118 protein-coding genes and 1 riboswitch (2 of these 119 only partly in view) are annotated in these 115,343 nt (G+C 38.8%); of the genes, 26 read left to right on the forward strand and 92 right to left on the reverse strand.

Annotated elements, in window-relative coordinates; all coding sequences use genetic code 11:
- On the reverse strand, positions 1 to 263 hold the 5' portion of the coding sequence (locus AO843_RS04345) for a stalk domain-containing protein (protein ID WP_054609937.1). 688 nt of this gene lie to the left of the window's left edge; 263 of the gene's 951 nt are visible here — the first part of the coding sequence; its start codon is at positions 261 to 263; its stop codon lies off the left edge, out of view.
- A gap of 145 nt (positions 264 to 408) precedes the next feature.
- On the reverse strand, positions 409 to 2,181 hold the full coding sequence (locus AO843_RS04350; protein WP_054609938.1) for a glycerophosphoryl diester phosphodiesterase membrane domain-containing protein: 1,773 nt from the start codon (positions 2,179 to 2,181) through the stop codon (positions 409 to 411).
- 223 nt (positions 2,182 to 2,404) lie between these two features.
- Here AO843_RS04350 and AO843_RS04355 point away from each other — a divergent pair, with 223 nt between their 5' ends.
- Positions 2,405 to 2,614, forward strand: a complete 210-nt coding sequence (locus AO843_RS04355; protein ID WP_054609939.1) for a hypothetical protein — start codon at positions 2,405 to 2,407, stop codon at positions 2,612 to 2,614.
- A gap of 24 nt (positions 2,615 to 2,638) precedes the next feature.
- On the opposite strand, the gene AO843_RS04360 is transcribed toward AO843_RS04355, so the two are convergent.
- The 9 genes from AO843_RS04360 to AO843_RS04400 all read right to left on the reverse strand — a co-directional run bounded on the left by AO843_RS04360 (position 2,639) and on the right by AO843_RS04400 (position 10,813).
- Entirely contained in the window at positions 2,639 to 4,213 is a 1,575-nt protein-coding gene (locus tag AO843_RS04360; protein ID WP_054609940.1) for an amidohydrolase, read from the reverse strand.
- A gap of 18 nt (positions 4,214 to 4,231) precedes the next feature.
- Entirely contained in the window at positions 4,232 to 4,783 is a 552-nt protein-coding gene (locus AO843_RS04365) for a biotin transporter BioY (RefSeq protein ID WP_054609941.1), read from the reverse strand.
- 147 nt (positions 4,784 to 4,930) lie between these two features.
- Positions 4,931 to 5,593 carry a TIGR04104 family putative zinc finger protein gene (locus AO843_RS04370; RefSeq protein WP_054609942.1) on the reverse strand — a complete coding sequence of 221 codons (663 nt, stop codon included), beginning with the start codon at positions 5,591 to 5,593 and terminating at the stop codon, positions 4,931 to 4,933.
- Complete coding sequence (locus AO843_RS04375) at positions 5,580 to 6,098, reverse strand: sigma-70 family RNA polymerase sigma factor (protein WP_054609943.1); 519 nt, start codon at positions 6,096 to 6,098, stop codon at positions 5,580 to 5,582. Before AO843_RS04375 ends, AO843_RS04370 begins: the two co-directional genes overlap by 14 nt.
- A 125-nt stretch (positions 6,099 to 6,223) precedes the next feature.
- Positions 6,224 to 6,982, reverse strand: a complete 759-nt coding sequence (locus AO843_RS04380; protein WP_054609944.1) for an ABC transporter ATP-binding protein — start codon at positions 6,980 to 6,982, stop codon at positions 6,224 to 6,226.
- A 3-nt stretch (positions 6,983 to 6,985) separates the two neighbouring features.
- A complete protein-coding gene (locus AO843_RS04385) occupies positions 6,986 to 9,304 on the reverse strand; it encodes an ABC transporter permease (protein ID WP_054609945.1) in 2,319 nt (772 codons plus the stop codon).
- A gap of 38 nt (positions 9,305 to 9,342) precedes the next feature.
- Positions 9,343 to 9,990, reverse strand: a complete 648-nt coding sequence (locus tag AO843_RS04390; RefSeq protein ID WP_054609946.1) for a TetR/AcrR family transcriptional regulator — start codon at positions 9,988 to 9,990, stop codon at positions 9,343 to 9,345.
- 120 nt (positions 9,991 to 10,110) lie between these two features.
- The gene (locus AO843_RS04395; RefSeq protein WP_054609947.1) at positions 10,111 to 10,332 is read right to left on the reverse strand and encodes a helix-turn-helix domain-containing protein; all 222 of its coding nucleotides are present in this window, start codon (positions 10,330 to 10,332) and stop codon (positions 10,111 to 10,113) included.
- 10 nt (positions 10,333 to 10,342) lie between these two features.
- A complete protein-coding gene (locus tag AO843_RS04400; protein WP_054609948.1) occupies positions 10,343 to 10,813 on the reverse strand; it encodes a DUF2975 domain-containing protein in 471 nt (156 codons plus the stop codon).
- A gap of 165 nt (positions 10,814 to 10,978) precedes the next feature.
- Between AO843_RS04400 and AO843_RS04405 the strand changes: the two genes are divergently transcribed.
- Complete coding sequence (locus AO843_RS04405) at positions 10,979 to 11,533, forward strand: GNAT family N-acetyltransferase (protein WP_054609949.1); 555 nt, start codon at positions 10,979 to 10,981, stop codon at positions 11,531 to 11,533.
- Positions 11,534 to 11,579: 46 nt separating this feature from the next.
- On the opposite strand, the gene AO843_RS04410 is transcribed toward AO843_RS04405, so the two are convergent.
- The 3 genes from AO843_RS04410 to AO843_RS04420 form a co-directional block, all read right to left on the reverse strand.
- On the reverse strand, positions 11,580 to 13,028 hold the full coding sequence (locus AO843_RS04410; RefSeq protein ID WP_054609950.1) for a tetratricopeptide repeat-containing diguanylate cyclase: 1,449 nt from the start codon (positions 13,026 to 13,028) through the stop codon (positions 11,580 to 11,582).
- Positions 13,029 to 13,261: 233 nt separating this feature from the next.
- Positions 13,262 to 14,452, reverse strand: coding sequence for a hypothetical protein (locus AO843_RS04415; protein ID WP_054609951.1), 1,191 nt, complete (start codon positions 14,450 to 14,452; stop codon positions 13,262 to 13,264).
- The gene (locus tag AO843_RS04420) at positions 14,445 to 14,951 is read right to left on the reverse strand and encodes a sigma-70 family RNA polymerase sigma factor (RefSeq protein WP_054609952.1); all 507 of its coding nucleotides are present in this window, start codon (positions 14,949 to 14,951) and stop codon (positions 14,445 to 14,447) included. Before AO843_RS04420 ends, AO843_RS04415 begins: the two co-directional genes overlap by 8 nt.
- Positions 14,952 to 15,075: 124 nt before the next feature.
- On the opposite strand from AO843_RS04420, the gene AO843_RS04425 reads away from it, so the two are divergent.
- Both AO843_RS04425 and AO843_RS04430 read left to right on the forward strand, forming a co-directional pair.
- Entirely contained in the window at positions 15,076 to 15,501 is a 426-nt protein-coding gene (locus AO843_RS04425; protein WP_054609953.1) for a MerR family transcriptional regulator, read from the forward strand.
- Between the two features lies 1 nt (position 15,502).
- Entirely contained in the window at positions 15,503 to 15,856 is a 354-nt protein-coding gene (locus AO843_RS04430) for a DUF4260 domain-containing protein (RefSeq protein WP_054609954.1), read from the forward strand.
- A 111-nt stretch (positions 15,857 to 15,967) separates the two neighbouring features.
- Here the strand turns inward: AO843_RS04430 and AO843_RS04435 are convergent, their stop codons facing one another.
- The 8 genes from AO843_RS04435 to AO843_RS04470 all read right to left on the reverse strand — a co-directional run bounded on the left by AO843_RS04435 (position 15,968) and on the right by AO843_RS04470 (position 22,918).
- On the reverse strand, positions 15,968 to 16,864 hold the full coding sequence (locus AO843_RS04435; protein WP_054609955.1) for an RCC1 domain-containing protein: 897 nt from the start codon (positions 16,862 to 16,864) through the stop codon (positions 15,968 to 15,970).
- Positions 16,865 to 17,033: 169 nt separating this feature from the next.
- Positions 17,034 to 17,255 carry a hypothetical protein gene (locus tag AO843_RS04440; RefSeq protein WP_054609956.1) on the reverse strand — a complete coding sequence of 74 codons (222 nt, stop codon included), beginning with the start codon at positions 17,253 to 17,255 and terminating at the stop codon, positions 17,034 to 17,036.
- Between the two features lie 9 nt (positions 17,256 to 17,264).
- Positions 17,265 to 18,335 carry a LolA family protein gene (locus AO843_RS04445; RefSeq protein ID WP_054609957.1) on the reverse strand — a complete coding sequence of 357 codons (1,071 nt, stop codon included), beginning with the start codon at positions 18,333 to 18,335 and terminating at the stop codon, positions 17,265 to 17,267.
- Complete coding sequence (locus AO843_RS04450; protein ID WP_054609958.1) at positions 18,332 to 19,783, reverse strand: HAMP domain-containing sensor histidine kinase; 1,452 nt, start codon at positions 19,781 to 19,783, stop codon at positions 18,332 to 18,334. Before AO843_RS04450 ends, AO843_RS04445 begins: the two co-directional genes overlap by 4 nt.
- Positions 19,780 to 20,478: a response regulator transcription factor gene (locus AO843_RS04455; RefSeq protein ID WP_054609959.1), complete on the reverse strand. Its 699-nt coding sequence runs from the start codon at positions 20,476 to 20,478 to the stop codon at positions 19,780 to 19,782. Before AO843_RS04455 ends, AO843_RS04450 begins: the two co-directional genes overlap by 4 nt.
- Positions 20,479 to 20,531: 53 nt before the next feature.
- Positions 20,532 to 21,254: a hypothetical protein gene (locus AO843_RS24830; protein WP_054609960.1), complete on the reverse strand. Its 723-nt coding sequence runs from the start codon at positions 21,252 to 21,254 to the stop codon at positions 20,532 to 20,534.
- Between the two features lie 11 nt (positions 21,255 to 21,265).
- Entirely contained in the window at positions 21,266 to 22,282 is a 1,017-nt protein-coding gene (locus AO843_RS04465; RefSeq protein WP_054609961.1) for an inorganic phosphate transporter, read from the reverse strand.
- A gap of 15 nt (positions 22,283 to 22,297) precedes the next feature.
- Positions 22,298 to 22,918, reverse strand: a complete 621-nt coding sequence (locus AO843_RS04470; RefSeq protein ID WP_054609962.1) for a DUF47 domain-containing protein — start codon at positions 22,916 to 22,918, stop codon at positions 22,298 to 22,300.
- A gap of 541 nt (positions 22,919 to 23,459) precedes the next feature.
- Here AO843_RS04470 and nhaC point away from each other — a divergent pair.
- Positions 23,460 to 24,842 carry a Na+/H+ antiporter NhaC gene (gene nhaC, locus AO843_RS04475; protein WP_054609963.1) on the forward strand — a complete coding sequence of 461 codons (1,383 nt, stop codon included), beginning with the start codon at positions 23,460 to 23,462 and terminating at the stop codon, positions 24,840 to 24,842.
- 59 nt (positions 24,843 to 24,901) lie between these two features.
- Here nhaC and AO843_RS04480 read toward each other — a convergent pair whose 3' ends face one another.
- The 3 genes from AO843_RS04480 to AO843_RS04490 form a co-directional block, all read right to left on the reverse strand.
- Positions 24,902 to 26,386 (reverse strand): multicopper oxidase family protein, encoded by a 1,485-nt coding sequence (locus tag AO843_RS04480; protein ID WP_054609964.1) that lies wholly within the window; start codon positions 26,384 to 26,386, stop codon positions 24,902 to 24,904.
- 68 nt (positions 26,387 to 26,454) lie between these two features.
- Entirely contained in the window at positions 26,455 to 27,165 is a 711-nt protein-coding gene (locus AO843_RS04485) for a cytochrome c biogenesis CcdA family protein (protein ID WP_054609965.1), read from the reverse strand.
- Positions 27,166 to 27,191: 26 nt separating this feature from the next.
- On the reverse strand, positions 27,192 to 27,929 hold the full coding sequence (locus AO843_RS04490) for an urease accessory protein UreH domain-containing protein (RefSeq protein WP_054609966.1): 738 nt from the start codon (positions 27,927 to 27,929) through the stop codon (positions 27,192 to 27,194).
- Positions 27,930 to 28,255: 326 nt separating this feature from the next.
- Here AO843_RS04490 and AO843_RS04495 point away from each other — a divergent pair, with 326 nt between their 5' ends.
- Positions 28,256 to 29,023 carry a sporulation protein gene (locus AO843_RS04495; protein ID WP_054609967.1) on the forward strand — a complete coding sequence of 256 codons (768 nt, stop codon included), beginning with the start codon at positions 28,256 to 28,258 and terminating at the stop codon, positions 29,021 to 29,023.
- Positions 29,024 to 29,113: 90 nt separating this feature from the next.
- Positions 29,114 to 29,788 carry an HAD family hydrolase gene (locus AO843_RS04500; RefSeq protein ID WP_054609968.1) on the forward strand — a complete coding sequence of 225 codons (675 nt, stop codon included), beginning with the start codon at positions 29,114 to 29,116 and terminating at the stop codon, positions 29,786 to 29,788.
- 44 nt (positions 29,789 to 29,832) lie between these two features.
- Here AO843_RS04500 and ptsP read toward each other — a convergent pair whose 3' ends face one another.
- The 15 genes from ptsP to AO843_RS04575 all read right to left on the reverse strand — a co-directional run bounded on the left by ptsP (position 29,833) and on the right by AO843_RS04575 (position 46,552).
- The gene (gene ptsP, locus AO843_RS04505) at positions 29,833 to 31,545 is read right to left on the reverse strand and encodes a phosphoenolpyruvate--protein phosphotransferase (RefSeq protein WP_054609969.1); all 1,713 of its coding nucleotides are present in this window, start codon (positions 31,543 to 31,545) and stop codon (positions 29,833 to 29,835) included.
- Positions 31,542 to 31,808: an HPr family phosphocarrier protein gene (locus AO843_RS04510; protein WP_054609970.1), complete on the reverse strand. Its 267-nt coding sequence runs from the start codon at positions 31,806 to 31,808 to the stop codon at positions 31,542 to 31,544. Before AO843_RS04510 ends, ptsP begins: the two co-directional genes overlap by 4 nt.
- A 2-nt stretch (positions 31,809 to 31,810) precedes the next feature.
- A complete protein-coding gene (locus AO843_RS04515) occupies positions 31,811 to 32,509 on the reverse strand; it encodes a glucosamine-6-phosphate deaminase (RefSeq protein WP_054609971.1) in 699 nt (232 codons plus the stop codon).
- A 25-nt stretch (positions 32,510 to 32,534) separates the two neighbouring features.
- Positions 32,535 to 33,245 (reverse strand): sugar isomerase domain-containing protein, encoded by a 711-nt coding sequence (locus AO843_RS04520; RefSeq protein WP_054609972.1) that lies wholly within the window; start codon positions 33,243 to 33,245, stop codon positions 32,535 to 32,537.
- Positions 33,246 to 33,278: 33 nt separating this feature from the next.
- Entirely contained in the window at positions 33,279 to 34,430 is a 1,152-nt protein-coding gene (nagA, locus tag AO843_RS04525; protein WP_054610103.1) for an N-acetylglucosamine-6-phosphate deacetylase, read from the reverse strand.
- Positions 34,431 to 34,526: 96 nt separating this feature from the next.
- A complete protein-coding gene (gene nagE, locus AO843_RS04530; RefSeq protein WP_054609973.1) occupies positions 34,527 to 36,476 on the reverse strand; it encodes an N-acetylglucosamine-specific PTS transporter subunit IIBC in 1,950 nt (649 codons plus the stop codon).
- 177 nt (positions 36,477 to 36,653) lie between these two features.
- Entirely contained in the window at positions 36,654 to 37,595 is a 942-nt protein-coding gene (locus tag AO843_RS04535) for an ABC transporter permease (RefSeq protein WP_054609974.1), read from the reverse strand.
- Positions 37,573 to 38,493: an ABC transporter ATP-binding protein gene (locus AO843_RS04540; RefSeq protein ID WP_054609975.1), complete on the reverse strand. Its 921-nt coding sequence runs from the start codon at positions 38,491 to 38,493 to the stop codon at positions 37,573 to 37,575. The genes AO843_RS04535 and AO843_RS04540 overlap by 23 nt, the downstream gene beginning before the upstream one ends.
- Before the next feature lie 5 nt (positions 38,494 to 38,498).
- Positions 38,499 to 39,194, reverse strand: coding sequence for an ABC transporter ATP-binding protein (locus AO843_RS04545; RefSeq protein WP_054609976.1), 696 nt, complete (start codon positions 39,192 to 39,194; stop codon positions 38,499 to 38,501).
- A 10-nt stretch (positions 39,195 to 39,204) separates the two neighbouring features.
- Entirely contained in the window at positions 39,205 to 39,561 is a 357-nt protein-coding gene (locus AO843_RS04550; RefSeq protein WP_054609977.1) for a GntR family transcriptional regulator, read from the reverse strand.
- Positions 39,558 to 40,337 (reverse strand): hypothetical protein, encoded by a 780-nt coding sequence (locus AO843_RS04555; protein ID WP_054609978.1) that lies wholly within the window; start codon positions 40,335 to 40,337, stop codon positions 39,558 to 39,560. Before AO843_RS04555 ends, AO843_RS04550 begins: the two co-directional genes overlap by 4 nt.
- A 519-nt stretch (positions 40,338 to 40,856) precedes the next feature.
- Entirely contained in the window at positions 40,857 to 42,407 is a 1,551-nt protein-coding gene (locus AO843_RS04560) for a hydantoinase/oxoprolinase N-terminal domain-containing protein (protein ID WP_054609979.1), read from the reverse strand.
- Complete coding sequence (locus AO843_RS04565) at positions 42,400 to 43,503, reverse strand: DUF917 domain-containing protein (protein ID WP_054609980.1); 1,104 nt, start codon at positions 43,501 to 43,503, stop codon at positions 42,400 to 42,402. Before AO843_RS04565 ends, AO843_RS04560 begins: the two co-directional genes overlap by 8 nt.
- Positions 43,500 to 44,768, reverse strand: coding sequence for a cytosine permease (locus tag AO843_RS04570; protein ID WP_054609981.1), 1,269 nt, complete (start codon positions 44,766 to 44,768; stop codon positions 43,500 to 43,502). The genes AO843_RS04565 and AO843_RS04570 overlap by 4 nt, the downstream gene beginning before the upstream one ends.
- Before the next feature lie 131 nt (positions 44,769 to 44,899).
- Positions 44,900 to 46,552, reverse strand: coding sequence for a PucR family transcriptional regulator (locus tag AO843_RS04575; protein WP_231630066.1), 1,653 nt, complete (start codon positions 46,550 to 46,552; stop codon positions 44,900 to 44,902).
- A 103-nt stretch (positions 46,553 to 46,655) separates the two neighbouring features.
- Between AO843_RS04575 and AO843_RS04580 the strand changes: the two genes are divergently transcribed.
- Positions 46,656 to 47,510 carry a pentapeptide repeat-containing protein gene (locus AO843_RS04580; RefSeq protein WP_054609982.1) on the forward strand — a complete coding sequence of 285 codons (855 nt, stop codon included), beginning with the start codon at positions 46,656 to 46,658 and terminating at the stop codon, positions 47,508 to 47,510.
- 67 nt (positions 47,511 to 47,577) lie between these two features.
- Here the strand turns inward: AO843_RS04580 and AO843_RS04585 are convergent, their stop codons facing one another.
- The 11 genes from AO843_RS04585 to AO843_RS04635 form a co-directional block, all read right to left on the reverse strand.
- Positions 47,578 to 49,293, reverse strand: coding sequence for an FTR1 family iron permease (locus AO843_RS04585; RefSeq protein WP_054609983.1), 1,716 nt, complete (start codon positions 49,291 to 49,293; stop codon positions 47,578 to 47,580).
- Entirely contained in the window at positions 49,268 to 50,527 is a 1,260-nt protein-coding gene (gene efeB, locus AO843_RS04590; RefSeq protein WP_054609984.1) for an iron uptake transporter deferrochelatase/peroxidase subunit, read from the reverse strand. The genes AO843_RS04585 and efeB overlap by 26 nt, the downstream gene beginning before the upstream one ends.
- A gap of 6 nt (positions 50,528 to 50,533) precedes the next feature.
- Positions 50,534 to 51,403 carry an iron uptake system protein EfeO gene (gene efeO, locus AO843_RS04595; RefSeq protein ID WP_054609985.1) on the reverse strand — a complete coding sequence of 290 codons (870 nt, stop codon included), beginning with the start codon at positions 51,401 to 51,403 and terminating at the stop codon, positions 50,534 to 50,536.
- 162 nt (positions 51,404 to 51,565) lie between these two features.
- Entirely contained in the window at positions 51,566 to 52,765 is a 1,200-nt protein-coding gene (locus AO843_RS04600; protein ID WP_054609986.1) for an MFS transporter, read from the reverse strand.
- 13 nt (positions 52,766 to 52,778) lie between these two features.
- A complete protein-coding gene (locus AO843_RS04605) occupies positions 52,779 to 53,198 on the reverse strand; it encodes a MarR family winged helix-turn-helix transcriptional regulator (RefSeq protein WP_054609987.1) in 420 nt (139 codons plus the stop codon).
- A gap of 150 nt (positions 53,199 to 53,348) precedes the next feature.
- Positions 53,349 to 53,585 carry a hypothetical protein gene (locus tag AO843_RS04610; RefSeq protein WP_054609988.1) on the reverse strand — a complete coding sequence of 79 codons (237 nt, stop codon included), beginning with the start codon at positions 53,583 to 53,585 and terminating at the stop codon, positions 53,349 to 53,351.
- An 88-nt stretch (positions 53,586 to 53,673) separates the two neighbouring features.
- On the reverse strand, positions 53,674 to 54,615 hold the full coding sequence (locus AO843_RS04615) for a nuclease-related domain-containing protein (RefSeq protein WP_054609989.1): 942 nt from the start codon (positions 54,613 to 54,615) through the stop codon (positions 53,674 to 53,676).
- Positions 54,616 to 54,772: 157 nt separating this feature from the next.
- Positions 54,773 to 55,780 carry a FecCD family ABC transporter permease gene (locus AO843_RS04620; RefSeq protein ID WP_054609990.1) on the reverse strand — a complete coding sequence of 336 codons (1,008 nt, stop codon included), beginning with the start codon at positions 55,778 to 55,780 and terminating at the stop codon, positions 54,773 to 54,775.
- Positions 55,773 to 56,774, reverse strand: a complete 1,002-nt coding sequence (locus tag AO843_RS04625) for a FecCD family ABC transporter permease (protein ID WP_054609991.1) — start codon at positions 56,772 to 56,774, stop codon at positions 55,773 to 55,775. The genes AO843_RS04620 and AO843_RS04625 overlap by 8 nt, the downstream gene beginning before the upstream one ends.
- A 23-nt stretch (positions 56,775 to 56,797) precedes the next feature.
- Positions 56,798 to 57,724, reverse strand: a complete 927-nt coding sequence (locus tag AO843_RS04630) for an iron-hydroxamate ABC transporter substrate-binding protein (protein WP_054609992.1) — start codon at positions 57,722 to 57,724, stop codon at positions 56,798 to 56,800.
- Positions 57,725 to 57,736: 12 nt separating this feature from the next.
- Positions 57,737 to 58,525, reverse strand: a complete 789-nt coding sequence (locus AO843_RS04635; protein ID WP_054609993.1) for an ABC transporter ATP-binding protein — start codon at positions 58,523 to 58,525, stop codon at positions 57,737 to 57,739.
- Between the two features lie 147 nt (positions 58,526 to 58,672).
- Between AO843_RS04635 and AO843_RS04640 the strand changes: the two genes are divergently transcribed.
- Entirely contained in the window at positions 58,673 to 59,722 is a 1,050-nt protein-coding gene (locus AO843_RS04640; RefSeq protein WP_054609994.1) for an NAD(P)/FAD-dependent oxidoreductase, read from the forward strand.
- A 52-nt stretch (positions 59,723 to 59,774) separates the two neighbouring features.
- On the opposite strand, the gene AO843_RS04645 is transcribed toward AO843_RS04640, so the two are convergent.
- A complete protein-coding gene (locus AO843_RS04645; RefSeq protein WP_054609995.1) occupies positions 59,775 to 60,014 on the reverse strand; it encodes a hypothetical protein in 240 nt (79 codons plus the stop codon).
- A gap of 175 nt (positions 60,015 to 60,189) precedes the next feature.
- Here AO843_RS04645 and AO843_RS04650 point away from each other — a divergent pair, with 175 nt between their 5' ends.
- From AO843_RS04650 to AO843_RS04665, 4 genes are all read left to right on the forward strand, one after another.
- Positions 60,190 to 60,897 (forward strand): class I SAM-dependent methyltransferase, encoded by a 708-nt coding sequence (locus AO843_RS04650; protein WP_082389387.1) that lies wholly within the window; start codon positions 60,190 to 60,192, stop codon positions 60,895 to 60,897.
- Positions 60,898 to 61,037: 140 nt separating this feature from the next.
- Entirely contained in the window at positions 61,038 to 62,165 is a 1,128-nt protein-coding gene (locus tag AO843_RS04655; RefSeq protein ID WP_054609996.1) for a DUF418 domain-containing protein, read from the forward strand.
- 502 nt (positions 62,166 to 62,667) lie between these two features.
- Positions 62,668 to 63,294 carry a sensor histidine kinase gene (locus AO843_RS25530; RefSeq protein WP_369814407.1) on the forward strand — a complete coding sequence of 209 codons (627 nt, stop codon included), beginning with the start codon at positions 62,668 to 62,670 and terminating at the stop codon, positions 63,292 to 63,294.
- Positions 63,291 to 63,896, forward strand: a complete 606-nt coding sequence (locus AO843_RS04665; RefSeq protein ID WP_054609998.1) for a response regulator transcription factor — start codon at positions 63,291 to 63,293, stop codon at positions 63,894 to 63,896. Before AO843_RS25530 ends, AO843_RS04665 begins: the two co-directional genes overlap by 4 nt.
- A gap of 113 nt (positions 63,897 to 64,009) precedes the next feature.
- Here AO843_RS04665 and AO843_RS04670 read toward each other — a convergent pair whose 3' ends face one another.
- From AO843_RS04670 to AO843_RS04685, 4 genes are all read right to left on the reverse strand, one after another.
- The gene (locus AO843_RS04670; protein ID WP_054609999.1) at positions 64,010 to 65,095 is read right to left on the reverse strand and encodes a hypothetical protein; all 1,086 of its coding nucleotides are present in this window, start codon (positions 65,093 to 65,095) and stop codon (positions 64,010 to 64,012) included.
- Between the two features lie 156 nt (positions 65,096 to 65,251).
- A complete protein-coding gene (locus tag AO843_RS04675) occupies positions 65,252 to 65,962 on the reverse strand; it encodes an ankyrin repeat domain-containing protein (RefSeq protein ID WP_082389388.1) in 711 nt (236 codons plus the stop codon).
- A 145-nt stretch (positions 65,963 to 66,107) separates the two neighbouring features.
- Positions 66,108 to 66,794 (reverse strand): response regulator transcription factor, encoded by a 687-nt coding sequence (locus AO843_RS04680; protein WP_054610000.1) that lies wholly within the window; start codon positions 66,792 to 66,794, stop codon positions 66,108 to 66,110.
- A complete protein-coding gene (locus tag AO843_RS04685; RefSeq protein WP_054610001.1) occupies positions 66,772 to 68,250 on the reverse strand; it encodes a sensor histidine kinase in 1,479 nt (492 codons plus the stop codon). The genes AO843_RS04680 and AO843_RS04685 overlap by 23 nt, the downstream gene beginning before the upstream one ends.
- A 310-nt stretch (positions 68,251 to 68,560) precedes the next feature.
- Between AO843_RS04685 and AO843_RS04690 the strand changes: the two genes are divergently transcribed.
- A complete protein-coding gene (locus AO843_RS04690) occupies positions 68,561 to 69,037 on the forward strand; it encodes a hypothetical protein (protein WP_054610002.1) in 477 nt (158 codons plus the stop codon).
- 156 nt (positions 69,038 to 69,193) lie between these two features.
- Here the strand turns inward: AO843_RS04690 and AO843_RS04695 are convergent, their stop codons facing one another.
- On the reverse strand, positions 69,194 to 69,388 hold the full coding sequence (locus AO843_RS04695) for a hypothetical protein (RefSeq protein ID WP_054610003.1): 195 nt from the start codon (positions 69,386 to 69,388) through the stop codon (positions 69,194 to 69,196).
- Between the two features lie 126 nt (positions 69,389 to 69,514).
- Here AO843_RS04695 and AO843_RS04700 point away from each other — a divergent pair, with 126 nt between their 5' ends.
- Positions 69,515 to 69,898: a hypothetical protein gene (locus AO843_RS04700; protein ID WP_054610004.1), complete on the forward strand. Its 384-nt coding sequence runs from the start codon at positions 69,515 to 69,517 to the stop codon at positions 69,896 to 69,898.
- A gap of 181 nt (positions 69,899 to 70,079) precedes the next feature.
- Here the strand turns inward: AO843_RS04700 and AO843_RS04705 are convergent, their stop codons facing one another.
- The 4 genes from AO843_RS04705 to AO843_RS24835 form a co-directional block, all read right to left on the reverse strand.
- On the reverse strand, positions 70,080 to 71,441 hold the full coding sequence (locus AO843_RS04705; RefSeq protein ID WP_054610005.1) for a PepSY-associated TM helix domain-containing protein: 1,362 nt from the start codon (positions 71,439 to 71,441) through the stop codon (positions 70,080 to 70,082).
- Between the two features lie 432 nt (positions 71,442 to 71,873).
- Positions 71,874 to 72,893: a 2,3-butanediol dehydrogenase gene (locus AO843_RS04710; RefSeq protein WP_054610006.1), complete on the reverse strand. Its 1,020-nt coding sequence runs from the start codon at positions 72,891 to 72,893 to the stop codon at positions 71,874 to 71,876.
- Positions 72,894 to 72,909: 16 nt separating this feature from the next.
- A complete protein-coding gene (locus AO843_RS04715; RefSeq protein ID WP_231630068.1) occupies positions 72,910 to 73,554 on the reverse strand; it encodes a TetR/AcrR family transcriptional regulator in 645 nt (214 codons plus the stop codon).
- An 86-nt stretch (positions 73,555 to 73,640) separates the two neighbouring features.
- Positions 73,641 to 73,808, reverse strand: coding sequence for a hypothetical protein (locus AO843_RS24835; protein ID WP_197278871.1), 168 nt, complete (start codon positions 73,806 to 73,808; stop codon positions 73,641 to 73,643).
- A gap of 215 nt (positions 73,809 to 74,023) precedes the next feature.
- Positions 74,024 to 74,215: riboswitch (cobalamin riboswitch) on the reverse strand.
- A 186-nt stretch (positions 74,216 to 74,401) separates the two neighbouring features.
- On the opposite strand from AO843_RS24835, the gene AO843_RS04720 reads away from it, so the two are divergent.
- The 5 genes from AO843_RS04720 (at position 74,402) to AO843_RS25030 (ending at position 77,778) form a co-directional block, all read left to right on the forward strand.
- The gene (locus AO843_RS04720) at positions 74,402 to 75,124 is read left to right on the forward strand and encodes an MBL fold metallo-hydrolase (RefSeq protein WP_054610007.1); all 723 of its coding nucleotides are present in this window, start codon (positions 74,402 to 74,404) and stop codon (positions 75,122 to 75,124) included.
- A 4-nt stretch (positions 75,125 to 75,128) separates the two neighbouring features.
- On the forward strand, positions 75,129 to 75,713 hold the full coding sequence (locus AO843_RS04725; RefSeq protein ID WP_054610008.1) for a TetR/AcrR family transcriptional regulator: 585 nt from the start codon (positions 75,129 to 75,131) through the stop codon (positions 75,711 to 75,713).
- Positions 75,714 to 75,811: 98 nt separating this feature from the next.
- Positions 75,812 to 76,177, forward strand: a complete 366-nt coding sequence (locus AO843_RS04730) for a VOC family protein (protein ID WP_054610009.1) — start codon at positions 75,812 to 75,814, stop codon at positions 76,175 to 76,177.
- A gap of 244 nt (positions 76,178 to 76,421) precedes the next feature.
- Complete coding sequence (locus tag AO843_RS04735; protein ID WP_231630069.1) at positions 76,422 to 77,354, forward strand: C40 family peptidase; 933 nt, start codon at positions 76,422 to 76,424, stop codon at positions 77,352 to 77,354.
- Positions 77,308 to 77,778: a C40 family peptidase gene (locus tag AO843_RS25030; RefSeq protein WP_231630070.1), complete on the forward strand. Its 471-nt coding sequence runs from the start codon at positions 77,308 to 77,310 to the stop codon at positions 77,776 to 77,778. Before AO843_RS04735 ends, AO843_RS25030 begins: the two co-directional genes overlap by 47 nt.
- 50 nt (positions 77,779 to 77,828) lie before the next feature.
- Here AO843_RS25030 and murF read toward each other — a convergent pair whose 3' ends face one another.
- Complete coding sequence (murF, locus tag AO843_RS04740) at positions 77,829 to 79,217, reverse strand: UDP-N-acetylmuramoyl-tripeptide--D-alanyl-D-alanine ligase (protein ID WP_054610010.1); 1,389 nt, start codon at positions 79,215 to 79,217, stop codon at positions 77,829 to 77,831.
- 145 nt (positions 79,218 to 79,362) lie between these two features.
- Positions 79,363 to 80,757: a Mur ligase family protein gene (locus AO843_RS04745; protein ID WP_054610011.1), complete on the reverse strand. Its 1,395-nt coding sequence runs from the start codon at positions 80,755 to 80,757 to the stop codon at positions 79,363 to 79,365.
- 139 nt (positions 80,758 to 80,896) lie between these two features.
- On the opposite strand from AO843_RS04745, the gene AO843_RS04750 reads away from it, so the two are divergent.
- Positions 80,897 to 82,108, forward strand: a complete 1,212-nt coding sequence (locus AO843_RS04750) for an ATP-grasp domain-containing protein (protein WP_054610012.1) — start codon at positions 80,897 to 80,899, stop codon at positions 82,106 to 82,108.
- Positions 82,109 to 82,191: 83 nt separating this feature from the next.
- Here AO843_RS04750 and AO843_RS23915 read toward each other — a convergent pair whose 3' ends face one another.
- The 9 genes from AO843_RS23915 to AO843_RS04795 form a co-directional block, all read right to left on the reverse strand.
- Entirely contained in the window at positions 82,192 to 84,381 is a 2,190-nt protein-coding gene (locus AO843_RS23915; RefSeq protein ID WP_082389389.1) for a YheC/YheD family protein, read from the reverse strand.
- Positions 84,382 to 84,460: 79 nt separating this feature from the next.
- Positions 84,461 to 84,892: a CotY/CotZ family spore coat protein gene (locus AO843_RS04760; RefSeq protein WP_054610013.1), complete on the reverse strand. Its 432-nt coding sequence runs from the start codon at positions 84,890 to 84,892 to the stop codon at positions 84,461 to 84,463.
- A gap of 158 nt (positions 84,893 to 85,050) precedes the next feature.
- The gene (locus tag AO843_RS04765; protein WP_054610014.1) at positions 85,051 to 85,707 is read right to left on the reverse strand and encodes an HAD family hydrolase; all 657 of its coding nucleotides are present in this window, start codon (positions 85,705 to 85,707) and stop codon (positions 85,051 to 85,053) included.
- Positions 85,708 to 85,730: 23 nt separating this feature from the next.
- Positions 85,731 to 86,102: a DMT family transporter gene (locus AO843_RS04770; protein WP_054610015.1), complete on the reverse strand. Its 372-nt coding sequence runs from the start codon at positions 86,100 to 86,102 to the stop codon at positions 85,731 to 85,733.
- A 12-nt stretch (positions 86,103 to 86,114) separates the two neighbouring features.
- On the reverse strand, positions 86,115 to 86,438 hold the full coding sequence (locus tag AO843_RS04775) for a DMT family transporter (protein ID WP_054610016.1): 324 nt from the start codon (positions 86,436 to 86,438) through the stop codon (positions 86,115 to 86,117).
- A gap of 30 nt (positions 86,439 to 86,468) precedes the next feature.
- Positions 86,469 to 86,699 carry a helix-turn-helix domain-containing protein gene (locus AO843_RS04780; RefSeq protein ID WP_054610017.1) on the reverse strand — a complete coding sequence of 77 codons (231 nt, stop codon included), beginning with the start codon at positions 86,697 to 86,699 and terminating at the stop codon, positions 86,469 to 86,471.
- Between the two features lie 13 nt (positions 86,700 to 86,712).
- On the reverse strand, positions 86,713 to 87,351 hold the full coding sequence (locus tag AO843_RS04785; RefSeq protein WP_054610018.1) for a DUF2975 domain-containing protein: 639 nt from the start codon (positions 87,349 to 87,351) through the stop codon (positions 86,713 to 86,715).
- 134 nt (positions 87,352 to 87,485) lie between these two features.
- Positions 87,486 to 89,003: an ABC transporter permease/substrate-binding protein gene (locus AO843_RS04790; protein ID WP_054610019.1), complete on the reverse strand. Its 1,518-nt coding sequence runs from the start codon at positions 89,001 to 89,003 to the stop codon at positions 87,486 to 87,488.
- Positions 88,996 to 89,949: an ABC transporter ATP-binding protein gene (locus AO843_RS04795; protein ID WP_054610020.1), complete on the reverse strand. Its 954-nt coding sequence runs from the start codon at positions 89,947 to 89,949 to the stop codon at positions 88,996 to 88,998. The genes AO843_RS04790 and AO843_RS04795 overlap by 8 nt, the downstream gene beginning before the upstream one ends.
- A gap of 272 nt (positions 89,950 to 90,221) precedes the next feature.
- Here AO843_RS04795 and AO843_RS04800 point away from each other — a divergent pair, with 272 nt between their 5' ends.
- The 3 genes from AO843_RS04800 (at position 90,222) to AO843_RS04810 (ending at position 93,082) form a co-directional block, all read left to right on the forward strand.
- Positions 90,222 to 91,616, forward strand: a complete 1,395-nt coding sequence (locus AO843_RS04800; protein WP_054610021.1) for a hypothetical protein — start codon at positions 90,222 to 90,224, stop codon at positions 91,614 to 91,616.
- Positions 91,617 to 91,772: 156 nt separating this feature from the next.
- Positions 91,773 to 92,531, forward strand: a complete 759-nt coding sequence (locus tag AO843_RS04805) for a glucosaminidase domain-containing protein (RefSeq protein WP_054610022.1) — start codon at positions 91,773 to 91,775, stop codon at positions 92,529 to 92,531.
- A gap of 107 nt (positions 92,532 to 92,638) precedes the next feature.
- The gene (locus tag AO843_RS04810; protein ID WP_231630071.1) at positions 92,639 to 93,082 is read left to right on the forward strand and encodes a hypothetical protein; all 444 of its coding nucleotides are present in this window, start codon (positions 92,639 to 92,641) and stop codon (positions 93,080 to 93,082) included.
- A gap of 306 nt (positions 93,083 to 93,388) precedes the next feature.
- Here AO843_RS04810 and AO843_RS04815 read toward each other — a convergent pair whose 3' ends face one another.
- The 13 genes from AO843_RS04815 to AO843_RS04870 all read right to left on the reverse strand — a co-directional run bounded on the left by AO843_RS04815 (position 93,389) and on the right by AO843_RS04870 (position 105,588).
- Positions 93,389 to 94,219 carry a C40 family peptidase gene (locus AO843_RS04815; RefSeq protein WP_054610023.1) on the reverse strand — a complete coding sequence of 277 codons (831 nt, stop codon included), beginning with the start codon at positions 94,217 to 94,219 and terminating at the stop codon, positions 93,389 to 93,391.
- Positions 94,216 to 95,001 carry a serine hydrolase gene (locus tag AO843_RS04820; protein WP_054610024.1) on the reverse strand — a complete coding sequence of 262 codons (786 nt, stop codon included), beginning with the start codon at positions 94,999 to 95,001 and terminating at the stop codon, positions 94,216 to 94,218. Before AO843_RS04820 ends, AO843_RS04815 begins: the two co-directional genes overlap by 4 nt.
- Positions 95,002 to 95,008: 7 nt before the next feature.
- Positions 95,009 to 95,941 (reverse strand): S66 peptidase family protein, encoded by a 933-nt coding sequence (locus AO843_RS04825; RefSeq protein WP_054610025.1) that lies wholly within the window; start codon positions 95,939 to 95,941, stop codon positions 95,009 to 95,011.
- Entirely contained in the window at positions 95,938 to 96,891 is a 954-nt protein-coding gene (locus AO843_RS04830; RefSeq protein ID WP_197278872.1) for an ATP-binding cassette domain-containing protein, read from the reverse strand. Before AO843_RS04830 ends, AO843_RS04825 begins: the two co-directional genes overlap by 4 nt.
- Complete coding sequence (locus AO843_RS04835; protein WP_054610026.1) at positions 96,878 to 97,951, reverse strand: ABC transporter ATP-binding protein; 1,074 nt, start codon at positions 97,949 to 97,951, stop codon at positions 96,878 to 96,880. Before AO843_RS04835 ends, AO843_RS04830 begins: the two co-directional genes overlap by 14 nt.
- A complete protein-coding gene (locus AO843_RS04840) occupies positions 97,944 to 98,918 on the reverse strand; it encodes an ABC transporter permease (RefSeq protein WP_054610027.1) in 975 nt (324 codons plus the stop codon). The genes AO843_RS04835 and AO843_RS04840 overlap by 8 nt, the downstream gene beginning before the upstream one ends.
- Positions 98,918 to 99,862, reverse strand: coding sequence for an ABC transporter permease (locus tag AO843_RS04845; protein ID WP_054610028.1), 945 nt, complete (start codon positions 99,860 to 99,862; stop codon positions 98,918 to 98,920). Before AO843_RS04845 ends, AO843_RS04840 begins: the two co-directional genes overlap by 1 nt.
- A gap of 83 nt (positions 99,863 to 99,945) precedes the next feature.
- Positions 99,946 to 101,769 carry a peptide ABC transporter substrate-binding protein gene (locus tag AO843_RS04850; protein ID WP_082389390.1) on the reverse strand — a complete coding sequence of 608 codons (1,824 nt, stop codon included), beginning with the start codon at positions 101,767 to 101,769 and terminating at the stop codon, positions 99,946 to 99,948.
- Between the two features lie 250 nt (positions 101,770 to 102,019).
- Positions 102,020 to 102,814 carry a M55 family metallopeptidase gene (locus AO843_RS04855; protein WP_054610030.1) on the reverse strand — a complete coding sequence of 265 codons (795 nt, stop codon included), beginning with the start codon at positions 102,812 to 102,814 and terminating at the stop codon, positions 102,020 to 102,022.
- A complete protein-coding gene (locus AO843_RS25035; RefSeq protein ID WP_231630072.1) occupies positions 102,811 to 103,149 on the reverse strand; it encodes a M15 family metallopeptidase in 339 nt (112 codons plus the stop codon). Before AO843_RS25035 ends, AO843_RS04855 begins: the two co-directional genes overlap by 4 nt.
- A gap of 54 nt (positions 103,150 to 103,203) precedes the next feature.
- Positions 103,204 to 103,494, reverse strand: a complete 291-nt coding sequence (locus AO843_RS25040) for a M15 family metallopeptidase domain-containing protein (RefSeq protein ID WP_231630073.1) — start codon at positions 103,492 to 103,494, stop codon at positions 103,204 to 103,206.
- A 335-nt stretch (positions 103,495 to 103,829) separates the two neighbouring features.
- Positions 103,830 to 104,888, reverse strand: a complete 1,059-nt coding sequence (locus tag AO843_RS04865) for a DmpA family aminopeptidase (protein ID WP_054610031.1) — start codon at positions 104,886 to 104,888, stop codon at positions 103,830 to 103,832.
- 1 nt (position 104,889) lies between these two features.
- Positions 104,890 to 105,588 (reverse strand): aspartate/glutamate racemase family protein, encoded by a 699-nt coding sequence (locus AO843_RS04870; RefSeq protein ID WP_054610032.1) that lies wholly within the window; start codon positions 105,586 to 105,588, stop codon positions 104,890 to 104,892.
- Positions 105,589 to 105,769: 181 nt separating this feature from the next.
- Between AO843_RS04870 and AO843_RS04875 the strand changes: the two genes are divergently transcribed.
- Positions 105,770 to 107,173 carry an alanine/glycine:cation symporter family protein gene (locus tag AO843_RS04875; protein WP_054610033.1) on the forward strand — a complete coding sequence of 468 codons (1,404 nt, stop codon included), beginning with the start codon at positions 105,770 to 105,772 and terminating at the stop codon, positions 107,171 to 107,173.
- 45 nt (positions 107,174 to 107,218) lie between these two features.
- Here the strand turns inward: AO843_RS04875 and AO843_RS04880 are convergent, their stop codons facing one another.
- The 3 genes from AO843_RS04880 to AO843_RS04890 all read right to left on the reverse strand — a co-directional run bounded on the left by AO843_RS04880 (position 107,219) and on the right by AO843_RS04890 (position 112,250).
- Complete coding sequence (locus AO843_RS04880; protein WP_054610034.1) at positions 107,219 to 109,180, reverse strand: methyl-accepting chemotaxis protein; 1,962 nt, start codon at positions 109,178 to 109,180, stop codon at positions 107,219 to 107,221.
- Between the two features lie 403 nt (positions 109,181 to 109,583).
- On the reverse strand, positions 109,584 to 111,263 hold the full coding sequence (locus tag AO843_RS04885; protein WP_054610035.1) for a methyl-accepting chemotaxis protein: 1,680 nt from the start codon (positions 111,261 to 111,263) through the stop codon (positions 109,584 to 109,586).
- A gap of 156 nt (positions 111,264 to 111,419) precedes the next feature.
- Positions 111,420 to 112,250: a hypothetical protein gene (locus AO843_RS04890; RefSeq protein ID WP_054610036.1), complete on the reverse strand. Its 831-nt coding sequence runs from the start codon at positions 112,248 to 112,250 to the stop codon at positions 111,420 to 111,422.
- 104 nt (positions 112,251 to 112,354) lie between these two features.
- On the opposite strand from AO843_RS04890, the gene AO843_RS04895 reads away from it, so the two are divergent.
- On the forward strand, positions 112,355 to 112,909 hold the full coding sequence (locus AO843_RS04895; RefSeq protein WP_054610037.1) for a hypothetical protein: 555 nt from the start codon (positions 112,355 to 112,357) through the stop codon (positions 112,907 to 112,909).
- Positions 112,910 to 112,946: 37 nt separating this feature from the next.
- Here the strand turns inward: AO843_RS04895 and AO843_RS04900 are convergent, their stop codons facing one another.
- The 4 genes from AO843_RS04900 to AO843_RS04915 all read right to left on the reverse strand — a co-directional run.
- Positions 112,947 to 113,486 carry a DUF1572 family protein gene (locus AO843_RS04900; protein ID WP_054610038.1) on the reverse strand — a complete coding sequence of 180 codons (540 nt, stop codon included), beginning with the start codon at positions 113,484 to 113,486 and terminating at the stop codon, positions 112,947 to 112,949.
- Positions 113,487 to 113,547: 61 nt separating this feature from the next.
- Positions 113,548 to 114,432, reverse strand: coding sequence for a hypothetical protein (locus AO843_RS04905; RefSeq protein ID WP_054610039.1), 885 nt, complete (start codon positions 114,430 to 114,432; stop codon positions 113,548 to 113,550).
- Entirely contained in the window at positions 114,425 to 114,940 is a 516-nt protein-coding gene (locus AO843_RS04910) for a sigma-70 family RNA polymerase sigma factor (RefSeq protein ID WP_054610040.1), read from the reverse strand. Before AO843_RS04910 ends, AO843_RS04905 begins: the two co-directional genes overlap by 8 nt.
- Positions 114,941 to 115,050: 110 nt before the next feature.
- A protein-coding gene (locus AO843_RS04915; RefSeq protein ID WP_054610041.1) for an SCO family protein crosses the window boundary here: on the reverse strand, positions 115,051 to 115,343 show its end. 316 nt of this gene lie beyond the right edge of the window; 293 of the gene's 609 nt are visible here — the last part of the coding sequence; its start codon lies beyond the right edge, outside the window; it ends in the stop codon at positions 115,051 to 115,053.

The following is a 115,343-nucleotide window of genomic DNA, read 5'->3' on the forward strand; positions in this document are numbered from 1 at the left end:
TCAAACACGAATGAATCTTTATCGACAACCACCATATTTGTTTGGTCACCTTCAACCACTGTATAGTATGTTGCGTTTTCACGGACATCTACATTTTGAATTTCACCAGTTACTTTAATGAAAACCGGCTGAACTTGTTGTTCATTATTTTCTGCGTTGGTCACAACAGCCTCACCCTCGCTCGCTGATGCAGTTGGAACTCCCATCGCGCTCCCTAATAATAATGCTGTCATAGCAAATGGTACAATTTTCGTCATTTTCATACAAAAAGCATCTCCTTCATTTCACGAATTCATAGAAGTAGTCGTCTTCATATGAAAAAGGTTACAATATGGCCAAATTTTTTTATGCAGCGGAGATTTTTGTATAGATCTCATTGAAGATGGAGCAGGCTTAACATCGCCCCGCTTAAAATATAAATCTCAACCGGTTAAGGATGCGTTGTAAGAAATATTGGTTTTCGCTTTGTTTTGTCCTTAAATCGCGTGCCACATCAGGATGATCAGTAATAACGCCACTAACATTTTTCTCAATAAAGGTTTGTAGAGAACGATCATCATTGAGCGTCCAGACAAATAAATCCATCGGGTTCTGCTTCAGCTCCTCAATGAGCTGCTCTGTTACCCATGATTCCTCTAATGCGATGAAATCCACATTTTCTTCCATTGGTCCGATATTAAGCGCGTAAACAATGCCGACTCTTAGATTCGGTACTAATTTTTTTAACTGTGTCATTTTCTGCCCATCTACTGATTGCACATAATACGAATCCAGTACTTTGTATTTTCGTAGCTTCTCCACTAATTTTGGTAACACATCTTCCGTTTCCTTGCCGTGTACCTTTAATTCAATGAGTAACGCCACATTTAAAGCTTTCGCAATTTCGATACAGTCCTCTAGAGAGGCAATTTTATCACTATAGCCATTTTGATGGATCGTTAACGTTTTTAATTCATTCAAGGTCATATTTGCAATCACCCCGTTTTTACCTGCCAAGCGCCGCAATGTACGGTCATGGAAAACGACAAATTCACCATCCGCTGTTTGCTGAATGTCAATTTCAATAAGATCTGCTCCCGCATTAGCTGCACTCACTAACCCGCTGATGGTATTTTCTACATTACCAGCCACATAACCTCGATGAGCAATGATTTTAGTATCGGGTGCATAGACACTTTTCTCTAAAGAATTAATATTCATCATACTTAATATCACAAAAACCACTAAGCTTATCAACAACAAAGATTTATAGCGTCGATTTCTATGTTTACCCGTTATTTTGATTTTCCCTAAGACAGGTGTATTGTAAGTGATGGCGACCATGACTTGTGAAAACATGGCCTGTAATAAACTAAAAAGCACAACAAAGACCATTTCCAGAAAAGCAAGTGTTAGCCCCGCTGTCACCAATGCAGCACTGGGCAGTAAACGTTCCATTAAATAAAGGGGAAGAGTACTGATCACCGTTATACTGATCATTGCGAATAGATGCCCTGTTAAAAGCATGGCCAGTAGCACTAAAAGATCAAATATACCCCTTTTGGAGAAGCGCCAGCTTTGCTTGAACGACCGTAAAATAGAAATGTTCGGCTGAATAGTAAAAATAGGTAATGTTAACATGCAACGAATGCCTATCATCACCAAAATGCTCGCTACTGTGGCATATACTAACCTACCACCTCGACTACTCATGATTTCTTCGGTTAAAAAATGTGGAAGTGAGATGGATTGGGTTAAGGTGAGTGGTAGCATAAAAGAAGCGAGTGGCATTAATAGGGCAAGATATACCATTAAAAATAGGACTTGGACACTAAAAAAATAAACAACCTTTCGATTCAATTGCTGCCATAAAGGAAAAAATCGGTAGCGCATTCCCCTTTGCTGATGAAAGGCCATTAAAAACAAGAAGCCCATTTCATAATAAACAAACAATAAAAACAGTAAGATTAATAGAAAAATCATGATAATGACAAAGGGATGCGCCACAAAGCTTTGCCAATTTTGCTCGGTAATATGTGTAAACCCTGTTACTCTTAGCATGAGCTTTAACATCATAGAGCTTACAGGGATCATTAATAAAAACTGAAAGATTCTAATTAATGCGAAAACTTGTACATAATCTAATCGATATACATAAATATTGTTTACAGCCTGTCGCATTACTTGTCCTGCCTTGTGCACATACTCACCCCTGTCATGCAGTTAAAATAGCTCTCTACTAACGTATGTTTTGACCGCTACGGCACAGTACTCAAAGCAATAAAATCGCATATTGTTCAAGTATCCTATGCAACTTAGGGAGAAAAGATTTGTGTATTTATCGTGTCTTTCTCCATTTTTTTGAAACTTTTCTCGAAGCTATCCTGTATATAACTAGATACCCACTAGAGAAAGGAGCGCAAACATGAAATTCTACATTGGCGATATGATTAGTACAACTGTTCTTTTATGCATGTTTCTAGCTATCTTCTTCGTCATGATTCATATGATCAAAAAAATGAAATCAACTATTCCTGTGCCTCCTCCACCAACTATGCAACAGCAAGTAGAGGACTTAACAAAACGTGTGACGAGCTTAGAACATCAAGTAAAAAATTTAGCAGATAGAGAATAGCTTCACAAAAAAATCGCTGCGAGGTTACCCTTCGCAGCGATTTTCATATACAATCTTGCCATCTACCACTGTACAGACCACTTGTATTTGAGGTAGTTGCTCGATATCCACAGTAAAAAGATCCTCTTTTAAAATCGTAAAGTCTGCTGTATAGCCTTCTGCAATTTTACCACGAGTGTGCTGCTGACCAATTATTTCAGCCGCTCCCCCTGTATACAGATGAACCGCATCGAAACGAGAAATTTTCTCCTGAGGATTGTAGCCTTCATGTTTTTCTCCAATATTTCGCCTTGTGACAGCGGCATAGATTCCAATTAATGGATTCGGCACTTCAATCGGCGCGTCACTACCACCAGCAACGACGAGGCCACGGTCAAGAAGTGACTTTAAAGGATGCAAGCCCTGAGCGCGCTCCTCTCCAAGTCTAGATAGCTCAGCGTGGTATTCCCCTTGAACAAATTGCGGCTGCATATCTACGGCAACAGGCAATTCAGTTAGTTTAGCTAAAATACCTTCATCGACTAAGCTACAATGGATAACCCGATCAAGTTGATCAGCCTGAGGGGGATAAGTCGCAAAGACATATAAAATCATATCGATGGCTAAATCACCAATTGCATGGACAGCGACAGTTTGTCCATATTGGCGGGCCAATTGAACATACTTGGTTAATTGCTCAGAAGTATGAATTAGCATTCCTGCATTGTTTGGATCATCGCAATAAGGTTGACGCAGGGCTGCCGTTCTTCCTCCAAAGGCTCCATCAATAAAGATTTTCATAGCACCAAACTCCAAGAAAGGCGATGAAGTTGTATCCATTTTTGCGACCTCTTCAAATACCGTATGATGCTGTAATAAATGGACTTTAAAAGATTGCTGAGATTCCACTATTTTACGATAAGCCTGAATTGGTTGGCTTGGTGGTCCATAATAGCTTAAATCCTCCGAATGACCACCTACTAAACCATAAGCTTGTAACGAGGCCACTGCTTTTGCCAAAGCATCCTCAATATATGCAGGTGTAATATGGGGCATCTGATTAACTATTAAATATAATGCTGAATCCTTTAATACACCAGTGAGCTGTCCATCTACTTTGTCAATGACACCCCCTTCTGGTGAAGGCGTCGCATCAGTAATCTCTGCAAAAGCTAGTGCTTTAGAATTTGCTAAAATTAAATGGTGACAGCTACGTTTTATGATTAAATAAGCGTCACCAAGCTCATCTAGCTCCGCTAAAGTCGGAAAAATGGGCTCTTCAAATTGGTTTTCATTTAAGCCAATTGCAATAACCCATTCATGTGGTGAAGACTTGGACATACGCTCTCGAAGCTTCTCTAGTAATGCCTCTTTACTTGTAAGAGCCGATACATCAATATGCTTTAATTTTTCCCCGTAACCAATAATATGTAAATGACTATCAACAAATCCTGGATACATCACATTGCCTTGTAAATATTGAGTAGAAGCAGCTAGTGGCGACAAGCTCTCGACTGAGCCTGTCGCCACAATTTTTCCGTCTTCTTCAAGGACTGCTTCTACTGTTTCACCAACCTGAGCCATCGTGTAAATCTTTCCACCTGTCCATAATGTTGCCAAAACAATTCCCCCTATGTCCTATGCTATTGCTTCAATTAAATGTGCTCTTTCTAAGCGGCGACGGACAATCACACCAATCCATGCTGCAAGCACCGCTTTGACAATCCCTACTACAATAAATGGCGCAGTTCCACCCAAAAAGGCTGCTGTCCATGTATAATCTGCTACGATTTTTAACCATACCGTACCAAACGCTAGCGTAATAATCATCCCCATAATATTCGCTATAATCGCATGGGTAAATGTGATGCCAAATTTATCTAAGTATAAGCCCATCATAATCGCTGTGGCAAGGAATCCTACGATATAGCCTCCTGTTGGCCCTACTAAAATTCCCAGACCTCCAGACATACCACTAAACACAGGTAAACCTGTTGCCCCTAGTAAAATATATAATAGAACTGATAATGTTCCTATTCTAGTGCCTAAAATTGTCACGACGATGCCGACTGCTAATGTTTGTCCTGTAATTGGAATTAATGGTAGCGGAATCGTCACCTGTGCCAAAACAGCAATAATTGCTGCGCCAAATGCCGCTAACACATATTGATATGTACTTCCTTTTTTCAATGTAAAAAGCCTCCCCTTGTTGGTACGTTAACTAATAATAAAAATAAGTTAACACAAAGATAAAGCAAATGAAAACAGTTGTCAATGTATTTTGGCGTAAAAAAAGAGAAATTGCTAGATGACCATCGCAATTTCCCTTCAACATGATTACCATAAAGGTTCATTCATCGGATCTTTTTCTTGCAACTTAAATACATATGGCGCTACTTGATGATGATAAAAGAACATTCCCACCAGGAAGAAAATAATACCGATAAAAAAATTATGAAACACATGCTGTAGCATAATCAACAAAGGCACTGGCATCGTCATCACACCACTGATTTGTATAGATTTTTTCGTACGATATTGTTTTTGTCCACAATGAGGGCACACAATTTCACTATTTTTGCGATATAATTTCCGCGCACCCTTCTCAGGCCAGCTCTCTCCACATTCAATACAAACAGGTAAGCCATATCCCTTTTTCACTAATACACGCTTTACGATAAAAGATGCACCAATAAAAAAGCCCAACAATAAAATCCCTCTAACATAATCTGAGTCCAACAATGACCACCAGTTCCCTGTATCTGACTGTACAGTTGCTGCTTGATGACCTGTGGTACGCAGTTCTTTTTGCTGCGTTAAGAGGTAACTAAAACCAATGACAAATATAGTAAAAGTAGCGAGCACTAAACGATACGTCCATTGACCGCCAGCTTTATGTTTTCCTTTTCGTCGCGCTTTTTCTGCGATTAGTTGTTTCCGATTCTGTGAGAGCTTGACATCTTGCAGCTCCGTTAATACCTCTTCTTTAAATTGATTCATGATGTAACACCTCCCAATCAAAGTCACCGATTGCTGTTGCCAGCTGTTTACGCGCTCGCTGTAATCTTGTTCGAATGGTTGCTTCTGGACAATGGACAAGCTGTGCGATTTCGACTGTTGTCATCTCCTCAAAATAATACAAAATTAAGACCTCTCGATAGGCTACTGATAACGTAAATAACGCCTCTGTCAGCTCTTTTTTGACGGACTTCTCTAGCATCTCCTTTTCAGGCGTAATTGTCGATGTACGCCCAGTAATCTTTTCAAATAATGTTAGTCGTTTACTTTTCCAACTCCGTAAATAATCATGGCTTCGATTGACTGTCATTTTTACTAAATATGTACGCAATGATGCTTCCTGGCGAAACTGTCCCTGCTTTTGATAAAAGGCGATGAACACATCCTGCACAATATCTTCCGCTGTCGCCTTATTCTTCACGTATAGATAGGCGACCTTTAGTAAGTAATCACCGTGCTCCTCGATCACTCGTTCAATATCCATCATTGCTCTCACCTACTTTCTACACTACTGACGGACGTCGCTGTCAAAGCGATTCATTTTTTCTATAAAAAATAAAAAAATCCGCAATTGCCACTTCCAAGCCATTGCGGATTCTTTGAAACCAACTATTAAATACCAATTTCTCGCATTGTAGTTGCAACTTTTGCCATTCTATCATCTAAATCTATGCCTGTGTATCTTGGTAAAGGCAATTCACTAATAATAGATCCATCACCCATAAAGAAAATACGCTCTGTTCGCGCAGCAATTTTCGGATCATGTGTCACAAGCATAACCGTAGTCCCTTCCCTGTTGATGGAGGCTAGGATATCCATAATTTCCTGTGCAGACGTTGAATTTAATGCGCCTGTCGGCTCATCACCAAAAATCATTGGTGGGCTACTAATTAATGCACGACAAATGCCTGCACGCTGAAGCTGTCCACCAGAAACTTGGGTAATGTCTCGTTTTGCTAAGTCAGCAATGCCCATCTTTTTCATGATGCTCTGGGCTCTTTCTGTTAAAGCAACTATATTTGTTCGCTTGTCACGCACTGCGGGTAACAATATATTATCAAGGATATTTAAGCTTTTGAGAAAGGTCGGCTGCTGAAACACAAAGCCCATCCTCGTCCGACGGAGTTCGGCAAGCTCTTTGTCATTAAGTGCAGTTAAATCGACCCCTTCAAAAAAAACACGACCGTGATCAATGCTGTCCATACCACTTAGAGCATAGAGCAAGGTTGATTTGCCACAACCAGATGGACCCATTATTGCAACGAACTCTCCTTCATATAAATCGATGGTTACAGCCTTTAAAACCTGATGCCGTTCTGTACCGACCTGAAATGACTTGGCTATTTGTTCACCACTCACAAGTTTTTTCATGTTCTACTCCTTTATATGATCCATTATTTTTATATGTCCTGCCTGGAACGTACCAATAAGCGTTGCTAGAAGCACGACGCTTAAGAGAGCTAATGGGCAAAAAACATAGGCAGTTAGCGGATTAATCATAAAATCAAATGAAGCCGCACCGAATGATGCAATGACCGTGGACGTCAGGAACTCTCCTAATGTGTTGGCTAGAAATGTCCCTGCAATAATGGCCAAAATTAAAACAACAACTGAACGAACCGCATATTGTATCGAAATATCTACGTTTGTAAAGCCAATCGCTTTCATGATGGCGATTGGAGACCGATCCTTCGCGATAAGCATTTTCATAAATAACAGTGTCACCAGCACACACATGACGAGTGCTACCACAAGCGCTGCACTTGATACTTTCTTAATGGCGTTGATGGTCGTTCCGAACGTTTGATGGATATAATCATTAATGCCTGAAACCTTGGCAAAATGGAGTGTATCCGCATATTCTGAGACCTTTTTTTCGACTTGCGATTGCTTCGACAACGTACCATAGATAACATTCCACATGCTTTCCGTGGAATCATCGGAGAAAGCTGCCTTCGCCGTTTTTCCACCATTTGTTATATCCGAATAAATACCACTCACTGTCATGGTTTTCGTTTCACCTTGAACAATCAAAGGAATGCTATCACCTACTTTTTTCTGAAGCTCCTCCGCATTAAGTACCGAAAGCGCGATTTCATCCTGAGCTACCGGTGCCTTACCTCGGGCGTATTCAACAGGGAAAATCGTATGGTCGCCAAGCTCTATTTTTAGGCTATCTTCTACACCCTCACTCGAGATTGTTGTAAACTTTTTCGTCGTAAGAATCGTATAATCTGTAATGGCTTCGTCATGCTCTAACATGTTAGCCACAGCTGTTACATGCTGAACATTTTGGTCACCTTGTGGAATATCAATGCGAATGTCGCTATTGCCAATCCCCATATAAGTCGTAAAGTTTTTGGAGGAAATCGTGTTGTATAAATTTTGTGGAACAATGATCATAAATGTGGCTAATATTAATACGGTAAGCATTGTAGCATACAAACTTTTGCGTGAAAGCACATCCTTCACGCCCAGAAAAAGATTGATTGGAAACCTTTTATTGGAGCTGATGTTTAGCCATTTTGCATGTCTTGCATTACCACGCATCGTGCCAAAACGGATGGCCTGAACAGCTGATAGCTTGTGAAACTGTTTCAAAACGAATTGCACATAAACCAATATGGAGCTAAATACTAGTAAAAGGCCAATGGTAGTGAACAGCCATACAAGTGACCTATTTGCCGTATCTCCCATATACAGCCGGATATTTTCCAAAAGAGCATCCCTTAGAATAAAGGAAAATGTAAAACCTAGCACACAGCCAAAGGCAGCCATAACGCCATATTTTGCAAGATACATTTTCTGTATATCAGCAACACGTAAACCCATTGCTTTCATCACACCGATTTCACGATAATCCTCTTCCATTTTAGTGAGCAAGGTGAAACGGATACACATAAATGCAATGGCCACCACAAGTAGGCTAATCAATAAAATAACAGTGATCATCAGTCCATCAGATAAAGCATTCAGCATTTTAAATAGCGGCAACGTAATCGTAGGGCCGTTCGCTTCTAAACCTGCACGATTATAGGCCTCTTCGAAGCTTCTTACATCAGCCAAATTTTTCAAACGAAACTCTATTAAATATTCAATAGTGCCAGCTGCCTGGATCGCCGCATAATCCTCTTCACTGACAAGAAATCGTTTGGAGGAGGCTAGCATAGAATTCATTTGAGAATCCCGTAAAAACCCCGCAATTGTAAAAGGCTTATTATGAACCACCACTGTGTCACCCAGCTTGGCTGTGCCATCCTTCATATAGCCTACAGGTACATAAATGTCACCATTTTTCACTTCAATCACTTGGCCATCAAGGTTAAGTAAATAATCAAATTTCTCACTTTGCGTACTAAATCCATTGTCCTGTACACTTTGGGCAAGTGTGTTGCCTGCAATGGTTATCTTGGCACCATCTACATTGAGAAATTCATTTATCTGAAATTCATCTACTTGTTCATTTTGCTCAGCAAAGTCAATAAGCCTTGCTTGGTCGATAGCACCTGAGTGCATCTGAAGAAAATGAGATGTTTCAGCTTGCTTCATTAACGTGTCAATGGCACTCGATAAATGGACGATCAGAACGGCTGAAAGTGTAACAAGCATAGCCGCAGCTGCTACAAATAGCGTTATCATACATGTAATCAGCTTACTTTTCGCTATATCATTCCGTACAATTTTGAGATACATAGGTCACCCCTTTGTCAGTTTTCAGACCCTAAGTACTATTATTTCGTATGGCCTTCCCCTTCATTGCCAAACATTTGCATCATGTACAACAAACTACCGCTTTCCACACCAAGCATTCGTTCCACATTGAAGATAAATGCTGGGATGCGAGCAGCACGCTCTTCATTTGACAACATCACTAGATCATCATCGAAGACTGTATTTGTATAAGCGACTATCATCTCCATGCACTCATATGGGTACGGGGTATGATAAACACCTTGTTCAATGCCCTCACGGATGATGCCCGTAAGTAATGGCGGTACTTGATTAATGACTACCTGCTGTATTTTTCGATGCATTAATGCATTTTGCGGCTTATGAATGTGCTCCATAATTTCCTGCCCATTTGCTTGCTGCATATTTAGTGCCATCACAACCCTCAATATGCGCTCATTCACAGCAATACTATTGTCTGCTGCTACCGCCCTTGCCCTTGTTAACATTGCTTCTGTATAGCGCTCTATGAGAGCATCCATAATATCTTCCTTGGATTTAAAGTGATAATAAAGTGTACCGCGTGCAATCCCTACTTTTTCAAGAATATTATTTGTACTAGTGCCATCAAACCCCTTTTGCGTAAACAATTCATCTGCCGCGTCTAAAATTTCATTTCTACGTTCTTCTGCTTTTTTCATTTCCCTCATAACAACAACTCCTCACAATTGACCGACTGTCTGTCGAATAAACTTATCCTTATCGTAGCACAGGTTTATTCTCCATGGCAATATTTTCTATAAAAAAAAGAATCTGCACGATGCAGACTCTTATTGTTGTGTATCTTCATTCCTTTTATATTCTAAAATATCGCCAGGCTGACATTCTAACGCCTCACAAATCGCCTCTAATGTTGAAAAGCGAATCGCTTTCGCCTTGCCATTTTTCAATATAGAAAGATTCGCCATCGTAATGCCGACCTTTTCTGAAAGTTCTGTTACACTCATTTTCCGTTTCGCCAACATGACATCAATATTGATAATCATTGCCATAGTACTCACCTCAAACCGTTAAGTCATTTTCAGATTTGATATCGATGGCATTTTTTAGAAGCTTTTGAAGAACAGCAGCAAAAACTGCAACGACAAAAGAAGCACCAATAATAACCATTCCGATAAGTATAAGACCAGGGGCATCGTCTACTTCCGCAGCATAGTATATCAGTGGCATGCCAACCACATAAACACTACTAATGATAATTGCACAATATTTGATTTTAATTAAAGCTTTTACTGACAGCTCTGAAAATGCGATGTTTTGATCAATATAGCTTAACAGTTTGATCGTCGTGTATAGAGCAACAAAATAAGCGAATGCCGTTGAATAGACGCCAAGTAAAGCAACAATCGTTAAAACCGGAGAATGCTGCACTGTATCTAAAGCAACACGTGGCACCACCCATATACATAAGGCAAAAACCGGCAATCCCATTAGAAAAACAGCGATCTTTAAAAAGAGCGTTTCTCGTTTCATCTCACGCACCTCTTTTATTTATTATCCTATTCAATTTACCACAACATTTATCGTTTTTCAATAAATTTTTATCTTAATTCAAGAAAATAATCATCATCCATTATTTGATTTACTTTCATATTAGTTTTGTTATAATCAATCCATATATAGGAAGGAGGAATTTAGTTGATTTACCAACCGTCAGAAAAAACAATAGAAACAGAGCGTCTCATGCTCCGACTTTTCACAGAAGAAGATGCACCTGAAGTGAGTTTATTATGTAACAATTATGCCCTTTACAAAAGTACGTTAAATTTACCCTATCCTTATACGTTAGCGTGTGCATTGTCTTGGATTTCCAATCATCAACAAAATTTTGAGCAGGAGAAACTTTATGAATTTGCTGTAACAGACAAACAAAGTGGTCATTTATATGGGGCCATCGGACTGTCAAATCGTCAACAACATCAAAATGGAGAAATTGCTTATTGGATTGGTGAGCCCTATTGGGGGAATGGCTATGGAACAGAAGCTGCCCGAGCAATTATTGAGTTTGCCTTTAAAGAGAAACAGTATCACCGTGTTTATGCACAGTATTTTCTTTCCAATCCCGCCTCTGGCAAAATCATGGAGAAATGTGGTATGAGCTATGAGGGAACCTTAAAAGATCATGTTTTTAAAGCCGGTACTTTTGAAGATATCATTTATTATGGCATTATCAACCCTAACACTAGTTTGTAAACCTACGTAAAAGAGGCACCTACTATGAAGTCATGCCTCTTTCTCTTTAAATACCATTTCCCACATCACAATAATGATTATAGTGAGTAATTTGGTTACGTCCATTACGTTTCGACTTATAGAGTGCTTCATCCGCATGTTGGATCAGCTCTTCCACTTTCTTAATCTTGCCATAATTATTGGTACTGACACCAATACTAAATTCCAAATGGACTGTTTCTTTATGAACCGTGAGCGATAGAGAAGTTAAAGTTTGATAAAGATTGTCGGCCAATGTATTCGCCGATTCACCCTCCTTTATTTGACTGAGTATAATAAACTCGTCTCCACCAAAACGTGCGACGATGGACTCAAAGGGCTTAAAATAATCTTGTAATGTTTTGGCCGTATTCGTTAAAGCATCGTCTCCAAATAGATGACCATTCATATCATTGATTTCTTTAAAATGGTCTAAATCCACCATCATTAAAGCTAATTGTTGATTGCCTTCAGTTGCTTTTTCGACCATCCTCTTTGCATTTTCATCAAAATAACGCCGATTGTAAATATTCGTTAGTGGATCGAAATAAGCATTTTTTTCAAATTGCTTCTTATGATCGTTGTACTCCATTTCAAATAATACATGAGAGTAATTTTCACGTTGAATTTCTAACAAAATATTAATATATTCTTTTTGGACAGCACATAAAACGATTTTATTGCCTTGATCCTCAATCAGCTTCACTAAAGAATTATAGATGATTTGAAGCAAAGACAGGTCATTGTTTTGCAAAGCATAATGTTTAGTCTTTTGATATAAATCAATGGCCTCGCTTATACGCCCTTGTCTTTCACAGAGTAAGGCATATGCATTGAAGACCTCTAGTTGCACTTTTGAATAAGGCGGTATATGGATCGTGGCTAAAAGTTCTTGTAATAGTACATTGGCTTCATCAAATTCCTCCAGCCATATCAACGCTACAGCTAGGTTCGTTTTCGGATACATGATTCCTGTATAAGGCTCTAAATGCTTCTCTTCAAACGCATTCGAGTAGTAAAGACTTTTTAAGGCGAATTCCTTGGCTGTGCGATAATTGCCCATTGAAATTTCCAAATCGCTCAGATTATTATAAATTTTCCCCATGCTCTCCACATGTTGAACTGTTTCAGCAATTTTTAATCCCTTTAACATTAACTCTTCGGATTTCTTTAGGTGACCAAATGTCCCCCAATAAATGGCGGCTAAATTATAATATTGAATTAAATCAATATCATCACCATGCACAAAGGTTAGCTCTCGATATTGTTCGAGCACACTAATCGATAGCTGTAAATCCCCTGTCTGAAAATAACTGGCACAGCTATAACGTAATAGAAGGATTGCCTTATCATACATTTCAAGCTTAATGGCACTTTCGACTGCGGCACTACTTATTTCTATATATTCTAAAAAACGATCCGCATTATATAATTCATTGAGCGTAATCCATAATTCTTCAAATTCTTGTACGTTCATACCGCTCCCCCTTATCTTCACCCTTACATCTTTAATACTACCTTCGCCCTTAAAATATTACAATTCTTTGGACTCATTTATTTTTACGTAATTAAGTAATTAATACTAGTTAGGAAAATAATTGTGTATTTTATCCTATATTAGATTTTTTATGTTCTAATGGGAAATTTAACATGGTATCTTCACTATAATTTTCTCGTAAACAAAAAACAAGCCTCTTTAACAGAGACTTGTTAAGAATCTTCTATACCTAATAGTGCTTTTAATTCCTTGGCTCTTTTGGAACTTAGTTGGATTTCTCCACTTCCTACCTTTTGAAGATAAAGAGATCCACCATATCCCTTCCACATTTCAATACGTACCCCCTCCACCTGAAAGGAATATTCGGGAGGTCTTTTCATATAGTCAGCAGACTGCCATGGCATATCCTGCAAGAATCGGGCTACTTCTTGTTCATTTTGGAGATCGAGTTCCTTTGTGACGATCGGTTCTAACATTTCCACTTTGTTTAATAAGCCATATCTTTGTACACTTCCATTTTCCTCCATGCTACCCGTTCCCATCGAATAAAGCTTGATATAATTACCCTGTTCTACAGGAAAATCAGCTAACACAGGATACCAATCAGCTTGCTTATATTTTTCTTCAAGCTGTTCCTCCGTCATGTTATCGAGATCTTTCGGAATAACCCCTTCAATAAATAAAAAGACATTTGACTCTACCTTTGCAACTGTACCTACTAATGAGGTGCCAGATGAACTAGTGCGGAGCTCAATGTTATTGTCATTTTGAAATGCTGTCGCCTGCTCAGCAAAATTTGCTTGGAAGTACAATATGGCCTCTATATCTGCTACTCCATTATAAGCATAAAAAGTTGGATATTTTTCCTTATACATGTCGTAGAGCTTTGTTCGAGCTGTATACATTGGCAGGATTGGTTTGAGATAAAGATCAACATATTTACTCGGTTCCAGTCCTTGAAAAAGAGCCTCGTATTCAGGTGATTGCTTTAGCATTTCGAGTTGCTCAACGTGTTTCTTTCTCTCCGCCTCAAGTTCATCCTTCGAATAGGCAATCCCTAATGACTTTGCAAAATAGTAGGCGGCAACGAGCTGCTCATAGGATCGATAGGCCTCTTTTTTATAATATTCCTGCTCTTGCCCTGGCCACATCATATGGCTGATTCGTTCGAAGTGCTCAAGCTGTTTTTCATGAAACAATGAGGTCGTTTGTGTTGTATCCTTCCCTAAAAGTTGCATCATAACAAACCCTGCCATACAAAGTGTAAGCACGACTGTCAACAGTTTGAATCGAATAGGTTTTCTGTTGGGATACCTTGGTTGTAGGACACGTTGTTTGACACGTTCTTTGCTCGCCGTCATATCACCCGCTACTTTTACTAATTCTTTGTGTACATCACTCATGCCTTAGCACCTCCCATTCCTCTTGCTTTAGATGGGGCTTTAATGCCTCTCTTGCCCGTCTTAGCCTTGTTTTCACTGTATTTTCTGCAATCCCCAGTAATTGGGCAATTTCATGTATTTTCATTTCTTCAAAGTAATACAGAATGATAGGCTCTCGATACATAAGAGCTAGCTTTAAAATAGCCGCTCCAACATAGGATCGTTCCTCCGCAGCTACAAGCTCATCACGCTGCTTATTCCATTTCATCGGAAATACTTTTTCTTGTAATAGTAATTTTTTATAATGCCAGCTTTTTAAATAATCCTTGCTTTGATTAATTGTTAATGTGGATAAAAAAGCGCGTAGCTGCCCTCGTTCCTCATAGTCACACTGAGAAAACTTAATAAATACCTCCTGCACAATATCCTCCGCAGTTTGCAGGTTTTTTACATAAAAATAGGCGAGACGTAATAAATGATCTGCATGTTCATCGATAATTTTTTCAAGTATGCCATCCACCTCCCCTTCTTACACTATAAACGACTACCAATATATAACCGTTTCAATTTTTTTAACTATTTTCTTCTAGCGTATTGACCTTGGAGCATACTCCAATGTTAGGATGATTTTAGGAGGTGCTCATATGAAAATTAAACAATTCGCCGAGAAGTTTCACCTAACAACCGATACAGTTCGTTACTACGAAAAAGAGGGACTATTATATCCCCAAAAGTTAGACAATGGCTACCGTGTGTATGATGGCACATGTGAACATACTATGAAATTCATTCTCGTTCTACGCCAGCTAGGCTTTACCTTACAAGAAATTAAATACTTACTAACACTCGAACAGAAACCAATATCCTCAGAATGTAATGAAGAAACGGTACAGCTATTTTCCGCAAAGATTACCCATATTGAACAACTAATGCACTTTTATCAGCATGCACTTCAGTCCTTACGACTGACAAAAACGTTAATGGCAGACGGACAATTCGAAAACAATCAGGAAAAAATTTCCTTACTCATTGAAAATATGTATGAAAATTTACAGGAAGGTCGTGGTTAAAATGAAACTACGTAAAATTATCTCTCTAGAATATGTCATCGCCTTTATCATTACAGTCTTTTTCTATAGGCACTTGGATTTTTCCTGGCTACCGTTTGTTTTACTTTTACTGTTACCTGATATCACGATGGTCGGCTATCTGATTAATTCGAAAACAGGGGCACTTTTCTATAATATTGGACATAGCTTTGTGTTACCCGCCATACTTCTTGTGATTGGCTTTATGCTATCCACACCACCACTTCTAATGGTTGCCTTAATTTGGCTAGCGCATATTTTCTTAGATCGGGCACTCGGTTATGGTTTAAAATATGAAGAAGCCTTTTCAAAAACGCATTTACAGCAAATTGCGTAGGTATTATTTTTTAAGCATAAACACAAAAAGGAGTTTGGTCATCCAAGCTCCTTTAGTGATGTTTTATCATCTTTTTAATAATCTCGCTCTTTAATGGGCCGTGTTGAAAAACTAATTGTCGGACACTTGGATGTCCTGCCAACCGCTTACATCGCATTGGCCATACTCATTATCACCCACAGCAACCACCGTTCCGTCAGATTGAAGACCGAGCGTATGCGCACAACCTGCTGCTATCGCTACAATATCACGCCAGCCACTGACATTACATTGACCATGCTTATTCAAGCCTACAGCCGTCACCGTTCCATCCGATTGAAGTCCAATGGTATGTTGACTACCCGCCGCTATCGCCACAATGCCTTGCCAGCCAGTTACATCGCATTGGTCATGTTTATTCGAACCCACAGCTGTCACGGTTTCGTCAGATTGAAGACCGATTGTATGAAGAAAACCTGCAGCGACCGCCACCATATTGCACCAGTCATTGACATTGCATTGACGATACCGATTATTCCCCACAGCCATCACCGTTCCGTCCATTTGAAGACCAATTGAATGCCAGTCACCTACCGCAACCGCCACCATATCACGCCAGTCGTTTACATTACACTCACCCTCATTGTTTTTGCCCACTGCGACTACCTTGCCATCCGATTGAAGTCCAATGGTATGACACCAACCCGCTGCAACAGCTACAATATTGCACCAGTCATCTACATTACATTGACAATGCTTATTCCAACCGACAGCTGCTACAGTACCATTAGATTGAAGACCGAGCGTATGCGTATTACCCGTGTTCATCGCCATATGAACATTACCTGCAGCAACCGCCACGATATCGCGCCAGCCGCTTACATTACATTGGCCATATTTATTATCACCTGTAGCCACCACAGTTCCATCATCTTTGAGCCCAACGCTATGACGACGACCTGCCGCTATGGTATCTCTAGGCAACCCTTTTATCTCTAATAAACTTTTATTTGGTGAATTCCAATCCATTTTTACCCCCAAATATTTATGTCATCATGAACATAAACGTAATCACATTATAAAGAGTTGGTACGACCAATGCGAGCGCTAACCGTTTTTAATATGATGTACTATATAAACTATTTCCCTACCATAAAAAAAGCAGGATCCTTCACCTGTGATCCTGCCTCCAAATTATTTATATGAATCGTTTTAATAGTGATTCATATATCCCTACCATCAATACTCCAATCAATATTGGAATTAGTGAAGTAAAACTGAAATAAAAGCCTACAGCATCATAGCGGCCTGTAAAATGAAATTGTAGCCAAGACACTTCATAGGTTTCGCCTACCCCATATAAAAAAATAGTGGTAAATAAAAACAATGCAAGACATTTCAGCCCTTGTGCTCTTTTCATAACATCACCTCATTGAACAAGTTTCATTTGTTGCGCATAGCTTAATAGATCTTCAATCGTTAGCTCTGGATTTTCCCCAACGATATTGTATTGATAGCCATTTTCTTGCCAAGTAATTGAACGGAAATTTTTATCATTCATAACCGTTCCTTTTTGCCCTCGAATATCCATTTCTTTTTCATTTAAAATGGGGTCAATATCCGCTATATTAGCATCTGCTTTAAAAATCGTAACGAAAAAAGCCAGCTCCCCATCTAATTCATAATCAAACGAATATTCAAGTCGATCCTCTATCCCTTTAACCATCGAAATTTTGTCTAACATAAGACCATTTTCTTGTGGCACCAATAAAAATTTTTCGAGTTGTTGCTTTGCTTCATCCAATGAAATTAGCTCTGAAGTATCTTCACTGCTAATCTCTTGGATCGTTACATCCTTTGGTAGATCTAGCGTAAATTGTTGATCATCTATTTTTTCACCAACATTTATCTTTGTGTATTCGGTGATCATTTGATTACCTGCATTATCTGACTTCATTTTTAATGTCAGCCATGTTTTTTTGTCAATCCATGCTTCTATGTCCCCAAATAACGTTTCCGTTTTATTAGTTTTTGCCACAATTTTATACGTGTCTCTACCAGCGATTTTCTCCTCGCCTGCTATCTTAATATCATGTGTATCTTTAACCAAATTAAAAATAAGCTGTACTTTATCTCTTGGGGATTGGAGTCCATCTAGTTCACCTTGTAGATAAGCCATTTTATAGGCTGTATTTTCAGTAACGTCGTAGCTTAACACTTGTGAATCAGTCATGATGGAAATGACATGTTCACCATTGTCACCTGTCAACTCTATACGTCTATTGCTATCCTTGGTCCATTCTTTTACTTGAGCTTTGCCACCTAGCTCTCCCATATCTACCGTATATTCGCCATAATATGTTAGCGGCTCCTTTGATTCTTGAAGAGCTTGTTCCATAATTTCTTGTGGTGTATACGAGGTCTCCGTATTACAGCCTACTAAACTAAATGTCATAACAGCCATTAAGCCTGCTGCTCGGCATGATTTTTTCCAATTCATAGTTCGTTTACTCCTTTATAAGGTGGTAGCCAGCAGATAACCGCTGTTCCAATGTCCTCTTTAGAAAGCAGCTGTACCGTGCCACCGTGTTTTTCAATAATTTGTTTCGTAATATTCAAACCTAGTCCTGTTCCGCGGTCTCCAGCCTTTGATCTTGCATGATCTGCTTGATACATGGGCTCGAATAATTTTTCAATATCCTTTTCTGGTATGCCCTGTCCGCAATTTTGCACAATCATGTACATACCTTCTTGCTTGTTTAAAGTTGGTTTAAGGAAATCAAAACTCCATTTCGGATCACTCCCGGCTTTGACTGCCGCTAAGCCAATAGTTGTACCTATCTCACCAAAACGCCATGCGTTGCTCAATAAATTATCAATCACGCGTTGTAGTTGTTTAGGATGCACAGCATATAGCCCATCCACATCACAGAATATTTCTAATGTAAACCCTCGTTCCTCACATAACGGTTCATAGTCAGATAAGGCCATGTCAAAAAATTCTTCACCATCAACAGCTACCAGCTCTAATTCATAGTTCGTTGATTGAAGTAATGTAAACATCAATAAATCTTCTAACATATGTTTCATCCGATCAGCTTTCGTTACGATGACCTGCTGATATTCTTCCTGTTGCTTTTCTGATAAGACATTGTTTCGTAAAGATTCTGCATAGGCATGAATAGCTGTAAGAGGCGTTTTTAAATCATGGGAGATACTTGCAATCATCATCTCTTTTTGCTGTTGTTCCACTTTTAAAGAAGTCCGAGTCTTTTCAATTTCATCTTGCATCGCCACAAATGTTTGGGCGAGTAAGCCAATCTCATCTTTTCTTGCGCTTAGATTTGATTCTATATGCTCACCTTTTGCAAAATTCCGCATTTGATGCATCAGTTCTCGTAATGGTCGATTTAGTTTCCGATTAAGCAACACTATGACGGCTAAATAAATGACTAGAAACAGTAGAATGGAGCCTGTAATGACAAGCCATGAACGCTTCTCTACACCTTTTACCCAATCTGTTCTTATTAATTGAATTTCATAGATGCCCAACAAATTCCCTTTTTGATAAACAGGCTCCTTGTAGGTAAAGGCGTTGTATGTTTGTTGTAAGTCATATAGACCTTTCAGCATGCGCTCTTTCCCCACATATCCCGATAGTAAAGGGTTGGAGGAATATAAGACGAAGCCTGATTTCGTATAAAGTGTAATCGCCAGCTGCTCATTTGTCAGTTCTTCTATCTCTTCTAGATTCGCATTTTTTTGATAAAGTGCTGCATCGTCTACAATTTCTTTTACCTGATTCAGCTCTGTCCACTTGTCAAAGTATTCTGCAACATTTTTATCTTGATAATAAGCATTAATCCACACATAAAGGCTATAGGCTCCAGCTATGGGCAACACCATGACAATAAAAAAAGTAATCAGTAACCAAGATTTAATTTTCATAATGGTTCACCAATAAAGCGGTAACCCTTACCCCACACAGTTTGAATAAAATATGGACTTTTCACTGAATCCTTGAGCTTCTCTCGTAGTGCCTTAATATGTACTGTGACAGTATGTGTATCCTCTAAAGTCGCTTGCTGCCAAATATGCTGATATAGTTCCTCTTTCGTAAAGGTTTGGCTCGGATTTTTTGCTAGTAGCTTGACCAGAGCAAATTCTTTTTGAGTTAACGCTACTTCTTGTTGATTAACGCTTACTATTTCTCGTTGCCATTCAATTGTTAATCCGTTGGCATAGGCAGTTTGCTCTTCTACAACGTCTTGCTTGTTATAGCGTCTCCAGCGTCTAAGATGGGAGTCCACACGTGCCTTTAACTCCTCTAAACTAAACGGCTTTGCAATATAATCGTCCGCCCCCTGCAAGCCCTTCACCTTATCCGCTTCTTCCTTACGGGCACTCATCATGAGGATGGGTACTTCACTTTCCCAACGTATATTTTGACAAACAGTAAGACCATCCATTTCTGGTAGCATCCAATCGACTAACACTAAATCGAATGGTTGCGCTTGAAAATCAGCTAGTCCTTCAAGGCCCGTTGTTGCCCATGTCACAAGATAGCCCTCATGCTCCAGTGTATCCTTGACAATGCGCCCAATCGCTGCATCATCCTCAATCAGTAGTATCTTTTCCTTCATCAGTTCTCCTCCTGTTTAAACCTTACTACGGAAAAAGCGATTTCCTCCGAACTTTACACTTTCTTTATAATTACCTTAGAGCGAATCCGTATTTTGCACAACTGATTGGGGTTGTCCATCACTTTCCTCGTTTTATCCGTCACTTTTGCCACGCTATCCGTCACTTCGCTCAATCTTTCCGTTTCCTCGATCCTATCCTTCACTCTGCTTGGACTATCCGTCACTTTTGCCACGTTATCCGTCACTTTCCTCGCTTTATCCGTCACTTTTGCCACGTTATCCGTCACTTTCCTCGCTTTATCCGTCACTTCGCTCAATCTTTCCGTTTCCTCGATCCTATCCTTCACTCTGCTCGGACTATCCGTCACTTTTGCCACGTTATCCGTCACTTTCCTCGCTTTATCCGTCACTTCGCTCAATCTATCCGTTTCCTCGATCCTATCCTTCACTCTGCTTGGGCTATCCGTCACTTTTGCCGCGCTATCCGTCACTTTCCTCGGTTTATCCGTCACTTCGCTCAATCTATCCGTTTCCTCGGTTCTATTCTTCACTCCGCTTGGGCTATCCGTCACTTTTGCTGCGCTATCCGTCACTTTTGCCACGCTATCCGTCACTTTCCTCGCTTTATCCGTCTCTTCGCCAGTCCTATCCGTCACTTTTGCCGCGCTATCCGTCACTTCGCTCAATCTTTCCGTTTCCTCGATCCTATCCTTCACTCTGCTCGGATTATTCGCCACTTTAGCCCAAACAAAAAAAGAATGCACAGTTTTGTGCATTCCTCATCGAACTAGAAAAATAAACTTAAAATATAGTAAATCAATGCTGCCATTACTGCAGAGATTGGCATAGTGATGACCCAAGTTGTTATGATTTTACGGGCCATTCCCCATTTAACGCCTTTGACACGGTGTGCTGTTCCTACACCCATGATAGATGAAGAAATAACATGTGTCGTGGATACAGGTAAGTGAATTAATGTCGCTCCAAAGATGATGGAAGCCGAAGCTAAATCAGCTGCTACCCCATTCACTGGGCGAATTTTCATAATCTTACCACCCACTGTTTTGATGATTTTATAACCACCTACAGAGGTACCAAGACCCATCGCAGTTGCTGCTGCAAAACGTACCCAGAAAGGAATATCGTCACCTGTGTGTAAACCACCTGCGATTAACGCAAGGGTAATAATCCCCATCGCTTTTTGGGCATCGTTTGTTCCGTGAGTAAATGATTGTAAGGCAGCTGTCCCGATTTGCATGGTACGGAAACCTTTATTTGTACGATATAAATTCATATCTTTAAAGATGACCTTCAATATTGTCATCATTAGGAAACCAGCTGCAAACGCTAGCAGTGGTGAGAAAATCAGTGCTTGTAAAATTTTAATAAACCCAGCATAGTTCAATACATCGAATCCCGCTGCTGCAATAGCTGCACCTGCCACAGAACCGATTAATGTATGGGAAGAACTTGATGGAATCCCAAAATACCATGTAAGTAAATTCCATGTAATGGCGGAAAATAAGGCTGCTAAAATAACGACCGAACCTGTGATATCGCCATCAAAAGCATTTAAGCTAAACGGGTCCACAATATCTTTTGTTAAGGCTTTTGCTACCCCAACAAATGTAATGGCGCCGACGAAGTTCATAACCGCAGCCATGTAAACCGCTGTACGTGGTTTTAATGCACGGGTTGATACAGAAGTTGCAATAGCATTCGCCGTATCATGGAAGCCGTTTATAAAGTCGAACACTAGTGCGAATATAACGACTAATATGGTGATTAGTAATATCGTATCCATTTCGTACACTCCATCTTATGCATTACGCATAATTATTGTTTCAATTGTGTTTGCCACTGTTTGGCAGCTATCAGCAATATCCTCAAATTGCTCATAAATATCCTTGAAAACAATGAGACGCATAGGATCTTTTTCTTGAATAAATAATTGCTTCATACAGGAACGGAAAATTTCATCACATTCACGTTCATTATCCTTAATTTGAATAGCATGTTTACGCATTTCTACAAGCTTTTTACTATTTAATAGTTCCATGGCTTGTACCATTTCATCTGTACTCTTCGCAATATATGTTAGGAATTGACGCATTGGCTCCGTTACTTCTGTTAAATTGTACATATTGAAGTGCGCAATGCAGCCTTCCATTCCATCAATCACATCATCCAGTTTATTGGCTAAAGCTAAAATATCTTCACGCTCGATCGGTGTCATAAATGATTTATTTAGCATAACGATAAGCTCATGAATTAATTTATCGCCACTTGTTTCATATTGTTTCATTGTATCTGCGATTTCTTTTAACGCATCTATATCTTGAATATGGGCATTATGAGCATAATAAATCCCTTCATTCACATTTTTAGCGATTTTTAATAATGACTGAAAAAATGGATCTTGCTTATTTGAGTTGAACATCCTGTTCCTCCTGTAAAATAAAAATTATCAATTTCTGAACCATCATAACAAAACATTTACACAATTCTACAAAATTTTAAACACTCAGATGTTGATTTTACAAAAATGTAATATAAAATTCGCCACATTTATTTATAAGCCGTTTTCCAAGTTGAAAACGTTGGAAATCAAATAATAAAAATCACTATTTTTTCTTTAAATATGACCATTTTTTCTGTTATTTTTATAAAAATACTTGAAATAATCTTTTTTCTCCTTATTTGTTTTCCACATGAAATGTTAAGGAATTGTAAACGATATTTACATAAAAAAAGAAAGTTTCTTTTGTTATTTTTTCCCTTATAAACCTGTGGAACCTTTCCTATTTGTTATGCTCGTCCTTGTTGCTGCTTATACATAAAATTGGAGGGCAATAACATTGGTTCATTATTTTATAATAAATCCTTCAATTTTCTGTCAATTGACAAATATTATTAGCGTGCTATAATACTTTTTGACTTCACCGCATTGAAGCGCAAAAGTATTTATTAGGAGGTTTCATATGTTTCGAATAGAAGCTAAGAGTAATCCTCGATTTATTGAGGCAGGCTTCGTTATACTTTTTATTATTGCCACAATGGCTTTTAGTATTGGTTATTTAAAAGCAACACCCCATATCCCGATTTTTCTAGTTATTTCACTTTTACTAGCCTATGGATTACTAAAAAAAGTTCCCTTTCGCGATCTAGAGGGTGGGATGATTGCTGGTGCTAGCGCTGGATTGGGTGCTGTTTTCATCTTTTTCTTTATTGGGATCTTAATTTCAAGCTGGATGATGGGTGGGACAATCCCTACGCTCATCTATTATGGTTTTTTAACAGTTTCACCAAACTTCTTCTTTGCCATTGTCTTTTTAATTTGTAGCATCGTTGGTATTTCTATCGGTAGTTCGTTAACAACAGTGGCAACTGTCGGTGTGGCATTTATGGGCATCGCGGGTGCCATGGACATCTCGTTAACAATAACAGCTGGTGCAATTGTTTCTGGTGCCTTTTTCGGTGATAAAATGTCACCCTTATCTGATACAACGAATCTTGCCTCAGGAACAGTTGGTGTAGACTTATTTGAACATATTAAAAATATGGGATGGACAACAATCCCAGCTTTCCTGATCTCAATTGTACTGTATGCCATTTTATCGCCAACAGGTGAAGCAGCATCTTTTGATACAGTAGAGCAATTTAAAGAAGGTTTACTGGCTACAGGACTTATTCATTGGTATACATTATTGCCCATAGTTGTCCTCGTTATTATGACTTTTTATAAAGTACCTGCCGTCATTACATTAGCCGTTGTGTCGATTCTCGGTGTGGGTCTTTCCTACATGATGGACCCTCTACCAGCTGCAGATGTCTTCAAAATTTTGTTTGATGGCTATGTCTCTCAAACTGGTAATGAGGCCGTAGATGCCTTGCTGTCACGTGGTGGCATGAATAGCATGCTATTTACGATTGCTCTTGTCTTACTTGCCTTAACAATGGGCGGCCTCTTGTTCACACTTGGTATCATTCAAAGTATTTTAGCCAAGGTTGAAAGCTTATTTAAAAGTGCTGGCTCCGTTATTACAGGTGCAGCAATTACTGGTATTGGGGTCAACACATTAATCGGTGAGCAGTACTTATCCATCCTGTTAACAGGTGAAGCATTTAAAGCACAATTTGCGAAAGTCGGTCTAGCGCCGAAAAACCTTTCTCGCGTAATGGAGGATGCTGGAACGGTTGTCAATCCACTTGTACCTTGGAGTGTTTGTGGTATTTTCATCACAAGTGTCCTTGGTATTCCCACACTGGATTATCTGCCATTCACCTTCTTCTGTTTACTTGGCCCAATTCTAACTGTTATTTTTGGTTGGAGTGGCAAAACATTAACAAAGCTTGATCAATAACAAAAGGTAGCTGATCAAAAATCAGCTACCTTTTTCACTTTTTATCTATCAAAAAGATTCTATTCAACCTTCACTTGTCCCATCATACCATTATCTTCATGCTCTAATAAATGACAATGGAACATATAGAGACCCTTATCATTAAATTTCACAGCCAACTTAACGGTTTCATCTGGTTCAATGGACACTGTATCTTTCCAGCCTTGTTCATTGAGCGGTGGTGCTTGTTCATTAATGGATACAATTTTAAATTGTGTGCCATGTAAATGAAAAGGATGCGTCATGCCACCCATCATATCTGGCTTATTATATATTTCCCAAATTTCCGTAACACCCTGTTGTTGAACAAAATCAATTCTATTACGATCAAATTGCTTGCCATTGATCGTTACCATTGTCCCCATACCAAACAGCTCTATTCGTTTGGAGACAGGTAATTGTTGTTCTTCACTGGTCGTCGAGAAAGTATTCAATTGATCCTGCATCTTCTTTGGAGTGGTTTGTTCATTTTTAATCGTAAATGGTAATAGAACAACATCCTCTTCATTCATTAATGCTAAATCGGCGGAAGTACTTAGCTTTGAAAAATCAATGATAATTTCAGCACGTTCGCCTGGTGTTAAGGTCAGTTTTTTTAGAGGGACAGGGCTATTTAGAAATCCTCCATCTGTCGCGATTTGTTGAAATTCCTCATTCGTACTAAGCTTGAATGTAAAATTGCGCGCATTGGAGCCGTTTACTAATCGAAGACGAACGGGCTCTTGGCGGACACTGAGCTTTGGATGAAGCGTACCGTTGATAAGTAATGTATCGCCAATTGTCCCATCATTATTTTTAAACAGCTGGTAATTTAATTGTTTTTGATCGTCAAACTGGCGGTCCTGAAAAATTAGTGGAAAATCATTCACGCCATATTGATTAGGTAAACCTAAACGCTGGGAATTTTCATCCTCTACGTAAATCAGTCCAGCCAAACCTTTATATACTTGTTCAGCTGTTTGTCCTTCAGGGTGAGGGTGAAACCACAAAGTAGCAGCTTGCTGGCGGATGTTAAAAGTCAGTGTCTTCGATTGACCAGACTTTATTTGTTCATGCGGACCTCCATCTCCCTCTCCTGGTATCTCTAAACCATGCCAATGAAAGGTCGTATCTTTACTCATTTCGTTCGTTGTGGAAAATTGCACGGTTTGTCCCGATTGAACGCGAATTACTGGCCCTAAAAAGGACCCATTATAGCCATAGGTCTCTGTTTGGACACCCTGATAAAACTCTGTTGTCCCTTCCTGTGCTGTAATCGAATAGCGAGCTGGATTTTCTCCATCTGGTTCTAGTAATGGAGGAATAGCCAACTCATTTTCTCCTGTTGATGGAGCAAGCTGTAAGGGATTCGTATGACTCATATGACCATTTGTCATATTATCCATTCCTTCATGAACCATGTTCATCGATTTGTTCGAAACTTCATTTGCTGTCTTACTGTTACTACATCCGCCAATTAGTAGAATCAGTAGTGTTAATAATGCAAACCACATTTTTGATTTCATCTGTTTTCCTCCTTCTTGTTACGCCAACAGTAATGTAACAAAGAAGTATGGAGAAATGATGAAGAGTTTTAAAATCCTGAAAAACCATCGAACAACGGGCTTAGCCAAATAATGATTACTGTTAAACCGTCAAAAAATAAAATAATCCCTAACACAATCATGAAATAGCCACCAACTTTTGTAATCGTTTGACTATATTTTCGTATCCATGTGATTTTCGTGACAAATTGTGATAGGAGGAAAAACGGTATTGCAAACCCTAATACATAGGCAATCATATAAAACATGCCCGCCTCTGGATATTGGGAAGCCATCATAAAAACCGCTCCAGTAATCGGACCAGTACAAGGGGTCCAACCAGCTGCAAAGGCAAGTCCAATGAGAAAGGAGCCCAAATAGCCTGTTGGACGATTTTTAAAGGAAAGACGTTTTTCTTGCATTAAAAACTTTGGAGATAAGACACCTATAATGATAAAACCGAAAAGAACAATTAAAATAGCACCAACCTGCCGCAATAAATCTTGGTACTGGAAAAAGAACCAGCCCACAGCAGATGAACCGTATCCGAGGAAAATAAAAATCACGGAAAACCCGATTAAAAAGAACAATGTATGCAACATACCAATAGTTCTTAATTTTTTATTGTCTCCCTGAAGCTCATCTAGTGACATCCCTGTAATATAAGAAATAAAAGCTGGATAAAGCGGTAAGGTGCAGGGCGAAATAAAGTTTAAAAATCCTGCGCCAAAGGCTAAAAAAAGATTAATATCTGGATTCATTTTGTTCGCTCCTTACATTTTACACGTTAAGTTATTCCCCAATATGTAATGGTGTCCACCATACCTAATAACAGTAACAATATGCCTGCCACTAGTTGAATAACTCTCCCCATCTTCATGCTTGTTCGTAAAATGAGACGCTTAGCATCGAAAAGATAAATTAAGAGAAGCATGATGAGTAGTGGTATAGAAGTTGCAACTCCAAAAATACTAGGTAAGATAAACCCATAGGATGCGCCTGTTACGATGGGCATTAGCCACACAAAAAACAGCACAAACATGGTCGGACAAAAGGCAATAGAGAAACTAGCCCCCATTAAAAAGGAGCCTAAATTGCCCCCTTTCACAACAGGAGGAATAAGCGACGACAGACGATTTAAAAATTTCAACTTCAATAAACCTAATAAAACGAGTCCTGTCATCATCATAATTGGTCCAATGGCCTGACGGAAAATGGGAAAATATAATGTCATTTTAGTTTCAAACGATTGACCAAATAACCATGCTAAAAGACCAAGTCCGCTAAAAACAACTACTTTACCAAGAATAAAAAACATAATCTCCTGCCAATTACTTTTCATTTGAAATGTCTGATTTCCATAAAATGTAATAGCGCTCATATTACCGGTTATTTGACATGGAGCAAGAGCCCCTATGAGACCTAACAGAAGCGCCATAGCCCATGCGGAATGCTCATAGGCATTTAAAAATTGATTGATCGGCTCACTCATAAACTGACTAATAGCTGACAAAAAACTATACAATTCAAACACCTTCTATCTGTTAATCATTTCAGCTTTAAAAACTAGCCAAAACTAGTATAAAGGTTAAATATGAATAAATGATGCAGAAATCGACTCTCCTTTTTTTAGAAGACTATGATGTGATCAAAGTATGTCATTTTGTTGGTAGAAGCTATAATACGGATCCACACGGGCAGAGCGGTACTAGATATGGTTTCATTCCATTTTGGGTACTGCCATCCACCTTTCGATTTTCAATTAGTATGGCTAAAAATTTACAAGTCTTGAAACCTTTTTTCAAACTGTGCGTATGTATAGCTAACAATTTCAGTAGGAGGAATGTAAGAATGTCTTTTTTTCATAAAGCACTAGCAAGTTTTGGGATTGGTTCAGCAACAGTTGATACAAGGTTGGCAAAGGATACTTATCGAGCTGGAGAAGTCATGCGAGGGGAAATCATCGTGCGTGGCGGTCAAGTTGAACAACAAGTGGATTCCATCTATCTGTCAATTAATACGACATATATAAGAGAGTCAAATGATCATAAACATACAGAGGTAGCCACTCTACAAAAAGTCAAAGTGACAGAGCCTTTTACACTAGCTGCTAGTGAAGAGAAGGTCATTCCCATTTCGTTGACACTGCCATTTGAAACACCGATTAGTGCGGGCAAAACGCAAGTCTGGATTCAAACCGGACTCGATATTAAAAACGCTGTTGACCCAAGTGACAAAGATTATATTCGTGTTGAGCCAACAAGCCTCGCAGCGCAAATACTTGATGCTATAGGTCGATTAGGTTTTCGTTTACGAGAAGCAGAATGTGAACAAGCCCCGTCACGCTTCCGAGGGTATTATCCGTTTGTACAGGAGTTTGAATTTGTGCCAACAGGATCCTTTAGAGGGCATCTAGATGAACTTGAAATTGTCTTCCTCTCGCAGTCCAATCATTCTGCAGAAATTCTAATGCAGATTGATCGCAAAGTTAAAGGCATTGGGAGCTTCTTCGCAGAGGCTCTTGAGATGGATGAAAGTTATGTACGAACAACGATTACGATGCACGATCTACCAACACTGCAAGCGAAACTCCAGGAAGTTATTTCGAAGCATATATAGTCCAAATGAAAGTAGTTGAAGAGTACTTCAACTACTTTTACTTTTCTCAACGTTCCAAATTTTATGTTTTACAAGGAGGCAATGTGTTTCATGGTAATAAAAGCGGTATTATTTGATTTGGATGGAACTTTGTTAAATAGAGATGAATCTGTAAAATTATTTATTGAGAGGCAATATGAACGACTAAATAAGCTATTGAATTCTATTCCAAAAGAAAAGTATATCTCTCGTTTTATCCAATTAGATAAGCGAGGATATGTTTGGAAAGATAAAGTCTATCAGCAATTAGTGTATGAATTTAATATAGAAACCATCACTTGGGAAGCGCTTCTGCAAGATTACATGAATGAATTCAAACATCATTGTGTCCCATTTCCAAATCTAATTAATCTATTAGAAAAATTGAAAACTGACCATTTTGTTTTAGGAATGATTACGAATGGCTTTGGACAATTCCAAATGGACAATATCAAGGCTTTAGAAATTGAAAAATATTTTGATGTAATTTTAGTATCTGAATGGGAGGGTATGAAAAAACCAAATCCTCAACTATTTATGAGCGCTTTAGAAAAGCTTCATGTTCTACCTCATGAAAGTATTTTTTTGGGGGATCATCCTGAAAATGATGTAAAAGGTGCTCAAGATGTGGGAATGAAAGGCATTTGGAAAAGGGATTTTCAATGGGACTGTGTTGAAGCAGATGCCATCATTGATGATTTGTTAGAATTACCTGCCATCATCGATCAGTTAACCATAAAACAATAAAACCACCTACCCTATGTTGTTGGTAGATGGTTGTTGGGATAAACTTATTTCACTGCTTGCTTTACTTTCTCTATCACTTCTTCGGCTGTTGCTAATTGTAATGCCTCTGCCGCTAGAGCTTGCATGTCCTTAACAGACAAATGTTTCAATAACGAACGTGTTTTCAAAATAGATGTGGCACTCATTGAAAATTCATCCAAGCCTAAGCCTAGCAATAATGGAACTGCTAGTTCATCGCCTGCCATCTCTCCACACATCCCTACCCATTTCTGTTCTTGATGTGCGGCATGAATGACCATTTGAATTAAGCGTAAAATAGCTGGGTTATATGGTTGATATAAATAGGAAACTTTTTCGTTCATACGATCTGCAGCCATTGTATATTGAATTAAATCATTAGTACCAATGGAGAAAAAGTCTACTTCTTTGGCAAAAATACCAGCCATCACTGCCGTAGCTGGAATTTCAACCATCATGCCGATTTCAATGTCAGCACTTACAGCCACACCTGTTGCTACTAGCTTTTCTTGTTCTTCTATCAAAATCGCTTTAGCATCACGGAACTCTTGAATTGTCGCAATCATCGGGAACATAATTTTTAGGTTCCCATATACAGATGCACGCAGTAATGCGCGTAATTGCGTACGGAATAATTCAGGTTGATCTAGGCATAGACGAATGGCACGATGACCGAGAAATGGATTCATTTCTTCCTGTAGCGGTAAATATGGCAAGTGTTTGTCTCCACCGATATCCAGCGTTCGAATCACCACTGGCTTCCCCTTCATACCTTCGATAACCGTTTTATAAGCGGTAAATTGCTCATCCTCAGATGGCAGATTTTCTCGGCCCATATATAAAAATTCTGTTCGATATAAGCCAATTCCCTCAGCCCCATGACGCAACACGCCATCCAAATCACTTGGAGAGCCAATATTGGCGGCTAGTTCCACATGTACACCGTCTTTGGACATTGTTTGTTCGTTTACTAAGGTTGACCATTCCACTTGTTGTGTATGAAAGTTTTGCGCTTTTTCATGATAGGCGGCAATCACATCCGCCGTTGGATTGACAAGTACTTGACCTGATAAACCATCTACGATTAATAGATCTCCATCTTGAATAGAGGTCGTTGCCGCTCCTGTTCCAACTACTGCGGGGATCTCTAACGAACGTGCCATAATCGCAGAATGCGACGTACGGCCACCAATATCTGTGATAAAACCAAGGACAAAGTTACGATCCAATTGAGCTGTCTCTGAAGGTGTCAAATCATTGGCTACAATTATCACCTGGTCACTGATATTACTTGGATTAGGAATATGTACACCGAGTAAATGTGCTAAAATGCGGTTTGTCACATCTTTAATATCTGATGCACGTGCACTCATGTATTCATCATCCATACTTTCAAATAATGTCACAAACATCGATGAAACTTCATGTAAGGCAAACTCGGCATTGACCGCTTCGTCAGCAATTTTTTGATTGATAGGTCCAATTAACTCTGGATCATTCACCACTAATAAATGTGCTTCAAAAATAGCCGCTTCCTCGGCACTAAATTTTTCCAATGTTTGCTGTTGGATGGCCACCAGCTCTTGCCCAGCTTTGGTAAGGGCAGCTGTTAAACGTTGCTGCTCCGCCTCGATATCTTGAACCTGTGTTTGACTAAATGTTAAATCTGGTTGTACAAAACGATACGCTTTTGCAATGGCAATGCCGTCTGAAGCGGCAATACCAGTGAGATGTGTCATTGTGCAAGCCCCATTTCTGTCAGTAATGTTGCTAATGCCTCAAATGCTTGCTCTTCATCTTCCCCCTCTACATACAGCGTAAATTGAGAACCTTGCTTTAAGGCTAATCCCATTACCCCAAGAATAGATTTTAAATTTGCCGCTTTTTCTTCTGTACGCACTTCAATAGCTGAAGTAAATGGTGTTGCTTTTGCCACAAGCTGGCTCGCTGGACGTGCATGAATTCCTAAAGGATCGATTACTGTAAATTGTTGTGTTTTCATTGTTAATTCTCCTCTACTTGTAAGTCTGTTAAAATCATGACATTTGGATGTTTGGACAAAACACTTGCTGGAATATTCTCTGTATAATCAGAGGCCAACACACGTTCTAAGACCTCGCGTTTAGTTTCTCCCACTGCCATTAACAAAATGCACTTGGCACGCATAATGGATTGAATCCCCATTGTGAACGCCTGCGTAGGCACTTCATCAATCGATGAAAAGAAGCGAGCATTGGCTTGACGAGTCGATTCTTCCAATGTCACAAGATGTGTCAAGGAATCAAAAGCCGTACCTGGTTCATTGAAACCGATATGGCCATTTTGTCCGATACCAAGCAATTGAAAGTCTAAGGAATGTTGTTGTAATAGAGCTTCATAGCGAGCTGCTTCCTCTAAAGGATCTGCTGCTAAACCATTTGGTAAATAGGATGCCAGAAATGGTTTTTCGTGAAATAAATGCTTGTGCATATAATAGGCATAGCTTTGCTCATGGTTGGCCTGGAGTCCTACATATTCATCCAAATTAAAGCTGATGCAATTCGAAAAATCGATATCAGTTTTACAGATTTTAGCATACAACGGTTCCATTGTTCCACCAGTAGCTAGCCCGAACGTTGTGGCCCCATTATGTTTAGCTTCCACCATTATGGCTACTGCTCGTGCATATAATTCTTCTTTTGAATCAAATCTTTCTATTTTCACTACATATCCTCCTTTTCCTTGAGCCTTAGAAATGAATTCGCTGACCATATTGATCAATGAGTTCATCATTATTGGTGTTCCCCAAGTTACTGCTACCAAACACTGGTAAGCTTGCGCCTTGTTCATGTAGAAGCTCAATAATTTGGGCGAATAAAGCATTTAATAACGTCGCACCTAACACCGTAGATACAGGTCCATATTGCAACTGATCAACTGTTAAAATACCATCGCCTAATGGAACATGCGTATTTAAAATATCATCTACAATATCCTCCAAACGTTTGCCTGACGGATGGCGTGATGGTTGATGTTGATAGGCCAATGATTGTAGTGATATCGTTAGCGCCCCTGCTTCTTTAGCGTAGATCGCCATATCAATAGGAACTGGATTGTTGGCAGATGTTGAAATGATAATACAAACATCTCTGTCATCAAAATGTAGTTGATCCTTATAAGAGGCTAAAAATGCTTGTTTTTTTTCATTTTGTGAGGATTGCCGTGCTCCCTGATGCAGCATTAAGGGTTCAATGTGTATGGGTTTGACAGGAACTAAGCCACCAGCTCTGTAGTAACATTCCTGCGCTAATAACATGGAATGCCCTGAACCAAATAACTGGATAATGCCTCCCTGTACTAGACGTTTCACTATTTGTTGAGCTACAAGAATAATTTGCTCATTTTCCTGTTCCGCCACCATTGTTAAATAGCGATTGACTTGTTGAAAATAGGTATTCATGATCTATCACCTTTTCATTTCAAACGTTTCATGCTAAATGTCTGCATGCATCATGATTTGGCCTGCTTTAATCGTTTGATGAAGCATCAAGTGTTCATCCACAATCACGGCATCCGCATCATATCCTTCTTTAAGCTGTCCTTTGTTCGTTAATTTCAATTGCTGGGCAGCATTGAAGCTGGACATTTTCACAAGCTCCTCCAATGTACAATTAGTAATCTTAAGGATATTTCGCACAGCTTGATCCATTTTTAAAATACTACCTGCCAGTGCACCATTCGATAAATGTGCGCCTGATTCCGTCACATGCACCATTTGACCACCTAAATCATATTCACCAAATGGCATACCCTTTGCTCGCATTGCATCCGTTATTAAGATAATTCCGTCTGCTCCCTTCAAGCGATAAGCCATTTCCACAGCGCCTTCATGCATATGGATAAAATCAACAATCAGTTCTGCCTTTATGGCATCTAGTAACAAAACACCACCAACCACTCCAGGATCACGATGATGGAATGGACGCATTTGATTGTATAAATGAGTCCCCTGTGAAGCACCTAATTGAACTGCTTCTTGCATTTGCTCAAAGGTAGCGTCGGAATGACCAATCGAAACAATGACTCCGCTTTCAGAAAGGCTTTGCACAGCTGTCATTCCAGTGAGTTCCTCGGGTGCTAGTGTAATTTGCTTAATTTTTTGACCACTTAATGCTTGCCATTTTGTTATGACCTGAACATCTGGTGGGACAATATAATCAAGAGGTTGAGCTCCTGCCCGCTGCTTCGAGACAAAAGGTCCTTCGATATGAAGACCAAGCACTTCCGCTTCATCAGACTGTGGCTGGAATTGTGCTACATTGGCAATAGCCCGTTCGATATTGTCAAAGCTTTGTGTCATCGTGGTTGCTAAAAAGCTTGTCGTACCTTCTTTTAAAAGCGATTTGGCCATGATATGCAGCCCTTCATCAGATGCATCCATTGTATCCATTTGGGCAGATCCGTGAATATGCATATCAATAAATCCTGGCAATAAAAACTTGCCTGAACCATCTAACTGATCAACGCCATGAGCCTCAATACGCTGGGCAATCTGAGCAATTTTGCCATCCATCATCCACACATCCATCTGTTCATCCCGACCATTTGCATTGACCACTGTGATGTTCTGAATTAATAAACTCAAGAAAAACATCTCCTCTTCTTGAATAAGGGCTGTTGAAAAGTATCCATTTGCAATGACATTGCCCATGTGTTCCTCCGCAAACAGCCCTATTTATTGTTACTTTTTCATTGAAATAATATTGGTAGAGCCTGCACGTTGAAAACCTGTTTTTCCTAGCGTAATCTCTTGCCCCATTAGGCTAGTGAAAACTACAGGAGTAATAATGGAAGGCACTTGGTCCTTTATTTTTGTGATGTCTGCTTTTAACAATGCATCACCACGTTTTATTTTTTGTCCATCTGTTACAAGCATGTCAAAGCCTTCACCATTCAGTGTTACGGTATCTAATCCGACATGAATTAATAGCTCTAATCCTGTATCAGATTTTAAGCCGATTGCATGCTTTGTTGGGAAAATCATGACCACTTGCCCGTCAAACGGTGCATAAACAGTTCCATCTGTCGGGTGAATCCCAAAACCAGGACCCATCAGGCCAGCAGAAAATGCTTCATCTGGTACTTCTGATAACGGTAATAAATCACCTGTCATCGGCATTTCAAAATCATGGAAAGTCGTTATTGTTTCGTTTTTTACTGCTTCTGTCCCCACAGGTTGTTCCTTTGGCAACTGAGCATTGGCTGGTGCTGGATTACCCTTTTTCAGACGTTCTTTCATTGCCTCAGCTAAAAACTCAACAGATGTGCCGATAATCACTTGTACATTGGTTTTACTAATACGCATAACCCCTCGTGCACCTGTTTGCTTCAACGTTTTTTCATCTACAACATTGGCATCCTGCACTGACATACGTAAACGAGTCGTACAGTAATCCACTTGCTGAATATTATCTTTTCCGCCTAATGCTTCAATTGTATAGTAGGCACGTAAATCGACATCATTTGAGATGGCTGAATTTGTTTGCCCATCCTCTTCATCATCATCTTCACGTCCAGGTGTTTTTAAGTCCAGTTTTTTAATTAAGAAATAGAAGACCACAAAATAAATGGCCCCAAAGCCTAATCCTAAAGGTAGTAACAGTAATGGTTTATCGGCCAAACCTAAGTTTAGCAAGTAGTCAATTAATCCTGCCGAGAATCCAAAACCGTCACGGAATCCAACAACATAGGCAACTGCAAGCGCAATACCTGTTAACACCGCATGGATACCATATAAAACTGGTGATAAGAACATAAATGAAAATTCAATAGGTTCTGTAACACCTGTTAAAAAGGCTGTTAAAGCGATAGAAACGAACATCCCACCAACGATTGGACGTTTATCCTTTCTCGCTGTAAAGTACATCGCAAGACAAGCTGCTGGTAAACCAAACATCATAATTGGGAAGAAACCAGCTTGGAAATGTCCAGCTGATGTGTCTCCGGCTAAGAAACGATTGATATCCCCTTTAACAATTTCACCCGCCGCATTCGTGAATTCACCAAAATCAAACCAAATCACTGTATTAATAACATGGTGTAGACCCACTGGAATTAATAGACGGTTGAAGAAACCATACATCCCAACGCCTAGTGATCCTGCTCCAATCATCCAATTGCCGACAGCATCAATACCACCTTGAATTGGTCCCCACACGATGGCTAAAATACTAGCTAAAATCGCCATAGTGATGGATGTAATAATCGGTACAAAGCGCCGTCCGCCAAAGAATGATAACCATTCTGGAAATTTCACATTATAATATTTGTTATACAATAAGCCTGCCGTAATACCGGCAATAATACCACCAAATACACCCATATTTAAGTCTTCATTAACCGTCCCTAAAACGGCAACTAATACAAGATGAGCAATCGCACCTGCAAGCGCTGCGCCCCCACTGCTATCATGTGCCAACCCCATCGCAATCCCGATCGCAAAAATAATTGGTAAATTGCCAAGTATAGCATTCCCAGAAGCGGCCATAATACTAGCAATGTACTGGATGGCTTCGTTCGGAACTGCTCCAAGCATATCCCCTGAACCTAAACGCAATAGTAATGCTGCTGCCGGTAATGTAGCGATTGGAAACATGAGCGACTTACCGATTTTTTGTAAGAAAGCAAACATTCATTATCCCCCTTTGGTATAGTTGTCTAGACCACTTTAGTAAAAAAAAAGCGTTTTCACTAAGTTGCTATTATTATAGGCGCAATTCGAAAAAAAATAAATACTTTTTTAATATTTCCTTTTGTCATAAAAAAAACCGTACCCCAATAAAGTATTAGGGCACAGTTCTTATTTAATTTATGCTGTAACGTCACGTTTCATAAAGGACGTATAACTAATAATAAGGAAAAGTATTGCGTAAATCGCTAGTACTGTTAAAGAAAATGGCATCGTCACATCAGCAATCATGGAGCTACCACCATGTTCATATTGTGTTAAATCTGAATGCGTTAGCCAAATGTATTTCACAATGTCGTATCTACTTAAGAACATGATGATCATGCCACCTGTAAAGGATAGGAACATTGTTAAACCAATCGCTAACGAGCTTGAACGGAACACTGAACCAATTAAAAAGGCAAATAGTGTAGACATCACAAAATCACCGCCAGATAGTAGATAATGATATGCTAAATCACTCCATACTGCCTTTTCAGCCACCTGTCCATTGACAACCTCTAATTCCACACCTGAGCCTACACCAAATAATACTAAACCTACAATTGCACTAACGACTACGTTTACAGCAACTAAAAACAAACCAAATATGAAGGTTGTCAATAATTTAGACGTTAACACTTTCGCACGGGACATTGGACGAGTTAACAGCATTTTAATGGTACCTGTTGAAAATTCGCTTGAGACAATGCTGGCAGCTGTAATTACCGTAAATAAAGTGACCAATGTTAGCATACTGCTTGTAAAGGACATAAAGCTCGCAACGCTGCCATCCTTTTGACTCGGTGCATCATTGGCTAAACGATACTCTGAAATTGAAATTTGCTCTTTAAAATAGGCTTTATCTGCCTCGGATAAGTCTTCTTCCGCTAGCATTGCCTTATTATTTTGGATGGCTTGCTGCTCAACCTTCTGCCATGATCCTTCATCTGAGGATTTTTCCTCATAATATTTCATGATTCCACCAGGAACTAGGATGACAAGTATAAGCATAGCGACCATTGCCCACGTACCTTTTTTATGCCATAATTTCATCCATTCATTTTGAATTAGCTTCAGCAATTTGTCCGCCTCCTGTCATTTCTAAGAATTGATCCTCTAATGTTTTCTGATGTGGTTGTACCGCAAATAGTTGCATTCCTGCTTGCACAAGCCCTGCTGTCAATGCAGGAACATCCTCTTTCTTCAATTCAATCACATAGCCCTGATTCTCCGCTTCAAACTTGTAATCAAGCTGAGTCAGATGTGCAGACACCTGTTCTTTTGGCTGTGCTTCCACATAGTAAAACGACGAACTATCATTATGAATTTCACGAATATCGATTAGCTTCCCATTTTGGATTACCGCCACTCTGTCACACATTAATTCAATTTCAGATAATAGGTGACTGGACACAAAGACAGAAACGTTATCTTCTGCAGCTATTTTGCGAAGGTACATTCGGAACTCTCGAATACCAGCTGGATCTAAACCATTCGTTGGTTCATCTAAAATTAGAAATTTCGGTCGATGCAATAGTGCCTGTGCAAGTCCTAGTCGTTGACGCATCCCAAGGGAATACGTTGCCACCTTTTCATGGATACGATTTTCAAGTCCTACCTGTTTAACGACCTCTTGGATTCGTTCTTTCGTAACATTTTTATGCATGCGTGCAAAATGCAGTAAATTTTTATAACCAGACATAAATTTATACATCTCTGGATTTTCGACAATCACACCGACCTTGCTAATCGCTTCCTCATAATGCTCCTGTAGGGATAGCCCATCAATGATCACCTTGCCCTCTGTTGGATGCATGAGGCCTGTCATCATACGAATCGTGGTTGTTTTCCCTGCTCCATTAGGCCCTAAAAATCCTGTAATTTGCCCTGGATATAAATCAATATTTAACTGTTGAATTAATTGCTTTCCTCGAATCGTCTTCGATAAATTTTGCAATTGTACAATTGGTTCTGTCATATTTTTCACCCTTTCTTATAAAATCCTTTCATCCACTCGACCGCATCCTTGTTGGTCACATCGCGTAATGTCTCGACTTCTTCATAAGCCGTGATGGAGCCCGCTTGTAATAAAATAATTTGATCTAAAATAGGTTCAACCTCATATAATTCATGTGTTGACAGCAAAATCGTTTGATTTTCTATGTCTGTAAATTGAATTAAACCTTTAATGAGCTGCTCTCGCACAATCGGATCTAGCCCTGCAAACGGCTCATCCATCAAATAATAGGGCACTTCTCGGCCAAGTGTAGCAGCCATTTTCATTCGACCTCGATTCCCTTTTGATAATTGGCGTAGCTTCGTATTCTTATCAACCTGTAAAAATTCTGCCACTATACATGCTTTATCATAGGAAAAGTCTTCAAATTGAGAGGCGTAATGATGGAATAGCTGTTCCCCCGTATAATACTCAAAAAACAAATCTGTATCTGGTAAATAAGCAATTCGGTCCGCACTTCTACGAGTAACAGGCTCGCCATTCAGTACTACATCACCACTAGAAGGTCGTAATAAGCCAGCTAAAACTTTGAGAAGTGTAGATTTACCACTACCATTTTCCCCAACTAGCCCAATTATCTGTCCAATAGGAAAGGAAAAGGATATATCCTGTAAAATGGGCTTATTCTTATATTGAAAAGACACATTTGATAGCTGTAACATTTCCTTCACCTCACGCTTTATTTTTCAAAACAACCAGCATTTCTTCCTTCGAAAATCCCAATGCTTCTATGGATGTTAAAAAACTTTCAGCTAACTTATTTTTCATGTCATCTCGTAATACCTCAATGCGTTCCTCATTGGTCGTAATAAATGTACCTTGTCCTCGTTTGGTTTCCGTAATATACATTGCCTCTAACTCCTTATAGACTCGTTGCACCGTATTGACATTGACACCCGTTTCGACTGCATATTCCCGAACAGAAGGCAGTCGATCACCAAGCAATATCTGCCCCTTCAAAATGTCCCCGCATATCCGATCGACAAGCTGACTATAAATCGGTTTATCACGTGAAAAATCCATCGTCATCGTAATACCACCTTTTCAAGCCACTTGGATGCCGCTAAAAAGAGCAGTACGATAAGTAAAGTAGAAGCTACTTCTTCAACAACATAAATAGAGCCTAGCCTCCATTCCATCGTTGTTGTCGCCCTTACTTTGGGTAAATACAGTTCTAATTTGCTCAATGAAATGGCGCCACGTTGGAAAACCATTTCATAAAACTGACTCTCCGTTATACGAACCCAAGCCGCTGTTGTAAGGCCAAAAGCAACCATTGTCAATACAATGGAAAAACGACCAATTACATGCTTCAATTGCAAGTAAAAAGCTAAGAATAACAACAGTAAAACAAACAACATAAATTGGAAAATAGTTAACGCAATAACAATTAATACCAAAACGAAAACGATTTGTCCAACATTTGCAATAAACTCTTCTTTTACATTAAAGATGGCAATACTCACAAAGAGCGTATTAAAAAGCGCATAACCTATAAGCGAACAGACCATTTTTGCTCCAATTAGCTTTGTGATGGAACTAGTGGAATGAAGCCAACTTTCCTTCGCTTTAATATCCAAACGCATACTCGCTAAAAATTGCAAGACGGAATAAAATCCACCTATAAATAGGACGAGAAGCGTAAAGACAAATGCTAGCTGATTTTCTTGAGCAAAGAGATCAACAAATTGATGCAATACATAGGGAACAATCCAGGAAAGCATAATGCCCGCAAATATCCCCATCAAAAACCATGATCGGTAAAGTACCCATTCTTTTTTTAAAAGTCCTACAAAACTTTTCATGCTCAACACCTCGTGTCATAGTGTACTAGTCAGATATTACACTATGACTTCCTTATTTTCAAGTACCAAATACAAGAAAAAAGAGGAGCCAGTTTAATTCGGACTCTTCCCTTTTTTGTTTAAGGGTAGACATTGCCAATTAAGGAATCCATATAGTAAAAACCGAGTAACGCTAAGACAACATGGAAAGTGGTAGCAGAATGGATAAAAGGGTTCTATTTGACTTTGAAATTGAAAATGGAGGTAAGCATTCAAAGGCAGGAATTTTGGCTTGCTATCGAAGGAGATGGCATATTTGACGAAGAGGTTGCTAATGGTTGGTAAAGTAAGAATACAGAACAAAATTATTAGTGAAAACTTAAACGATAATCAGCAAAGGAGAAATGATCAACCAAAACTTGTTCATTTTCGTTTGGAATGACAATCAATCTATTTGCCTTGCCATTATTTCGTATATTAGTTGCTCAATCATTTCTAATACAAAAAGAAGAGCCCTGTTTAGGACTCTTCCATTAATAGTTAGACCATTTTCCCTACTACTTTTACTTTTAATCTTGTGGCATTTTCCGGATGATAAGCTAATGGAGTTTCTTCCACTTCAACCAATTCAATCGTATCCTTAAGGGCACCAGCTAATACAGCTTGTTTCACTGCTTTATTTTGTGCATCCTTCAGAGATTCCTCACGAGGTTCTTTGGAATAAATATAAATTTGCTCGTATTGACCACTAATTTGCGCAATGGATGCACCGATGGCATTTGCGACACCGCCATATTCCGATTTTACAATAGTGGAAACACCTTGAATTTTCTCAGGCACAATGATACTACCCCCGCCCACTAAGACCAACGATACATCCTCTGAAGATGTTTTCATTTTATCAATGGCTTGCTCCAGTAACAAAGAAATTTCTTTTTGAACCGCTATGGCAAACGCTTCATCAATATGGGCCACTAAATTTCGATCGCCAACATCTGTAAGGCCTAAACGGACAGCAATATCCGTTGTCGTCAAAGTCGATCCGCCAAATACTATTGCCTCTTCACTAATTTTATAGCCTACACTATCCGGTCCAACGGTAATTTTGTCGTCCTTCACTCGAACAATGCTGCCGCCACCTAGACCGACTGAGATAATATCAGGCATTCTAAAGTTGGTACGAATGTCCCCTACTTCCACTGCGACGGAAGATTCTCGAGGGAAGCCATCCTGTAATACACCAATATCAGAAGTCGTACCACCTACATCCAATACCATTGTATTTTGAATTTGGGATAAATACGAGGCACCACGAATACTATTTGTTGGCCCACAAGCAATGGTCAATATCGGGAATTGCTTTGCATAGTCGACAGACATTAATGTACCGTCATTCTGACATAGGTAAACTTCTACGTTAAAAATACCTTCCGCTTGTAGTGCTTGTATAAAGCCTTGTGTTGTCGTCTCGATGACCTTACATAAAGCAGCATTTAGAATCGTTGCATTTTCACGTTCAATTAACCCCACAGATCCAATTAACGATGAGCAAGAAATCGGGAAATCTTCCCCATAGATAGCTTGAATCCAGTCACGAACCTGCAATTCTTGATCGTTTTTAATAGATGAAAAGACACCTACAATGGCAATGGATTCTACATGGTCACGCCATTCTTCTAATAGCTTCGTAATTTCTTCCTGATCAAGAGCACTCAATAATTGGCCATCGTATTCATAGCCACCGTGTGCAATCGCATAATTCCCTGATAAGTTATCAATCATATCTGATGGCCATGCTGTATAAGGTAGCACCGAGGCGGTAGCTGGATAACCCAGACGAATTACACCAACCTTTGCTAATTTTTTTCGTTCAACAATGGCATTGGTACATTGTGTTGTCCCTAACATGGCATGCGTAATTTTTGTTTTATCAATGTTTGCACCTTGTAATAATTGCTGCAATGATTTTTCAATACCTGATTTTATATCTAAGCTTGTGGGTGATTTCACACTATCAATAAGCTGACTATTATGATCTAAAAGAATGGCATCTGTGTTTGTTCCACCTACATCAATTCCAATTTTATACATGTTCAGCTACCTCCTTTTTCACCAATTCTTCGATTGTCACGTAATCATAATCATAGCCAAAGTATTTTGGTCCTGCTGTTTCAATACCTTTTGCTGTGCGCCATTTTTCATGTGCTGGTAAGCCAATTACGCGCACACGTTTGCCATATTTTAAACTTTCTGTCGTCACAGGCAGTAATGTTTCATAATCGACCAAACAAATAAGGTCTGGCGTCATCGCTACAACTTTCTCATTTTTCTCTGCCAGTAAGTTTTCATTTTGGAAATGAACCTTCATCTGCTCCTCTTTATAGCCATCAATACCTTCTAAATTCATTTTCCCCAGGTTAAAGCCACCCTTCGTTTCACGAATCACATCGACAATTTTCCCTTGGAATAGCTCGTATCCAGCAACAAGTTTCAGAAGACTTTCTAGTTTATCGTTCACTTCTTGATCTTTTGAGGCAATAATTTCACCGATTTTTTCAGAAAGCGTCACAATATGATGCACACCACTTTTCTTAATTTGGGCACCCGTTGTTGGGTATAAGCTCACTAAAGAGCTAGCCCCCATCTCGACAGTTGCTGATCGAGCAATACGCTCTGTCCATTTATTATCAATTGTTTCAAAAATACCAATATTGCCTTTTTCATCTGTAATGGCCATAGGTGTTGCTGAAATACCATCTAGGTTAAAGGTCACCATTTGTAATTCTGGGAATGCGCGCCCCATGCCATCGCAATCAATCAACGGTAACCCTAGCTGTGCAGCCACCACAATAGGAATCATCGAATTGACCCCACCCGCTTCCATTGGGTATGTTCCGGCAATTTTATCCTTACCCAAATACTGTGCAAGCTTTTGGAAAACTTTCACGAACTCATCGCCACGCGGGAACTTTTCCACTAAAACAGATGGCGCTCCCATCATAGCTGCAGGTATGAAAAAGTCTTCATCTTCAATTTCATCCACTGAATACAACTTAACAGGACCATTTTTTTCGATCGCAGAAAGAGCCATTAATTTCCCAATATACGGATCTCCGCCACCACCTGTTCCTAAAAATGCTGCACCAATGGCAATATGTTCAATAGCTGCTTGGTCTAAATATCTCATCTATGTTCCTCCAGTATGACAGTTTTTTGTACGGATATTCGATATCCAAAATAGTAAATAACAAATGAAATGATAATGCCGATCATCGGTTGATTAGGTAATGTCGGCAACTCAGGGAATAATGAGAATACAACGGGCAGACAGGCAATCACCGCCCCTACAAGCCAAGAATACACACCTAATCGATTAACACCTTCCACCTCTATCCAGCTATCTTTATGGCCTTTATGGATGACCCAATAGGAAGCAATCATGACACCTGCAACAGGGGGAATCATCGCTGAGAGGATCGACATAATCGGAGTGAAGTAATTCAAAATCCCTATTACTGCTAAAATCGTGCCAATTGTCCCAGCGACAAAAATCGCCACTCTCTCTTTGTTTTTAGAAACATCAAATACATTAATTAAGGCAATACCTCCTGAAATCGCATTGACCAAATTGGTTTTCCAGGTCGCTAAAATTAAGCCAACCCCACCAATAAACGGTGTAGCAATATGCAGAAAAACAGCGGTAATGTCACTTGTTTGATAAGTTATTGTTAAAATGGCCCCTACGCCAATCATCAGCACGCCAGCAGGAATAATGCCTAACGTAGCAGCCTTGAAAACATCTGAACGTTTTTTGGAAAATTGTGAATAATCACCCGCTATGACTGCCCCTAAGGCGAATGAACCAATTGTTACAGCTAAACCATCCATAAAGCTCATATTGCCTTGTGGTTGGTAAGCACGAATGAATTCAAGCTGATCCCCTGTTAATGCTTGGACCAAACCATACACACAAATGATCACTAATAGTGGGACAGCAATATAGCTTAATGTACGTAATACTTTCATGCCGTAAATAGCAGAGACAACCATGACCATACCACTTATGAACGAAGCTAGAGGAACTGGTATATTCAAGTGATAAATTGCTAGCAAATTCGCTAAGGCAACCCCACAAACATTAGCCTGAATACCAAACCACCCTAAGCATGCAATGGCTAATATAATGGATAAAATGGTACGAGAGCCTTTTTTACCGAACACTTGCCCAGCAATATGGACAGTCGGTTTTCCTAAATCACTGCTTTGCATTCCTTGCAATATCATAATTAACACGACAATCGCGTAGCCTACAAACGCTACAGCCAGTGCCTTTGATAAACTCATACTTGTAATTAGTGCATTACCTACCAATAAACTAGGAATACAAATCATGGCACCAGCCCAAATAATTCCTAAGCTATACCAAGATTGAACTTTGTTGTCATTTCTCAAGCGACTCCCTCCTTATACTTGGGTGATGGATTATTGTTTTTAATTATAAAGAAAGCATGGAAGAGAGTCTTTTGCGTAAATGAAAAAAATAATCTGAAATTTTGTTCAAAATGACAAAATTTCAGATTATTCTAATCATTAATTAATCGATAGAGCATGCAGGCCATATACACATCGTAAAATTCGGCGTAAATGGTCACATCTGTACCAATCAGCTCACTAATTTTTTTGATTCGATATTTTACCGTATTTTTATGAATATAAAGTAGTTCCGCACAACGCTCCACACTCGCATTGGCATCTAATAAAAATGTAATCAGTGTCTGTAACGTATCGTGATCATGTAAAATCGGTTCAATCACCGACAAATATTCCTCAATCATTTCTTCGCCCTGCTTACTCACATCGATAGCTCGTTTCATGGAACGAACCTCCGCTGCTGTAAACAATTTTCGCATTGGGTATATAGTGTTGGCTTTATCCCCTACCTGATTGACCAATTGATACATTTGACGAACAGCCTTGGTGTTTTTCATTTTTGGTGCATAGACGATTTCTGCGATTTGTGCATCATAATTGGTCGTTTCACTATATTCAATAGTAATCTCAAACTCATGGTGCTTATAAAGGCAATTTCCGAGTAGCACAATCATACAATGGTCAATACATTGAATGACCCTGGTTTGATAGTATTTGGATAGCTGCTCTTCTAACTCATCTCGAATCTTTTTTTCCTCGGCTAAATCGTGCATGTATACTAACCACATCATTTGAATAGCGGAGACATCAATATGAAGGAGATTGGCTAATCTTCTCATTTTTTCACTTTCATCATTAATTATTGCTTTGACTAAGGCATATTCACTAACCTCATCATGTTTGTCTCCCCATAAATTAATCGCCACTTGGACAACCTCACTCACTTTTTCAATCGTCTTCGCGGGCAAATTCGTATTTTCCTTTATAAGAAATAAAAAGAGGGGCTCCCCATTTTTTTGGTGAACTCTTTTATATTCGATTACACATGATATGTCACTTCGTTGTAACTCGAACTTACCCGTTTCTCGATAGTTTTGTGTTTGCGAGCATTCATGAATGACATTGGCCACATCTAATGAAGAATTTCTAGGCCACATGACTTGGTTGACAATATCTAAATGACTATTCGTTAGTAGAATATTAGCTTTCAAACGATCTGATAACATTTTCAATGTAATTTCAACACTTCTAAGATGCTCAGGCAACAAAGATACCTTCTCTAACGTTTCCTTGACAAAATGATCATTGACACCCTGGTTACTAACAATCGCTTCCATAACCTCAAAAATAACCTCATTATAGCGCAGTGAATAATCATTTCTAGGCATACAGATGATTATAAACCCCTGCGCCTCGGCTAATGCCAGCACTTCCTCGGGAATATCTGGCAACACAATACCAACATAATATAATATAAGGCCAAGTTCTCCTAAATCATGTAAATGCTGAATCGTTTCGCATTGCTGTTTCACACTATCACGAATGGAGTAAAAGGAGCTAATTACAAGCTCTTCCGCATACCATTCCTCTTGCACACGATTAATAATTTTAGAATAAAAATCAACATTCGATACTTCTAAAACTGATAAAGAAGAGACCGTACGATGTAGATTATCTCGACCTGTTAAAACCTCTGCCCCTCGAAAGGATGGCAATTGCAATAAATCATTGACAGCTACCCCATGTTCAACCACCACTACTTTTTCTAAATTTTCTAGACAATGTCTTGTGAAGAAGAATACCATAATCCCTACTGTCTTTCAAAATATGGTTGTAATCATATTTCATCTGCTAGCATGTACGTGATAAAATAATAGCTAAGTTCATGAGGTAAGAGAGGGAAAAAGGATGTCTAACCTGACAAATAGAGATACATCAATTGGCACAAAAATCCGAGAAAGCTTGCAGGCAGATTGCCAAAACTGTTTTGGGTTATGTTGTACAGCATTAAATATTGTGGCTTCCAGTGACTTTGCTATGAATAAGCCAGCAGGCAAGCCATGTTCCAATTTAAAAGATGACTATAGCTGTCAAATTCATAGCAAGCTAAGAGTGAACGGTTTTAAAGGCTGTACAGTTTTTGATTGCCTAGGTGCCGGTCAGCAGGTTTCCCAAGTTACATTTAAAGGACAAGATTGGCGCCAATCTCGCATTCATGCTGACAAGATGTTTCAAGTGTTTCCAATTATGGAGCAGCTTTATGAAATGATCGCCTATGTGGCAGAGGCTTTATCCTATCAAGTGGACAACACGCTCTATGAGCAGCTCCTTGTTCAATTAGAACAGCTACAGCAGGCAACGGAACTTGAAGCAGATGCCTTATTAACACTGGACATTGTTGCTATTCGTATGCCAGTTAATGCACTTCTTTTAAAAACTAGCGAACAAATTCGTACGCATCGTGTAAAGGAGAAAGCTTCTTCAAAATTAAATCAGCGTGGTGCTGATTGGATGGGTAAAAAATTACAGGGCAAAGATTTACGAGCGACTGATTTAAGAGGTAGCTATTTGATTGCTGCCAATTTACAAGGGGCCAATTTACGCGAGGTAGATTTCATTGGGGCCGATTTGCGTGATGCTAATTTACGTGGTGCTGATCTTTCAACAAGTCTATTTTTAACGCAAATGCAAATCAATGCCGCACAAGGTGACCGTTCTACGAAATTACCTTCCTATATTAAACGTCCAGCTCACTGGAAGTAAAAAAAGGATGTCTTCATGGAGACATCCTTTTGCTTGCGCGACTGCCACAAGTGTTTGTTAAAGTTGCTTAGGCTTGTTTCTTTTTATAAAAGATGGTTGCTACGACCAAAGCTAGTAAAATCGCTTGACCTATCATTGTTTCTACGGTTGGATAGAAACCAATCATGCTTATGACAGGTAAACCATCAATAATCGATGTGGAAATCTTATTAGTCAGTTGCAATGTATGCAGACTGACACCGATAATCTTAAAGGCTAATACATAAATTAGCACGGTTGCTACGGCAAAGAATTTATGAATCGGAATTTTGCCACTTGCCTTAAATAACACAATGGCCAGCAAGGCAAGGATAATCAGTGCTACGACAATTCCAAGGATAAATTGCGAAGTCTCCATTTTTGGTGCAATACCCGCGTAAAAGACAAGCGTTTCTGCCCCTTCTCGGAAAACGGATAAGAAGCTAATCGCCGCCATGGCGAAAATAGAGCCACTAGAAATAGCATTACCCATTTGCTTAGAAATGTAGCGATTCCAACTAACCACGTTTGACTTACTATGTAGCCAAATACCCACACCGATCATCATCGCTGCCGCAATTAAGCCCACATAACCTTCCATCAATTCACGATTTGTATCAATTGTTGCCGAATTTAGAATCGTTGACATAAGAACCGCTGCAACAGCTGATAACAGAACGCCCACAAGCGCTCCAATATAAATCCATTTGCGCATTTTCTGCTGCCCTGATTTATTAAGGAATGACACTAGCGCCAAAATAATAAGTAAAGCCTCAAGTCCTTCACGTAGTAATATTAACGCTGCGTCCCAAATCGTATAATCCGAATCTCCTTGAATCAACTCGATTTCAGTACGGAATGTATTTAACTTTTTGGTGATCGCTTCTTGATCCACGGAAGATTTTAATAAATCACTCGCGATAATCGGCATATCACTTTCAATTTTCGTATAAAGGCTACCATTACGTGTTGAAATTTCAATTTCAACACGTGGCCAAATCGTAATAAATTCACGCACCTTATCAGAGGCTGCCTTATAATCACCCGCATCAACAAAGTCCATCGCCTCGTCAATATAAGCAATTAATGTAGCTAATGAATAATCACCTTCAACCACTTTGGCTGTTTCTTTACCCTCTACAAAATCTGCAATCGTTTTTTGTAAATCTGCAAATTGAGTTTTCATGAGAGCGATATCTGGCTCTTCAGCAGAAATTGAGATACGCAGAAATGCCATTTGTGTTTCGATTTGCCCATACATCGCAATACTCTGCTCACGTACTGGACGCTCACTTTTGTTCCATTTGATATTAAAATCCTTGTAGGCTTCATCAATAGCCTGAACGTTTCCACCGGCTAAAGCTTTTTCAAAATCTGCCATAATTGGCTTCATCTTTTGCCCAAACTCTGCTCGTTGTGCAGCCTCATCTACTGGATTTTCCAGTTTTTCTAAGGCTCGTAGTGCATTTGACAATGCGGACAGCGCCTCTAAACGTTCATCCTTTGATGCGGCCTCAGTTGCATGGGCAAGGCTATCATCAACCTTTGCTTTCGCTTCTTTTTGTTCAGAAGAAACCTTAGCCCAGTCTGTGGCAAACTGTTCAAGTGCCTGTTTGGCCTCCGCCTCTTTATCCTGCTTCGTATTCATCAATGCATCACTAATCGCAATATATAAATGACTATAAGATTGCGCAGCCTGCACAGGTAAAGCTAAAGTCAACAATAAAGCTATAACGATACTACAGCGCGTTAAAAAGTGCTTCACCTAAATAACTCCCCTTTTGTACACCAGGGAAGCAAGCAAACACGGCACTGCCTCGATGGGTAATATACTCATTCATTTTATCCATACGCCCTAAGCTATTTTGAATAGTTGTAAATTGGGCTGGGTCTTTTTGAAATGAAACAAAGATAAGCCCTGCATCATGGGTGCCTGTATTCGACATCACACCAGATGCATATGAATAGGACCGACGTAAAATACGTGCTCCTGATTTACGGGCCAAATGAACATGTGATGTATCCGGCATAATATAGTTCCCTTTATCATCCTTTGCCTCTACATCAAAATCATCAAATTCCTTTGTTTTGCCCAACGGTGCCCCACTATCACGGTAACGACCAAATGTTGCTTCTTGATCTTTCAAAGATGTACGGTCCCATGTCTCAAGATGCATTTGAACTTTACGCGCGACTAAATAAGAGCCGCCTTTTAGCCAGCCTTTATCTACCCAAACTACCTTATTTAAATCCTTCTCATCTGTAATGGATGGATTTACTGTACCGTCCTTGAATGCAAAGAGATTTCGAGGGGTGCCGCCGCTTGCTGGGAATGAATTAAAACCAGCTTGTGACCATTTAATCTCTACTTTCCCCGAAGCTGCACGCACTAAATTTCGGACTGCATGGAATGCCACCTGTGGATCATCTGCACAGGCTTGAATACACAGATCGCCACCTGTATATTCTTTCTGTAACTGATCTTTTGGGAAATGTGGTAAATCCTTTAGCTCCTCTGGTTTTAAATGCTGCATACCTAGTTTATCGAACAAGGAGGGCCCTACACCAATAGTAATTGATAAATTGGCGGCATCTAAGCCATCTGCTTCACCTGTATCACCAGTCGGCACTCTCGTATTCGACGAAACATCGGCCATTAATTCGCCATTCATTAAACGCACAACAAGAGGTGTCCATTGCTGGAACAACTCTTGCAATTCCTTCTTCGATGTTACTAACACATCCAAAGAAGCAAAATAAATATTCGTTTGTACAGGTGTCACAATACCAGACTGATGTTTGCCATAGAAATTGACCTTATTGCTTGCAGTGATACTGTCCGCAACAGGTTCAAAGACATCATAGCCCATCGCTTTCATAACACCACCTAAGCCAGAAGCACCAATGGCAACACCTGCCACTCCAATGCCTGTCAACTTCAACATATCACGTCTTGAGATTTTTTTATTGATCCATTTTTCTTCGTTTGACGCTGTCATTTATGTTCACTCCAAAATGATACCCATTTGACTTAATGGTTCTCCAAGCTGATTTACCGCTGCTGCAAGTGCTTTTGTGTTGTCCTCTGTCAATTCTTCATAGGAAATATAGCCACCATCTGCAGTTGCATGCTGTGCTAATAAATCGTCCACCGCTTTGAATTTTTCATCAAGTGTTGTTACAAGCTTTGAATCTTTTGCTTCTAATTTCGAGCGTAAAATTTCAAAGATTTTTTCTGCACCTTCAATGTTCGCTTTAAAATCATAAAGGTCTGTATGTGAGTAAATTTCTTCTTCACCAGTAATTTTAGATGTCGACACTTCATTTAATAAATCAACCGCACCAGTAATCATTAAATCAGGCGTCACTTCAACTGTTTGTACAAGAGCATGTAATTCCTTCGCATCTGCAAGAAGTTGATCTGCCACAGCCTCATAGCCCTTTGTTGTATTCTCTTCCCATAGTGCATGTTCAAGCTTATGGTAGCCTGACCATTCTTCTTCACCTTTTCCTTCTTCCTGAATATCAGCTAAACGACCATCAATGCGTGGATCAAGATCTCCAAAGCTTTCCGCAATTGGCTCAGAACGTTCAAAATACATACGCGCTGGCGCATACGCTGCTTTAGCTCCTTCAATATCGCCCGCCTTGACTAGATTCACGAATTTTTCTGTTTCTAGTAAAAATTGATCCATTTGCTCTAAAGCAAATTGTTGATAAGCTGATAGTTCAGTAGATAAATCAACCTCTTGTGCTGCTTTGTCTGTTTGCTCTGTTTCAGGCTTGTCTTCTTTTTTTGTATCTTCTGTATTGCCACAGCCAGCCATTAAAATGCCTCCTGCAACTAATACCGATAATAATGATTTGTTTTTCATACTTCGTACCTACTCCCGAATTTGTTTTATATTGTGATGATAATGATTATCATCCTCCATTGCAAGATAAATTTTTTTAAAAAGAAAAAAACGTCATTTTTAAGTTGTTTTTTACGAACAACTAGAAAAAAGACGTTTTTTCCACAATATAATGATTCTAATCTACGAAATTTTTGCTTGTTTTAATTTCTCATGTTTACCATGTAAGAAATAATAAAGCACAATTGATAATAGAATGACAAAGACCATCGCAAAGAATATAGCTCTGTAACCCAAAGTTGGTACAAATAATCCTAAGAAATAAGGCCCGACGCCCAATCCTAAATCATAAAAAATAAAGTAAGTAGATGTCGCAAGTCCTAAACGTTCATTTGGTGTTACTTTAATAGCAATAGCCTGTGCAACTGAATTGAAGTTACCATAGCCAATACCAATACAAGCAGCAGCAATTAAAAAGGCAATCGTTGTTGAAGCTGAACTAAAGGCATACATGCCGATAGCAAAAATCACTAAACAAGGATAAATAATAATATTTGCGCCTCTTGTATCTAGTAATTTCCCCGTAAATGGACGTGTAGCTAAAATGACAATGGCATAGATAATGAAGAAATAACTACCTGCTGAAACTAAATGAAGCTCCTTCGCATAAAACGTCATAAAGGACATGACACCTGAATAGGCAAAACCAATTACGAGTGCAACAAAGGCGATCGGCACTGCACGCAATTCAATAAAGTTTGTCACCTTAAAGCCTGCCTTCACAGCAACATCTTTTGCTTTCTTCGGTGCATCTGGCACTGTCACGATAAAATACATGAAAAAGCAAATAATGGCTAAAACGGAATCTACCGCGAAAATCATGCGATAATCTTCAAACAACTGTGTTAATAAAATACCGACAAATGGTCCAATAGCTGTAGCCAAAATCGCACTTAAGCTATAATAACCAATCCCTTCCCCACGTCGCTCAGGTGGCAAAATCTGCGCAATAATAGTCCCTGTTGCTGTACTTGCCACCCCAAGGGCAATCCCCTGTACTAAACGATTCAGCATAAGTAAAGGTAAATTCCCTGCAATAAAATAGGACATCGTTGACAGCATAAATAAAAGCAATCCGCAAAATAATGTTTTCTTACTACCCCAATCCCCAATAATACGGCCCGTTCCAAGACGCCCTAATAATGTCCCGATAATAAAAATACTCGATACAAGACCCGCTGTACTTGTAGACGCATTAAAATGTTCCACTGCATAAGCAGCAATCGTAACCATTAATAAATAAAAGATTAACGTAATGGTAAAATTAATCAGTGAGACAATTAAGAAATCCTTTGTCCATAGTTTCTTTCTTGTTGCTTCCACGTTACTCGCTCTCCTATTGATTGATATTCATATAAATTCTCGCAAAAACCTGTGTCGCTATTTCAATGTCTTGCTGAGCTACACCTGCCAGTGCATGCTCAAAAAACGGCTTCAAATGCGACTTAATTTCCTGCACAAGCTCTTCCCCATACGCCGATAAATGGACAAGCTTTTCCCGCTTATCCTTGCCCGCCATCGTTTCCACATACCCTAGCTCCAAGAGTTTATGTACAAGCTTCGTCACACTCGGCTTCTCAATAGACATGAAATTAGCGATATCTACAAAAGAATGCGGACCTTTATCCTTTAAAAAACGAAGAACTGCCCACTGTGAGCTATATAACTGATACGGTTCAAGTTGCACATTCAGCTTATTAATAAATGGCCTATACATTAAACGATACTGATTAAAAAATTCTTGCTCAATTGTCACAAGATCACTTCCTTTTATATTAGTTAGCCTAGCTAACTATAAACCTAAAATCTCTATTTGTCTAGTCGGAAATGAGCACAGTGCCCCATGTGCGGGAATTTGCACGTTCTATCCGTCACTTTATGCGTTATTTGCACTATATTCGCTCCACTATCTATAACATCCATGTGTATCCACCACTTTCTGTTTTCTATCCATCACTTCTCGCGTTCTATCCGTCACTTTTCCTGCTCTATCCGTCACTCCAGCTTTTCTAACCGTCACTCCATGCATATCCACCACTTTCGGTTTTCTATCCATCACTTCTCGCGTTTTATCCGTCACTTTTCCTGCTTTATCCGTCACTTCGGCTTTTTTATCCGTCACACCGCACTGTATCCACCACATTCGGTTTTCTATCCGTCACTCCATGCGTATCCACCACGCCACCCACAAAAAAGCTACAATTCAGACCGTCTGAATTGTAGCTTCCCTTTTATTCCATCATCCAATACTCCCTATGCTTTTTTGAACCTTCTGCTTTCAATGGGAGCTGCTGGAGCAGCTTGTAGGCGACGTTCGGCGAATCGATGGCAAAGAATTCGCGAAAGCTTTTATTTGTCAGCTTTGGGCCTACTAGTAATCGATAGTCTTCGAGGTCTCTTTTCAAAGCATCCCGGTCCACTAATCCACAGCGTGGGCAATGCCATTTTTTATAGGAATAGCTCATTGGCTGGCCATTTGCGCATTTTGGGCATATCACACCTTTGACCATGTCCTCGAATGGCACTTTCACTGCCCTTTTCACTTTTTTATGCATGGACATGAGGACCCTGGCAAATCGAAAGAGTTTTTCTGTCTCTACAGGTTGATGTAAGTCTAACCATTTTTGTAGGTGCACTCGTAATCCTGTTACATGAAATATTGGCTGTCCTTGAAAACCTTCTGATAAAATCCCATTTTTTGTTGCTAGCACGACTGCATGCAGAACTGGTAAATGAAAGTGTTCTCGTTGTAACAGCCTTTTCATCCATACCACATGTCGTTCAAGTTGAAGAAATGGATCAGTCATTCCCTCCAGGTTGCCTTCACCAGTTGTACGTGTAAATTGTGCAAATAAAGCATCGTAAGAGAGAATCCCTGTTATATTTTTTATCTCTAAAATGAGTAAAAATTGACGACACAGAAAAATAGTATCCATTTGATGGGTGGAGCCGAAGTCATTCATTGTTTGAAAATCATGGAGAAAATAATAGGGGGAAGGTAAGTCTAGCTCAAGCCATTCTGCATCTACACGCTGCTCACCGGCGAAGCCAGCTTTTAAGCGTCTTACATGCTCACAATAATTCGAGTACTCACTATGAGTTACTGGGAGTCTTCTGACAATTACTTCTAGTGTCTTCTGTGTTTCCGATGTTCGACGTGCTAATAAAATCATTTATTCACCTCCTGTCTTGATTATATAAAAAAAGAACCTCAACAAATGAGGTTCCTAAAAACTTGTCATATACATTTAGTAAAATAAATCTTTCATTCATTTCAGCAGTTCAAAAGCCTTTGCTTTTGAGCATCCATTTACTCGTGCTATCACTTTTCTATACATTCTTCCGTAATAAATACAAAAAGTAAGGTGCGCCGATAAAGGCAACAATGATACCCGCTGGCACAGTTGCGGTAGCAATAGCAACACGACCAATTGTATCTGACAGCATCAATAAGCTTGCGCCGATAAATAAAGTCAGTGGTAAAAAGAATTGGTAACGTGGGCCGACAAGCTGCTTAGCAATATGAGGTGCCATTAAACCAATAAAGGCAATTCCACCTGTCACAGAAACAGCTGCTGCTGCTAGTGCCACAGCGACAATTAGTAAGCGTAACCGTTCACGCCCAATATTCATCCCAAGACCAACCGCTGTTTGCTCCGTCATAGCCAAGACATTTAAGACATTGGATTTATAGAAAATATACGGAATCGCCAGGACTAGCCAAGGCACTAAAGCCCAGAAAAATGGCCAATCCGTGCCCCAAACACTACCTGCAAGCCATTGGGCAATAAATTGTACATCACTACGCTCTGCTGAGGAAATTAACACCATCATTACCCCTGATAAGGCAGAAGCTACCCCTACCCCAATTAAAATCAATTGGAAGGGTTGCACTCCTTTATTGCGTTGATAGGAGAAAAAGTAAATGCAAAGGGCAGTTAAAAGAGCACTACAAAATCCTACAACTGGCAATATATAAGCAAAGTGTGGAAGATCACCATTTACAAGTAAATAAAAGACTGTAATCCCGACACCTGCTCCTGCATTAATACCAATGATCCCTGGATCTGCTAAATCATTGCGTGTAACCCCTTGTAGGACAGCACCTGCTAAAGCTAATGCCATCCCTGCTGCTGCTAGTACCAACATTCTTGGTAAGCGGACTGAGAATAATACGAAGGACTCTTTAAAACTACCATCGCCTAGCAAGGTTGGGATAATGCGATCAAATGAAACAGAGGCTGGCCCTAAAGAAATGCCCAGAACAAAAATTAATAACGTGACTACAAGCCAAGTAAAAAGCCATTTCCGCTGTTTTTTGCGACCTTCTTTAAACAAATTGGCGTCCTCCCTTCCGTACTAATAGTAGGAAGAATGGTAGACCAAGAATCGAAACAATCGCTACAACTGGCGTTTCAAATGGTGCATTAATCATACGTCCTGCAAAATCAGCCGTCACCATAAACCAACCACCAACAATAGCGCTCATCGGTAAGACAAAACGATAGTCTGTCCCTACAAATGCGCGAACAATATGCGGTACCATTAAGCCAACAAATGCTAGATTCCCAACAAGAGCTACGGCAGAGCCTGCTAAAATAACTACAGCAAACATCATAATACCTTTAATCAATGTTGTATTTTGCCCAACACCGACCGCTACTTCTTCATTTAAACTTAAAATCGTTAATTGACGACTAAAAGCAAATGACAATAGTAGACCGAGGATGATCACAGGAACGATCAGTAACGCCTGCCATGTTGTACCAATAAAACCGCCACTCGTCCACATCGATACATCCTTGGAAATTTGAAATAAGATGCCTGTGCCTTCAGCAATCGCTTGTAATAAAGCGGTAACTGCTGCACCAGCTAAAACAAGTCTCAATGGAGAGAAGCCTTTCTTAGTAGAAGCACCAATCCCATAAACGATCATCATACCAATTCCAGCTCCAATAAAGCAGGCTAAAATTAATGAATAATAGGAGAATTTCGGGATAAATGCCATCGTTAAAGCAAGGGCAGCATTTGCCCCTGCTGTTAAACCAAGTAGCCCTGGATCAGCTAATGGATTTCGTGTAACCCCCTGCATAATCGCTCCCGCAACCGCGAGTGCACTGCCAACAAAAATAGCAGCAATGATACGAGGAAATCGAATTTCACGTAAAATCGTGTAATGCTTGCCACCACTTTGTCCGACAATTGCTTGATAGACATCCTGAATGCTCGTATTCGCTGCACCTATGCACAGCGAGATACCAGCCGTGCCGATTAATACGAGCAATGCAAGCAATACCTGAAGCCAAAATGGAAACTGTCGAAACTTTGTCATTTGCCTTCGCTACTCTCTACTAATTATTGTAAAAATTTCTCTTCAAAGAACTTTAATTGATGTTCTAATGTAATCGGGTCATTGAAATAAAAGGCATTCGCATTCACTTCAAATAAATGACCATTTTTCACCGCCTCTAAATCTTTAAACCATGCTGCGTCTGTAAAAGTGTTATCTTGATCTTGGAACATACTGAAAATCACATAGTCCCCTGCATAGTCCCCTAAAACTTCTTGAGAAATAGCATAGTAGCCTGGCTCTAAAGCTGTTTCTTTTACTTTCTCAGGCATTTTCAAGCCCATTTCTTGATATAAAATCTCTGTTCCACGACCCCAGTTATCGCCATAAATATAAAATTGTTTATTAAAGTTTTCTGCCACTGTTACAGTTGCATCTTCACCAATTTTTTCTTTAATTTTTTTACCTGATTCTGCTGCACGTGCTTTAAAATCTTCTACCCATGCCGTTGCTTCTTTTTCTTTATTTACAACTTTACCGATTTCAATAAATTGTTGTAAATAATCCACTTTCCCATACGTAAATAATACAGTTGGTGCAATTTCTGCTAATTTATCAGCATTTTCAATGCCATTTAAACCAATGATTAAGTCTGGTTCTAGCTCAAGAATTTTTTCAATATCCGTATTTTCAACAACTACTGCATCTTTAATAGCATCTTCAAAGTTTGGATTTTTTGCTGCCCATGCATCTACACCGACAACATTAACATCAAGCTGTAATAAATCTCCTACAAAAGAAGATAACACGACTACACGTTTAGGGTTTGCTGGTACTTCAATAGGACCTGCCTCAGATTGATAAGTAATTGTTTCTGCTGAAGTCGCTTCTTTCGATCCTTCATCAGCCTTTTCTGTTTTCTCTTCTTTATTGCCGCACGCCGCTAGGACTAGTACGAGCATCATAAACATTGGTAATAACCACTTTTTCATTGTCATTCTCCTTTAAACGCTTTGTAATAAGTTATATGTAATGCACATTGGTTTGTTTGTTCGTGGATCTTGGCCAATTACAGCATCAATATTAAACACTTTTTTTAATACTTCTGGAACCATGACTTCCTCAGCTGTTCCAAATTTTACAAGCTCTCCTTGTGACAGTGCCACAATATAATCAGAGAAACGTGCAGCTTGATTTAAATCATGGAGTACCATGACAATCGTACGCCCTTGTTCTTCATTCAGCTTGTAAAGTAACTCTAAAACCTCTAATTGATGTGCCATGTCTAAATATGTTGTCGGCTCATCTAAAAAGATGATGTCGGTTTCTTGAGCTAACGACATTGCAATCCATACTCGTTGACGCTGTCCACCTGATAAAGCATCCACAGATTGCAAGCGGAAGTCTTCGGTTTTTGTCACTTGTAAAGCCCAGTCAATGACCTCTTTATCTTTCTGTGATAAATTGCCAAAGCCCTTTTGATAGGGAAATCGACCGTAGGATACAAGCTCTTCCACTGTTAAACCATGTGCACTTTCTGGGCTTTGCGGTAAAATGGCAAGTTCTTTCGCCAATTCTTTCGTGTTCATCTTGGAAATATTTTGACCATCCAGAATGACCTGTCCACTCTCATGCTTTAAAATACGTGTAATGGCCTTTAATAAGGTAGACTTGCCACAACCATTTGAACCAATGATGGTTGTGATTTTGCCATCTGGAATTTGCAGCGATAAGTCATGCACAATCGTTTTATTCTCATAACCAACACGAATCGATTCAACTTCTAAACGCAATTTGGACCCTCTCTTTCTTTTTACTTCTTTCCATGCTATGATATGCACAGTTAAAAATGATAATCATTATCACTAGAATTAGTCTAGTTTTATGATAAGATTTTGTCAATTACTTTTTTACTATTTATTAAGGATGTGGCAATAAAAATGCAACATGTATATGATGTGACAATTATTGGCGGAGGCCCTGCTGGCTTGTATAGCGCCTTTTATAGTGGTTTACGTGGATTAAAAACAAAGTTAATTGAAAGTCAATCACAGCTTGGTGGAAAAGTATTACTTTATCCTGAAAAGCTGATTTGGGATATTGGTGGGCACCCCCCTGTGTTAGGCGAGCAATTTGTAAAACAATTGATCCAGCAAGCTAAAACATTTGACTCTACTATCCTAACAAACACAAAAGTAGATTTTATTGAACGACAAGAAGATCTATTTATTGTACATACGGCAACTGGTGAAAAGCATTATTCGAAAACAGTCCTACTAGCGGTTGGTGGGGGTATTATTAATCCTCAAAAACTAACACTGGAAGGTGCTGAGAAATATGAAATGACCAATTTACACTATACCGTCCAATCCTATAAACGTTTTGTGAATAAGGATATCCTTATTTCTGGTGGTGGCAATGCGGCCATTGATTGGGCTGTCGAACTGAGCCCAATTGCTAAAAGTGTGACAGTGGTTTACCGAAAGGATACATTATCGGCGCATGAAGCAACAGTAAAGGAAGCCATTGATGCTGGGGTCCTTATTGAATGTAATACGACTATTACGAAACTTTTAGCAAATGATGATAAAACGGCTATTCAATTAGTAAGATGTGAAAATTCAAAAACGAAGGAAAGCTACACTCGTCAAATTGATGAGGTTATCATTAGTCATGGCTATAATTGTGAAGCCTCCCTCACATTTGATGAAGCGATTTCGATTCCCAAAAAGGATGATTATTATTTTGAAGGCAAAGCCACAGGCGAAACAGCACAGCCTGGTATTTTCGCGGCAGGAGACATTTTAACATTTGAAGGAAAAATTAATTTGCTTCTTGGGACATTCCAAGATGCAGCCAACGCGGTCAACTCTATTAAAACTTATTTAGAGCCAACAGCTTATCGTCATGGCATGGTGTCCTCTCATAATGAGCTATTTAAAGAGAAAAACCGCTCCATTATCGAAAAACAACTTGTCCCAGCCCAGTAATCCTCAACAGAAACCCTCTTAAAGATAACATTCTTAAGAGGGTTTCTTTCTTTTATCTGAATAAACTTAATAATGCTCCCATCTGTCTTAACATATTTACGCCATTCGTAATCGTCCCAGCATGCCCCATGATTGTATTTAAATCTGGCAATCTCCCTAATCTAAGAGCTTGAAATTGCTGATTGGGTGGATAGTTAGGTTGCATCGTTCTACCTCGAAATGGAGGACCAAAAGTTCCTATCTGGTTTGACGGATAGACTCCTCTTCTATAATTCGGCTGAAAATGTGGCATTTATACACCTCCTATCTAAAAGCTCTTCACTAGTATATGTGCGTCATTTATCAAGGAATTAGACGTATGAAGAAGTGGTCAAAAATAATATATTTCTGTCCTATAAAATAATATGGAATGCTAGCTCGTAAAGGAACCATACTAGTTTTCTTTTCATACTATATGAAAAAAGAAGGTGGTTTTCATTCAAGGCTCTAATTATCTCCAGTTTTTAGCAAAATTTGGTGTTGGCGGCGCCCATCCTGGTGGCATTAATCTATCAAAAGAAATATGGAAAGCAGAGAGCATCCAGCCAACCTCTCATCTTTTAGATGTTGGTTGTGGTACAGGTCAAACAGCTGCCTTTTTAGCCTCTCACTATGCAGCAAATGTAACAGGCATCGATATCAATCCTATTATGATAGAAAAAGCACGTCATAGAATGCAAAAAGCACGGTTACCAGTCAACATCATCCAAGGTTCAATTGAGGAAACATCGTTACCTAATGAAGCCTTTGACTTTGTTCTTGCTGAATCGGTTCTTGCTTTTGTTGATAAACAACGTGCATTGCAAGAAATTTTCCGTTTATTGAAACAAGGTGGCCGCTTGGTTGCCATTGAATTTACCATTCCTACGTTGCTTTCCTCTCAACTAACAGACGACATCCAACAATTTTACGGATTTGATGCTCTCCTCACAAAAAAGGATTGGGTAGCCCTCTTGCAACAGACAGGATTTCAAGATATTCGCATCCAAAAAAATAAAACTATTTCAACCAAGCCTGAATTCGATGTTTCTAAACATATTGAATCCGAGCTGTACGATGTCATGGATCAGCATATTTCGATGAATGAAAAGTACGAAAACATTTTAGATTATCGCATCTATTCCTGTTCAAAATAATCTTCTAACCAGCATCCAAGTGTTGCTGGTTTTTTGTTATGACACCTGTCATATAGTTTCTTTGACTGGTGTGAATAGGTTTCTCCTTCTTGTTTTTTTATTATGAATATAAGAAAAACAAAGAAAGAGTGATAGAACATATGCAAACACAACAAAGGCTCCCTTTTATCGATATGCTAAGAGGGTTCGCGGTCTTAGGAACTCTCGGAACGAATATTTGGATTTTTGCTTATCTTGGCGATTTATCGTATATCACTACGAATAACTATTCTGGCTGGTGGTCTTTCAATGATTTTTTACGAATGTTAGTACTATTTTTTGTAAACGGAAAGTTACTAGGCTTATTAACGATTATGTTCGGGGTAGGTCTACAGTTAAAATACCAGCAAGCACTTCGTAAAGGAAATGCTTGGCCTGGCGTGTATCTTTGGACCATTGTCTTTTTAGGGTTGGAAGGACTGCTTCATTACACACTTGTCATGGAATATGATATTTTAATGAGCTACGCCGTTACAGCTTTCATCGTGGCTTTTCTAATCAAATTAGGCGACAAAGTCATGACATGGGCTTTCTATCTTTTAGGTAGCTTTCACGTCCTCCTGATTCTCTTTATTTTTGGCATTACCTTACTTGGGGCTAGCGTTTCCTTAAATGGTATGGAGACTGTCGCTGTCCTCTATGAAAATGGTACTTGGCTAGCGCAAGTACAACATCGCCTGACAAACTTTTTATTTTATCGCACGGAAGCTATTTTTATTATCCCTATGAATGTTTTTTTATTTATACTTGGCGTCAAGTTCATGCGCAATGAGGTTTTTTCAGCAACGAACAAAGGACATCAGGCTCGACAAAAACTTTTTAAAATCGGTGTCTTCATTGGCATTCCTTTAAATCTTCTTATTTTTATCCCCGGGGGGCTTTTTGATTTACCTGTTCGCTATTTATGTGCGCCGATTCTATCGATTGGCTATATTGGAATTTTAGGTAAACTGGTAGAATATAAGAGGCTAGAATGGCTTTGGCAACGATTTGCCAATGTCGGCAAAATGTCATTGAGCTGTTATGTCCTGCAAAACGTGCTTGCATCTATTATTTTTTACGGCTGGGGGCTTGGCTTAGGTGGGCAAGTTAATAGCATTGTTATTATATGTATTTGGCTAGCCCTATCTTGCCTACAGCTAGTTCTAGCGTCATTTTGGCAGCGGCAATTTCACATTGGTCCGATGGAATGGATTCGAAAAAAAACGATTCAAGCTATGACACAGTAATAAGCAACAAAGGATGGTGTAAGCAATAAAAATATACCCCAGAGAACAAGTTAAACATTATTTAATCATCGATGTTGTATCCTTGGTTGTCTTGGTAACGATGGTATTATGGTCTCATTCAGTACTCCCTTTCATGGCTAAAATAGCTATCTTAGGCTTGTATCTAGCTGCTTTCTATATGTCTTTATGGAATCGAGATTGGAAGTTACTACTTGCCTCACTTGTAGGCTTCCTTCTTATTAACATCCTTGCCATTTACGAGGATATCTTCATGCTTATCTTCGGTTTTACCTTCGCCGATTTATTAGGAAGAGCCAAATCCAAATGGCATATTGCTAGTGGGATGCTTGGTATGGCTGTCATGTTTTTAATCGTTCTGAGGATGACCACGGATTCCCTAGTACCCGCTGATTCACAGGTACTAGCATCCATGATGATCATTCAATTGGTATTCCCTGTCCTCATTTATTTTGTAGAAAAGTCGAAAAACCTACAATCCAAATTGGCTGATGTCAATACACAGCTTGTTCAACAAGAGGAAAGACAGCGTATTGCTAGAGATCTTCATGACACGATTGGTCACACCCTGACGATGATTAAAGTCAAAACAGAACTGACCACTAAACTGATCGACAGAGATCCTTCAAGTGTCAAACAAGAATTAAATGACATATTAGCCACAACACGTACAGCCTTAAAGCAAGTACGTGAGCTCGTATCCGATATGAATTTTGTGTCTCTACAAACGGAGCTGCTACACTGTCAGCAGCTTTTACAAAGTGCGCATATTACTACCACTATTAACAATCACTGTCCTAAAATCGTTCTTTCGAGTGTAGAGGAAACCATGTTAGCTTTATGTGTACGTGAGGCTACCACTAATATGCTGAAGCATAGTCAGGCGCAGAGCTGCCAGATGAAGATCCAATGTCAAAAAGGACAATATACTGTTGCTATTCAAGATGATGGAATTGGTTTGCAACAAGAGGGACTTGGCAATGGCATCAACTCGATGAAAGAAAGAATGCGTGTTCTTCATGGTTATGCCCTGATTGAAGGCAATACAACGACAGGTACGAGCGTGTTATTCAGCATACCAATTCAAGATGGAAAGGAGCCTCCGACATGATAAGAGTTTTACTAGCAGAGGACCAACAAATGTTACGTGGTGCCTTAACATCCCTTTTGTCATTTGAACCAGATATTGAGGTAATAGCTGAAGTTTCGGATGGTCAAAAAGCGTGGGACTACATTCAACAGGAACTACCCGATGTTTGCCTAGTAGATATTGAAATGCCCCATCTTTCAGGGTTAGAACTTGCTGAAAAAATCAAAGTGGCTAATTTGCCCTGTAAAGTGATGATTGTCACAACGTTTGCACGCCCTGGCTATTTACAAAAAGCAATGGATTGTGAGGTACACGGTTACTTACTGAAAGATGAACCGATTGATTATTTAATCGCTACTATTCGAAAAATCATGCAGGGTGAAAAGGTGGTCAGTAAAGATTTAGCCGCTACCTTGTTTATGAAGGAGCAAAACCCTTTAAATGAGCGAGAAATCGCTGTGCTACAACTGGTGAAGGTAGGCTTGACCACCAATGAAATTAGTAAGCAATTATTTTTAACAAAGGGAACCATTCGTAATTATTTATCCACCTCTATTCAAAAGCTACAAGTAGAATCCAGACAGCAAGCTGCTCAGGTAGCTAGTGAAAAAGGCTGGCTATAACAAAAAATCTCGCCACAGCCGTGACGAGATTTTTATCATGTTAGAATAAAATACATTACATGAAATAGGTTTCAGGTTTCAAATGACAGATTCATTATTTTATTAATTTCTTATTATTTTCCTTGTAGGACTACATTTGTCGCTGTAGCCCAGTTGTTTAATGGGACAACTGTATAGCTTACATTTGCTTTTAACGTGCCACCGTTCGCAAGATCGAAAATACCTACAGCCCCTTTACGTGATGAGTAGCGGTATTGTGCTTGTAATGTGCTACCATCATTTCCTTTTAGCTCTACACTTCTGCCAGCAAGTAAATCTGATTGTGGATCGTTTGTTAATTGTAATTCAAATGATTTATCATCAATTGCTTTAACAGATTGTAGTACAAACGGTGCGATTTCTTTCGCTACAAAGCTCTTTACATCAATCTCAGCCCATTGTGAGTACACACGATATGTCACACCTGGCTTTAACGTTTGACCTGCTGGTAATCTAAATTGAGAAGCTTGTCTGCCATCAGCTGCTTGTGTAAATGGTACATAATTAGCGACAAACTCTTCTCCTTCACTTGTTTTCACTGTTACATAGCGATCACGTAAAGAAGAAATAATATCAAAGCGTTTGCCACTAGCATCACGATTTTGACGGTCTAAGCTAAATGCAAGATTCCCACGTCCTGCACGGTAAGCTTCAATGATATTGGCATAATCCACAACGCCATCCTCCTGGAATGCTTCCAGTGTAAAAGTATCATTTGTTACTTGCTCTACATTTCGTACAAATACTTTCTCATCTGTGCCTTCAAAAACTTTATTGCGTTGTTCTTTATAGCTCAATGTATAGATGAAGTCATCTTCTTGGAACGTTACAGGTACAATATATGTACTCTTAGAACCTGTCATTAATCGAGGAACATTGACAATCTCTAAATCTCCATTAAAAATAAAGTGTTTTTTAATAGCATCTAAATTGTTCAGATCTACATCGGCTGCTGCTAAAGGCTGGTTAAATATAATTTGTAGTGTCATTGTGTTTAATGGCTTAATGTTGGTAATTTTCGCTACCTGCTCATTTTCAGCTGCTGCTACTGCTTTATTATTTGCTGCATCTGCGTTTAACGGCTCACCAAATGTTACTAAACCTGCTGATAATACTGATAAAGCTAATGCTGCTGGGACAATACGTTTACTTAATTTCATCTTTTTAACGCTCCTTTATGGTGTAATTTGGTTTACAATATTTATCATAAAGTCCATATCTAAACTGCCAATAAATAAACTATTAAAAAAGAATTAAAAAATCGGAAAAATAATTTAAGAACAAAAAACTGTTTAGAATAGTCTCTACAGTTTTGATTATTTTGCTCCTGCTGCGATAAGGATTTTTTCAATCTCTTTAAATCCTCGCTGTTTCGCATGCTGTAATGGTGTCACATTATTTTGATCTGGAATGTTGACATCCGCACCATGATCAATCAACATTTGAATGACCGTTTGCTGTGTTGGGTTGCCGTTATTTAAAATGATTGCTTCCATCAATGCCGTCCATCCCAGATGATTGACATGATTAACATCAATGTTTGTGGTAGTTAATAATTCCTCAATAACCTCCATGTGGCCATGCTCAGATGCCGGAATTAATGCCGTTCCCCCATAGCGATTTACAATCGTAGGATCTGCCCCTGCTTGAATCGTTAACTTTAATAGATCCAGATAGCCTTCCGCACCTGCATATAGAAAGGGCGTGTTTTGCATATCATCCTGTATGTTCACATCAGCACCTGCATCTATTAGTAATTTCGCTGCTTCAACATCCTGATTGTACGTGGCAATCATCAAAGCTGTTCGATTGTTTGAGTCTTGCGCATTTGTATCCACTTTTTGGTTTAAAACCTCTTTAAGTGCGTCCAAATCTCTTTTTTCTACTGCTTGAAACAAGTGACTAGTCACATCTGTAGCCATCTCCTCTTTTCCCCCTTTTTCAAGCTTTATAGCCTCCATATCATTTGAGGCACATCCCTGCAATAAAAAGGATAAAGCTATGATGACCGCTTGCATCTTCTTCATCTGACATGCACCGCCCTCTCTGTTTTGATGGATATCGTTCTGTCCCTAGTTTACAAGTCATTGTTAAATTGCCAATTAACCATTTCTTAAAAAAGTCTAAAATTTCATAAAAAAATACCACGTCAGGACGACGAGGTATTTTATCTTAAACATTGAAGCGGTAGCCCGCACCCCAAACAGTTTCCAAAAACTTCGGTTGTGCTGGATCACGTTCAATTTTTTCACGAAGCTTTCGGATATGCACGGTCACTGTGGAAACATCCGCAGCTGATTCATAGCCCCAATTTCGCTCATATAACTGTTCTTTACTTAATACTTGATTCGGATGTTTGACAAAAAACACAAGCAAATCAAATTCCTTTGTCGTAAAGGCAACTTCTTCACCATTCACAAAAACCTTACGAGCTGATGTATCGATTGTAATACCATGGATAGACATCATATTGTTCGTTGGTTGATTTGTGGCTAAACGCTCATATCTTGATAAATGCGCCTTGACCCTTGCCACAAGTTCACTTGGACTAAAAGGCTTAGTAATATAATCATCTGCCCCTAAACCAAGGCCGCGAATTTTATCAATATCTTCTTTTTTAGCAGATACAAATAAGATCGGAATATTGTTCACTGCTCGAATTTGTTTACAAATTTCAAAGCCATTCATACCTGGCAGCATAATATCTAAAATAATTAAATCATAATCACCATGAAGCGCCTGCTCCAGCCCCTCATCACCATTATGTTGAATATCTACCATAAAGTCATTGATTTCTAAATAATCTCTTTGGAGCTCTGCAATGCTCACTTCATCTTCAATTAGTAGTATTTTTTTCATGATCTTTCCCCTTTTCCTCAGCTTTTTTCAATGAAATGAATATGCTTGTTCCCTTTGTTAACTCGCTCTTCGCCCAAATATCGCCGCCCATTTCAAGAACGATTTGTTTCGCAATTGCTAATCCAAGGCCACTTCCACCTGTTTGCGAATTTCTTGAAGGTTCTGCACGGTAAAAACGATCAAATATATGTGGTAATGCGGTAGGCTCAATTCCCGTTCCGTTATCTGTCACTTGAATAATCGCATCCTCTACTCGCTCATGCAGGGAAATAATGATTTGTTTATATGGTTTATCCATATATTTTTCACTATTACTTAATAAATTGGCTAGTACACGTCTTAATTTATCACGGTCTGACATTGCAAAAAGCGGTGAACCTGCTGATATATACTGTAAATGAATATCTCTTGCAATGAAGTCAAAGCTAGCATCCTCTACATAATCATGCATATATTGTTGAAGATTCACACTTTCCATTTGGAATGGCACCTTTTTCAAGTCTAATTTAGAAAATAAGAATAACTCATCAATCAACACATCCATATCCTTGGCTTTCGTATAGATAGTTGTTAAATATTTGTCCATTTTCTCCTCGGTATTTGCCACACCATCTTTAATGCCCTCCACATAGCCAATAATTGAGGTCATCGGCGTTTTTAAATCATGGGAGATATTTGACAATAGTTCTTTCCGATTTTCTTCATATTGAAGCTGAAGTTGTACAGATTCCTTGAGCTTAACTCTCATTTCCTCAAACGATCGATTGAGCTGACCAATTTCATCATTAGAACGGGATGTAATTTCAAAATCTAAGTCACCCGATTTAATCCGTTCAGCACCTTCTTTTAAAGCTGTGATAGGATTGATGATACTTCTAGACACTAAATAATTTAATAAGCCGATAATCATCATAAATAATACAAATAAGATACCTAAAAGAATGGGTAACAGTTCTCGCGTTACCTCCGCATGGGAGCTAACCTCTCTTAAAACAAAAATACTGCCTTCCGTTTTATCTGGGAAATAAAAATCAAACTTAACATACGTATAAAACGCTTGATTAATCATGATCGTGTCACGCGAATTAATATTGGTCGCTTCAAAACCAGGTAAACTTTGGAGTAATAATTGTTTATGCTCTTTCTGCGTTGAATAAACAATTTGATGGTCTTTTCGCACAAAGATTTCAATGGAAGGAGCATTTATTTTTTCTAGCTGTTCTATATCTAATAGCTGCTGGGGATTATTTTTAGCCAATAATTTCAAATCTAAAAAAGCATTTTCCTCTACCGTCGTCAAAGGCTTCTGGACATAAGACTTTTTGTAAAAATGCTCAATCGCTTTGACATCACCTGTGATCGCAAAGGAAAAAAGAAAAACAGCTGCCAGTAAAAGCGTGATGGCAATAATAATAACACCTACATATGATAGCAAAAACCTTGTTTTAATCGACATCTACATTCCCCCAATTAGCTGAAACTACTAGCAATGTACCATACAAATCTTAAAACTTTATAAAATCGTGCTGAAAAATCTATAAATAATTTTCAGCATCAGTATAGTATCCCGCTCACGCAAAGGAAATAATCACCTATTTGGCACATATGTCTTCCTGAACGATGTAGTTAAAGGAAAATATAAAAATCATGAAAGAAAAACTTCAAAAATCAACTTTCTACTATGACAACAGTTGTAACAAAAGATAATATTATTAAGACATCAGGTTAAGGAAATAAGAAATAATTTATCTTAAAAGGAGTATATTATGAGATTAAAATTTGAAATAGAAAATGATGTGTCAGTCCTCCTAGATAAAAGATATGGTTATGACTTTTATCTCGATAGCTTTCTAGAAGTATTAGTACATAATATAGATAGCGAGTTTTCACTCTTCTCAACTACTATGCATAGTACAATCATCATCACATTTACGGAGCTATTAATTGAGCTATATAAAACAGGTCATACACAAACATTTGATCCTTTTGGAAATGCAAATATTTATACGTTAGAACGAATTAGCAATGACCTAAAAATTACAAACTTAAGTGCATTTGGTGATCAAGTAGAATATGTACATATACTTAATTTTACAGATTTCACTAATGCTTATTCAAAAGAGATGGAACGGTATTTAAAAGCTATGATGGCAGTCGAAGCTAATATTGCAGAACATCCAGATTATGTATTACTGTTTGAAAGGCTAAATATGTTGAAGGATTTAAGGAGAGAAAAAGAGTAGCAAATGCTACTCTTTTCTTTTTTACTTTTAGTTAACTAAAGCAGATTACTGTTGATGGTTATCAATTTCGATAAAATGCGATGTTAATAAAATTTCTTAACGAAAATGCAGTAACAACCAAGGGTAAGCCCTTGTCATTACTTCATTTTTCTAATGTTATGTAACATGTGAATAAATATTAAAGTTTGACAGAAATAGAATATATGTTGAAGTTTGAAAAAGCAGGAGATGGTTTTCGTATACCAATTCCCCCACTTTTACCTGTTTGCACCTTCTAAAGGCAACTCCAATACTTACACCTGAAATACCTAAAAATGCAACTAATGCTAAAAATACCAAACGAAATTCCATAACAAAATCTCCATTTATTAACTTTCAAGGTTATAATAAGGTATATAAAAATACCAAATCCACCGCATTATTAGTCTAATATAAAGTATATTTTTTACAACATACATATAAAAAGGAGATAAAAATATGAAAATCCAATCGAGTAATACATCAAATTATTTGAAAGTAGAGATAAATAAAAATATAAAAAATGAAAGTCTTTTAAACTTATTTAGACATGAAGATGAGAATAATGAAGAAGACAAAAAAAATAACAAATCTAGGCTTGAAATCAGAAATGAAAATGGTTATATACGTAAATATATTGTGAAACCAGATGGACAAAGAGTACTTATTATGGAAGTTAAACAAACCCAAGAAAATATAAAAGAGTCCGGCGATTTAAATGATATTGCTCAAGATATGTTGATGCAACAACTTGAAAAATCATCTAATCCACAAAAATATGAACAGATTACTTCTGTTTTAGAAAAAGAGAAAAATATTTACAAATACAAATCAAGTATTTAAGGGTGTTGAAATTTGATGAATAAAAGATACTCCTCCTTCTTAGAAAATGGTTATAACATTCCTAGTTAAATTAAAAGGGAGGATTCAATGGGAGAATATGAATATGTTAGAAAAGCAAGAGATTTTTAAGGCATACAAAAAAATACGGCACATTTCCTGCTGTGCCGTATCCATATTATCTTTATTTAGTTTCTTCTGCTCTTAATTTCTTTTTTGTTTGCCATCCTAAAATGATGAATTCAATCAACACGACAGCGATTAAAGATATACCAAACAATGGCATTATAATACCTAAAATAATGAGGAAGATCACGAAAGGTAGCGACATTTTATGTGATATTTGTGGTGGTGCAGACAGTGCACCTTTTTTCCTACGTAAAATCCATGTGCGAATTCCCCACACAATTACTGCTAAAAAGGCTAAACAAACTACTAAGTTTAAAAGCTTATTTGGCCAGCCAAATAAATGACCTTCATGTAAAGGAATTCCCCATGTAAAGAACTTAGCCAACATACCATAATCCTCGTAGTTGACTTGATCAATAAACTTGCCGCTATATTGATCAAAATACATAGTTGCTTCTTCTGTAGGCTTGACATCGAGACCTGTTACACCAGAGTTACCAGCCTTAGCCACTGTGTATACGCCTTCTCCGTTTGACGGATAAATAATCGAATAAGGTTTGGCGATATTCATAGCAGTGATTTCTTTTTCAAGATCAGCAATCGCAATTTGGTTGTCATTTGTATAACGGACAGCACCGCCACCATGATGCTGAGCATGTTCACCCTCAGATGTTGGGGCCTCTAATTGACGAGTTGCCCAAGGAATTTCAGACACATCGGATGTTGGTGGCTTTTGCTGTAATAATGGGTAACCGAAAGTTGGACTTTCTGACGCTATATCTGCTAGTATCGAACCTTGAAAAGCAGACCATAAAAGCCCTGTAGAAATGAACATCACCATAGGAATGGTAATGATTGTCCCAACAAGCGCATGGTATCTCTTACTTTTTTGTCGTTTATTTTCCGACTTGCGCTTTTTCAATAAATCTCCTTTAAAAGTCATATAAAGTCCGGATAGTAATAAAAAGATTGTCCAGCATGCCGCTAGTTCTACTAAATAATTGACAAATGTACCACCAATAAATAGTGAGCTATGCGTATTTCTCATAATATTAGAAAATGTATAATTGGCATCTTGACTACCAACCATTTGATGATGATCATCTAAAAATACGTATTTCTCTTCTTTCCCGTTTGATAATGTTAAACGAGTATTATAAGGTTCTTCCAACATAATTACTTTTGTAGTGGAGTATCCTGCAAATGCAGATTCAGCTTTTTCCACTGCTTCATCAATCGTTAAGACCTCTTCTTTATGGCTTTCGCCAAAAAAATAATCATCATATAATCGATTTTCTACATCTGTAAAGAACAAATAACCAATCCCACTTAATGTGAGAGATAGCAGTAATGGCGTAATACAAAGGGCTGCGAAAAAATGCAATCGCCAAAACCTTGAATAAAGCAGATTTTTCATTTTTGATCTCCAATCTATTTTATCAAATACGCCTCACCGTAATTGCCGCTGACGTTTCGCTTTCGCGCAGTAAAACAATGCGACCAGATTTTGAAGAGGAGCTTGGTCGGAAAGTTCCTCTTCAAAATCTGTGATATCCGCTTGAGGCTTTATCTTGATTCAGTGAGCATTTGAACACTCAATTTGCATTCATCTCTCCCTAGCGAGGAGAAGCCTTCTGTACTTAACACTTCACTTTCAGTACAAACATTTGCTGAATGAAGATAAATATCAAATTTATTATATAAAGTAAAAGTGAAATATGAATGAAGTCCTAAAGGCAGTTTTATGACAAACAAATGTATTCCTAGTGGTATTATGCTATTTATGAGACTAAAAATAATCATAGCCAAACCAGTTTTGACACAAGTTTGGCTACGATTTAGGATAGGTTTATAAACTCATATTCACAAGAATTTTACATTGACTACGATCTTTCATTAATGCTTCAAAGCCTTTTTCTACGATATCCTCTAAAGCAATCTGGCTTGTAATAACTGCCTGCCCATCGATCACTCCACGTGCCAGTAATCGAATGACCTCAGGGAAAATATTCACGTAAGCAAATGATCCGCTAATTTTTACCTCAGGAGAAACGACTGCATTCGGATTGAATTCAACTGGTCTTTCCCAAACACTCACAATTTTAAATTCGCCACCTGGATGAACAGCACTTACGCCGCTAGTGAAGGTTGCTTGTACACCAGCTGCGTCATACGCAACATCTACCCCACCATTTGTTTTTTCACGAATGTATGCGACGGCATCTGTGTCGATTGGGTTAATGACATAGGTTGCACCCAGCTCAAGCGCTTTTTGGCGTCGTTCATCGGAAACCTCTACTACAAAGATTTCACTTGCCCCAGCTGCCTTTACAGCCTGTAAGATTAATAAGCCAATGGGACCTGCCCCAAAAATAGCAGCTGTATCCCCAAGCTTTAATTGACTTTGACGAACAGCATGAACGGCTACTGCTGTGGGTTCAACGAGTGCACCTAACTCTAAACTCATGTCATCAGGAAGATGATAAATATTTTCTTCACGAACAACAGCATATTCAGCAAATCCTCCTGAAATCGTATAGCCGTAAGACTGCCCGCGTTTACATAAGTTTGAATAGCCACGTTTACAGTTATCACATTTGCCACATGGGATAGGAGGTTCTACTGCCACACGATCTCCAACTTTCGTCTGTGTCACTCCGTCTGCTACTTCCACAACAACCCCTGAAAATTCGTGACCTAATACGGGCTGTGTACGGAATGCATAAGCTCCTCCTACATATTCATGTAAATCACTGCCACATATTCCTGCAAATGCGATTTTTACTTTCACCATTCCCTCTTCTAGTACTGGTAGTTCTGCTTCCTCTACTCGAATATCTTTCATGCCATAAAATTTTGCTGCTCTCATTGCGATTACCTTCTTTTTAATAGTTTGTTTGAAGACCATTTAACACGAAATTGACTGCAAGCTCTGCAATTTGTTCAGGTGTTAATGGCAATGCTGTTCGATTTAAAAATGGATTATTGAGTGAATACATTAATGTCCCCATGATAAAGTTAAGGGCCACATCAATGGAATCAAAGTGAATCGTTTGCTGCTCTAGACAAGCTTGTAAAATCGTCCGAAGTTGCTCCCAAGAAGGTAAAAAAACATCCTTCAGCATCTCTATGCGTGGACTATTCATAACAATCTCTTGCTGTAAAATATCAATTAATTCATGTTCATGGATGCGGTAAAGGACAAAGTTCCGACAAAAGCTACTAAGCGCTCCTAGTGAATCATCGATATCATAATTCGCATTCATAAAAGTGTGGCGGAGCGGTTCAAATAGCGCATTAAAGACATTTTCTTTGCCGCCGAAATGATAGGAAACAAGTGCGAGTGACACATTTGCCTCATCACAAATTTGTCTCACCGTTGTTCCATCGTATCCTCTTGAAGAAAACAAGGTTTTTGCTGCTTGTAAGATTTGATCTTTTACCTCTTTATTCTTTTCTTTTTGTCCTAAATCTAACTTATCGATTGGTCTCACCTCTTTTTTGAACAAACGTTCAAAACAATTGTTCAATCAAATCTTACGCTTCCTAAAATAGGTTGTCAATAAATGCGCAAATAAAAAAGCTACTCCAAAAAGAAGTAGCCCTCAAAAATAGATTATCCAATTAATTCTTTCATTACATTGGCGTACGCTACTAAAATAGATTGCTCATGCGCCGCATCATGCCCAACATATTGTTCAACAAGCTCCTTCAAAGGTTTTGGCTCTTGCATAATTTCAAATTTAAATAAACTTTCATAGTACTCAACAACTTGTGGATTCATGTGGACCACTCCTTTAATGATTTACATAAAAAAAACATCTTTCCCTCATTAGAAAGATGTCTACTATGACAAATACACGACATAATACGGTGATTGCCATATGGAAATAAGCATTCTATTCTTCATAGAAGCTACCCTATTAGCAATCATCGTACTATGAGCATGCAGGAGAATTTCTCTAGTCACACTCAACACCCCCTATCCGCGTAGGTTTTTTGGCTGTACTAGATAAAGGCAGGTCTCCTGGCTTATGTTCATCACACCTTTCACCTTCCCATTACAAGACGTAACAGTGGTCTCTTGAAATGTGCTCCCATTCACAGTTGCGGGACAGCGTCGGATTTCCACCGATCTTCCCTTTTAAACAAATCCAACATCTGGTTTGTACCTTTATCCTATTATTCCGTTTTTATTATTATACCATAAGGTTTATACGATCTTAATAAATTACTAAAGTCTAGATTTGTCTACAATTCCTGTGCTTTCTAGCACTTTTTAGATGCTATCCACCTATTTTAAGGAGGATATTGCCAAAACTAATCAGATTAGTTAAAATGAAAATATAATTAGTTTCATAGGAGGTATCATTTAAGTTGAAAGTTTCGAATATTGGTACAGTTTTTCAATTGTCATTTATGCCGAGATTATTTCCTGTTAATTGTTATTTTGTAGAAGAAAAACACGAGTTGACACTTATTGATGCAGCATTACCATATAGTGCAAAAGGTATTATGAATGCAGCTAAAAATATTGGAAAACCGATTACGAAGATCATTATTACTCACGCACATAATGATCATATAGGGGCATTAGATACACTAAAAGAATTATTACCCGATTGTCAGGTGTACATTTCTTCAAGAGATGCACTCTTGTTGGAGGGAAATGATAGCCTGCTTCCAAATGAAAAGCAAACACCCCTCAAGGGAGGCCTTCCTAAAAATATTAAAACTAAACCGGACTTATTACTGAAAGATGGTGAACGCATTGGCTCATTAGAAGTGATTGCAACTCCAGGTCATACACCTGGTTCCATCACTCTTTTTGACACACGCAATAGAAGTTTACTTGCCGGGGATGCCCTCATAACAAGAGGAAAGCTAGTCGTATCGGGTATGATGAATCCGTTGTTCCCGTTTCCTGCTTTAGCTACATGGGATAAAAGCACGGCTCTTGAAAGTGCAAAAAAAATAAGTGAATACCATCCAAGCCTACTGGCTGTTGGGCACGGAAAGATGTTGATGCAGCCACAGGAACTTTTGGAAATAGCAATAGCAGATGCAGAAAAAAGTTTTTACAAACAAAATAGGAGATGAAAAAATGTCTCGTCGGATGAAGTTAGATTTATTGATTATTTTACAAAAGGCAACGGAATTAGTTGATGAACACGGTTTAGATCAACTTTCAATCGGGCTATTAGCAGAAAAATTGGAAGTGCGACCACCCTCCTTGTATAACCATCTTGATGGATTACATGAATTGAAGCAAAAGTTAGCCATTCAAGGCGTAAAAAATCTTCATACGTATATGCTACAAGCGGCAGTGGGACGTTCTGGGGATGAGGCTATTCGTGCAATTAGTCAAGCATATATTCAATTTGTTCGCGAGCATCCTGGGCTATATGATGCTAGTACTCGCTTTCCTAATGCTAATGATCAAGCATTGCAACATGCCCAAGAATCTGTCGTGCACCTTGTACTTCGCGTACTAGATACCTATAATTTGCAAGAAGAAATGGCAATTCATATGGTTAGAGGTTTACGAAGTATTCTGCATGGATTCACTTCCATTGAACAGTTGGGGGGATTCGAGATGCCACTTGATATTAATAAAAGCTTTACAATCCTCATAAATACCTTTATTGAAGGCATTCATGCAGTGACGCTGAATCAAAATGAAAATTAGACTTTCAATAGACTAATCGTAGATTTCACCATACTATTTCAAGTATTTAGAAATTATACTATAATTAACTATAAGCATTTGCAAAAGGAGGCATAACTATGATCACTGGTTTACATCATGTGCAAATTACGATTCCAACAGGCACCGAGGATCAGGGAAAAGATTTTTATTGTCGTGTCTTAGGTCTTCAAGAAATTGAAAAACCGGATTCTCTTAAGGGTCGAGGCGGTTTCTGGTTACAGCTTGGTCACCAAGAGGTTCATATAGGAACTGAAGATGGCTTTGATCGATTGTCCACAAAGGCTCATATTGCGTACCAAGTGGAAGATATTGATTACTGGAAGCAGAAGCTAGCCGAACATCAAATAGAAATATTAGACGCTGTACCTATCCCACATTATGAACGTTTTGAATTTCGAGATCCATTTGGGAATCGAGTAGAAATCATTCAGGCAATCGCCTAAACTGTCCTTTTTTGGGGCAGTTTTTTTATATGAAATCCTCCCATATTACAGTCTACTGAAACATTTGTAATAAAACTGTAAATTCCCTCGAGAAAGCCAGTTATAGCAGGTGTTGAAGCCCTTTCCCCTTCTCCCCTGGCAACATTTACCGCCAAGAAGCCCTATATTTTCATGCTACGATTATTTCCAAGGCAAAACTATACAGGAGAAATCCTACTAGACACTTCAGGAGGTTATATACAACATGAATAAACGATTTTTATCTACAACACTTGCACTAACAATTGGATTTAGCTCATTCGGAATGGTTCAAACAGCGATTCAGCCAATCCAAGTAGAGGCAGCTACAACAAATGCACAAAACAACGCTCAGGCGGTTGCTGCTAAAGCCGATCAATTGATTAAAACTGGTAAAAGCTTAATGGGTCAAGCCACTTATAGTAATACGGTTTACAAGCCTACATATCCATATAAATTTTCTTGTGCTTCATTTTTAATGTATATCTTCGAGAAAAATGGTGTAGATCTTGGGACGTATAATGAAAACTATATGATTCAACAAGGCACATATGTAGCGCGAAACCAGTTACAAAAAGGTGATTTACTATTCTTTAAGAGTAAAAAAACAGGAACTGATCCCGATCATGTTGGTATGTATATCGGTGACAACAAAATAATCCACATGGCTGATTCCAAGCAAAATATTGTGATCTCTGATTTAAATAGCAAACCTTATTATACTCAAAACTACGTATCAGCTAGACGTGTATTACCTACCCTTCTATCTGCCAATCCTGCAACAAAAGGCGATAAAATTGTAGAGAATGCACTAACTTATAAAAATAAAGTAACGATTAGTAATTCAACGAATGAATCAAGTCTACGTTTTACAGCTCCAGCATTTGTTGATTTCGTCTATCGTAAAAGTGGTGTGACACTTGGCGCCAAATCTTTAAAAGATTTAATGAACCAAGGATCAACAGTATCACGTGCAAACTTGAAAAAGGGTGATTTAGTATTCTTTAATAGTGTAAAAGGTTCAAAAACACCTTCCATTGTTGGAATTTATGCAGGTGATCACCGTATCATCATCCCTAATTCAGATGGCGTGATGACAAGAGTTTTATTGGTTGATTACTATAAAGCACACTACATTACAGCTAAACGGTTTTTCTGATGCCACAGCATCTACTCCCTCAGTAAATGCACCTTCAGCTAGTACGTCAGCCGACAAGATTATTGCGACAGCTTCAGGTTTAACGAGCAAAGCAAAATTTGGTTATATGTACAATGAAAGTGCACTAACATTTACAAGTGCGGGATTTACGTATTATGTATTTAAAAAGAACGGTATTGATTTAAAAAATAAACTTGCAAGCAAACAGGCATTAGTTGGCACACGTGTGCAAAAAGCTCAGCTTCAAAAAGGTGATTTGTTGTTCTTCTCTACCAATAATAGTGGGCAAGAAATCACGCAAACGGGGATCTATTTAGGGAGTAACCAATATATTAGTATGACAAATAATAATGTTGTCAAACAAAATTTAAGCTCAGCTTGGGCTCAAAAGAATTTTGTAACAGCTCGACGCGTTTTAAAATAAACAAAAATATAAATAGTAGGGTGTCTCAAATAATGGAGACACCCTTTTTATTAGGATAAGTTTTTAAGATTATTCGCAAATTCAATCATGGATCGACTCGACATCGGCCCTTTTATTAAGACAATTGTGTCCGCGTCAAGCTTTGGTTTCAATAATTCTAAAACACCTATTACATCTTTAAACGTATGAACTTCTGCTTTGGTTCCATCTTTTTGCGCCTGGTCAGCAATCGCCTCTGCCCTTTTGCCGATCGTAATTAATGTATCAATTTTTCTGACAGCCACCTTGGAACCGATTTCCCGATGATATTTTTCTTCAAAATTACCTAATCGCTTAATATCCCCTAACACAAGAATGACTTTTTTCTCTTTTCCTACTGTATCTAATACTTTCAGGGCTGCTTCCACAGATGTTGGATTATTCGTCCACGTATCGTCAATAATCGTACTGTTACCAATGCCTGTCGAAAATTCTAAATGTCTCGCCATTGGTTTAAAAGTTCTTAACCCTGAAATGGCTTGACGTATGGAAAGTCCCATTTCACTACAGGCTGCAATAGCCGCTAACGCATTATATACTTGGTGCTCGCCGTAACCAGGCACAAACACATTGTACTTCGTATCTGCTACTTCTAGCACAAACTTCATGCCTGTTTGGGCAAATTGTATAGCCGAAGCTTTGTAATCAGCTGAATCCTGTAAGCCAAATCTAATAATTTTCCCCTTAAATCTTTGTAAAGAAATTTTTTTGATGTTAGCATCGTCTGCGTTAATTATTAATGTACCATCAGCTTGAATTCCTTCTACTATCTCTGCTTTCGCTTTAATATAGCCTTCAAGATTGAGACAGCCATCTAAATGATGAACGCCAATATTCGTAATAATGCCAATGGTCGGCTGATAGATCATGCATTGGTGCTTAATGTTGCCTGTATTCCCCAAGCCTAATTCAAATATTGCCGCCTGTGTTTTGTCATCGACGCCCGTCAAATAGGGTAATGATTGTCTTGGCTCATTTTTACTGCTAACGGATGCTTGCACTTGCCAATGCTTACTAGCAATATGTTTCAGCATCTCTTTCGTCGTCGTTTTACCACAGGTTCCTGTCAATGCCACAACCGGAATTTGAAAAAGACTACGATAATATTCGATAAATGTCCAGTTTGCCTGCGCAACGCTTTTCACTTGTAAAACCGTTGTATTGGCTAGTGCATTTTTTAATTCAGTAGCTGGTTTATCAGATATGACAAGGGATGGCCCTTTACGATCAATCTCTTGCCAGTTAATTTTATCACTTCGACTAACAAACATGAGTGTATGGCTTTGAGTTAAATCATGTCGATTATAATAGATAGCATGCTGAACAGACCATTGATCTGATCCGTGGATAACTTTCCCCTGAAGTACGCTCCTAAGTTTTTGCACACTAATGGGTTGCAAGTGTACTACGCCTCCTCTCTTTATCAATCTTGTATAGACCTATTAATTCTCTTGATCACGGGTGCTATATTCTGATCAATTACTATACCTTATTAAAGCGTCTATCTATATGGCACAGTCAATATCCTATGAATGAAGAAGTGAACTATTCAGTGGGAGGTAAAGGTTTAAGCTTAAGCTCAGCTGCTAATTTCGAAATCTCTTTACTATACATGTCACCCTTAATTAAGATAATCGTATTTTCATCTACAATCTTCTGCAATAATGGATAAACAAGCGTACTATTTTTATAGCTATAAACAGGAGCGTTAAACCCTAAATTCACCGCATGATCAGCCATAATCTGTGCATGCCCTCCAACGGTTATCAGCACATCCACGCCAATCCGTTGGATTAATTCACCCGCTTGCTCATGTATTACATAGCCCCACGCACCTAAATCGGTAATGGTGCCAATGACAGCAATCTTTTTCTTGCCATCTCCGAGCTCATTCAATACTTTCAAGGCTGCCTCTAAGGAAGTTGTAGTAATACTCCATGTATCATCTAAAAGCATAGAATGGTTGATGCCCTCAAAGAGTTGTAGTTGTTTTTTCAATTGACGGAAAGTTTGGAGTTGTGTGGCTGAAACTGGGATAGGTATGCCTATTTCGTAGGCCGCTGCGATGGCAGCAAGGGCATTGTACACTTGATGTTGACCAAATCCCGGTACAAGTATGTCATAACTTTTACTATTATGTTGCAACTCAAATTTCATACCTTTTTGATAGTATTGGATATGGCTCGCTCGAAAGTGACAAGAATCATGCATACCCACCTTCACCAAGCGCCCATGGAATTTAGAGATATCTAGCTTTTGAGTATTTACGTCTTCAGCATTTATGATTAAAGTTCCTCTAGGTTGAATGACATCCAACATTTCTCCCTTCGCCTGAATATAACCTTCAAGCGTCTTACAATAATTTAAATGATGGGCGCCAATATTCGTAATAATCCCAATGGTCGGCTTAAAATACTTCCCAGCATTCGTGACATCTCCCGGTGAGCCAACAGCTGTTTCAAATACAGCTGCCTCGGTATCTTCCTCAATATTCAGTAGGTATTGCAATGATGCCGTTCTTGAATTACTACTTAATGTCGTTGCCGTCACTTGCCGATCAGCAGAAAGAATATGTTTAATCATCTCTTTCGTCGTTGTTTTGCCTGACGTACCTGTAATCGCAACGATCGGAATATGAAACTGGTTGCGATAAAAATGGACAAACTTCCAATAAGCCTCATTTGCATTCGCAACCTGTATGAAGATGACCTGGGTTGGAATGTCATTTGGCCTATATGCTCTGTCGGTCACTATTACAAGAGGAGAAAGTGGCTCAAGACTTTTCCAATTAACAATACGTTTACTTGTAAAAAGGGCCGTATTGGGCTTTTTCACTTGTTTTAATCGATAAGCACCATGCTGTATCAGCAATTCCTCAGATCCTTGTATTAAATAGCCCGCCGTAATCATTGCTAAATTCTTCACCGAAAGAGGCTTCATACTTTTCTCCCTCCTTTCTTTTCTAGTATATGTAACCTCTTAAAAGTTGCTTGGATGTATACAAGATACATAACTAGAAGAAATCTATTTCGTTGCATATATATAAAGGTGATTAAGTATCTAAGTACCAATAGAAGGAGTGATATACCTGAAAGCAATTATATTTATCGGTACAAACAAATCCGGGTCTAGTCGTGAAGCAACAAGAGCAGCAGAAAGATTAGGCTATTTCACAGTACTTTTCACCAATAATGAAAAACAACTTCAGCAGCGACGATCTTACCCCGATATCCATAAAATGATACTCATTGATACTTTGAATATAGAGAGAATGAAAGAGGAAATTGATAAACTAGGGAAAACCGGATTAGAGATTAAAAGTATCGTTAGTTTTGTTGATCCATTTGTCCATGTTGCTTCGATGCTATGTGATGAATTTTGTCATAACTATACATCCTCCTCCGCAATTGAAATTATGGAGGATAAAGAAAAAACTAGAAATCACTTGAAAGACCAACCATATTCGCCAAAATTTTCGCTCATGAAGCCCAATGAACTTATTGCTAAAAATTGGACATTTCCACTCATCGTGAAATCACCAAAATCCACCGGCTCCAAAGATGTACTATTAGCAACGGATGCAGACCAACTTCATAACCACCTCAAGTCATTACGCAGTAAAAACCCCTATGAGACAATTATGATTGAAGAATATTTGGAAGGCCCGCAATACTTAGTGGAGGCTGTCGTGTATCAACGACAACCACATGTAATTGGCATTATTGAGCAGGAAATTACACAAGGGAAACGGTTTATCATTACAGGTTATGGTGTACTAGTAAAAGCTCCTTTAGATATCCAAAAAGGCATTGAGGAAGTTCTTCAGTCTATCGTCAAGGCTTTTGATATAGAAAATGGCGCTCTCCATTTAGAGCTCCGTTTGACACAAAACGGCTGGAAACTTATCGAGATTAACCCAAGAATTTCTGGAGGTGCCATGAACAATATGCTCCACGCGGCTTTCGGATTTAGTTTAGTAGAAGAAACACTGAAGCTTCTGCTTGGCGAAAAGCCTAACCTTCAACCAAGACATAAAAAGTTTGTCTACACAAAATATGTCATTGTGGAAAGCAAAGGGATTTTAGAAAAGGTTATTGGCAAAACAAAAGCGACAAATTCAACTGGCGTTGTTGAGGTTTATGTAAAACCACGGAAAGGTACATTATTAACCCCTCCTTTATCGATGGGCCACCGTTATGCTTATGTCATTGCACAAGGTGCAACCTTATCAGAAGCTCGGAATCATGCAACAAATGCCGCCAAAGAGATCAAGTTTATTTTGAGAGTATGAAAAAAACCCCCGAATAATTGCCGCTTGCCAGTGGACAGTTACTCGGGTTTTTTTATTTTTTCAGTAGATGAGCTATTAATTGATTATTCTTTAAACGTTTGGTCCAAATATTTCACCGTATCAAACATATTGGTTTTACTAGCACCCTTCACGAGAATGGTATCATGAGGTTTTATGAGTTTCTCTAGCAGTGTATGCAAGGCATCTTTATTAATAAAATGGTGTACTCTGGATGGGTCCATGCCCATCTCGATCGCGGCATTGCTCATTTCATCTGTCCTAAATCCATAGGTGATGAATTCATCAATACCTACCTCATAAATATACTCCCCAACCTTCCGATATTCTTCTTCTCTCAATACCCCAAGCTCACGCATTTGTCCAATAATCGCCACTTTTCGTTCCTTGGCAATATTCGTCAGTACATCAATAGCAGCTCGGACTCCTTGTGGATGGGAGTGAACCGTATCATCAATGACCGTAATATCATCACGTAAGTTATAAATCGTTAATCGTCTTGGTGGCTTTTTAAAGTTGAGCCCCGCCTGGATATCCAATGGACTAAACCCTAAATAATCAGCTACTGCCACTGCATTTAGGGCATTATAAACATGATGCTCCCCTAAAATAGGAATATACAATTCTATTTCTTGCCCATGTAGCTTCATTTTAAAGGACATGCCAATATCTTTATACTGAAGATCATACGCTCGGTAATCCGCATCACTTTTAATGCCTACAGTTAATATTTTTCCTTTAAATTGTTGTGTTTCTAAATAGCTTGAATTATCATCATCTTTATTCAAAATGAGTAACCCTTGCTGGTCCATCCCATGAATCAATTCCGATTTCGCCTTCGCAACACCTCTTACATCCCCATCAAAGTTTCCAACGTGGGCCAAACCAATATTCGTTACAATACTAATATTCGGTTGGATAATGCTACAGTGGTTCGTAATAATACCTGGGTAGGCCATACCGTACTCTAACACGACAGCTTGGTGAGAATCATTGATCTCTTCCTTATGCTTTTTTGTATGCTCTGTCGTATTCCAATAATCTTTCGATTCAAAAACATTCCATTTTTTCGATAAAATCGAACCGACAAATGCCTTGGTTGTTGTTTTTCCTGCACTGCCAGTGATCGCAATAATCGGTAGGCTCTTTTTCGCCTCAACTTGCTTGCTTTTTTGTTGTACAATATTCTTTTTTACACGCTTTTGATTTTTTGCGAGATACATCGCATAGCGGATGGAATTAATCACGACATCTAATTCTAAATAAAAAGCAGGAGGACAACCTGGGCGCCAATTAACCTCGTACATCCAAATTTTTTGTTGCTGATCTAAACCGACATCAATGCCAATTTCATCGATAACTTCCCCGAACTTCTCCATTTGTATTTCATCTAGATGATGTGCAAGGGCTAACGAAAAATGCTCAAGCATTCGCCGAATGTTGTAAGCCTCTTCCTTGAATTCTTGCTCTAAAAATGGATCTAAATAATTGGTAAAGCCTCCATTATTAATATTCGGAATGATAGAGCCATTTGGGGCAATTCGCGGATAGACAGTCGTAACCACCCATTTACCTTCACCATTTTTTTGTACATGCAGACGGAAATCATATACTTGGCCAGACTTTGTCATTGATTGAATATAGGGCTGCATAATAAAGGGCCCAGACGCAAGCTGCTCTTTTAATAAGGTATCTAATTGGGGCTTCGAATAGGTTGTATTAGTACTATCCTTTCTCACCTCAAAATGCTTTGTTCCTGCCTTTGTAATAAAATAAATTCCTTTCCCTTTTCGTCCATCAATCGGCTTAAACACAACCTTTTTATAATAATTCATGAAATTATGAAATACATCGACATCCTTTACAATTTCAGAAGGGATCAAATATTGTTCAAATTCCTGCGCTTCCTTTAATCGCTTCATAACATTCCATTTATTCCCTATTGAATACGTCGTAAATGGAATCTCTTCTTTTAAACGATCAATAATCTCCTTTGACACAGATAATTTCTCAGGGCTCCCCGCATTATAAATAACATCTGGAAAGGGCATTGTTTTTTCCTGCCATTGCCCATTCTCATAAACTTTTGCCTGAATAGAACGTTTCGCAAAATCAACACTTTTAGGTGTAAAATAAAAGAATTGTGCCCCTTCCGCCTTTGCAACTGCTGCATAAGCATAAGACTTGAGGACTGTCGTCGGATCAAGTCGATGATGCAGCATACCAATAATCGTCATAGCTAAACTTCCTTTCATTAGATTCTCTCTCTATTACATTCACTTTCAATCTCTTACATATAGACAGTTGCTCTAGCACTACTAGTTTAATTGGATGCTACCATTTAGGCTCAATGATAAATTTCCCTTTCAGCATATCTGGCTTTAAGAGCTGGATTGCGGAAATACTACTAAATTCAATGGATTTTTCTGTACTTGTTTTTTCTAATCTCACCACATCCGCAATGGAATTTGTATCGTTCCCCTCATAATCAAAAGCGCGTAACAATGACACCGTGCCACGACATCGATCTTTATCGACATCCTCTATACGGAAATACTCCGTTTCAAACTGCTTAACCGTATCCATTAACCTTAAATGAGCGCCACTATTGGTAATTAAAAAAAATGGTATTGTATCACTCCCGACTATTTTTACAAGCAGCTGTCCGAAATATTTAGAATGAAAATCCATCATAATATCCTGAAGATCCTTCAAATCGCATAAAGCTTCGCATAAGAAGTGATTTCTTTTTTTCTCACTATTCAAATTGTAGCCCCCTTTCTAGTCTGAATAAGTATCTTGGTCCCAGTAAGTAGCCTTCTCGTTATAATATGTAGCGATAAGTAATATGACGACTTTTTCACAAAGAAACTAAAAAAACCTCTACCAAACGAAATGAATGGTTAGAGGTTCTCAGAATCTAATTATTTTACGAAGCACGCCAGCAGATCTTGTATATCATATTGTTCTAAGGCATCTATTGTGTAGTGACCTGTAGCAAATGGTAATTGCTTGGTGATGGTATTAGGAATGACTACTGTATGAAGTCCCGCCGCCACAGCAGCTCGTGCTCCATTCGGTGAATCCTCAATAGCTACCGCTTCATTTGCACATACACCCAATTGCTCCAGTGCCTGTAAATACAACTCAGGATGAGGCTTAACATTTGTCACCGTATCAGCCGTACAGTAACAATCGAAGAATGCTCGTAAACCCAGTTTATCTACATACTGATCAATCCATTGACGACTTGAACTACTAGCAAGACCAATTTGTAAACCCGCTTCCTTTGCTTGCTGCAATAGATTTAAAATACCAGGTCTAATGACTTCCACTTCCATTAGCTCTGCATGTTTTTGTTGAATGGATGTACGAAATCCCTCAACATCCAATTCCACTTGATGATGTGTCACTAAATATGTATAAGGATTAAAAGCTTGTAGATTTGTACCCAGGCATTTAGCATATGTTTCTAATGATAATTCCACCCCATAGCATGCATATGCATCCTTAAAAACTGTATACCAAGCTGTTTCCGTATCAATAATCGTACCATCAAAATCAAAAATAAGAGCTTTCATGAAAATCCTCCTTAGGTAATCTGCTATTCCTGCATGTTATCCGTCACTTCTGCATTGCTATCGATCTCTCTACCATTTCGATCTCCTTGATTTAACAAAATAACACCGCCTATAATGAGGGCGATCCCCAGCGCAGAGTAAAGGTTAAAGATATCGTTCCAAATCACAATGCCTACAATGACCGTCAGGGCGGTGCCGACACCTGACCATATGGCATAGGCTAGGCTTAGGGGCAAGGTTTTCAAGCATAGTGATAAGCTATAGAATGATATCCCATAGCCAAGAGCTACTGCCACAGAAGGTCCTAAGACAGTAAAGCCATCCGAAAGCTTCAGCATGGTTGTCGCAAAAACCTCACTGATAATCGAGAGTGTTAAAAATAAATAGCCTTTCATCGTGTTAGCCTCCTAATGACCACCCGCAAGATTGAGCACCACGACACCCATAATAATGCAAAGAATCCCTAGTATCTTCTTGCGATTGAATATTTCCTTATACAGGACAACGCCCACAATGGCTGTTAGTGCAGTGCCTAATCCTGCCCATATGGCATAGGCAGTACCGATGGGTATGATTTTTAAGGTTACAGCCAAACAATAAAAAGCGGTTCCATAGCCAACCACCACACCGAAAGATGGCCAAATACGAGAGAAACCTTCCGTGCGCTTTAGCATAGAGCTTGCGAAAACTTCGGCTACAATGGCGATGAATAAAAAACTAAAAGCTGTCATTTTATGAAAATCCTTTCTTTGTTGCTGTGTTTATACGCTACGATGATTTTCCTCTTCATCCTCGACATACTCTAATATATCTCCCGGCTGGCAGCCTAAAGCCTTACAGATGGCGTTTAAAGTAGAGAAACGCACGGCTCTTACCTTGCCCGTTTTTAAATTTGAGAGATTGACAATAGAAACATCAACCTTCTCAGCAAGCTCACTCAGCTGCATTTTACGATCCGCTAGCATCCGATCTAAGCGAATAATTATAGTCATATATTTTCACTTCCTAAGCTGTTGCATCATATTCATCTTGGAGAAACGCACCGTAACGGAAAATACGTGCCATGGTCCAAATCACCAAACCACATAGTAATAGTGTCCAATTAATGCCTGTGAAATGATAGCTGATCCCTGCGATGAAATCAGTCTTTACGAACAGTGACTCAAGCTTAAATTGTTGCATCATTAGATAGACGATATATGTCCGGAATGCGCTCACAGTCAAGCTCAACACTATCACACAATACGCAATTCTTTCTATTTTTTTACTATTAGCTAGTGAAAATATGATACCTTTTGATAGATTACTTAAAATATTCCTTACTTGGACAACAATTAAAAATAAAATAGCTATGTATATTGTAGCAGTTAATAGTAATTTCACGACATCTATTTTCGTGTAATGAATATCCTTCACAACCTGCTCGGACAACAACATTTCCAATCCTTCAAAATGGAAGGAAGCCGTCATACTTGCCTTAGCTAACCAATGATTTACTTCATCCTCTGACACAACCATCGCTCCAACAAAAAAAATGGCCATTAGCGTCATGCCAAAAATCATAAGAACCAGGATGATCGTGAAAATGGTACGAAGCCCCTTTGTCAACAATTGAAATTCTTTTCTTTGAATCGTTTGCTTCATTGTAAGCATCCCCTTTCTCTATTTTATTATACAGCACATTTTATCTTTATCAAAAATAATTTAATGTTTATCATTAAAATTTTATTGATAAAAATAAAACCCTCAGCATAAAAATGCTGGAGGGTCATGATAGCTTATTGGAGTAGTCCAGCATTAAGTAAATAGGCTCTTGCAACCTCTTCGGCTAGCTTTCCTTCTACATTCACTTGAAAATTCATTTCACGCATTTCATCGTCCGTGATTTGATCAGCCAGTTTATTTAATGCTTTTTCTATCTCCGGATATTTGGTCAGCGTCTCTTTCCGTAGTAACGGTGCTCCTTGGTAAGGTGGAAACAGTGCTTGATCATCCTTTAATACATGGAGCTTGTACTGACGAATTTCACTATCCGTTGAATAAGCATCGAGTAAGTTGATAGCACCCGATTCGATTGCTTGATAGCGAAGCTTTGGTTCCATCGTTTTAATGGAGGGAAGTGCAATACCATAGCGTTTTTGAATCCCCACATATCCATCTTCACGGTCATTAAATTCTAGTGTAAAACCTGCTTTAACAGCCTGTTCTATTGGTTTAAGGTCCGAAATCGTTTGTAGTTGATACGTCTCAGCCAAATCCTTCGATACTGCTAACGCATACGTATTGTTATAGCTCATCGGGCTAAGCATAACCATATCAAATTGCTTTAACAGACCATCTCTCGCCTGACGGTAGACATCTGCTTGGTTATTGTTGATCGCTTCTTGTTTTAAAAACTCCGAGATGGCCGTGCCTGTAAATTCTGGGTAAATATCAATACTGCCAGATTTCAACGCATTAAATACAAATGAGGTTTTACCAAGCCCTGGTTTTAATTGCACCGTTAAGTCGGTTTCCTGCTCAATCAATAATTTATACATATTGATGAGAATCTCAGGCTCCGCCCCAAGCTTTCCAGCTATCACTATTTCAGCGTGATCTTTGCCATTTAGCAGCGGAATGAAGATCATCATCAAAGCAGCTATACTAACGAGACCTATGGCTGTTAATGTTTTTCTAAATGACAGCGATTCGAGCTTTTTGAGCAATACATCGAAGATCAGTGCTAAAATTGCTGCTGGTACAGCCCCTAAAAGAATAAGCGCAGTATTATTGCGATCAATTCCTAGTAAAATGATATCCCCTAAACCACCTGCTCCAATTAATGCAGCTAATGTGGCTGTCCCAACAATTAACACCATGGCTGTTCGAATACCTGCCATAATAACAGGCAAGGCAAGGGGCAATTCAACTTTCAATAAACGTTTAGGCATATTCATCCCCATTGCCAATGCCGCCTCCTTCAACGAAGGATCCACTTCTTTAATGCCTGTATAGGTATTTCGGAGAATCGGTAAAAGTGCATAGACCACTAAGGCAATAATTGCGGGAACTTTGCCAATACCGAATAGTGGAATTAATAAGCCGAGTAATGCTAGCGATGGAATCGTTTGTAGGACTGCACTAATGCCAATAATACTTTCTGCTATTTTCTTTTTATTGGTTAAATAGATACCTAGAGGAATGGCAATGATGACAGCAAAAAATAGGGCTATGAAGGAGATTTGTATATGTTCTAGTAATGCTGCCAGAAGCTGTTCCTTTCGTTCCTGAAACATTTCCACAACATTAGTCATGTGCATGACCTCTTTCTTTGAAATCCTCTGCCAAATACTGCAGTATAGTCGCTCGCGTCACCATACCAATAATTTTTCCATCTTCTTCTACGCCTAAAACGTTATGCTGTGTAAATTTTTGAAGAATGTTCGTGAGAGGCTCATTGACAAAAATGGTATCCCTAAGCTCACTTGTAGTAACGATTGGTTGCATGATAGCCTGAATATCAAACCTATTGTTTACGGCATTAATCCCTATAAACTGTTGGACAAAATCATTCACAGGGTTTTGTACAATCTCTTGTGGAGCGCCAATTTGGACAATTTCTCCATCTTTCATGACACATAGTCGATCCCCAAGTTTCAGTGCCTCCTGCATATCATGTGAGACAAAGACGATGGTTTTTTGGATCGTACGTTGCATCTCTAGTAAATCATCCTGTAGCTTTGTACGGCTGATAGGATCTAATGCACTGAAAGGTTCATCCATTAATATAATTTCTGGATCAGCTGCTAAGGCTCGAATGACGCCCACTCTTTGCTGCTCACCCCCAGATAACTCCTTTGGTTTGCGCTGACGATATTTTTCCGGCTCAAGCCCCACCAACTCTAATAGCTCCTCCACACGCTTTTGGATTTTCGTTTTACTCCATTTTTTTAACTCTGGTACAATTGCAATATTTTCTTCAATCGTCATATGTGGAAAAAGAGCAATTTGTTGTAATACATAGCCAATACTCCAGCGTAACTCGTGAATATTATAATCACTAATCTTTTTCCCATTTATCCAAATGGTTCCCTCTGTTAATGGAATTAATCGGTTGATCATCTTTAATAAAGTAGTTTTGCCACATCCACTAGGGCCGATAATAACAAAAAATTCACCTTTTTTAATCTCTACGTTTAAAGCTTTGACAGCCACATGGTCGTTGCTATACTTTTTTGAGACATTATCAAATGTTATCATCTGCCATCTCCTTATCATTCACTAATAAAATGTTGAACTCTTGTATTTCTATATATTTCACAAACAAAAGTCATTCCAAACATTTGTAGTAAGGATAGGTGTTTCATTCCGTTCCAAATTCTTCGATTTTTGACACAAACGTTAATAAGTTATCTTTAAGATTCATAATAGCATTTTAATTCCAATTATGCTTGACTATACCAATCTATAAATTGACCGTCAATTGCTAGTTATGAGAAGATTAAAAAAAAGCAATTGAGAGGTAGTGAGGTATGAGCAATCACTTTCAATTTATGCCTATTAGCAAACTAGCTGATAAGTTTCCAGAAGACTCTTGGTGGGCAAACCATTACACGGATTTTAGTGATGATGATCTTGCTGCGTACTATGAGGGCGATTTGAAGCTTCCTTTTCTTGATTTGGATTGGGACATTCCTTTTCCACAGCAAAACAATGTGATAATTATTTTTATAAATGGACATTTAACGGTAGACAATCTTTACAATGCAGAAACAGATGGTGCGATAGGACTTATGGTGATGGGCAATTTGACGGCTAAAAATATAGCTGTAGGTGGTCAGGAAATCTATGTACACGGGCATCTGACTGTCGAGGATATTTTGTGCGGCTCCTATAATCATGGGGAAACAATTGTCAATGGCAATCTTCAGGCAACAACATTAGTTCAAGATGACGAGTATCGCTTCAACGTAAATGGACAGAAGTCACTACAATGTATCGTCAACGTTTGGCACGGAGATGGTGTTTTTCAGGAACTCCCCATCCGTATACAAGATGTGTTAATTGACGAGGTTTTTTGGGATGTGGATGACGATGAAGAAGATATTGGGTTTTCATTCGTCACACTGGTAAGTATTCTTAAAGAAGGACGTTCCGCACTTACTAATTTACAAGGAGTCCCCCAATTAACGAAGGCAACGCATGTATATTTTACACGCAATCATATCGATGCGGAAAATATTTTAAAGCTAACTGAGTGTATTCTTATGACCGGAGACAAGCCTTGTTTTGATTTTGAGGAACAAGGTGTGCATTTCACTGTTCAACGAGCGCATATCGATGCTGACGGAGACAAAACCAATGATAGTATTTATATGAAAACTTCACAGTATCATTATTTTATTTGGCTCAATGAGGATCAATCCATTTCTCTATTGAGGAAAACATTAGATGAAGGAGACGAATGGTGGGACATTACAGAATTATCACAGGAGCATTTAGTGGATATTCAGCATCACTGGATCATGTTGTTAACTTGTATAAATGTTGCAACCCTTTATTTGTCCAAGATCGAGGTGCAGTATGTAGAACGTATTTTACAACATCCGGAAATTCAAGGGCTTGACGAGGACAACGATGGCTTCTGGGACGGTTCTAAATATTATAGTTTTCGTCATGCCTATACAGATGACGATGGTGATTTTATCCATGCTCGTATTGAAATTCTGACCCCTGATGAAGCGTATTATTTTTATACACTAGAAAATCCATCCTATGTTTCTCGGCACTATCAACCACCTAACCATTTTGGTCGTCAAGAGATAGCTTATTTGAACACTAGACACTGGGAGGCTTCCGAACAATATTTTGAGAGATTTAAACAATTTATGTCTCAAAATTTTAAGATGGACAGCCCAGCGAAATAACAAGGAACTAATTGGCGCTGATGACGTTCTATTAATGATGAAATCTATTTAATTAGACAACTCTTTATTTCTTTTTCACTCTTTGTCATAATAAGAGATAGCTAAACTTTTGATAGAAGGGAGGGAGATGTGGTCCCAACCAACATCAGGCCTACTATGAAATACGTAGTTAATTTTTTTAAAGGACTTATGATTGCTGTCGTTATTATTTGTATTTCGTTTTTTATGGTGACACAGTTGTTTAATACGACAGAAAGAGAAGAGCCTGTCGTCATTGATAATCGCCCAAGTGCGGAAGAGTTTATCGGCAAAATTGCTGAAACGGCACGAAATCTCGGTGCCAATAATGACTTATATGCCTCTGTAATGATTGCGCAAGCCATTCTCGAAAGTGAGAGCGGACAAAGTGGCCTTGGCTCTGCCCCCAATTACAATCTGTTTGGCATGAAAGGCAGCTATCAAAATGACTCCGTGAAACTCGAAACATCAGAGGATGATGGTTCAGGTAATCTCTCGACCATTCTGGCTGATTTCCGTAAATACCCTTCCTATGAGGCTTCTATGCAGGACTATGTAAAGTTAATGCGTAATGGGGTATCGTGGAACAAAGATTTTTATGCAGGTGTTTTCAAAAGCAACACCACATCCTATACAGATGCGACGAAGTTTTTAACAGGCTCCTATGCCACTGATTCAAAATATAACGACAAATTGAATTCACTCATCGCCCAATATGACCTACAGCAATATGACAGCCAGGTTAAAGATAAGAAAACCATTACTGTCACGGATGGTGACTCAATAATAGATATTGCCGAGGTCTATAATGTAAACGTAACCTCTATTAAACAATGGAATCAGTTGCGATCTGATCGACTTGAAGCTGGTCAACAATTAAATATTTATCATTACTAATAATAAATCTTCATGCTCGCCAAATTGAGTATGGAGATTTTTTTGTATGAAACCAATCCCTTTTTTCCAACGTCTTTATGTAAAAATGCGGAAAGGACAGGAATATCATGACGCGTACACAACTGCTAAGTCTTATCATCATTAATCTTGTGCTTTTGCCATTCATACAGCTCAGCTACAACTTATTATTTATGACCCAAATAGCTGAAAGTTCTTTTCAAGTTTTCCTGTTCCCTATGTTCATTATTTTATTGAACCTGTTGCTTTGTTGCTGTCGACTCAAGATATCATTTTACGTCCATTGGATCTTTATCTATGTTGGACAAGGTACTTCATTAGCCTGTTATTTTGTTTGGCATTATAGTCAATTAGAGCCCTTTCCACATATGCCCCCTGGTGAAGCAGCCTTTGATTTATATATGGTAACCTTTTTAATTGGATTATGGCAGCTAGTAGCATTATTTATGATCAACATTAGTGCGTTTGTCCTTTATCTACTATGGCAAACCATCCAAAATAAAGACCATAAAAAAAAGCTTTATCGAATTTGACCTTATAAAGCAAGACATTATATATGGACAACGGACCTGCACTATCCTTTACATGATGCGCAATTTTTTCCGTAAACTGACCCAAATTCCACCCTACTGTATTCCAAGAACATCTGCCTTTATTTCTTGGATTCAGTTTCAATTTTATTTAGCCGGTGATTGACGGGCGCTAATTCTTCTCTTAATACGGAACGTAACAATTGTTGTAAGTCTTGTTCCAACTACTCCCCTCCTATCCGTTAAATTTTGTCTTTTAAATAACATACTTTATTTCTTTAATTGCTTGATTGAATCAAAAAAAGAAGCCTATATTTTTGGCTTCTCCTGAAATAAACTACCTACTTCTGATAGGGTTGTGGCTAAATCATGTCGATAGAGTGGGTGCTGTTTATCTAAGCTATTGATCGTCACTTCATTACCGCCGAGCGATGAATGGACATAAAGGTTATCACCCATATATAAAGCAATATGACCTGGAAAATAAAGCAAATCACCCTTTTGCCTATCTTCTCGCTCTATTTTAGCAATGGGGAAACCCTCCACCATTCTGGCATCTCGAAAAATAGCAACTCCATTTAACATATAGGCCATGGAACATAAACCAGAGCAATCGATTCCTAATGGTGATTTGCCACCCCAACGATAAGGTGCAGCTAGATAGCTTAACGCTGTTTGGACAACGTTTTCTCGAAAAGACTGCTCGGTTACTTGATTTTGTGAAATTTTCTCCTGTAGCCACTTTGTACGAACATAGCCAATTTTTCCTGACACTAATTGTACTGCCGACCAATCTGCAGGCAAGTCCTCTTGCAAAACTACACATATACTAGAACCTTTCACAAGTGTCACTAGCTTAGTGCTTTGTATACGTGGTTGCTGTAAAACATCCCCAAAGCTTTGAATAATAACATGTTGTGCCGTCCTTTGCCATGTAGTTGCAGACGCTTCATTCAATAGCAAGTCGCCCTTCTGACAATATCCTTTATAACGATAGTTCGTTTGGACATATACCCAATCCTCATTACAGTCTGTCATAATATCTACTGTCATGCCATAAAAGACTTCGTCTATACATTCAGAAGTTTGATCAGGCATGGCATGTAAATTAGCAATCATCGCTGTAACGATAGACTTCATAGCCGTCCCTCCTTCTGCTCCGTTAAATGCGCATAGACAACTTTCGATAGACGACCAATTAGTTGGCGAGCCTGATTATTATCCGTTACGTTCGTCACGAATATACCAATGATATAATCGACTGCACTACTGTAAACGATGCCTACATCATGATTGACTGTCTCAAGCCCTCCTGTTTTATGGGCTAGTTTTACATCATCCACGAGGTAACGCTTTAAGCCATCAGATACGCGCTGTCGACTTAAAATATCAATGGCAAGCTCGCTGTAAGGCGATGATACTAAGTCTTGTTGATAAATCCGTGTAAAAAGATGGGCCATATCGCGTGGAGACGTAAAATTGTCTATTCCCTTTGCAAGGCGATCGACATCCATCATTTTTCGCTGTAGCAACGTTTCCTGCAAGCCAATTTGACGGAAATAGTCATTTAAATATTCCATTCCTACTACATCGATTAAGACGTTTGTTGCTGTATTGTCACTCGTGATAATCATCCATACGAGTAGCTCATAAAAAGTGCTTTGTGTCAGACGTTGTTCACTTACCACACTATAATCCACCCAATCATCAGGTGAAATCGATAATGAAGAGTGAAGGGATAGGCTATGTTTTTCGATATACGCTAATACAGCTAGAAGGATAGGAACTTTTATTACGCTAGCACTAGAAAATGACTCCTCCATCTGATATCTATATAGGAATTGCTCGGTTTTTGGATTTTTTACAAATAGATGCACTTTGTAGGGAGTTTCTTGGATCATATCTTGTATCATTTTCTCCATAGCACACCTACCCAACAACACAAATGCGTTGATTGTCCGCATCCATTGTAATAGTTCTTCCTAAAGGCAATGACATCGTTGGCAAACAATGTCCACACGTGACCTGTGAAATAATAGGTTTATTCAAAGGTATTAGTATTTCCTGGAAAATAGTTTGTAGTGATAAGCTTTGCTCTGGTTTTTGTGGATTTTCAGGCCCGCAATTTGTCCATGCGCCCAATAAAATACCTGCTGCGTCGTCCAATTTTCCCGCTAGTTTTAATTGTGTTAACATCCGGTCAACTCGTTGTTCACTTTCATCAATATCTTCTAAAAATAGGATTTTATCTTTCGTGTCAATTTCATAGGATGTGCCAAGGGATGCCGTCACTAGTGTTAAATTACCCCCAATGAGTGGACCTGTTGCACTTCCAGCTGCAAGCATGGACATTGATTGATCTGCAGGGTTTTCCAAATAATACGTCTCCTCCTCTGTCGCCATTATGTGCTGACGAAAGGATTGCCATGTATAGTCATCCATCTCTTGCCTGATAAATTCAGTTGATGGCATTGGTGTATGGTACGTAACAAAGCCACAAAGTTGGTTCAAGGCTATATGTAAAGCAGTTACATCACTATAGCCTGCAAAGACTTTAGGATTCTCCTTAATTACCTCGAAATCTAATAGTGGTAAAATCTTTGTAGCCCCATAACCACCACGAATACAAAAAATGCCATCAATAGTTGGATCCTGAAACATTCGATGGACGTCCGCTGCCCGCTGATCGTCTGTGCCTGCTAAATAACCATGTCGCGCGTGACACGTCTCTCCTATGACCACCTTCAACCCTAACTTTTCGATACTGGCAATAGCCGGCTGCAATCTTTCGGATGGTGTAGCACCTGAAGCACTCATCAGCCCAATTGTGTCACCTTTTTTCAAAGTCTTTGGACGAATCATTCATTTACCTCCCGTTTCAATAAAGTGCGATAAATCGCTAGTTCTTCTTCATTAGCTAAAATAAAATGGCCATCCTCAATTTCCACAAATGAAGGAGGACTTTGATCATAATGATGTTGTGATGGATCATAAACCTCTACCACTTTCTCTCGCTCCTTGTAAGGATTTGGCTCGGGTACGGCAGATAACAGAGCTCTCGTATAGGGATGCAGCGGATGCGTGAAAAGCTGTTCTGTTTCTGCCAGCTCGACGATTTTTCCTTTATAAATTACGGCCGTACGATCTGTGATAAAACGTACAATTGATAAATCATGGGCAATAAATAAAAAGGTTAGATGATTTTGCTGTTGAAGGTTTGCTAATAAATTCAACACTTGTGCCCGAATAGATACGTCTAATGCAGATATTGGCTCATCTGCAATAATAAACTCTGGTTCCATCACTAATGCACGGGCAATACCAATACGCTGTCGTTGTCCACCAGAAAACTCATGGGGAAATCGATTTGAAAACTCTGGAAGTAGACCCACGTTTAAAAGTGCATTGTGTACCTTTTCTTGACGTTCCGCCTCATCTTTATATTTTTTGGAAGGGTATAAGCCTTCCGAGATAATATAATCAACCTTGGCACGTTCATTGAGTGACGCCATCGGGTCCTGAAAAATCATCTGGATTTTCTGGGTAATTTCTCTGTCCCAGTCTTTTGGGATTTTTCCATGAATATTTTTACCATGATATAAAATTTGTCCTTCTGTGACCTCGTTGATGCGCATAATAGCTCTGCCAATCGTTGTTTTCCCTGATCCCGATTCGCCTACTAAGCCAAATGTTTCACCTTTAAAAATATGAAAACTTACATGATCAATGGCGGTAAATTTATTTTTCCCTTTGCCAAAATCGACTGTTAAATTCTTCACCTCTATTAACACTTCTTGTTCAGTCACTAGCATACTGCCTCCCCTCTGCAAAAAAGGCTTGTAAAGCCGCAGGAGGCTCTACCTTTGGCGCGAGTGGATCTAATAACCATGTTCGGGCATAATGCGTATCACTGACCTGAAAAAAAGGTGGACGCTCAAGAAAATCAATTTTGAGGGCATATTGATTGCGTGGTGCAAAGGCATCACCCTTTATTTCCTGAAAGAGATTTGGCGGCGTCCCCTTGATCGAATACAACTGTTCTCCCTTAGAGCCAAGCTGTGGCAGGGAGGAAATAAGTGCCCAAGTATAAGGATGCTTACTATTAAAGAAAATTTCATGGGTTTCTCCAACCTCGATCACATCACCCGCATACATCACTGCGATACGATCAGCCACCTTGGCGACCACACCTAAATCATGCGTAATATAGACGATGGTTAAGCCGTACTTGTGTTGAAGGTTTTTTAAGAGCTGTAAAATTTGCGCTTGAATTGTTACATCTAAAGCTGTTGTTGGTTCATCACATATTAAAATATTCGGCTTGCAGGCAATCGCAATCGCAATGACAATGCGCTGGCGCATACCTCCTGAAAATTCATGCGGATATTGCTTATAGCGTTTTTTCACATCATGGATGCCTACATCTTTAAGTAATTTTAATGTTTCCTCATAGGCCTCCTTGCCCTTCAAGCCTTGATGTAACACAACACATTCCTCAATTTGCTTGCCAATCGTTTTAAGCGGGTTTAAAGATGTCATCGGGTCCTGTGTCACCATTGCTATTTCCTTCCCTCGTACACGAAGCCATTCTTGTTCTGTCGTAAATTGCCCCAAATCCTGTGCTTGATAGATAATTCGACCTTGCTTAATGCTGCCGTTTTTATCAAGCAAGCCCATAATGGATTTCATTAGTACAGATTTGCCCGAACCAGATTCACCAACAATGGCTAAGCTTTCTCCTTTATAAAGATCAAGAGAAATATCTCGAATTGCTGTTAATACGCGACCACGTAATGTGAATTGAATGACCAAATTTTGGATAAATAGGATGCGTGGTTTTTTAGATGTCACTGTTTTCATCTCCTTATACATGGTTTTTCGGATCTGCTGCATCTGCAAAGGAATTACCAATAATATAAAATGCAATGGTAATGACACTTAAAACAATACTTGGAAATATAAGCTGATAACGTAAGTCTGGCGACATCATGAGAACACGCCCTTCATTGATTAAATTACCTAAAGACGGCTCACTAATTGGCAAACCTAAGCCAATATACGTTAAAAATACTTCAGCCCCTATGGCAAAGGGAATAGCTAGACTCATGCGTAACATAATCACCGAAATTAAATAGGGTAATAGATTTTTAAAAATAATACGGTAATCAGGTGTTCCTAAACATTTAGAGGCTAAGTTGTATTCACGGTCCCGTAAAATAACAATTTGATTGCGAATAAATCTAGCCATTTCCACCCAACCCGTTATACACATGGCGATAATAATCGTTGAAATACTTGGCCGTAAAATGTAAGACATTAAAATAAGCACAATCGTTGTTGGAATATTATCAACAACGTTATAGAGCTGTGTAATCGGCACTTCTAATTTCCGCGAAAAGCCCCATAGCGTACCAATCGTAATCCCAACCACTGCTTCTACAAAGGCGACAACACAGCCAATAAATAGAGATGTCCTTGTCCCGGCCCAAATACGAGACCATAAATCCTGTCCAATGGAGTTCGTGCCGAACCAAAATTCAGCATTGGGGGCAATATTACGTGCCTGCATCCCTGTTTGCTCATCGAGGTAAATTTCCGTTGGGGACTTTTGCGCTGGCAAATAAGGCTGAAGGACGGTAAAGCTAACAATAATAAGCACGCCTACTAATAAAAAAACAGCCAGACGATTTTTCAAAAAAGATTGCCATGTGGAACGCCAATATGAGTAATGGGAATGCCCTGTTTCTTCCGCTTGTCGCGCATCGACTTCCGCGAATTCAAACAATGTTTCGCGTGACTTATTAGAAATATTATTAATTTCATCCGTATACATGCCCATTAACGTACTCCCCCTCCCTTGCCTAGTTTAATCCGTGGATCAACAAGCGCCATGGCAATATCCCCTAAAATAAGCCCGATGATTCCAAGGGAAGAGAACACTAGCACTAAACCTTGGACGACTGTATTATCCTGTCGTTGAATCGCATCAACGAGTAAGCCACCCATCCCTGGAATCGAATACAAGGATTCGATATAAATGGAGCCTGTAATGGTAAACAGAATAGTGGCAGGTAAATATTGTGCCATTGGAATAAAGGCATTTCGCAAAACATGCTTGAACATTAATGTTCGCTCCTTCACTCCCTTTGCCCTCGCTAGCTTAATATAGTCCTTGTTCAGTTCATCCACCATATAACGCCGCATCCACATCGCATAGGAGGCTGTTGGTGCCAACGCCATAGAAGTAAGAGGGAGAATCCATGTAATCGGCCTATACTCATCAAAGAGCATTGGTAATTGAAAGAGATCTGTAATATACATTTGTATCACTAAATAATAAACGGCCGCAGGTACAGCAACGACAAAGACAATATAGCCTGTCCCAAGCCGATCGAGCCAACGTCCTTTGCGATAAGCCATCATAATTCCTAGCGGGACACCAACAATTAGTGAAAGTGCAACGGCTCCCAAACCAAAGAGCAATGAATACGTAACTTTCCCCGCAATAATTGTTGTAACAGGGACATCCGTGCGATAGGTCACCGATTTTCCTAAATCTCCTTGAAACAAGTTCATGCAAAAGTTCCCTAGCTGGACAAGCAATGGCTCACGTAATCCTAGATTCGTTAAATAAATTTCTTGCTGAGCAGGTGACATCTTATCGGCTGCCGCACCTAAATACCCTTCCTCTGGCATTAAGCGTAATAACGAAAAGACAATTGTAATGATAATAAAAAGGGTTAACACGGATTGTAAGAGTCGTTTTCCTATATATTGCAACATCGCGCCATCCTCCTTTGTCCAAAAGACTAAAGGAGATGCCGACTGTTCTTTTCGGTATCTCCTTTTTCATCTACGATCCCCTACTACTTTTTAGCATTTGCTAAAGCATCAGCGCGTTCTTGTTCCCACTGAGCAAGCGCTTTCTTAAATTCTTCATTACTCATTGGTTTTTCCAATACTTGCTGACCTTTAAATTTCTCAGCAGTCACACCAAATGGCGAATATTGTGCCTCGAATGGATTTAATTTGGAAGCAACATAGCCGCTACCACCAACTGAATATGGAATTACAAAGGCTTCTTCAATTAAAAAGGCCTCTGCCTTTGCAAACAGCTCATAACGTTTCGCTGTATCAATCGTTACTTTTGCTTCATCCACAAGGTTTTGATAAGTTGTTTTCCCATTTGCCTCTGTATAGCCTTCAGCTAATTCAGGTTTATTATAGGTACCGTCCACTGTGAATGGATCTGTATACGTGGAGGGATCTGCATAATCAGGACCCCAGTTTGCTTCTAAAAGCGCAAACTTGCCAGGACGACGCACTTCGGATAAGAATCCTGTAGCTGGACCAGCCTCTACAATAATGTCGACATAATCTGTCCCCAGTAATTTTTCAATTTGCTGCTCAACTACTTGGGAGCGATTTGCCCAGTCTGGACTGCCCGCGTTATAAGGTAATAGTACTTTTACAGGGAAAGTCGCTTTACCTGCTAATGCTGCTTTTGCTTTTTCTTTGTACGCAAGTGCTTGTTCTTTATTGAAGGAATCTTCATTGGAAATGGACGTAAGTGGCGTTAATTGTGTGTAATCTACCCCTTCAACATCTACAAAGTTTTTCGGAGTAATTGTATTGCTCAGCAAATCTGCTGGATTATAAGGCTCAACCGTTAACATTGCGGAAACACGATCGAGTGCATGGAATATGGATTTTCGGAAATCTTTATTGTTGACAGCAATTTTCCAGTTATCGGGTTCATATTCTGCGTCAAATTGTGGATTGAAGTTGAGTGCATAGAAGTAGGTATAGAAGTTATTTTGTGTTTGTCGAACTTGAGATTTTTTCTTATCATCTTTAAACCATTCATCAATAATGGAAGTAGGAATACTTGCGGAATCAATTTCTCCACGTAAAAATAGTTCGGGTGCTACCGTCGCCGCTTCTTTATTATACTTATAGCGGATACGATCAATCAGTACTTTGTCTTTATCCCAATACGTATCATTTTTTACAAGAACACGCTCATTTTGCGGCTCAAATTTATCTAAAATATAGGCACCGTTATAAAGGAAATTTTCACGTGTTGTCCCAAAATCCTCCCCTTTTTCTGCAATGAACTTGCCGTTCACAGGAAAGAAGCAAACATAGTTCAACATAGAAAGAAAATAAGGTGTCGATGCTTCTAAAGTATATTCTACTGTATGTTCATCCAACGCCTTTATGCCTACTTGCTTGAAATCTGTCATCTCACCGTTATAGAATGCTTCTCCATTTTTTACAACTGTCGCAATCCAAGCTGTCGATGATTCATTTTTGGCATCAAGGACATAATGTAAACCATCCACGAAATCCTGTGCAACGACATCCGCATATTCCTTCCCTTCATGTGTCATCCATTTGACATCATCACGCAATTTGAAGGTCCATACAGTAGCATCATCATTTGAAGACCATTCTTTCGCTAATCCCGGCTGGACTACCCCATATTTATTATACTCAATGAGGCCATCCACCATATTCGCTGCCACTGCAAATTCATTCGTTTCAGCCGTTTTTAAATAATTTAATGTTTTAATTTCGCCTGAATACACAACACGATATTCCGATGCTTTTTCACTCGATGATTCATCATTACAGGCTACACAAAACAATACGACCAGACATACGAAAAGCCACCAATATTTTCTCACAAGCATCCCCCTAGTCATCTTTTTATAATGAAAATCCTATTGGAAGGACTGATGAAATTGCCTTCAATAGGATTCTTCAAACATAAGCTAGGTCCGTCTAAATCGACCATCTCTCTTTATAGGCAATCCAAAAATGCTCATTCAATAGGACAACAGCGTGTCCTACTGCTTTTTGACTTTTGCTTTTGGGTGGAGTCTTCCGCTTTGGTCTTGCTTCCACTTTTCTCAATCGTATCTGAGGTCCTTATAGTCAAGTTAGAAATTGTAAAATACGTAATACTTCATAAAAATCATCTGTGATGAATTCGACAGTATTATGTGGTTTAAATATGGCATTTGGATAGAAAGAATTACGATAGGCACGTGTATGGTCACGATAAATGATTTCTGTCACAAAGCGGTTTGGTAATGTTACCTGTAAATTTTCACGCGGCACCTTCATAGAGGATTCAACCAGTCGTTTTGTTTCCATAAGCGCTAGCTTTGGACTGACACTAATGGTCGCATTTCCAACACCTTCTTTTGTGGCAAAGGTCACAATATTTTCATTGACTGCCTGAATTTCTTCTGTCAATCCAACATCACCACTGACAAATGAAACAGGAACGCCATGTAATGCTGCTGCATACGTATTGATTAAAAATTCACTCGCATACTCACCATTAATTTTGATATCTGCATACGTGCAAAGTGTATGGGCTAGCGGATTGCGCTCACTTCCCCCTTTACTGTGGTAGCCAATAAAAATAGCACGATCAAAACTTTGATCGAGACCTGCTACCATGCACATCGGATCGTATGTCCAGCCACGAATTACTTTACAATTGATTGGTAAATTAGAAATGTCTAGATTGCGAGCAGAATCGTGCGCATCCTTTAATAATATATCTGTCGCACCTCCCGCTATCGCCCCTTCGATAGCAGCTTCTACTTCTCGTGTCATTTGTTGTTGAAAAAATTGATAGTCAGGTGCATTTAATTCCGTTTCACTCCATGTAGTTGTACCAGTAATACCTTCTATATCGGCGCTAATATAAACTTTCATTGATATCGAATCTCCTTTATATCATGATTTTGAATGGATGCGTGAACGGCTCCATAATGTGCTATCTGAGCATGAACCCGTCTCGCCCACGCTACATTGTGAAAATCGTAATGCCACCATTCCTCTGCATAATTGCTAAAACCCACTTGTGTCATACAGTTGTATAGTAAACGTCGATGTTGACAAGCCTGTGGATTTTCCTTTAGGTAGTGTTCAAAATATCGTGTTGCTGATTTTTCATTCATTTCATCAAACGCTGTACCGAGATCCAATACTTTTCCATGTATAGCAGCAAGCGTTACATCAATTGCACCTCCTGTTAAATGTGGTGCCAAATGAGCAGAATCTGCATTTGGAAAGGCGACATACTTTTTGGTTGCATGCAGTAATTATTGTTCTGCAGCATGTGGCATGATTTGAGCTAATTGCTTTGAAAAAAAAGTAAACAAATACTGTTGCTTTTGAAATGGACGATAGCCATCATAGAGTAGCAAGCTATAATCCTTAGGCAATAGATTTAAAGCATGCTGCAAGCGCTCAAATACACCTTCACGCACATAAATGGCTCGTAAACTAGTAGGAATCTTTTGCTGATAGTAGATTGGCTGGATAAAAATTCTTGGATGACCTCCCGTTATCTGTATAAGCGGTTCTTGACTTTCACAAACTGACGGCGACACAGGAGCGTTCTCATTTGAAGCCGCAACGATCGGTTGTAAGAGGTCTACAATACAGGAACACCTCCGCTAAAATTTTAGATAATTCAGTTTTTTAAAGTGAATGTTATCACAACTCTATATCATTGACTAGATAAAAAAAGAATTATTACAAAATAATGGCTATTCTCTTAAAATGACACCTATTCCAGCAATATGTCGTCGAAAAATCGCCCATATCCTCTATTTAAGAATTTTATTCATCTTATAGCTCGCACATGCTAAAAAAATGATGAATCCTGTTTACTTCTATAAAAAAGGTTATTGAAACACTGACCATGTCTCAATAACCTTTGTCGTTACGCCTTTTGAAATGAGTAAGCTTCCACTTGATGACCGTTGCGACCAAGTGTCGTTTGTGCCTGAGCTAATGAATTAAGAATTGCTTCCTCAGTTGCTTCCGCAGCAGCTGCAAATAATTGATTCATAACAGGATGATCCTCACGTAGTTGTGTTCTTGTTTCTACAAGTTGATCGGTCACATGTGGAATGTTGTGTGCAGTCGTAAAGCCGATAACAACGTCTCCACTACCATGTGAGTAATGACTGCCTGTCCGACCTAAACCTATCCCACAGCGTTTAATCACTCTTGTCAATTGACGACTGCTGAGTGGAGCATCAGTTGCAAGGATCATGATAATCGAACCATCTGTCGGAGATAGGGTTGAAGTACTTTGTGTTAAGGGTGTAACATAACGTTCAGCTAAAAATTCGGAGCTATGACCAAAATTACTAAGCACCATGCAGCCGACTGTATAGCTAATGTCATCTTTATCGACTTTGACAATGCGAGAAGAAGAACCAATCCCCCCTTTATAGCCAAAACACATCATCCCTTTTCCAGCACCGATGGCCCCCTCCTGTGCCTTATAATGAGACGCATTCTGAAGAGCTTCTATGGCATGTTCAGGTGTTACTGGACATGCTCGAATCGAATTTAAGTAACTATCATTGCATTCGCCCACAACGACATTGATCGTTCCAGTTGTTTGCCCTATGTCTTGATTCATGTCAAGCATATAACGTAATGTTCCCTGCGTAACCGCTGGCACACCGAATGTATTCGTGAGCATAATAGGTGATTCGATCACGCCTAGCTCATTCACCTGTACAAGCCCGGTTGTTTTGCCGAAGCCATTTAACACATAGCTTGCCGCAGTAACTTTGTGCTGAAATAAATTGCCGCCATGCGGTAAAATAGCTGTGACACCTGTACAGGCGTAAGCTCCTTCATCATCTAAGGACTCATCCAATGTAACATGACCTACTCGTACCCCTTCAACATCGGTAATACAGTTTTTTTGCCCAACTGGAAGCATGCCAATATCAATGCCTAATTGTCTTACTTTTCCGCGCATATTACGCCTCCTCCTGTATCGCCATTGACACAGCTGCCTGCGCATGAATGACCGTTGTATCAAACACCGGCACATTGACATCCTGCTGTTGAATGAGTAAGCCAATTTCTGTACAGCCAAGAATCACTCCTTGCGCTCCTGCTTGCACAAGCTCATTGATGACTTGGCTATAATACGATTTCGAATTGGGTATGATGCTACCCATACATAATTCCTCATAAATTATCCGGTTTACTTCTTTACGTGTATTGTGATCTGGTACGATGACCTCTATGCCAAACCCCTCTACCCTGGATTTATAAAAAGCCTGTTCCATTGTGTACATCGTGCCAAGGAGCGCTATTTTTTGTAGCCCAACCTCTTTAATTTGTTTAGCCGTGGCATCCGCAATATGTAATATGGGAATGGAGATGGCACTCTCAATGATATCGATGACCTTATGCATCGTATTTGTGCATATAACGATAAAATCTGCTCCTGCCTTCTCTAGTGAATGGGCTGCTTGTGCAAGCACATTGCCAGCTTGGTCCCATTGTCCTCTCGCTTGGAAATGTTCAATTTGCTGGAAATCAACACTATACAAAATACATGTTGCGGAGTGTAAGCCTCCTAGCTTCTGTTTGACTTGTTCATTTAGCAGCCTATAATACTCGGCAGATGACTCCCAACTCATACCACCAATCAAACCGATTGTTTTCATCGATTCACCCTCCTTTTATTCTATTATTATACGCGATAGCAGGCTAATAATAATAGAATTTTCCGAATTTACAAATCCCTTTAAAACGCAAAATATTATTATAATTCATTATATTAGAAAAATTGATTTTTCATAAAAAAAAAAGTGTAGACTAAGGCATACTGTGAAAGGAGGACAACTTATGGAATGGATTTCAAATATTGTTGATAGCGGAAATAATATTTTATGGACATATGTCTTCATTATTTTATTATTAGCTGCAGGACTATATTTTTCATTTGGTACGAAATTTGTACAAATTCGTCTTTTTCCTGAAATGTTTCGACTAATTGTCGAAAAAAGAGAGGGAGATTCAGGGGTTTCGCCGTTCCAAGCCTTTACGATTAGTGCCGCTTCACGTGTCGGCACTGGTAACATTACAGGTGTTGCCTTAGCCATTGGTGTCGGCGGACCAGGTGCCGTATTTTGGATGTGGATTATTGCTATGTTAGGGATGGCAACAGCCTTCATTGAAAGTACATTAGCACAGGTCTATAAAGTAAAGAATGGCGATACGTTCCGAGGTGGGCCAGCCTATTACATGGAAAAAGCATTAGGTCAAAGAAAACTAGGTATTATCTTTAGTATTTTATTAACATTAAGCTTTGGATTTATCTTTAATGCTGTGCAGTCTAATACAATTGCTACTTCGGTTGGGGAAGCATTTGATATAAATCCAAAGCTCATTGGCGTAATGCTTGTAGTACTAACAACGTTAATAATTTTTGGTGGTGTGCAAAGAATTGTGAAGGTAACGCAAGTTCTTGTACCTGTCATGGCTATCTTCTATTTACTTGTAGCCCTTTTTGTTGTAGTGACAAATTTATCAGAAATACCGCATGTCTTTAAACTAATTTTCACACAAGCATTTGGCCTACAAGAAGCTGCTGGTGGCGCAATTGGAGCTGCCATCATGCAAGGAGTACGTCGTGGTTTATTTTCCAATGAAGCTTGGATAGGTAGTGTGCCAAATGCTGCGGCGACTGCCAATACCTCACACCCCGCTAAACAGGGACTTGTACAAAGCTTAGGTGTCTTTTTCGATACAATTATAATTTGTTCAGCAACAGCCTTTATTATTATTTTAGCTGGTTTATATGATAAAGGTGAAAGTGATGGTATTATTTTGACGCAAAATTCCTTAGCCTCCTTAGCTGTACATGTTGGAGACTGGGCTCCTTATTTTATAGCCATTGCCATCATCTTCTTTGCCTTCAGTTCCATTATCGGTAACTATTACTATGGGGAATCCAATATAGAATTTATGAATGCCCATAAAGGTTGGATGATTATCTATCGTATTTTAGTGCTGGCGATGGTTATGTTTGGCTCCTTAGCAAAAGTGCAACTTGTGTGGAATCTAGCAGATCTGTTTATGGGGCTTATGGCTTTCATCAATATTACGATTATAATGATTCTTGGCAAAGTTGCCTTCCTTGTGTTAGATGATTTTACAGGGCAACGCAAAGCGGGTAAAAACCCTGTCTTTTATGCAAAATCAATTCCGACATTGAAAAATACAGATTGTTGGGAAGAAGATCAGTAAAATAAAAACGCCACTCCATTCATTTCAATGGAGTGGCGTTTTGTTTTAATATTTAAACTGACTAATAAGTTGTTTTAATTCATCTGCCATATGCGCAAGTGCTTGTGCTGAGGCATTGATTTCTTCCATGGATGCTAATTGCTCCTCCGTTGAGGCTGCGACATCCTCAGAAGCGGAAGCATTACCTTTGGCTGAGAAGGCCAAATCTTCTGTCACCGCTGCTACCTCTTGAACACCTGCTGACATTTGCTCAGAGGCAGAAGATACCTCTTCCATTTTCGGTGTAATTTCATTCATACTTGCCATAATCACCTGGAATTTCGTAATGGCCTCATCTGAAATATGCAAACCACTTTGAACATCCTCCGTTACCTTCGCCATGATACTAACAGATTGCTCTGTTTCCTGTTGAATTCCACGAATAAGTTCAAAAATTTGTTTGGCCGATTCCTGTGATTGCTCGGCAAGCTTACGAACTTCATCTGCTACAACCGCAAAGCCTTTTCCATGCTCTCCAGCTCTTGCTGCCTCAATGGCTGCGTTCAATGCCAGTAAATTAGTTTGGTCCGCAATACTTGTAATAACATCTAAAATGGATGTAATTTGCTGTGAACGTTCATGTAAGGTTTGAATTTTAGCATTGGAATCAGCAACAGATAAATGAATGGACTGCATTTGATCCTTCGTATTTTGAACGGCTTGTCCGCCCTCATCTGCTTGTGAAGTTGCATGCTGCGAAAGGTCCGTCACAGCTGATGAAATCTCAGCAATATGAAGAATAGCTGTTGAAAGCTCATGTAGTGATTCTGCATTTTTATTAGCACTGATTGTTTGAGAGTCTGCACTTGACGCAACATCTTGAATAGAAATGGCAACCTTTTCAGTTGCAATACTTGTTTGATTTGCATTAGCTGTTAGCTCTTCTGCAGACGATGCAACTTCCTCTGCATTTTGTTCAATTTTTTGAATAAGTGTCCGTAAACTTTCTTGCATGTCGTTAAAGGCTTGTCCTAGTTGTCCAATTTCATCTTTGGAAGTGATCGTAACGGTTTCTGTCAGATCACCTTTACTTATCGTAACGGCACTATCTTTTAATGCTTTTATTGGTTTAATAACTGCCTTCATCACAAAGTAGAAGATAATTGAACTAATGACGATAGCAGCAAGAAGAACGATGATGGTGTGATATAAAATCGTTGAAGCAGATTCGTCAATTTCATTGGCAAAAATCGTACCTGTGATTTTCCAATTTGTTAACTCGTTCGTTGTATAAAACAAAATACGATCATCGCCATTAAAGACATATTCATAGGTGCCAGAGGGACTTTCGTACATTTTATCGAGGAAACTTTCTTTCAATTCCCCACCTGCTTCTAAAGTAGGGTGTGAAATAACCATGTTGTCTTCCCCAAAAATAGAAGGATAACCATTTTTCCCAATTCGAATGGAATCTGCAATTTTTTGAAGGTTTGTTAATTTAATATCAATGGCAACAACCCCTGACTGGTCCTTGAGCTGTTTAGCAACAGTCACAACCATATCGCCAGCTCCCGCATCTTTGTAAGGGTTGGTGATTAAAGTTTCGCCCTTTAAAGCGGTTGCCTCCTTATACCAATCTCGATCTAATGGATTATAGTCTGTATCATTCAAACTCGGCTCTTGTGTAAATCCACCCTCATTTGTTCCAACATAAATACTCAAAACGTCTGGATTAAGTTTTGCATATTGCTTAAATTTTGTTTCCATAGCCGCTTGAGATTGCTTAAATTGCTGTGCATTTATTTCACTACTAAATACTTGAATATCATTCATTTTATCACTAATAGTGTTATCGATGAGTGTATTTAAAATTTCTACACTTTCATTGGCACTAAATAAGATTTCTTCTTTAATAGAATCTTTGGCTGATAGATAAGACAAGCTACCCACAGATATGACGGGAATTAGTAACACAAACGCGAATAGCGTATAGAGCTTGCCCTTAAAACTGCTAAATATTTTCTTCATATATTATTCTCCTTTGGTTTTTTGTAGTGAAAAATCTGACTTGTCAGCCAGATATTTTTGCCACAATCATTCCCACTCTTTATCTGTTTTACATCTCTCCCATAGCTTTTATCGGATGAAATATTATTTTTCAAACATATTTATGATTTTTTTATTATTCAGGCTTTGCAGAAAACTAGTAAATTCCTGTAATTGTAAGGCAGAGTAAACTATTCACCTATAATTTTACTTATTGCTAGTATGTTATAGAATACATTGACGTAGAAACAGATCTTGAAATAAAAGCGATTAATTATCTATTTGGAAAACTAAGAAGAGGTATCCAATAGTCAATTTGTTGACCATTAGACACCTCTTTTTCTCATAAGCTATTTATGAATAACATAAAGCTAATGGGATTGGCTTAATATTTAAATGATTGTATGGATTCCTGTAGATCTATAGCCATTTTTGCTAGATGTGTTGAGGCTGCCGCTACCTCTTCCATTGCCGCATTTTGTTCTTCTGAAGAAGCGGCAACGCTTTGTACATGACGACTAGATTTCATAGATACTTCACCAATGTAGTCAATTTCTTGTACAAGCTGTTCAATATCTTGATGGATTGTACGAATAGCTGCTGTGACGACCTCCGTCTGTACTTGTACATCATTAATGGCATCATCAATTTGTATAAAATTATCCCTTGCCACATTAACCTTTTCACGGCCTACATGCACCGAATCATTACTATTAACCATATCTTCTTCAATAATTCTTGTACTGTCAGTAATTTGTGCTACCACTTTTTCAATTTCCACCGCCGCAAGATTGGACTCATCTGCCAGTTTACGTACTTCCTCGGCTACAACCGCAAAACCTTTCCCATGTTCACCACTTCGTGCCGCTTCGATGGAGGCATTGATAGCTAGCAAATTAGTCTGTGTCGCAATACTTTTAATGACATTCACCGCTGCTACAATAGCTGCTGAATTATCATCTAAATCTTGCACGCGCGTATTTAATTCACTAGTATTGGCTGAGATTTCATCCATTTGTACGGTTACATCATGGACAGAAGAACGACCTAAACTTGCCATATTTTTCGTTTCTACGGTTGCATGATTAACGTTTTGAATACTAGTGGAGATATCATTCATTTTCTTCAAAATATGAGCCGATAAATTCCGTACATCACTTGTTAACGTATCTTGCTCATCAATTCCTTGGGCAATATCTTGTATAGATTCTGTGACAACTTCTGTTGCCTGTGTAACTTCCATACTACTGGCTGTAAGCTGTTCGGATGTCGCTGCAACCTGTTCGGAGGAGTTTCCTACTTGCTTCATCATTTGACGCAGTTTTTCTGACATACTATTGAAGGACTCAGCTAGGTGTGCAAATTCATCCTTTGTTTTAAACTGTAAATGAGTATGTAAATTACCCTCTGAAAATGTATCCATTTCGCTGACTGTTTGCTGTATGTTTTTAGCAACCCTTCTACCAAATACAGTTGCAATAATGATGCTAATGAGGAAAGAAATTGCCGCCAGTGTTATTATTTCAATACCACTTCTTTCCCCTTCTTGCTTGGTCGCCTCTATATGTGCCTGCATATCTTCCTGTTGTGAAGTAGCCATTGTCTTTCCAAAGACAACAAGCTTCAGAGAGCCATCTCCTAAAATCGGCAAGGCTACTTGTTGAGCCTGTTCATGATCGCCACGTTGATAAAGCGGAACTATCTGTCCATCTATCGCCTTTTCCCAATCATCAAGCTGTTGTAAAAATTGTTCAAAATCTTGATTGTGATTGCCTATTTCTTGAAGACGATTAATCGATGTATGTAAGGTATTGCGAATTTCATGATGATTGTTCAACATTTCTTCCTTACCATATAATAAATACCCTCGAATAGCTGCGTTTGCACGCACAGTTTGGAACGAGATATCTTGATATAATTGGATTAATTCCGTATTATCTTCGATTTCAGCTAGCGTCTGATTATTTTTATTTAAGAAATACATAGCAATGCTTGTAATCATTAATAAAAAGGCTAGTACAATACCAAAAGCAATTTGCAGTTTCCGTTCCACAGTTAATCTCATATGTTTCCCTCAATTCTACTATAATCACCATTGAGTATATCCTACCTAAACCTATTATCCTATAAAATATCTACCTTTCCTCATAAAACATCGCTAAAATTTAACAAAAATGAAAACTCCACCGCAAAACTATTGACAATAATATCCACTATTTCGCTAGTTTAAATAAGGAGAAAGAATTTGAAAACCGTGAAGATAGAGCCAAAAGAGCGGGAGAAGCAGCACCATTTTAAGAAAGTGTCCTCTTTTTTCAACAAATTCTCGGATGCCCGAAGTAAGCATAATGGCACTTAGTAATAATAAACTATGTTGAGCCCCATAAATTTGCATCGAAAATGTGATCACTAATGGTAAGATGGCTGGAAGAATAAAATCGGAAATTAGTCCCTCGCTCTTCGCTTTCATTAATTTTGTGGGAACATTTTCTTTCTCTGTTGATTTAACTCCTGTTAATTTTTTTGCCAACATAAAGGCAAGACTAAAAAATAAAATCGTATAAACTATAAAGTATAACCACGGCATTCTACTTTCTTCATTCAATAAAAGAAAATAATCGACTACTTCTTGTGCTTGCAGTTCATAATACTGCATCGTTTTCTGATCCATAAGGAATACATGTTCATCCTCGACCATCACTTTTACAGCCATTTCCTTCCCATTATGAAAGCGTAAATATAAATCGTTTATCGTAGTAGGATGGGCTGGTCGACTGACAGGGTTTTTTTGAGTCTGTAAAGCTTGTTGGAGGCGTTCGGTGTCTTTCACCTCATATCGGTTGAGGTAGAACACTTGCTTTAATGGATACAAATATTGCTCTTTGCCATCACTTCCAGACAAATACCAAGCCTCTTGGATGTTTTGAAATTGACTATGCTGCAGTGATACTAGCTCCTCTCGCTGCTTTTCATTGTAAATAAAGAGTAAAAGTGTGCTTATACTAAGAAAAATGCCCAGAAAAAGTGTATAAATATATCCTCCCTTATGCATCTTTTCACCTCCTACCCTTCTTTACAAATATAGTAATTATTGTAATATACGGTTTACCTGTCCAATAAGTTTCATCTATACTAAAGGTAGGAGGTGACCGGGAAATGAGCAAGCCAGAATTATATGTAAATTTAGTAGTAGGGCCTAATTGTGATTTCGAATCAATGGCCCTCAGAGCTGCACTTGAATCTTTTGGTGCAAGGGTAACGCTGCATTTGATTGGCAGACCAAATGATTTGGTTGATGTCTTATCAGGAGAAGATCTTCATGGCAAAATGGATTATCTTATTTTGAACTTTCACGGAGATGAAGGACGATTTTGTCTGCCTGAGTTAGGCGAAGATGTGTATGAAGACAATGAACCAAAGAGTTTATACTTTGGGCCACAGGATGTTCTGTCCTATAGTCGGTTACAGGATGTAAAGGTCATTGCGGCAGGCTGTTCATTAGGGTGGGAGCAGCTGGCGACTGCTTTTATGAAAAGTGGTTGTCACTCCTATTTAGCCCCCGATGACTATATAGATGGTAACGCGAATCTTATGTTTCTCATTCGCTTTTTCTATGAGATTATCGCCAATCATAAAAATCAACAAGAAGCATTCAGACTAGCTCAAGCCATCGATTCAGAGACTGCGATGTATAAGCTCTATTTGTCATAAAAAAGATCGTAGCAACTAATGATTGCTACGATCTCACTTATTTTTCTTGAATGTTTTCGAGCATGGCTTTGTTAAAGGCTTGTGACTGTCCTTTTGCTATACTTAACGTTTGCCAGTCAGAGCCCTTTACTTGCTTCGCAATATAAATAATTTGACCAACATGCTGTGAATAATGAGCCATTTGCCTTTCAATAGCATCGATCACCGCTAGCTTTTCCCCTCTGATTGTGACTTGTCCCTTTAAATCGGATTCTGTTAAACTCGCCAAGGCATCTAAAAACACTTGCCAGCCCTCTTCCCAGGTTGCGAGAATAGCTTCTTTTGTATAAAGACTATTTATAAACTCATCATCACGATTTCTCGTAGATTTCTCACCATCGGCCGTTAAAAAATCAGTCCACCGTGAAATCATATTTCCACTAACATGCTTAACAATGACCGCAATACTATTAGACTCTTCATTAAACGCCCAGTGTAGCTGGTCCTCTTTTAGTTGAATAAGAGCCTTCTCTCCAAGCTCTTTCACATTTTTAAATCTTTTTTGGACAACTTGTAAATAGATTTGCGCGATCGTCATACTCGAACCCCCCAGCCCCTCTTTTCTATCATTATAAATGGAGTATCTTATCTTTTACCAGCTAATTCCCTAGAATAAATCCCCTTACGATGTTTGCCATTTTTTCTTGAACCTCTTGTGAAACTCCATCTAGTTGATAACCAATATGATAGACATAGCCGTTGTAGTATGAATAAAATTCGTTGGCTCTTGTATTCATTTGATAGATTCTCTTTTCTGCTTCGTCGTAATTATAATAAATATACGTAAAATCTCGATCAGGTGTCATCTCCCGAAATAACAAAGGATTCATAAAATTCAACTCTACATTCGAGACTTTAATGCCCAGAGTATCTTCGATATTTTGAGACTTTACATAGTCTGCTAAGGGATTTCGATCTACATTTGTCACCGTAAAATTAATATATTGCAGATCCACGCCAGTGTAAGATTTTTCTTTAAAGCTAAATTGAAATTGAGTTTGTTGACTACCATCATCCATTTTTGATGTTACTGCATATACTTCCTGAATATTCGGTTTAAATGGCAGATCTTCAGAATTAGTGAGATGGACGGCATTCCCCAGTGAAGTTGCTACTGATTGCATGGCCTCGAAACCTTGAAGCGGTGCATAATACTTGATATTTTTTGCCTGACTTAAATAATTTGCTATCGGAAAAAACTGACTGAACGTTGTATTTTTTCCTTCTACTTCTGTTTGAAATAAATCTGTGAATGGAAGCTTTTCTCCTTCATTTACCTCTGTCGCCACCTGATCGATTGGTTGGGCAGCTTGCCAGGCAATGAATAATAAAATAGAGCATGTGATCATGATAGTGACTGCACGATACGTCCATTTTGGTTTGGATGGATATGACTCTTGCTGCATTTGATGTAAAACCTTTTGAATGATTGCTTCTTTATGTGTTGAGACATCCTGTAATGCCCGCATTGTATGTTTATCCATGGAAAAGCACCTCCCATTCAATATGTTGTAAATCTACTTTTAATAGCTCCTTCCCTTTCCTTAAACGAGATTTTACGGTACCTTCAGGAATCTCCAGTAATTCAGCAATCTCTTTAATCGTCATTTCCTCTAAGTAATAATAGACAATGGTTTCTCGTGGCTTGATAGGTAAGTGTAAAATAGCTTCATCTAATAAATCTTGTTCATCCTGAAGAATAAGTGTATCCTGCAAGACTGTCTTTTGTTTGGTAAAAAATTTATCCTGAAATGTAATTTTTCGATAGGCCCAGCTTTTTAAGTAATCCTTGCATCTATTGATCGTCATGCGAGCTAAGTATGCCTTCATCTCCCCACGTTCCTTGTAGAGTTTTTGATGATAAAATTTAATAAAAACATCCTGTACAATATCCTCAGCGATTTGTAAATCCTTCGTATAGTAATAAGCAATACGAAACAAACGCTCAGTATGTATAGCCATTAGCTGCTCCAATTTTTCTGTATCAGACATTCACATTCCCTCCTTGTACACTATAAACGATTCCCAACCAAAAAAAGATTATTTTTCCAGATTTTAAAGGGCATAAAAAAACCGTCTCAACAGTCGAGACGGTGTTCTACTTATAAGTTTTCCTCATTATATGTTTCAATATCAGAAGCTATTGTATCAATTGGTACATCTTCAATATTTTCAGCGTAGCCATTATACATTTTGACAATTAGTCCATCTTTATCAACAAGGAAAAATTGATTACCATGAATAACTTGATCACTATTAGGGTCATTTTTCACTAAAATTTTCGTATTTTTAACTGCAAACTGTTCGATATATTTTTGTGAATACCCTGTAAGAAGGTTCCATTTAGATTCATCAGGTACATTGTATTTACTAATATAATTGGCTAACACTTCTG

The sequence above is a fragment of the Lysinibacillus sp. ZYM-1 genome, assembly GCF_001308875.1.
GTDB lineage: Bacteria > Bacillota > Bacilli > Bacillales_A > Planococcaceae > Lysinibacillus.

What these genes read in the sequence shown, in the direction of transcription:
- AO843_RS04355 (WP_054609939.1), top strand. Translation starts at nt 2,405, where the DNA reads ATGAAATTCTACATTGGCGATATGATTAGTACAACTGTTCTTTTATGC.
- AO843_RS04370 (WP_054609942.1), bottom strand. Translation starts at nt 5,593, where the DNA reads ATGAATCAATTTAAAGAAGAGGTATTAACGGAGCTGCAAGATGTCAAG.
- AO843_RS04375 (WP_054609943.1), bottom strand. Translation starts at nt 6,098, where the DNA reads ATGATGGATATTGAACGAGTGATCGAGGAGCACGGTGATTACTTACTA.
- AO843_RS04380 (WP_054609944.1), bottom strand. Translation starts at nt 6,982, where the DNA reads ATGAAAAAACTTGTGAGTGGTGAACAAATAGCCAAGTCATTTCAGGTC.
- AO843_RS04385 (WP_054609945.1), bottom strand. Translation starts at nt 9,304, where the DNA reads ATGTATCTCAAAATTGTACGGAATGATATAGCGAAAAGTAAGCTGATT.
- AO843_RS04390 (WP_054609946.1), bottom strand. Translation starts at nt 9,990, where the DNA reads ATGAGGGAAATGAAAAAAGCAGAAGAACGTAGAAATGAAATTTTAGAC.
- AO843_RS04395 (WP_054609947.1), bottom strand. Translation starts at nt 10,332, where the DNA reads ATGGCAATGATTATCAATATTGATGTCATGTTGGCGAAACGGAAAATG.
- AO843_RS04400 (WP_054609948.1), bottom strand. Translation starts at nt 10,813, where the DNA reads ATGAAACGAGAAACGCTCTTTTTAAAGATCGCTGTTTTTCTAATGGGA.
- AO843_RS04410 (WP_054609950.1), bottom strand. Translation starts at nt 13,028, where the DNA reads ATGAACGTACAAGAATTTGAAGAATTATGGATTACGCTCAATGAATTA.
- AO843_RS04415 (WP_054609951.1), bottom strand. Translation starts at nt 14,452, where the DNA reads ATGAGTGATGTACACAAAGAATTAGTAAAAGTAGCGGGTGATATGACG.
- AO843_RS04425 (WP_054609953.1), top strand. Translation starts at nt 15,076, where the DNA reads ATGAAAATTAAACAATTCGCCGAGAAGTTTCACCTAACAACCGATACA.
- AO843_RS04430 (WP_054609954.1), top strand. Translation starts at nt 15,503, where the DNA reads ATGAAACTACGTAAAATTATCTCTCTAGAATATGTCATCGCCTTTATC.
- AO843_RS04435 (WP_054609955.1), bottom strand. Translation starts at nt 16,864, where the DNA reads ATGGATTGGAATTCACCAAATAAAAGTTTATTAGAGATAAAAGGGTTG.
- AO843_RS04440 (WP_054609956.1), bottom strand. Translation starts at nt 17,255, where the DNA reads ATGAAAAGAGCACAAGGGCTGAAATGTCTTGCATTGTTTTTATTTACC.
- AO843_RS04445 (WP_054609957.1), bottom strand. Translation starts at nt 18,335, where the DNA reads ATGAATTGGAAAAAATCATGCCGAGCAGCAGGCTTAATGGCTGTTATG.
- AO843_RS04450 (WP_054609958.1), bottom strand. Translation starts at nt 19,783, where the DNA reads ATGAAAATTAAATCTTGGTTACTGATTACTTTTTTTATTGTCATGGTG.
- AO843_RS04455 (WP_054609959.1), bottom strand. Translation starts at nt 20,478, where the DNA reads ATGAAGGAAAAGATACTACTGATTGAGGATGATGCAGCGATTGGGCGC.
- AO843_RS24830 (WP_054609960.1), bottom strand. Translation starts at nt 21,254, where the DNA reads ATGCACAAAACTGTGCATTCTTTTTTTGTTTGGGCTAAAGTGGCGAAT.
- AO843_RS04465 (WP_054609961.1), bottom strand. Translation starts at nt 22,282, where the DNA reads ATGGATACGATATTACTAATCACCATATTAGTCGTTATATTCGCACTA.
- AO843_RS04470 (WP_054609962.1), bottom strand. Translation starts at nt 22,918, where the DNA reads ATGTTCAACTCAAATAAGCAAGATCCATTTTTTCAGTCATTATTAAAA.
- nhaC (WP_054609963.1), top strand. Translation starts at nt 23,460, where the DNA reads ATGTTTCGAATAGAAGCTAAGAGTAATCCTCGATTTATTGAGGCAGGC.
- AO843_RS04480 (WP_054609964.1), bottom strand. Translation starts at nt 26,386, where the DNA reads ATGAAATCAAAAATGTGGTTTGCATTATTAACACTACTGATTCTACTA.
- AO843_RS04485 (WP_054609965.1), bottom strand. Translation starts at nt 27,165, where the DNA reads ATGAATCCAGATATTAATCTTTTTTTAGCCTTTGGCGCAGGATTTTTA.
- AO843_RS04495 (WP_054609967.1), top strand. Translation starts at nt 28,256, where the DNA reads ATGTCTTTTTTTCATAAAGCACTAGCAAGTTTTGGGATTGGTTCAGCA.
- AO843_RS04500 (WP_054609968.1), top strand. Translation starts at nt 29,114, where the DNA reads ATGGTAATAAAAGCGGTATTATTTGATTTGGATGGAACTTTGTTAAAT.
- ptsP (WP_054609969.1), bottom strand. Translation starts at nt 31,545, where the DNA reads ATGACACATCTCACTGGTATTGCCGCTTCAGACGGCATTGCCATTGCA.
- AO843_RS04510 (WP_054609970.1), bottom strand. Translation starts at nt 31,808, where the DNA reads ATGAAAACACAACAATTTACAGTAATCGATCCTTTAGGAATTCATGCA.
- AO843_RS04520 (WP_054609972.1), bottom strand. Translation starts at nt 33,245, where the DNA reads ATGAATACCTATTTTCAACAAGTCAATCGCTATTTAACAATGGTGGCG.
- nagE (WP_054609973.1), bottom strand. Translation starts at nt 36,476, where the DNA reads ATGTTTGCTTTCTTACAAAAAATCGGTAAGTCGCTCATGTTTCCAATC.
- AO843_RS04540 (WP_054609975.1), bottom strand. Translation starts at nt 38,493, where the DNA reads ATGACAGAACCAATTGTACAATTGCAAAATTTATCGAAGACGATTCGA.
- AO843_RS04545 (WP_054609976.1), bottom strand. Translation starts at nt 39,194, where the DNA reads ATGTTACAGCTATCAAATGTGTCTTTTCAATATAAGAATAAGCCCATT.
- AO843_RS04550 (WP_054609977.1), bottom strand. Translation starts at nt 39,561, where the DNA reads ATGACGATGGATTTTTCACGTGATAAACCGATTTATAGTCAGCTTGTC.
- AO843_RS04555 (WP_054609978.1), bottom strand. Translation starts at nt 40,337, where the DNA reads ATGAAAAGTTTTGTAGGACTTTTAAAAAAAGAATGGGTACTTTACCGA.
- AO843_RS04560 (WP_054609979.1), bottom strand. Translation starts at nt 42,407, where the DNA reads ATGTATAAAATTGGAATTGATGTAGGTGGAACAAACACAGATGCCATT.
- AO843_RS04565 (WP_054609980.1), bottom strand. Translation starts at nt 43,503, where the DNA reads ATGAGATATTTAGACCAAGCAGCTATTGAACATATTGCCATTGGTGCA.
- AO843_RS04575 (WP_231630066.1), bottom strand. Translation starts at nt 46,552, where the DNA reads ATGGTATTCTTCTTCACAAGACATTGTCTAGAAAATTTAGAAAAAGTA.
- AO843_RS04580 (WP_054609982.1), top strand. Translation starts at nt 46,656, where the DNA reads ATGTCTAACCTGACAAATAGAGATACATCAATTGGCACAAAAATCCGA.
- efeB (WP_054609984.1), bottom strand. Translation starts at nt 50,527, where the DNA reads ATGACAGCGTCAAACGAAGAAAAATGGATCAATAAAAAAATCTCAAGA.
- efeO (WP_054609985.1), bottom strand. Translation starts at nt 51,403, where the DNA reads ATGAAAAACAAATCATTATTATCGGTATTAGTTGCAGGAGGCATTTTA.
- AO843_RS04610 (WP_054609988.1), bottom strand. Translation starts at nt 53,585, where the DNA reads ATGTGGTGGATACAGTGCGGTGTGACGGATAAAAAAGCCGAAGTGACG.
- AO843_RS04615 (WP_054609989.1), bottom strand. Translation starts at nt 54,615, where the DNA reads ATGATTTTATTAGCACGTCGAACATCGGAAACACAGAAGACACTAGAA.
- AO843_RS04625 (WP_054609991.1), bottom strand. Translation starts at nt 56,774, where the DNA reads ATGACAAAGTTTCGACAGTTTCCATTTTGGCTTCAGGTATTGCTTGCA.
- AO843_RS04630 (WP_054609992.1), bottom strand. Translation starts at nt 57,724, where the DNA reads ATGAAAAAGTGGTTATTACCAATGTTTATGATGCTCGTACTAGTCCTA.
- AO843_RS04640 (WP_054609994.1), top strand. Translation starts at nt 58,673, where the DNA reads ATGCAACATGTATATGATGTGACAATTATTGGCGGAGGCCCTGCTGGC.
- AO843_RS04645 (WP_054609995.1), bottom strand. Translation starts at nt 60,014, where the DNA reads ATGCCACATTTTCAGCCGAATTATAGAAGAGGAGTCTATCCGTCAAAC.
- AO843_RS04655 (WP_054609996.1), top strand. Translation starts at nt 61,038, where the DNA reads ATGCAAACACAACAAAGGCTCCCTTTTATCGATATGCTAAGAGGGTTC.
- AO843_RS04665 (WP_054609998.1), top strand. Translation starts at nt 63,291, where the DNA reads ATGATAAGAGTTTTACTAGCAGAGGACCAACAAATGTTACGTGGTGCC.
- AO843_RS04670 (WP_054609999.1), bottom strand. Translation starts at nt 65,095, where the DNA reads ATGAAATTAAGTAAACGTATTGTCCCAGCAGCATTAGCTTTATCAGTA.
- AO843_RS04675 (WP_082389388.1), bottom strand. Translation starts at nt 65,962, where the DNA reads ATGAAGAAGATGCAAGCGGTCATCATAGCTTTATCCTTTTTATTGCAG.
- AO843_RS04680 (WP_054610000.1), bottom strand. Translation starts at nt 66,794, where the DNA reads ATGAAAAAAATACTACTAATTGAAGATGAAGTGAGCATTGCAGAGCTC.
- AO843_RS04685 (WP_054610001.1), bottom strand. Translation starts at nt 68,250, where the DNA reads ATGTCGATTAAAACAAGGTTTTTGCTATCATATGTAGGTGTTATTATT.
- AO843_RS04690 (WP_054610002.1), top strand. Translation starts at nt 68,561, where the DNA reads ATGAGATTAAAATTTGAAATAGAAAATGATGTGTCAGTCCTCCTAGAT.
- AO843_RS04695 (WP_054610003.1), bottom strand. Translation starts at nt 69,388, where the DNA reads ATGGAATTTCGTTTGGTATTTTTAGCATTAGTTGCATTTTTAGGTATT.
- AO843_RS04700 (WP_054610004.1), top strand. Translation starts at nt 69,515, where the DNA reads ATGAAAATCCAATCGAGTAATACATCAAATTATTTGAAAGTAGAGATA.
- AO843_RS04705 (WP_054610005.1), bottom strand. Translation starts at nt 71,441, where the DNA reads ATGAAAAATCTGCTTTATTCAAGGTTTTGGCGATTGCATTTTTTCGCA.
- AO843_RS04710 (WP_054610006.1), bottom strand. Translation starts at nt 72,893, where the DNA reads ATGAGAGCAGCAAAATTTTATGGCATGAAAGATATTCGAGTAGAGGAA.
- AO843_RS24835 (WP_197278871.1), bottom strand. Translation starts at nt 73,808, where the DNA reads ATGAATCCACAAGTTGTTGAGTACTATGAAAGTTTATTTAAATTTGAA.
- AO843_RS04725 (WP_054610008.1), top strand. Translation starts at nt 75,129, where the DNA reads ATGTCTCGTCGGATGAAGTTAGATTTATTGATTATTTTACAAAAGGCA.
- AO843_RS04730 (WP_054610009.1), top strand. Translation starts at nt 75,812, where the DNA reads ATGATCACTGGTTTACATCATGTGCAAATTACGATTCCAACAGGCACC.
- AO843_RS04735 (WP_231630069.1), top strand. Translation starts at nt 76,422, where the DNA reads ATGAATAAACGATTTTTATCTACAACACTTGCACTAACAATTGGATTT.
- AO843_RS04745 (WP_054610011.1), bottom strand. Translation starts at nt 80,757, where the DNA reads ATGAAGCCTCTTTCGGTGAAGAATTTAGCAATGATTACGGCGGGCTAT.
- AO843_RS23915 (WP_082389389.1), bottom strand. Translation starts at nt 84,381, where the DNA reads ATGAAAGGAAGTTTAGCTATGACGATTATTGGTATGCTGCATCATCGA.
- AO843_RS04765 (WP_054610014.1), bottom strand. Translation starts at nt 85,707, where the DNA reads ATGAAAGCTCTTATTTTTGATTTTGATGGTACGATTATTGATACGGAA.
- AO843_RS04770 (WP_054610015.1), bottom strand. Translation starts at nt 86,102, where the DNA reads ATGAAAGGCTATTTATTTTTAACACTCTCGATTATCAGTGAGGTTTTT.
- AO843_RS04775 (WP_054610016.1), bottom strand. Translation starts at nt 86,438, where the DNA reads ATGACAGCTTTTAGTTTTTTATTCATCGCCATTGTAGCCGAAGTTTTC.
- AO843_RS04780 (WP_054610017.1), bottom strand. Translation starts at nt 86,699, where the DNA reads ATGACTATAATTATTCGCTTAGATCGGATGCTAGCGGATCGTAAAATG.
- AO843_RS04785 (WP_054610018.1), bottom strand. Translation starts at nt 87,351, where the DNA reads ATGAAGCAAACGATTCAAAGAAAAGAATTTCAATTGTTGACAAAGGGG.
- AO843_RS04790 (WP_054610019.1), bottom strand. Translation starts at nt 89,003, where the DNA reads ATGACTAATGTTGTGGAAATGTTTCAGGAACGAAAGGAACAGCTTCTG.
- AO843_RS04795 (WP_054610020.1), bottom strand. Translation starts at nt 89,949, where the DNA reads ATGATAACATTTGATAATGTCTCAAAAAAGTATAGCAACGACCATGTG.
- AO843_RS04800 (WP_054610021.1), top strand. Translation starts at nt 90,222, where the DNA reads ATGAGCAATCACTTTCAATTTATGCCTATTAGCAAACTAGCTGATAAG.
- AO843_RS04805 (WP_054610022.1), top strand. Translation starts at nt 91,773, where the DNA reads ATGAAATACGTAGTTAATTTTTTTAAAGGACTTATGATTGCTGTCGTT.
- AO843_RS04810 (WP_231630071.1), top strand. Translation starts at nt 92,639, where the DNA reads ATGACGCGTACACAACTGCTAAGTCTTATCATCATTAATCTTGTGCTT.
- AO843_RS04815 (WP_054610023.1), bottom strand. Translation starts at nt 94,219, where the DNA reads ATGAAGTCTATCGTTACAGCGATGATTGCTAATTTACATGCCATGCCT.
- AO843_RS04820 (WP_054610024.1), bottom strand. Translation starts at nt 95,001, where the DNA reads ATGGAGAAAATGATACAAGATATGATCCAAGAAACTCCCTACAAAGTG.
- AO843_RS04825 (WP_054610025.1), bottom strand. Translation starts at nt 95,941, where the DNA reads ATGATTCGTCCAAAGACTTTGAAAAAAGGTGACACAATTGGGCTGATG.
- AO843_RS04830 (WP_197278872.1), bottom strand. Translation starts at nt 96,891, where the DNA reads ATGCTAGTGACTGAACAAGAAGTGTTAATAGAGGTGAAGAATTTAACA.
- AO843_RS04835 (WP_054610026.1), bottom strand. Translation starts at nt 97,951, where the DNA reads ATGTATAAGGAGATGAAAACAGTGACATCTAAAAAACCACGCATCCTA.
- AO843_RS04840 (WP_054610027.1), bottom strand. Translation starts at nt 98,918, where the DNA reads ATGGGCATGTATACGGATGAAATTAATAATATTTCTAATAAGTCACGC.
- AO843_RS04845 (WP_054610028.1), bottom strand. Translation starts at nt 99,862, where the DNA reads ATGTTGCAATATATAGGAAAACGACTCTTACAATCCGTGTTAACCCTT.
- AO843_RS04855 (WP_054610030.1), bottom strand. Translation starts at nt 102,814, where the DNA reads ATGAAAGTTTATATTAGCGCCGATATAGAAGGTATTACTGGTACAACT.
- AO843_RS04865 (WP_054610031.1), bottom strand. Translation starts at nt 104,888, where the DNA reads ATGCGCGGAAAAGTAAGACAATTAGGCATTGATATTGGCATGCTTCCA.
- AO843_RS04870 (WP_054610032.1), bottom strand. Translation starts at nt 105,588, where the DNA reads ATGAAAACAATCGGTTTGATTGGTGGTATGAGTTGGGAGTCATCTGCC.
- AO843_RS04875 (WP_054610033.1), top strand. Translation starts at nt 105,770, where the DNA reads ATGGAATGGATTTCAAATATTGTTGATAGCGGAAATAATATTTTATGG.
- AO843_RS04880 (WP_054610034.1), bottom strand. Translation starts at nt 109,180, where the DNA reads ATGAAGAAAATATTTAGCAGTTTTAAGGGCAAGCTCTATACGCTATTC.
- AO843_RS04885 (WP_054610035.1), bottom strand. Translation starts at nt 111,263, where the DNA reads ATGAGATTAACTGTGGAACGGAAACTGCAAATTGCTTTTGGTATTGTA.
- AO843_RS04890 (WP_054610036.1), bottom strand. Translation starts at nt 112,250, where the DNA reads ATGCATAAGGGAGGATATATTTATACACTTTTTCTGGGCATTTTTCTT.
- AO843_RS04895 (WP_054610037.1), top strand. Translation starts at nt 112,355, where the DNA reads ATGAGCAAGCCAGAATTATATGTAAATTTAGTAGTAGGGCCTAATTGT.
- AO843_RS04900 (WP_054610038.1), bottom strand. Translation starts at nt 113,486, where the DNA reads ATGACGATCGCGCAAATCTATTTACAAGTTGTCCAAAAAAGATTTAAA.
- AO843_RS04905 (WP_054610039.1), bottom strand. Translation starts at nt 114,432, where the DNA reads ATGGATAAACATACAATGCGGGCATTACAGGATGTCTCAACACATAAA.
- AO843_RS04910 (WP_054610040.1), bottom strand. Translation starts at nt 114,940, where the DNA reads ATGTCTGATACAGAAAAATTGGAGCAGCTAATGGCTATACATACTGAG.